110 protein-coding genes, 1 pseudogene and 1 riboswitch (1 of these 112 running past the window's edge) are annotated in these 111,920 nt (G+C 66.8%); of the genes and pseudogenes, 46 read left to right on the forward strand and 65 right to left on the reverse strand.

Going from position 1 to position 111,920, the window contains the following annotated elements:
- On the forward strand, positions 1–598 hold the 3' portion of the coding sequence (locus K3M67_RS15355) for a glutathione S-transferase family protein (protein ID WP_066864876.1). Its footprint begins 74 nt before the window's first position; 598 of the gene's 672 nt are visible here — the last part of the coding sequence; the start codon falls outside the window, past its left edge; it ends in the stop codon at positions 596–598.
- Positions 599–618: 20 nt separating this feature from the next.
- On the opposite strand, the gene K3M67_RS15360 is transcribed toward K3M67_RS15355, so the two are convergent.
- Both K3M67_RS15360 and K3M67_RS15365 read right to left on the reverse strand, forming a co-directional pair.
- Positions 619–1,776 carry a GGDEF domain-containing protein gene (locus K3M67_RS15360; protein ID WP_285831908.1) on the reverse strand — a complete coding sequence of 386 codons (1,158 nt, stop codon included), beginning with the start codon at positions 1,774–1,776 and terminating at the stop codon, positions 619–621.
- A gap of 70 nt (positions 1,777–1,846) precedes the next feature.
- Positions 1,847–2,725 (reverse strand): LysR substrate-binding domain-containing protein, encoded by an 879-nt coding sequence (locus K3M67_RS15365; RefSeq protein ID WP_066864870.1) that lies wholly within the window; start codon positions 2,723–2,725, stop codon positions 1,847–1,849.
- Between the two features lie 336 nt (positions 2,726–3,061).
- On the opposite strand from K3M67_RS15365, the gene K3M67_RS15370 reads away from it, so the two are divergent.
- The 4 genes from K3M67_RS15370 to K3M67_RS15385 all read left to right on the forward strand — a co-directional run bounded on the left by K3M67_RS15370 (position 3,062) and on the right by K3M67_RS15385 (position 8,866).
- Positions 3,062–5,347, forward strand: coding sequence for a CDC48 family AAA ATPase (locus tag K3M67_RS15370; RefSeq protein ID WP_285831909.1), 2,286 nt, complete (start codon positions 3,062–3,064; stop codon positions 5,345–5,347).
- A gap of 130 nt (positions 5,348–5,477) precedes the next feature.
- Positions 5,478–6,125 (forward strand): class I SAM-dependent methyltransferase, encoded by a 648-nt coding sequence (locus K3M67_RS15375; protein WP_066864864.1) that lies wholly within the window; start codon positions 5,478–5,480, stop codon positions 6,123–6,125.
- 109 nt (positions 6,126–6,234) lie between these two features.
- A complete protein-coding gene (locus K3M67_RS15380) occupies positions 6,235–7,335 on the forward strand; it encodes a helix-turn-helix transcriptional regulator (protein WP_066864861.1) in 1,101 nt (366 codons plus the stop codon).
- Positions 7,336–7,600: 265 nt separating this feature from the next.
- The gene (locus tag K3M67_RS15385; RefSeq protein ID WP_285831910.1) at positions 7,601–8,866 is read left to right on the forward strand and encodes a glutamate-5-semialdehyde dehydrogenase; all 1,266 of its coding nucleotides are present in this window, start codon (positions 7,601–7,603) and stop codon (positions 8,864–8,866) included.
- Between the two features lie 27 nt (positions 8,867–8,893).
- Here K3M67_RS15385 and kdsA read toward each other — a convergent pair whose 3' ends face one another.
- Together kdsA and K3M67_RS15395 are read right to left on the reverse strand one after the other, a co-directional pair.
- On the reverse strand, positions 8,894–9,730 hold the full coding sequence (gene kdsA / locus K3M67_RS15390; RefSeq protein ID WP_066864856.1) for a 3-deoxy-8-phosphooctulonate synthase: 837 nt from the start codon (positions 9,728–9,730) through the stop codon (positions 8,894–8,896).
- 5 nt (positions 9,731–9,735) lie between these two features.
- Positions 9,736–10,029 (reverse strand): hypothetical protein, encoded by a 294-nt coding sequence (locus K3M67_RS15395; RefSeq protein ID WP_066864853.1) that lies wholly within the window; start codon positions 10,027–10,029, stop codon positions 9,736–9,738.
- A 22-nt stretch (positions 10,030–10,051) separates the two neighbouring features.
- On the opposite strand from K3M67_RS15395, the gene K3M67_RS15400 reads away from it, so the two are divergent.
- Positions 10,052–11,185, forward strand: coding sequence for a hypothetical protein (locus tag K3M67_RS15400; RefSeq protein ID WP_353051181.1), 1,134 nt, complete (start codon positions 10,052–10,054; stop codon positions 11,183–11,185).
- Entirely contained in the window at positions 11,182–12,552 is a 1,371-nt protein-coding gene (locus K3M67_RS15405) for a cytochrome P450 (RefSeq protein WP_066864850.1), read from the forward strand. Before K3M67_RS15400 ends, K3M67_RS15405 begins: the two co-directional genes overlap by 4 nt.
- A gap of 581 nt (positions 12,553–13,133) precedes the next feature.
- Here the strand turns inward: K3M67_RS15405 and K3M67_RS15410 are convergent.
- The 5 genes from K3M67_RS15410 to K3M67_RS15430 all read right to left on the reverse strand — a co-directional run bounded on the left by K3M67_RS15410 (position 13,134) and on the right by K3M67_RS15430 (position 22,466).
- Entirely contained in the window at positions 13,134–14,024 is an 891-nt protein-coding gene (locus tag K3M67_RS15410) for a transglutaminase family protein (RefSeq protein WP_285831912.1), read from the reverse strand.
- Positions 14,021–16,486 carry a circularly permuted type 2 ATP-grasp protein gene (locus K3M67_RS15415; protein ID WP_285831913.1) on the reverse strand — a complete coding sequence of 822 codons (2,466 nt, stop codon included), beginning with the start codon at positions 16,484–16,486 and terminating at the stop codon, positions 14,021–14,023. Before K3M67_RS15415 ends, K3M67_RS15410 begins: the two co-directional genes overlap by 4 nt.
- A 10-nt stretch (positions 16,487–16,496) precedes the next feature.
- A complete protein-coding gene (locus K3M67_RS15420) occupies positions 16,497–19,871 on the reverse strand; it encodes a transglutaminase family protein (RefSeq protein WP_285832953.1) in 3,375 nt (1,124 codons plus the stop codon).
- A gap of 163 nt (positions 19,872–20,034) precedes the next feature.
- The gene (locus tag K3M67_RS15425) at positions 20,035–22,158 is read right to left on the reverse strand and encodes a prolyl oligopeptidase family serine peptidase (RefSeq protein WP_285831914.1); all 2,124 of its coding nucleotides are present in this window, start codon (positions 22,156–22,158) and stop codon (positions 20,035–20,037) included.
- A complete protein-coding gene (locus tag K3M67_RS15430; protein WP_285831915.1) occupies positions 22,155–22,466 on the reverse strand; it encodes a hypothetical protein in 312 nt (103 codons plus the stop codon). The genes K3M67_RS15425 and K3M67_RS15430 overlap by 4 nt, the downstream gene beginning before the upstream one ends.
- 37 nt (positions 22,467–22,503) lie before the next feature.
- Positions 22,504–22,614: riboswitch (TPP riboswitch) on the forward strand.
- A 37-nt stretch (positions 22,615–22,651) separates the two neighbouring features.
- Here K3M67_RS15430 and thiC point away from each other — a divergent pair.
- Complete coding sequence (thiC, locus tag K3M67_RS15435) at positions 22,652–24,583, forward strand: phosphomethylpyrimidine synthase ThiC (RefSeq protein WP_269747281.1); 1,932 nt, start codon at positions 22,652–22,654, stop codon at positions 24,581–24,583.
- A gap of 160 nt (positions 24,584–24,743) precedes the next feature.
- The gene (locus K3M67_RS15440) at positions 24,744–24,941 is read left to right on the forward strand and encodes a hypothetical protein (RefSeq protein ID WP_066864830.1); all 198 of its coding nucleotides are present in this window, start codon (positions 24,744–24,746) and stop codon (positions 24,939–24,941) included.
- Positions 24,942–25,038: 97 nt separating this feature from the next.
- On the opposite strand, the gene K3M67_RS15445 is transcribed toward K3M67_RS15440, so the two are convergent.
- Both K3M67_RS15445 and K3M67_RS15450 read right to left on the reverse strand, forming a co-directional pair.
- A complete protein-coding gene (locus K3M67_RS15445) occupies positions 25,039–25,701 on the reverse strand; it encodes a DUF6891 domain-containing protein (protein WP_066864827.1) in 663 nt (220 codons plus the stop codon).
- Positions 25,702–25,791: 90 nt separating this feature from the next.
- Entirely contained in the window at positions 25,792–26,241 is a 450-nt protein-coding gene (locus K3M67_RS15450) for a hypothetical protein (RefSeq protein WP_285831916.1), read from the reverse strand.
- A 135-nt stretch (positions 26,242–26,376) separates the two neighbouring features.
- On the opposite strand from K3M67_RS15450, the gene K3M67_RS15455 reads away from it, so the two are divergent.
- A complete protein-coding gene (locus tag K3M67_RS15455) occupies positions 26,377–26,886 on the forward strand; it encodes an Ivy family c-type lysozyme inhibitor (RefSeq protein ID WP_285831917.1) in 510 nt (169 codons plus the stop codon).
- 82 nt (positions 26,887–26,968) lie between these two features.
- Positions 26,969–28,819: an ABCB family ABC transporter ATP-binding protein/permease gene (locus K3M67_RS15460; protein WP_285831918.1), complete on the forward strand. Its 1,851-nt coding sequence runs from the start codon at positions 26,969–26,971 to the stop codon at positions 28,817–28,819.
- Here K3M67_RS15460 and K3M67_RS15465 read toward each other — a convergent pair.
- From K3M67_RS15465 to K3M67_RS15505, 9 genes are all read right to left on the reverse strand, one after another.
- Positions 28,816–29,232, reverse strand: a complete 417-nt coding sequence (locus K3M67_RS15465; RefSeq protein ID WP_066864814.1) for a hypothetical protein — start codon at positions 29,230–29,232, stop codon at positions 28,816–28,818. The two genes, K3M67_RS15460 and K3M67_RS15465, sit on opposite strands and share 4 nt — an antisense overlap.
- A gap of 93 nt (positions 29,233–29,325) precedes the next feature.
- The gene (locus K3M67_RS15470; RefSeq protein WP_066864811.1) at positions 29,326–29,889 is read right to left on the reverse strand and encodes a hypothetical protein; all 564 of its coding nucleotides are present in this window, start codon (positions 29,887–29,889) and stop codon (positions 29,326–29,328) included.
- Positions 29,890–29,930: 41 nt separating this feature from the next.
- Entirely contained in the window at positions 29,931–30,485 is a 555-nt protein-coding gene (locus tag K3M67_RS15475) for a demethoxyubiquinone hydroxylase family protein (RefSeq protein ID WP_066864808.1), read from the reverse strand.
- Entirely contained in the window at positions 30,482–30,964 is a 483-nt protein-coding gene (locus K3M67_RS15480) for a disulfide bond formation protein B (protein WP_066864805.1), read from the reverse strand. Before K3M67_RS15480 ends, K3M67_RS15475 begins: the two co-directional genes overlap by 4 nt.
- 111 nt (positions 30,965–31,075) lie before the next feature.
- Positions 31,076–32,428 carry a S41 family peptidase gene (locus K3M67_RS15485; protein ID WP_066864803.1) on the reverse strand — a complete coding sequence of 451 codons (1,353 nt, stop codon included), beginning with the start codon at positions 32,426–32,428 and terminating at the stop codon, positions 31,076–31,078.
- 104 nt (positions 32,429–32,532) lie between these two features.
- Positions 32,533–33,768, reverse strand: a complete 1,236-nt coding sequence (locus tag K3M67_RS15490) for a murein hydrolase activator EnvC family protein (RefSeq protein ID WP_066864800.1) — start codon at positions 33,766–33,768, stop codon at positions 32,533–32,535.
- Positions 33,769–33,819: 51 nt separating this feature from the next.
- Positions 33,820–34,242, reverse strand: a complete 423-nt coding sequence (locus K3M67_RS15495; protein ID WP_066864797.1) for a 23S rRNA (pseudouridine(1915)-N(3))-methyltransferase RlmH — start codon at positions 34,240–34,242, stop codon at positions 33,820–33,822.
- A 43-nt stretch (positions 34,243–34,285) separates the two neighbouring features.
- On the reverse strand, positions 34,286–34,675 hold the full coding sequence (rsfS, locus tag K3M67_RS15500) for a ribosome silencing factor (RefSeq protein WP_066864794.1): 390 nt from the start codon (positions 34,673–34,675) through the stop codon (positions 34,286–34,288).
- Positions 34,676–34,687: 12 nt separating this feature from the next.
- A complete protein-coding gene (locus tag K3M67_RS15505; protein ID WP_285831919.1) occupies positions 34,688–35,317 on the reverse strand; it encodes a nicotinate-nucleotide adenylyltransferase in 630 nt (209 codons plus the stop codon).
- A gap of 142 nt (positions 35,318–35,459) precedes the next feature.
- On the opposite strand from K3M67_RS15505, the gene purH reads away from it, so the two are divergent.
- The 5 genes from purH to K3M67_RS15530 all read left to right on the forward strand — a co-directional run bounded on the left by purH (position 35,460) and on the right by K3M67_RS15530 (position 41,589).
- Positions 35,460–37,049: a bifunctional phosphoribosylaminoimidazolecarboxamide formyltransferase/IMP cyclohydrolase gene (purH, locus tag K3M67_RS15510; RefSeq protein WP_066864789.1), complete on the forward strand. Its 1,590-nt coding sequence runs from the start codon at positions 35,460–35,462 to the stop codon at positions 37,047–37,049.
- Between the two features lie 232 nt (positions 37,050–37,281).
- Complete coding sequence (locus tag K3M67_RS15515; RefSeq protein ID WP_066864786.1) at positions 37,282–37,614, forward strand: UrcA family protein; 333 nt, start codon at positions 37,282–37,284, stop codon at positions 37,612–37,614.
- 235 nt (positions 37,615–37,849) lie between these two features.
- Positions 37,850–39,373 (forward strand): NAD(P)/FAD-dependent oxidoreductase, encoded by a 1,524-nt coding sequence (locus K3M67_RS15520; RefSeq protein ID WP_285831920.1) that lies wholly within the window; start codon positions 37,850–37,852, stop codon positions 39,371–39,373.
- A 4-nt stretch (positions 39,374–39,377) separates the two neighbouring features.
- Positions 39,378–39,800 carry a GtrA family protein gene (locus tag K3M67_RS15525; protein WP_066864780.1) on the forward strand — a complete coding sequence of 141 codons (423 nt, stop codon included), beginning with the start codon at positions 39,378–39,380 and terminating at the stop codon, positions 39,798–39,800.
- Positions 39,778–41,589 carry a hypothetical protein gene (locus tag K3M67_RS15530; RefSeq protein WP_285831921.1) on the forward strand — a complete coding sequence of 604 codons (1,812 nt, stop codon included), beginning with the start codon at positions 39,778–39,780 and terminating at the stop codon, positions 41,587–41,589. Before K3M67_RS15525 ends, K3M67_RS15530 begins: the two co-directional genes overlap by 23 nt.
- On the opposite strand, the gene msrB is transcribed toward K3M67_RS15530, so the two are convergent.
- Genes msrB through K3M67_RS15545 form a run of 3 tightly spaced genes read right to left on the reverse strand, consistent with a single transcriptional unit; the run spans position 41,576 to position 44,248 of the window.
- Entirely contained in the window at positions 41,576–42,052 is a 477-nt protein-coding gene (msrB, locus tag K3M67_RS15535) for a peptide-methionine (R)-S-oxide reductase MsrB (protein WP_066864777.1), read from the reverse strand. The two genes, K3M67_RS15530 and msrB, sit on opposite strands and share 14 nt — an antisense overlap.
- Positions 42,053–42,071: 19 nt before the next feature.
- Positions 42,072–43,262, reverse strand: a complete 1,191-nt coding sequence (locus K3M67_RS15540; RefSeq protein ID WP_066864774.1) for an ABC transporter permease — start codon at positions 43,260–43,262, stop codon at positions 42,072–42,074.
- Positions 43,259–44,248, reverse strand: a complete 990-nt coding sequence (locus tag K3M67_RS15545; protein WP_285832954.1) for an ABC transporter ATP-binding protein — start codon at positions 44,246–44,248, stop codon at positions 43,259–43,261. Before K3M67_RS15545 ends, K3M67_RS15540 begins: the two co-directional genes overlap by 4 nt.
- A gap of 55 nt (positions 44,249–44,303) precedes the next feature.
- Between K3M67_RS15545 and queG the strand changes: the two genes are divergently transcribed.
- Entirely contained in the window at positions 44,304–45,329 is a 1,026-nt protein-coding gene (gene queG, locus K3M67_RS15550; RefSeq protein WP_502958907.1) for a tRNA epoxyqueuosine(34) reductase QueG, read from the forward strand.
- Between the two features lie 540 nt (positions 45,330–45,869).
- Here the strand turns inward: queG and K3M67_RS15555 are convergent.
- Entirely contained in the window at positions 45,870–46,241 is a 372-nt protein-coding gene (locus K3M67_RS15555) for a hypothetical protein (protein ID WP_066864769.1), read from the reverse strand.
- Entirely contained in the window at positions 46,238–46,909 is a 672-nt protein-coding gene (locus K3M67_RS15560; protein WP_285831923.1) for an EI24 domain-containing protein, read from the reverse strand. Before K3M67_RS15560 ends, K3M67_RS15555 begins: the two co-directional genes overlap by 4 nt.
- 127 nt (positions 46,910–47,036) lie before the next feature.
- Here K3M67_RS15560 and K3M67_RS15565 point away from each other — a divergent pair, with 127 nt between their 5' ends.
- A complete protein-coding gene (locus K3M67_RS15565; protein ID WP_066864762.1) occupies positions 47,037–48,038 on the forward strand; it encodes an adenosine kinase in 1,002 nt (333 codons plus the stop codon).
- A gap of 42 nt (positions 48,039–48,080) precedes the next feature.
- On the opposite strand, the gene K3M67_RS15570 is transcribed toward K3M67_RS15565, so the two are convergent.
- The 3 genes from K3M67_RS15570 to tsaD are packed head-to-tail and all read right to left on the reverse strand — an operon-like array spanning position 48,081 to position 51,693.
- Positions 48,081–49,628: a lipopolysaccharide biosynthesis protein gene (locus K3M67_RS15570; protein WP_443018179.1), complete on the reverse strand. Its 1,548-nt coding sequence runs from the start codon at positions 49,626–49,628 to the stop codon at positions 48,081–48,083.
- Between the two features lie 45 nt (positions 49,629–49,673).
- Complete coding sequence (locus tag K3M67_RS15575; protein ID WP_285831924.1) at positions 49,674–50,645, reverse strand: NAD(P)H-dependent glycerol-3-phosphate dehydrogenase; 972 nt, start codon at positions 50,643–50,645, stop codon at positions 49,674–49,676.
- Positions 50,646–50,658: 13 nt separating this feature from the next.
- The gene (gene tsaD / locus K3M67_RS15580) at positions 50,659–51,693 is read right to left on the reverse strand and encodes a tRNA (adenosine(37)-N6)-threonylcarbamoyltransferase complex transferase subunit TsaD (RefSeq protein ID WP_066865305.1); all 1,035 of its coding nucleotides are present in this window, start codon (positions 51,691–51,693) and stop codon (positions 50,659–50,661) included.
- Positions 51,694–51,737: 44 nt separating this feature from the next.
- Here tsaD and hemC point away from each other — a divergent pair, with 44 nt between their 5' ends.
- The 4 genes from hemC (at position 51,738) to K3M67_RS15600 (ending at position 55,128) form a co-directional block, all read left to right on the forward strand.
- The gene (hemC, locus tag K3M67_RS15585) at positions 51,738–52,679 is read left to right on the forward strand and encodes a hydroxymethylbilane synthase (protein WP_285831925.1); all 942 of its coding nucleotides are present in this window, start codon (positions 51,738–51,740) and stop codon (positions 52,677–52,679) included.
- Positions 52,676–53,359, forward strand: a complete 684-nt coding sequence (locus K3M67_RS15590; RefSeq protein ID WP_066864753.1) for a uroporphyrinogen-III synthase — start codon at positions 52,676–52,678, stop codon at positions 53,357–53,359. The genes hemC and K3M67_RS15590 overlap by 4 nt, the downstream gene beginning before the upstream one ends.
- Entirely contained in the window at positions 53,356–54,249 is an 894-nt protein-coding gene (locus tag K3M67_RS15595; RefSeq protein ID WP_232313895.1) for a hypothetical protein, read from the forward strand. The genes K3M67_RS15590 and K3M67_RS15595 overlap by 4 nt, the downstream gene beginning before the upstream one ends.
- Positions 54,250–54,378: 129 nt before the next feature.
- On the forward strand, positions 54,379–55,128 hold the full coding sequence (locus K3M67_RS15600; RefSeq protein ID WP_285831926.1) for an esterase/lipase family protein: 750 nt from the start codon (positions 54,379–54,381) through the stop codon (positions 55,126–55,128).
- 20 nt (positions 55,129–55,148) lie between these two features.
- Here the strand turns inward: K3M67_RS15600 and gltX are convergent, their stop codons facing one another.
- Together gltX and K3M67_RS15610 are read right to left on the reverse strand one after the other, a co-directional pair.
- Complete coding sequence (gene gltX / locus K3M67_RS15605; RefSeq protein WP_285831927.1) at positions 55,149–56,477, reverse strand: glutamate--tRNA ligase; 1,329 nt, start codon at positions 56,475–56,477, stop codon at positions 55,149–55,151.
- Positions 56,478–56,577: 100 nt separating this feature from the next.
- On the reverse strand, positions 56,578–58,239 hold the full coding sequence (locus tag K3M67_RS15610) for an NAD+ synthase (protein WP_066864744.1): 1,662 nt from the start codon (positions 58,237–58,239) through the stop codon (positions 56,578–56,580).
- 119 nt (positions 58,240–58,358) lie between these two features.
- On the opposite strand from K3M67_RS15610, the gene K3M67_RS15615 reads away from it, so the two are divergent.
- Positions 58,359–59,294: a ribose-phosphate pyrophosphokinase gene (locus K3M67_RS15615; RefSeq protein ID WP_066864741.1), complete on the forward strand. Its 936-nt coding sequence runs from the start codon at positions 58,359–58,361 to the stop codon at positions 59,292–59,294.
- Positions 59,295–59,393: 99 nt separating this feature from the next.
- On the opposite strand, the gene K3M67_RS15620 is transcribed toward K3M67_RS15615, so the two are convergent.
- The gene (locus K3M67_RS15620) at positions 59,394–59,630 is read right to left on the reverse strand and encodes a hypothetical protein (RefSeq protein ID WP_066865299.1); all 237 of its coding nucleotides are present in this window, start codon (positions 59,628–59,630) and stop codon (positions 59,394–59,396) included.
- A 48-nt stretch (positions 59,631–59,678) separates the two neighbouring features.
- Positions 59,679–60,119: a VOC family protein gene (locus tag K3M67_RS15625; RefSeq protein ID WP_066864738.1), complete on the reverse strand. Its 441-nt coding sequence runs from the start codon at positions 60,117–60,119 to the stop codon at positions 59,679–59,681.
- An 87-nt stretch (positions 60,120–60,206) separates the two neighbouring features.
- Here K3M67_RS15625 and K3M67_RS15630 point away from each other — a divergent pair, with 87 nt between their 5' ends.
- Positions 60,207–61,025, forward strand: coding sequence for an inositol monophosphatase family protein (locus K3M67_RS15630; RefSeq protein WP_285831928.1), 819 nt, complete (start codon positions 60,207–60,209; stop codon positions 61,023–61,025).
- A 63-nt stretch (positions 61,026–61,088) separates the two neighbouring features.
- Here K3M67_RS15630 and K3M67_RS15635 read toward each other — a convergent pair whose 3' ends face one another.
- Together K3M67_RS15635 and K3M67_RS15640 are read right to left on the reverse strand one after the other, a co-directional pair.
- Positions 61,089–61,502 carry a VOC family protein gene (locus K3M67_RS15635; protein WP_066864732.1) on the reverse strand — a complete coding sequence of 138 codons (414 nt, stop codon included), beginning with the start codon at positions 61,500–61,502 and terminating at the stop codon, positions 61,089–61,091.
- Between the two features lie 55 nt (positions 61,503–61,557).
- Positions 61,558–63,699: an AsmA family protein gene (locus tag K3M67_RS15640; RefSeq protein ID WP_285831929.1), complete on the reverse strand. Its 2,142-nt coding sequence runs from the start codon at positions 63,697–63,699 to the stop codon at positions 61,558–61,560.
- A gap of 160 nt (positions 63,700–63,859) precedes the next feature.
- Here K3M67_RS15640 and rpmI point away from each other — a divergent pair, with 160 nt between their 5' ends.
- The 6 genes and pseudogenes from rpmI to pheT all read left to right on the forward strand — a co-directional run bounded on the left by rpmI (position 63,860) and on the right by pheT (position 69,215).
- On the forward strand, positions 63,860–64,063 hold the full coding sequence (gene rpmI, locus K3M67_RS15645; RefSeq protein WP_009823219.1) for a 50S ribosomal protein L35: 204 nt from the start codon (positions 63,860–63,862) through the stop codon (positions 64,061–64,063).
- A gap of 13 nt (positions 64,064–64,076) precedes the next feature.
- On the forward strand, positions 64,077–64,439 hold the full coding sequence (rplT, locus tag K3M67_RS15650) for a 50S ribosomal protein L20 (RefSeq protein ID WP_066864726.1): 363 nt from the start codon (positions 64,077–64,079) through the stop codon (positions 64,437–64,439).
- Between the two features lie 210 nt (positions 64,440–64,649).
- Positions 64,650–65,267 carry a LysE family translocator gene (locus tag K3M67_RS15655; RefSeq protein ID WP_066864723.1) on the forward strand — a complete coding sequence of 206 codons (618 nt, stop codon included), beginning with the start codon at positions 64,650–64,652 and terminating at the stop codon, positions 65,265–65,267.
- A 55-nt stretch (positions 65,268–65,322) separates the two neighbouring features.
- Positions 65,323–65,648: pseudogene (locus tag K3M67_RS15660) on the forward strand (GIY-YIG nuclease family protein).
- A 61-nt stretch (positions 65,649–65,709) separates the two neighbouring features.
- Positions 65,710–66,801, forward strand: a complete 1,092-nt coding sequence (pheS, locus tag K3M67_RS15665) for a phenylalanine--tRNA ligase subunit alpha (RefSeq protein WP_066864720.1) — start codon at positions 65,710–65,712, stop codon at positions 66,799–66,801.
- Positions 66,798–69,215, forward strand: a complete 2,418-nt coding sequence (gene pheT / locus K3M67_RS15670; RefSeq protein ID WP_285831930.1) for a phenylalanine--tRNA ligase subunit beta — start codon at positions 66,798–66,800, stop codon at positions 69,213–69,215. The genes pheS and pheT overlap by 4 nt, the downstream gene beginning before the upstream one ends.
- Before the next feature lie 88 nt (positions 69,216–69,303).
- On the opposite strand, the gene K3M67_RS15675 is transcribed toward pheT, so the two are convergent.
- Positions 69,304–69,855, reverse strand: coding sequence for a hypothetical protein (locus K3M67_RS15675; RefSeq protein ID WP_232313894.1), 552 nt, complete (start codon positions 69,853–69,855; stop codon positions 69,304–69,306).
- A gap of 124 nt (positions 69,856–69,979) precedes the next feature.
- On the opposite strand from K3M67_RS15675, the gene K3M67_RS15680 reads away from it, so the two are divergent.
- Both K3M67_RS15680 and K3M67_RS15685 read left to right on the forward strand, forming a co-directional pair.
- Positions 69,980–70,876 carry an aldose 1-epimerase family protein gene (locus K3M67_RS15680; protein WP_285831931.1) on the forward strand — a complete coding sequence of 299 codons (897 nt, stop codon included), beginning with the start codon at positions 69,980–69,982 and terminating at the stop codon, positions 70,874–70,876.
- 44 nt (positions 70,877–70,920) lie between these two features.
- A complete protein-coding gene (locus tag K3M67_RS15685; protein ID WP_066864708.1) occupies positions 70,921–72,498 on the forward strand; it encodes a peptide chain release factor 3 in 1,578 nt (525 codons plus the stop codon).
- A gap of 71 nt (positions 72,499–72,569) precedes the next feature.
- Here K3M67_RS15685 and K3M67_RS15690 read toward each other — a convergent pair whose 3' ends face one another.
- The 3 genes from K3M67_RS15690 to K3M67_RS15700 are packed head-to-tail and all read right to left on the reverse strand — an operon-like array spanning position 72,570 to position 74,732.
- Entirely contained in the window at positions 72,570–73,856 is a 1,287-nt protein-coding gene (locus tag K3M67_RS15690) for a spinster family MFS transporter (RefSeq protein WP_066864705.1), read from the reverse strand.
- A 40-nt stretch (positions 73,857–73,896) separates the two neighbouring features.
- Positions 73,897–74,196 carry a hypothetical protein gene (locus tag K3M67_RS15695; RefSeq protein ID WP_285831932.1) on the reverse strand — a complete coding sequence of 100 codons (300 nt, stop codon included), beginning with the start codon at positions 74,194–74,196 and terminating at the stop codon, positions 73,897–73,899.
- A complete protein-coding gene (locus tag K3M67_RS15700) occupies positions 74,184–74,732 on the reverse strand; it encodes a nuclease (protein WP_066864700.1) in 549 nt (182 codons plus the stop codon). The genes K3M67_RS15695 and K3M67_RS15700 overlap by 13 nt, the downstream gene beginning before the upstream one ends.
- 130 nt (positions 74,733–74,862) lie before the next feature.
- On the opposite strand from K3M67_RS15700, the gene K3M67_RS15705 reads away from it, so the two are divergent.
- Entirely contained in the window at positions 74,863–75,249 is a 387-nt protein-coding gene (locus tag K3M67_RS15705; protein ID WP_066865296.1) for a PH domain-containing protein, read from the forward strand.
- 150 nt (positions 75,250–75,399) lie between these two features.
- The gene (locus K3M67_RS15710) at positions 75,400–76,101 is read left to right on the forward strand and encodes a hypothetical protein (protein WP_066864697.1); all 702 of its coding nucleotides are present in this window, start codon (positions 75,400–75,402) and stop codon (positions 76,099–76,101) included.
- A gap of 9 nt (positions 76,102–76,110) precedes the next feature.
- Here the strand turns inward: K3M67_RS15710 and K3M67_RS15715 are convergent, their stop codons facing one another.
- From K3M67_RS15715 to rnd, 3 genes are read right to left on the reverse strand one after another with little or no spacing between them, the layout of a single operon-like run.
- Positions 76,111–76,500, reverse strand: coding sequence for a DUF4440 domain-containing protein (locus K3M67_RS15715; RefSeq protein ID WP_066864694.1), 390 nt, complete (start codon positions 76,498–76,500; stop codon positions 76,111–76,113).
- 43 nt (positions 76,501–76,543) lie between these two features.
- Positions 76,544–76,855: an I78 family peptidase inhibitor gene (locus K3M67_RS15720; RefSeq protein WP_285831933.1), complete on the reverse strand. Its 312-nt coding sequence runs from the start codon at positions 76,853–76,855 to the stop codon at positions 76,544–76,546.
- Between the two features lie 11 nt (positions 76,856–76,866).
- The gene (rnd, locus tag K3M67_RS15725) at positions 76,867–78,033 is read right to left on the reverse strand and encodes a ribonuclease D (protein WP_066864688.1); all 1,167 of its coding nucleotides are present in this window, start codon (positions 78,031–78,033) and stop codon (positions 76,867–76,869) included.
- A gap of 128 nt (positions 78,034–78,161) precedes the next feature.
- Here rnd and aspS point away from each other — a divergent pair, with 128 nt between their 5' ends.
- The 5 genes from aspS (at position 78,162) to K3M67_RS15750 (ending at position 84,192) form a co-directional block, all read left to right on the forward strand.
- On the forward strand, positions 78,162–79,946 hold the full coding sequence (gene aspS, locus K3M67_RS15730; RefSeq protein WP_285831934.1) for an aspartate--tRNA ligase: 1,785 nt from the start codon (positions 78,162–78,164) through the stop codon (positions 79,944–79,946).
- A gap of 58 nt (positions 79,947–80,004) precedes the next feature.
- Complete coding sequence (locus K3M67_RS15735) at positions 80,005–80,796, forward strand: polyphosphate kinase 2 family protein (RefSeq protein WP_066865292.1); 792 nt, start codon at positions 80,005–80,007, stop codon at positions 80,794–80,796.
- A 78-nt stretch (positions 80,797–80,874) separates the two neighbouring features.
- Positions 80,875–82,203: a methyl-accepting chemotaxis protein gene (locus K3M67_RS15740; protein WP_084439269.1), complete on the forward strand. Its 1,329-nt coding sequence runs from the start codon at positions 80,875–80,877 to the stop codon at positions 82,201–82,203.
- Between the two features lie 71 nt (positions 82,204–82,274).
- Positions 82,275–82,460, forward strand: a complete 186-nt coding sequence (locus K3M67_RS15745) for a hypothetical protein (RefSeq protein WP_066864683.1) — start codon at positions 82,275–82,277, stop codon at positions 82,458–82,460.
- A gap of 103 nt (positions 82,461–82,563) precedes the next feature.
- The gene (locus tag K3M67_RS15750; RefSeq protein WP_285831935.1) at positions 82,564–84,192 is read left to right on the forward strand and encodes a GMC family oxidoreductase; all 1,629 of its coding nucleotides are present in this window, start codon (positions 82,564–82,566) and stop codon (positions 84,190–84,192) included.
- On the opposite strand, the gene K3M67_RS15755 is transcribed toward K3M67_RS15750, so the two are convergent.
- From K3M67_RS15755 to K3M67_RS15765, 3 genes are read right to left on the reverse strand one after another with little or no spacing between them, the layout of a single operon-like run.
- Positions 84,167–84,724, reverse strand: a complete 558-nt coding sequence (locus K3M67_RS15755; RefSeq protein ID WP_285831936.1) for an LptA/OstA family protein — start codon at positions 84,722–84,724, stop codon at positions 84,167–84,169. The two genes, K3M67_RS15750 and K3M67_RS15755, sit on opposite strands and share 26 nt — an antisense overlap.
- On the reverse strand, positions 84,724–85,371 hold the full coding sequence (locus tag K3M67_RS15760; RefSeq protein WP_066864675.1) for an LPS export ABC transporter periplasmic protein LptC: 648 nt from the start codon (positions 85,369–85,371) through the stop codon (positions 84,724–84,726). Before K3M67_RS15760 ends, K3M67_RS15755 begins: the two co-directional genes overlap by 1 nt.
- 17 nt (positions 85,372–85,388) lie before the next feature.
- On the reverse strand, positions 85,389–86,006 hold the full coding sequence (locus K3M67_RS15765) for a ribonuclease D (protein WP_066864672.1): 618 nt from the start codon (positions 86,004–86,006) through the stop codon (positions 85,389–85,391).
- Positions 86,007–86,286: 280 nt separating this feature from the next.
- On the opposite strand from K3M67_RS15765, the gene K3M67_RS15770 reads away from it, so the two are divergent.
- A complete protein-coding gene (locus K3M67_RS15770; protein WP_285831937.1) occupies positions 86,287–87,135 on the forward strand; it encodes a cold-shock protein in 849 nt (282 codons plus the stop codon).
- Between the two features lie 253 nt (positions 87,136–87,388).
- Here K3M67_RS15770 and K3M67_RS15775 read toward each other — a convergent pair whose 3' ends face one another.
- From K3M67_RS15775 to ygfZ, 10 genes are all read right to left on the reverse strand, one after another.
- The gene (locus K3M67_RS15775) at positions 87,389–88,750 is read right to left on the reverse strand and encodes a methyl-accepting chemotaxis protein (protein ID WP_066865285.1); all 1,362 of its coding nucleotides are present in this window, start codon (positions 88,748–88,750) and stop codon (positions 87,389–87,391) included.
- 98 nt (positions 88,751–88,848) lie between these two features.
- Complete coding sequence (locus K3M67_RS15780) at positions 88,849–89,766, reverse strand: EamA family transporter (protein WP_285831938.1); 918 nt, start codon at positions 89,764–89,766, stop codon at positions 88,849–88,851.
- Positions 89,767–89,796: 30 nt separating this feature from the next.
- A complete protein-coding gene (locus tag K3M67_RS15785) occupies positions 89,797–90,855 on the reverse strand; it encodes a DUF3667 domain-containing protein (protein ID WP_066864662.1) in 1,059 nt (352 codons plus the stop codon).
- Positions 90,856–90,909: 54 nt separating this feature from the next.
- Positions 90,910–93,075, reverse strand: a complete 2,166-nt coding sequence (locus K3M67_RS15790; RefSeq protein ID WP_285831939.1) for a prolyl oligopeptidase family serine peptidase — start codon at positions 93,073–93,075, stop codon at positions 90,910–90,912.
- Positions 93,076–93,179: 104 nt separating this feature from the next.
- A complete protein-coding gene (gene rplQ, locus K3M67_RS15795; protein ID WP_066864656.1) occupies positions 93,180–93,605 on the reverse strand; it encodes a 50S ribosomal protein L17 in 426 nt (141 codons plus the stop codon).
- Positions 93,606–93,780: 175 nt separating this feature from the next.
- Positions 93,781–94,842 carry a DNA-directed RNA polymerase subunit alpha gene (locus K3M67_RS15800; protein ID WP_066864653.1) on the reverse strand — a complete coding sequence of 354 codons (1,062 nt, stop codon included), beginning with the start codon at positions 94,840–94,842 and terminating at the stop codon, positions 93,781–93,783.
- Positions 94,843–94,964: 122 nt separating this feature from the next.
- Positions 94,965–95,354, reverse strand: coding sequence for a 30S ribosomal protein S11 (gene rpsK / locus K3M67_RS15805; protein WP_004208752.1), 390 nt, complete (start codon positions 95,352–95,354; stop codon positions 94,965–94,967).
- Between the two features lie 75 nt (positions 95,355–95,429).
- Complete coding sequence (rpsM, locus tag K3M67_RS15810; RefSeq protein WP_066864651.1) at positions 95,430–95,798, reverse strand: 30S ribosomal protein S13; 369 nt, start codon at positions 95,796–95,798, stop codon at positions 95,430–95,432.
- A 232-nt stretch (positions 95,799–96,030) separates the two neighbouring features.
- Positions 96,031–96,777, reverse strand: a complete 747-nt coding sequence (locus K3M67_RS15815; RefSeq protein ID WP_285831940.1) for a glutaminyl-peptide cyclotransferase — start codon at positions 96,775–96,777, stop codon at positions 96,031–96,033.
- Positions 96,774–97,511: a CAF17-like 4Fe-4S cluster assembly/insertion protein YgfZ gene (gene ygfZ, locus K3M67_RS15820; protein WP_285831941.1), complete on the reverse strand. Its 738-nt coding sequence runs from the start codon at positions 97,509–97,511 to the stop codon at positions 96,774–96,776. Before ygfZ ends, K3M67_RS15815 begins: the two co-directional genes overlap by 4 nt.
- Before the next feature lie 68 nt (positions 97,512–97,579).
- Here ygfZ and K3M67_RS15825 point away from each other — a divergent pair, with 68 nt between their 5' ends.
- The gene (locus K3M67_RS15825) at positions 97,580–98,923 is read left to right on the forward strand and encodes a dihydroorotase (RefSeq protein WP_066864642.1); all 1,344 of its coding nucleotides are present in this window, start codon (positions 97,580–97,582) and stop codon (positions 98,921–98,923) included.
- 12 nt (positions 98,924–98,935) lie between these two features.
- Here K3M67_RS15825 and rarD read toward each other — a convergent pair whose 3' ends face one another.
- Positions 98,936–99,817 carry an EamA family transporter RarD gene (gene rarD / locus K3M67_RS15830; RefSeq protein WP_232313893.1) on the reverse strand — a complete coding sequence of 294 codons (882 nt, stop codon included), beginning with the start codon at positions 99,815–99,817 and terminating at the stop codon, positions 98,936–98,938.
- Between the two features lie 17 nt (positions 99,818–99,834).
- Positions 99,835–100,056: a hypothetical protein gene (locus K3M67_RS15835; RefSeq protein WP_066864639.1), complete on the reverse strand. Its 222-nt coding sequence runs from the start codon at positions 100,054–100,056 to the stop codon at positions 99,835–99,837.
- Between the two features lie 158 nt (positions 100,057–100,214).
- On the opposite strand from K3M67_RS15835, the gene K3M67_RS15840 reads away from it, so the two are divergent.
- Positions 100,215–100,958: a hypothetical protein gene (locus tag K3M67_RS15840; RefSeq protein ID WP_285831942.1), complete on the forward strand. Its 744-nt coding sequence runs from the start codon at positions 100,215–100,217 to the stop codon at positions 100,956–100,958.
- Between the two features lie 99 nt (positions 100,959–101,057).
- Here the strand turns inward: K3M67_RS15840 and infC are convergent, their stop codons facing one another.
- Both infC and thrS read right to left on the reverse strand, forming a co-directional pair.
- Entirely contained in the window at positions 101,058–101,591 is a 534-nt protein-coding gene (infC, locus tag K3M67_RS15845) for a translation initiation factor IF-3 (protein ID WP_066864633.1), read from the reverse strand.
- A 131-nt stretch (positions 101,592–101,722) separates the two neighbouring features.
- Positions 101,723–103,720, reverse strand: coding sequence for a threonine--tRNA ligase (gene thrS / locus K3M67_RS15850; protein WP_285832955.1), 1,998 nt, complete (start codon positions 103,718–103,720; stop codon positions 101,723–101,725).
- A gap of 172 nt (positions 103,721–103,892) precedes the next feature.
- Between thrS and K3M67_RS15855 the strand changes: the two genes are divergently transcribed.
- Positions 103,893–104,348 carry an ExbD/TolR family protein gene (locus K3M67_RS15855; protein ID WP_502958885.1) on the forward strand — a complete coding sequence of 152 codons (456 nt, stop codon included), beginning with the start codon at positions 103,893–103,895 and terminating at the stop codon, positions 104,346–104,348.
- A 107-nt stretch (positions 104,349–104,455) separates the two neighbouring features.
- Positions 104,456–104,635, forward strand: a complete 180-nt coding sequence (locus tag K3M67_RS15860) for a hypothetical protein (protein ID WP_285831943.1) — start codon at positions 104,456–104,458, stop codon at positions 104,633–104,635.
- 3 nt (positions 104,636–104,638) lie between these two features.
- On the opposite strand, the gene K3M67_RS15865 is transcribed toward K3M67_RS15860, so the two are convergent.
- The 7 genes from K3M67_RS15865 to K3M67_RS15895 are packed head-to-tail and all read right to left on the reverse strand — an operon-like array spanning position 104,639 to position 110,224.
- Positions 104,639–105,004 (reverse strand): DsrE family protein, encoded by a 366-nt coding sequence (locus tag K3M67_RS15865; RefSeq protein WP_285831944.1) that lies wholly within the window; start codon positions 105,002–105,004, stop codon positions 104,639–104,641.
- Positions 104,992–105,759: a HesA/MoeB/ThiF family protein gene (locus K3M67_RS15870; protein ID WP_066865280.1), complete on the reverse strand. Its 768-nt coding sequence runs from the start codon at positions 105,757–105,759 to the stop codon at positions 104,992–104,994. The genes K3M67_RS15865 and K3M67_RS15870 overlap by 13 nt, the downstream gene beginning before the upstream one ends.
- Positions 105,756–106,238: a hypothetical protein gene (locus K3M67_RS15875; RefSeq protein WP_285831945.1), complete on the reverse strand. Its 483-nt coding sequence runs from the start codon at positions 106,236–106,238 to the stop codon at positions 105,756–105,758. The genes K3M67_RS15870 and K3M67_RS15875 overlap by 4 nt, the downstream gene beginning before the upstream one ends.
- Positions 106,239–106,242: 4 nt before the next feature.
- Positions 106,243–106,698, reverse strand: a complete 456-nt coding sequence (gene dut, locus K3M67_RS15880; RefSeq protein WP_066864612.1) for a dUTP diphosphatase — start codon at positions 106,696–106,698, stop codon at positions 106,243–106,245.
- The gene (locus K3M67_RS15885; RefSeq protein WP_285831946.1) at positions 106,673–107,947 is read right to left on the reverse strand and encodes a bifunctional phosphopantothenoylcysteine decarboxylase/phosphopantothenate synthase; all 1,275 of its coding nucleotides are present in this window, start codon (positions 107,945–107,947) and stop codon (positions 106,673–106,675) included. The genes dut and K3M67_RS15885 overlap by 26 nt, the downstream gene beginning before the upstream one ends.
- Positions 107,944–109,485, reverse strand: a complete 1,542-nt coding sequence (ubiB, locus tag K3M67_RS15890; RefSeq protein ID WP_285831947.1) for a 2-polyprenylphenol 6-hydroxylase — start codon at positions 109,483–109,485, stop codon at positions 107,944–107,946. The genes K3M67_RS15885 and ubiB overlap by 4 nt, the downstream gene beginning before the upstream one ends.
- A gap of 7 nt (positions 109,486–109,492) precedes the next feature.
- Positions 109,493–110,224: a class I SAM-dependent methyltransferase gene (locus K3M67_RS15895; protein WP_066864603.1), complete on the reverse strand. Its 732-nt coding sequence runs from the start codon at positions 110,222–110,224 to the stop codon at positions 109,493–109,495.
- Between the two features lie 82 nt (positions 110,225–110,306).
- Here K3M67_RS15895 and mutM point away from each other — a divergent pair, with 82 nt between their 5' ends.
- Both mutM and rpsT read left to right on the forward strand, forming a co-directional pair.
- Positions 110,307–111,134 carry a bifunctional DNA-formamidopyrimidine glycosylase/DNA-(apurinic or apyrimidinic site) lyase gene (gene mutM, locus K3M67_RS15900; protein WP_066865277.1) on the forward strand — a complete coding sequence of 276 codons (828 nt, stop codon included), beginning with the start codon at positions 110,307–110,309 and terminating at the stop codon, positions 111,132–111,134.
- 116 nt (positions 111,135–111,250) lie between these two features.
- Positions 111,251–111,514 carry a 30S ribosomal protein S20 gene (gene rpsT / locus K3M67_RS15905; RefSeq protein WP_066864601.1) on the forward strand — a complete coding sequence of 88 codons (264 nt, stop codon included), beginning with the start codon at positions 111,251–111,253 and terminating at the stop codon, positions 111,512–111,514.
- The last annotated feature ends 406 nt before the right edge of the window (positions 111,515–111,920 follow it).

Below are 111,920 nucleotides of genomic sequence, written 5' to 3' on the forward strand. Positions count from 1 at the left end.
CGGCTATGATCTGGTGCGCGAATCTCCATGGGCGATGCGCGACGAATTTCTCGATCTGAACCCGGCCGGCACCACGCCGGTCATGGTCGATCAGGAACGCGGCATCACCCTGATCGACAGCCAGGCGATGTGCGAATATTTCGAGGAAACGGTGGAGAAATTCCCGCTCATCTCCGGCACGGCCGCGGGCCGGGCGGAAGTGCGGCGGCTGACCGCCTTCTTCGACCAGAATTTCTACGGCGATGTCGTCGGCCCGCTGCTGCACGAACGGATGAAGAAGCGGCTGGTGGAGCGCGCCTCACCTGACGCCCGCGTCCTGCGCGAGGCGATGAAGCGCGCCAACGTCCATATGGACTACATGGATTATCTGCTCGACCATCGCAGCTGGATGGCGGGCGGAACGCTCAGCCTTGCCGACATCGCGGCGGCGGCGCATCTGTCGGTCGCCGACTATCTGGGCGGCATCGACTGGGCGGGGCATGAGCCGGTCCGGCGTTGGTATGCGGGTTTCAAGTCGCGCCCGTCCTTCCGCCCCCTGCTGTCGGAGCGGATGGAGGTCATCACCCCGCCGCCCCATTATGAAAAGCCGGATTTCTAACGCAAAGACGGCCCGAAGGCTCAGTCGGTTTCCGCCGCCAGATAGACCCGGTTGCGGCCATGTTCCTTGGCCAGGTAGAGCGCCCGGTCGGCGGCCTTGAGCGCGGCGCGCGGGTCTTCATAGGCCAGCACATTGGCCACCCCGGCGGAAAAGCTGACCCGTTCCATCCGCTCGCCATTGGTGCGGTTGACCAGGCTGCGATTGGCCAGATCCTCGCGCACCCCATCGACCGCCTCGCAGGTTTCGGCAGCGGTCTTGCCGCGGAACAGCATGACGAACTCCTCGCCGCCGTGACGGGCGACATGGCAGCGGTCGTTGGATATCTTGGCCAGCAGCCCGGCGACGAACTTGAGCACTCGGTCGCCCGTGTCATGGCCGTGCGTGTCGTTGATATTCTTGAAATGATCGATGTCGCAGAAGGCGACCGACAGCGCTTCCTGCCCGGCCTGCGCCTGGACCAGCTCCTCGCGCAGAACCGCCTCGAATGCGCGGCGGTTGGGCAGGCCGGTCAGATGGTCATGCTCGGCCGCGCGGCGGGCGCTTTCCAGGCTGGATTTCAGCGCCTGGGTCTGTTTTTGATTCTCGCGCAGCTGGCTTTCGACCTGCCGCGTCTTTTCGACCATCGACCGGGTGAGGCCCACCAGGCGGGCCAGCACAGGCTCATTGTCGCGGCCGGCGACCAGATCCTTGGCCTGTTCCTGCAACGCGGCGCCATAGTCCTTGGCGGAATTGCGCGATTCATGCATCAGGCCGGTGAACTGGCTCAGATTCTCCTCGACCTTGTCGAGCATCGTCGCCAGCGATTCGGGTGTGACCTCGTCGGCGCGCTGTTCGGCGGCAAGCGATTCGATCCAGCCGTTGGTGATCTTGCCCCGTTCCATCATCACGGCGCGGATCGCCTTTTCGACGCCGATGTTCGCGCCCGTCAGATAATCCAGCGCGACGCTGAAGTTGATCGGCGTCAGGTCCAGGTCGTGGGCGAACAGGAAATCGCCGATGTCGGCATAGAGCTGGCGGCGCCGGTTGACCTCCCGGTTGGCCGCCCCGCCGGTGCGGGGGCGCTGTTCCATCTCGGCCTCCGGCTCGTCGGACTTGCCGGAAAAGCCCCTGGCCCAGCGCGCCAGCCGATCGGTCAGCCCATGTTGCGGGCTCGCGGATGAAGATATTGCCCCAGTCATGTCCGCTAGAACGACGGCTGCGTAACAAGGTTAAGGGCGCGCCCACAAAGAATCGCGGGCGCAACGAAACTCATATGTCCGCCGCCACCAGCCAGTCGCGGAAGATGCGTACCGATCGGGTCTGGAGCGCGCGGGGGCGGCAGACGAAAAAGTAGCGATAGGGGCTCTCGACATGGATCGGGAACAGCCGCACCAGCCGGGGATCGCCCGATTGCTCGAAATGGCTGGCGTGCATCACCGCTACGCCCAGCCCCTGCGCCGCGGCCTCCAGCATCAGCTGGCCCGAATCATAATTATCGACCGCCAGCGGTTGCAGGTCGGGCAGGCCGGCCGCCTCCTTCCACGCATCGAACGACAGCGCCATGTCGCGGTGAAGCAATATGGTCTGCTGCGCCAGCTCCTCGGGCGACTTGAGCGCTTGAGGGCCTTCGAGCAGCTGACGCCGCCCGATCAGATAGACTTCCTCATGGTCCAGCTCATGGGCGTAGAGCGCCGGGTCGATATCCTTCGACAGCACGATCGCCGCGTCCAGCCCTTCGCCCAGCCGCGCCACCGCATGGGGCGTCGTTTCGATGTCGATATGGAGCTGCGGATGCTGTTGGCGCAGCTGCCCCAGATGGGGAAAGAGCCGCTGCGTCGCGAACAGCGGCATCACCGCCAGCCGCAGGCGCAACTGGTTGCCGCCACTCTGGATATTCTCCAGCGCCTGCGACAGCGAATCGAGCGCGGGCGCGATGTCGTCCAGCAGCCGTTGCCCGTCGGCGTTGATTTCCAGCGCCTGATGCTTGCGGTCGAACAGCGGCCGGCCGATGAACCGTTCCAGCGCCTGGACGCGGCGGCTGAGCGCGGGCGTTGAGAGCGCAAGTTCTTCCGCCGCCGCCTTCACCGAGCCAAGGCGGGCAACCTGAACAAAGGCCTCCAGGGCCGTTAGGGGCGGCAATCTGCGCATAATCCGTCAAAATTCCGAAGCCGATCCGCTGCGCCGCGTCAATTCTCTTTATCGAACGGCGCGCGTTCCGGTTCCAAGCATCCTCTGCGCAATGAGCAGGAAAAAGCGGGAAATGGCAAGATGCATTTTTTGCAACTTGGGGGATTATTTCGCACTTGCAAAAAATTACACCGCAGCGCACATAAAAGGGGCCTTTCAGGCATCCTCTCCTAAAACTTTTCGGGCTGGCCTTCGGGTCGGCCCTTTTTTTGTTCCTTGTTCCCCCGGCACCGGGGTCTTTCCGTTGGCCTCGGCGTTTCCTATCTCGTTACGGAAGGACAAAGACGGGGATGGCTCGTGGCCGATCAGGAAACAACAGGACGCAGGATACAGGTCGCCAATGCGCGGCCGGAGGACGCAGGGCGCGGTCTGGCGCGATTGCCGCTCGCGGTGATGGCCGAACTGCACCTCAGTGAAGGCGATGTCATCGAGATCGCCGGCAAGCGGACCACACCCGCGCGGGTCGTGCGTCCCTACAAGGAAGATGAGGGGCTGGACGTGCTTCGGCTCGACGGCCTGCAACGCGCCAATGCCGGCGTGGGGTCGGGGGATTTCGTTCATATCGAGAAAACCGAGTCCCGTCCGGCCCAGCGGGTGGTCTTCGCACCTGCACAAAACAACCTCCGGCTCCAGGGCAATCCGGACGCTCTGAAGCGCGTTTTCTTCCAGCGCCCTCTGGCCGCCGGCGATGTCGTCGCGACCGCCGGGCAGCAGCAGGTGCCGCCGGGCGACATGCCGCCCCAGTTGCGCCAGATGCTCGCGGCACCTGCCTATGCCTTGCAGGAAATCCGCCTGATCGTCGTGTCGACCACGCCCAAGGGGGTGGTCCATATCGACACGGAGACGGAGGTGGAACTGCGCGCCGAATATGAGGAGCCGCGCGAATCCCGCCGCGCCGATGTCACCTATGACGATGTCGGGGGCATGGCCGACACGATCGACCAGCTGCGCGAGATGGTCGAACTGCCGCTGCGCTATCCCGAACTGTTCGAGCGGCTGGGGGTCGATCCGCCCAAGGGCGTGCTGCTCCACGGCCCGCCGGGCACCGGCAAGACACGCCTTGCCCGCGCCGTCGCCAATGAATCCGAAGCCGAATTCTTCCTCATCAACGGGCCGGAGATCATGGGCTCGGCCTATGGCGAGTCGGAAAAGAAGCTGCGCGAGATTTTCGAGGAAGCGGCCAAGGCCGCGCCGTCGATCCTGTTCATCGACGAAATCGATTCGATCGCGCCGAAGCGCGGCAATGTGACCGGCGAGACCGAAAAGCGCCTCGTCGCCCAGTTGCTGACCCTGATGGACGGGCTGGAGCCGCGCACCAACCTCGTCGTCATCGCGGCGACCAACCGGCCGGAGGCGATCGACGAGGCGCTGCGCCGTCCCGGTCGTTTCGACCGCGAGATCGTGGTGGGGGTTCCCGACGATCGCGGCCGGCGCGAGATTCTGGGCATCCACACGCGCGGTATGCCGCTGGGCGACCGTGTCGACCTGGGCGAGCTGGCCCGCATGACCTATGGCTTCGTCGGCGCCGACCTCGCCGCCCTCACCCGCGAGGCGGCGATCGAGGCGGTGCGCCGCTTCATGCCGCGCCTCAATCTGGAAGAGGGCACGATCCCGCCCGACGTGCTGGAGGAACTCTCCGTCACGCGGGAGGATTTCATGGCCGCGATCAAGCGCGTCCAGCCGTCGGCCATGCGCGAGGTGATGGTGCAGGCGCCCAATATCGGCTGGGCCGACATTGGCGGCCTCGACGATGCGCAGATGCGCCTCAAGGAAGGGGTGGAACTGCCGCTCAAGGATCCGGACGCCTTCCGCCGCATCGGCATCCGCCCGGCCAAGGGCTTCCTGCTCTATGGTCCGCCCGGCACCGGCAAGACCCTGCTGGCCAAGGCGGTGGCGCGGGAGGCGCAGGCCAATTTCATCGCCACCAAGTCGAGCGATCTCCTTTCCAAATGGTATGGCGAGAGCGAGCAGCAGATCGCCCGCCTGTTCGCCCGCGCGCGGCAGGTGGCGCCCACGGTCATCTTCATCGACGAACTGGACAGCCTGGTGCCCGCGCGCGGCGGCGGCCTGGGCGAGCCGGCGGTGACGGAGCGGGTGGTCAATACCATCCTCGCCGAGATGGACGGGCTGGAGGAATTGCAGTCTGTGGTCGTCATCGGCGCGACCAACCGGCCCACGCTGGTCGATCCGGCGCTGCTGCGCCCCGGCCGCTTCGACGAGCTGATCTATGTGCCAGTCCCCGACGAGGCCGGGCGCCGGCATATCCTCTCCATCCACACCAAGAAGATGCCGCTCGCCGGCGATGTCGACCTGGACGTGCTGGCGAAGCGGACCGAACGCTTCACCGGCGCCGATCTCGAAGACCTCTCGCGTCGCGCCGGCCTCATCGCGCTGCGCCAGTCACTGTCGGTGGAAGCGGTCACCATGGCTCATTTCGAAGCGGCGCTGGAGGAAACCCGGGCGTCCGTCACGCCGGAAATGGAGCGGGAATATGAGCAGATCCAGGCGACGCTGAAGCAGAATGCGATGCAGGTCGATCCGATCGGTTTCGTCTCGCCGGGGATGCTGCGAAAGCGGGAGTGACCTGGTTGCCCGGACGGCGGATTGAACCCATCCGCCGTCCGCGCGTTCCCGCCTCATGGCACGCAAAGCCGCTTGCCAGCGGCCACCAATTTTGCGACGCCAAAACCGACAGTCACACAGGCGGATATTGATGGCCTCCATTCCCTTCAAAGATAAGAAGAAATCGGTTGCGACGCGCGGCAGGGCCGCTTCCTTCCTCAGCCAGTGGGGCATGTTCTTCCGCCAGTTCGTGAAGCATCCGGGCATGATCGGCTCGGTCATTCCCTCCTCGCAGACGCTGGTCGACACGATGCTTGACCAGGTCGACTGGAAGCGGACCCGGCTGTTCGTCGAATATGGACCGGGCGTGGGTACCTTCACCCGTCCGATCCTCGACCGGATGCATCCGGACGCAATCCTGCTGGCGATCGATCTCAACCTGGATTTCGTCGCCTTCCTGGAGGCCCAGATCGACGATCCGCGCCTGCGCGTGGTCCATGGGTCGGCCGCCGACGTGCGCCGCTTCATCCGCGAGGCGGGGCATCATCAGGCGGACTATGTGTTGTCGGGCATCCCCTTTTCCACGCTGCCCGATGGCGTGGGCGCGGCGATCTGCGCCGAAACCCGCGCGGCGCTGCGGCCGGGCGGCGAGTTCCTGATCTATCAATATTCGCGCTATGTCCGGCGCCTGCTCGACCCGCTGTTCGGCGCGGTCAGCGACCGGCTGGAGTGGCGCAACATTCCGCCGTGCCGGATGATTCGCGCGGTGAAGGAGGAAATTCTCGCCCAGGCGGCGTGATTTGCTGATCCAGATCAGCCTTTCGATCAATTTAACCATCTGATCCCGCACATCAATTGACTCCGGCCCCCGCTTGCGCGACGCACAGGCGGGGCATTGGGGACAGGCGATGGCATCATCCGCCATGAAGAATGAGGGGTGGGCGGACATTTTCCTGTCCGCCGCGCTCGAACCGCATCTTTGGGCGGATGCGATACAGCAAATGGCGCAGGCTACGGGATCGCGCCATGGCCAGCTTATCGGCTTCGGGCCGGGCGCGGCCGACTTCAACTGGATCAGCGACATCGACCAGAGCGTGTTCGCCAGGACGGCGGCCATCGACCAGGGCGCGCCCGACCTCAATTTCCGCGTCGCGGCTGATCGCCTGCCGGACCGGCCGGACATCGTGCATGAGGCGCATTATGACGTCGCCCGCCAGGCCCTGCGCGCGGACGACTATCTCGACCTTTGTTCGGACTTCGACATTTTCGACGGATGCCAGACACGGCTGCTGGCCGACGCGTCGTCGATGATCGGTCTGGCCCTGCTGCGCGACAGCAAGGACGGCCGCACCAGCCCGGAGCAGCGCGATCTCTTCGCCGCTATCGCCGGCCATGCCCGCACCGCCGTCCGGCTCCAGCAGGCGATCGAGCAACAGGGTTTCGCCCTGCTGGCCGGGACGTTCGAGGCGCTGGATCGGGCCTGCTGGCTGCTCGACGGCACCGGTCGGGTCGGCGGCATGACGCCGCGCGCCGAAACGCTGCTGGCTGGCAGCCGGCTGCGCGTCACCGACGGCTGGCTGGCGAGCGACCGGGCCGACGAAAGCCGCGCCATCCTGCGGTCGATGCGCCGGGTGATCGAGCCTTCCGACCAGCCGGCCGATCCGGTGCCGCTTGCCGATGACAGCGGCGGGGTGGCCATTCTCCTCGAATTCTATCCACTGCCCGCGCGCCCCTGGTCGCTGCCCTTCGCGCCGCGAGCGATCGCGCTGGCGCGGGTGAGCGCGGCGACCGACCGGCATGTGCAACTGCTGATGCGGACCTTCCGCCTGACGCGGGCGGAGGCGGACATCGCGATCCGGCTCGCGGCGGGCCAGAACCGGCGGGAAATTGCGGTCGCGCGCAGCGTCTCGACCGAAACGCTCAAGGTCCAGTTGCGCAGCATCTACGACAAGACCGGGTGCAGCCGCGAAGCCCAGCTGGTACGGCTGGTCGGCCTGATCATTCATTAGGCGCATTTGTCGCTCGACCTTGATCGACATCAAGGAAAAACGGCCAGGATTTTTTAACCTTACCCCTGCCGGGGTATGCGCGCCGCCGCTCGGCCCGCTAGCACTGGTCCATGGCAGCTTCGCCTGCCCGCTGGCGGCCGGATCATATGCGACCCGTGATCCGGTCGCTGGCAACCCTGGTTGCGCCGGCCCGCGCCCATCACGCCCCTTTGGCTTCCCCCGCTTTCATGCTAAGCCGCCGCCCGATTGGATGGCGAGACCCTTGATGAACGACCTGACCCAGACTCCCGAGATGCTGATCGCGATGCTAGGCGCGCGTGCGCGCGGCGCCGCCGCCGTGATCGCGCGGGCCAGCGACGCGCAAAAGGCCGATGCGCTCCGCCTCGCCGCCCAGGCGCTTCGGGATCAGGCGCCGGCGATCATCGCCGCCAATGCCCGCGACATGGAAAATGCCGCGGCCAACGGCCTGTCGCCCGCCATGCTCGACCGGTTGAAGCTGGACGAGGACCGGATCGCCGGGGCTGCGGCCGGCGTGGAGCAGGTCGCCAGCCTCGCCAATCCGCTCGGCAGCGTGATCGACACGCAGGTCCGCCCCAACGGGCTGGAGCTGTCGCGCGTGCGGGTGCCGCTCGGCGTGATCGGCATCATCTATGAAAGCCGTCCCAATGTGACCGCCGACGCCGCTGCCCTCTGCCTGCGCGCGGGCAATGCCGTCATCCTGCGCGGCGGCAGCGAGGCGAAGGAAAGCAACCGTGCCATCCACGCCGCCATGATCGAGGGCATCGTCGCCGCCGGCCTGCCCGCCGACGTCGTCCAGTTGGTCCCGACGACCGATCGCGCGGCGGTGGGCGCGCTGCTCAAGGCGTCGGAGTTCGTCGACCTGATCGTGCCGCGCGGCGGCAAGAGCCTGGTCGCGCGCGTGCAGGAAGAGGCGCGCGTGCCCGTGCTGGCCCATCTCGACGGCATCAACCACAGCTATGTCGATGGCGCGGCCGACCCCGCCATGGCGGAAAAGCTGGTGGTCAATGCCAAGATGCGTCGCACCGGCATCTGCGGATCGACCGAGACGGTCCTGATCGACCGCGCTTATGGTTCGGCCCCCGCGCTGGTGCAGGCTCTGCTCGACGCCAGGTGCGAAGTGCGCGGCGACGAAGCCGTGCAGGCGATGGACGCTCGCGTGAAGCCGGCTTCCGACGAGGATTGGGACACGGAATATCTCGACGCCATCGTGTCGATCCGTCTCGTCGATGGCGTGGAGGAGGCGATCGCCCATATCGCCGCCCATGCCAGCCATCATACCGACGCGATCATCACCGAGGATCCGGCGGTCGCGGACCATTTCCTGGGCGCCGTCGACAGCGCGATCGTGATGTGGAACGCCTCCACCCAGTTCGCCGACGGCGGCGAGTTCGGGCTGGGCGCGGAAATCGGCATCTCCACCGGCCGCCTCCACGCGCGCGGCCCGGTAGCGCTCGAAGGGCTCACCACCTACAAGTGGATCGTCCGCGGCACGGGGCAGACGCGGCCGTAAAGCGCTCGGAGATTGCGGTGAGGGGGCTTACCCCTTCACCACCCCGTCGATCGCCTTCAGCGTCGCCAGCATCGGCCCGACCCACGCCAGCGGCAGCATCACCGGCCCGTCCGACGGCGCATTGTCCGGGTCGTCATGCGCCTCGGCGAAGATCGCCGCGACCCCCGCCGCCACCGCGCTGCGCGCCAGCAGCGGCGCGAACTCGCGCTGCCCGCCCGAAGCCGAGCCGAGGCCGCCGGGCTGCTGCACCGAATGGGTGGCGTCGAAGACGACGGGGTAGCCGGTCTGCGCCATGGTCGGCAGCGCCCGCATGTCGCTGACCAATGTATTGTAGCCGAAACTCGCGCCCCGCTCGGTCAACAGGATGCGCTCATTGCCGGTGGAGGCGACCTTCTGCGCCACCGCCGCCATGTCCCAGGGGGCCAGGAACTGCCCCTTCTTGACGTTGATGACCGCGCCGGTCCGTCCGGCCGCGATCAGCAGGTCGGTCTGGCGGCAGAGGAAGGCGGGGATCTGGAGAATGTCCACCGCCTGAGCCGCCGCCTCCACCTGCTCCGGCCCGTGAATGTCGGTCAGCACCGGACAGCCCAGCGCCGCCTTCACGTCGGCAAGGATCGCCAGCCCCGCGTCGATCCCCACGCCGCGCCGGCCCGACACCGACGTGCGGTTCGCCTTGTCGAAGCTGCTCTTGAAGATGAAGGGCACGCCCGCCTTGCCTGCCGCCGTCGCCAGCGCGTCCGCCATGAACAGCGCATGGTCGCGGCTCTCGATCTGGCAGGGGCCGGAAATCAGGACGAAGGGCAGGTCGTTGCCGATGCGGATCGGGCCGACGGTCACATATTTTTGCGGGACGGGATCGCTCATGCCGCTCACTTGGGCGCTTTGGCGAAGCGGCGCAACAATTGTCCGCGCCACAGCCCCTTGCCGGGGTGATAATTCCAGCAGAACCAGCCGAACGCCAGGCAGGCGAGCAGCGAGGGCAGGGCCATCGGATCGCCATTGGCCTTCATGTGGCGATAAAAGGCCATGTCCGCGCGCCATCGGTCGCGCTCGCTACCGCCGCCATTGATGCCGTACATATTGTCATGCTTCCGGCAACCGACATTGCGGTTGTATTTGCGGTGGTCGATGAAATAGCAGTAATCGCGTTCGGGCGTGGTCATGCGCGCGATTAGGGCGATGCTGTTGGAAAAGTTCAAGCGTAAAGTCTTCTATCTCGGCGGTTTCGACCCACGCGGCGTGCGCTTCTACCACCAGCTCTATCGCGAGCAGGCGGCGCGCCATGCCGCGCTGACCGGGGATGCGATCATGGTCAGCGGCCGGCAGGCCGGACCGGCGGGCGCGGCCGTCTCCGCCCTCTGGCGGGTCGAAAACCCGGCCGCCGGGGTGGAGACCGACTATGAATATCTCCGCTGGGAGGATCTGATCGGCAAGGTCTGGATCCGCAATCCGCTGAGCCTCGCCTGGCGCGCCGCGCGCGCCTATGCGGGGCACGCCCGCCACATGGATTTCCGCCGGATGCGCCGCCTGCGCAAGGGACCGGTCATCACCATCCTCTATCCGCCGATCCTGGCGGTGCTGATCCCGCTGCTGCTGGCGCTGGTTCCGGCGCTCCTCCTCTCGTTGCTGCTGCCCTTCTGGGTCGGCGCGCTGGCCGGCATCGTCGTCAGCGCGCTGCTGTCGGGTCGCATCCTCGCCAAGCTGGTCGTGCCCTGGCTGCTGCGGTTCATGACCTATCATGGCGCGCTGGCGGCAGAGGGTCCGGGCGAGGCGCTGGACGACAGGCTAGACCGCTTCGCCGCCCGCATCGCGGAGCAACTGGACGGCGACTGGGACGAGGTGCAGATCGTCACCCACAGCGCCGGCACGATCCTGGGAATGCGCCTGCTGCGCCGCCTGCTCGCGCTGCGCGGCGGGAGCCTGCCCGACCATGTCGTGCTGCTCGGCCTGGGGCAGGTGGTGCCGGTCATCGGCCTGCGTCGCGACGCCGCCTGGTATCATGACGATCTGCGCGCGCTCGCGGACCGGCATTTCCGCTATGTCGACATCAGCTCGCCGCCCGACGGCGCCGCCTATTACAACGTCAATCCGTTCCGGCTTGTCGCGGATCGCCATGCCGCCCGCGTCGACATGCTATCGCCGCGCTTCCATCTCTTCTACAGGCCGGAAAATTATCATGGCGGCTGGTCCAATAAATATGAGGCGCATTTCGACTATCTGCGCGTGGGCGACAGCCTCTCCCCGCTCGACTTCATCAGCCTGACCGCAGGCCGCCGCACCGTCGACGACGCCGTCGCCGCCTTCAGGATGATCCCGTGACCAATCTCTTCACGCCGCCCTATCCCCGGCCGCCGCGCAGCAAGCGCGGCCTCGTCAAGCGCTTCCTGCGCGGCTGGCACAGCTGGATTCATGTGCTCTTCGACAAGAGCTATACGATGAAGATGGGGGAGATCCGCCTGCCCAGCCGGACCATGTATATCGCCAACGAACTGACCCTCGTGGACCAGATACTGCGCGGCGGCACCGCTTTCCCCAAGCATAGCGAACTGGTCCGCAATCTCGACCCGCTGATCGGCAATTCGGTCTTTTCCGCCAATGGCGCGGATTGGGAAAGCCAGCGCGCGATGGTCAACCCGGCCTTCGCCCATACCGCGCTCGGCCGGTCGATGCCGCTGATGGTCGCGGCGGCCGACGATCTGCTCGCCCGGATCGACGCGGCGGACCGCAACGCGCCGGTCGACATCGACCCGATGATGACCCATGTCGCCGCCGACATCATCTTCCGCACGCTCTTTTCGCAGACGCTGGATGCCGATCGTTCCAACATCATCCACACCGCCTTCGGCCAGTTCCAGCGGCTCGCCCACAGCGCCTCGATGCTGCGTCTCTACGGCATCCCCGCGGGCTGGTTCGAGCGACGGTCGAAAAAGCCCGCCCGCGCCATCCATGACGTGTTCCGTCCGATCGTCGAAGCCCGCTACGAAGCCTTCCACGCGCGCGGGGAAACGCAGCAGCGCGACATCCTCCAGTCACTGATCGAGGTAAAGCATCCCGAAACCGGCGTCCATTTCACCTGCGAACAGGTGATGGAGCAGGTGTCGACCATCTTCCTTGCCGGCCATGAGACATCGGCCAGTACCATGACCTGGGCGCTCTACATGCTGGCCGAATGCGCCCATATCCAGGACCGCGTCCGCGCCGAGGTGGCGGGGGTGGCGGGTGACGCCCCGCTGACCGGTGCGATGCTCAAGGACATGGGCCAGGTCCGCAACATCTTCAAGGAAACGCTGCGCCTTTATCCGCCCGTCTCCTTCTTCCCGCGCGAAGTCACCTGCCCCATGCCGATGCGCGACAAGCAGCTGGAGACCGGCGCGATGCTGGTGGTCGCCCCCTGGCTGACCCAGCGCAACAAGGACAACTGGGCCTGTCCCCACAGCTTCGATCCCGACCGGTTCGACGATCCCGCCAATGCCGACATGGCGAAGCAGGCCTGGTTCCCCTTCGGCCGCGGCCCGCGCGTCTGCGTCGGCGCGGGCTTCGCGCAGCAGGAGGTGATGACCGTCATCGCCTCGGTCGTCCGCCGCTACCGCCTCACCGTTCCCACGGGCTTCAAGCCCGAACCCATCAGCCGCCTCACCATCCGCCCAAGGACCGGGATGCCGCTGCTGTTCGAGCGGGTGGACTGACGGGAAGCGACCACTTGCAGACAATAAGGCGTTCTGTGACGATGTCCGAATGCGGTCATCGCCCTCCATTTTGATAAGCGCTGTTGTGCTGGCATCCTGTGCCCCTAAGCCGGTCGATATAGCTGCCGAGCAATGCTGGTCCGTTTCTGTCGGTGACAAGGTTGAAGGCACGGCCATTCTTTCCGCCTATTCTGGCAGTGAATGTATCGAGTGTGGAGCATCTGTGTCGGGTCATAGCTGCCCCGGCGTGGGCTTTGCGGCGGCTAACGACGCGGTAGATCAAGCCTACGACCGCATTGTGCATGCAGCGCCTGCGGATAATCTCGGTTTTGTGAGCCAAAGAGTTTTCCTATCGGGAGATGTTATTCCCAACGGAGCGACAGGTAAGCCTATGATCCGCGCAACAAAATTGCGCCTCGCGGAACCGAAGTCCGCTAATCCCTGATAATCGCCGAAAGCGGTCGGTCGCCTAACCACCCTATTTTGTCATTCCCGCGCAGGCGGGAACCCATCTCCTGACCTTGCGTCCAGCGCGGCGTTGGGGAGATGGATCCCGGCCTGTGCTGGGATGACCGCGGCGATCAGGCGACATTCTCCTCTTCCGGCGCGACATCGACCATCACCGACAGGCTCTGCCCCGCGCCGCCGACGAACAGGCCATCCATGGGCGCTACATCGGCATAATCCCGCCCCATCGCCACGAACAGATGCCCGTCGCCGGTGATGCAGCCATTGGTCGGATCGAAGCCGATCCACCCGCGCGTCGGCCCGCACCACAGCATCACCCAGGCATGCATGGCGTCCGCCCCCACCAGCCTTGGCATCCCCGGCGGCGGCAGGGTGCGCAGATAGCCGCTGACATAGGCGGCGGGCAGCCCCGCCAGCCGGAGCGCGACCACCATCATATGGGCGAAATCCTGGCACACGCCATGGCGCGCGGCGAAGGCGTCGGCGACCGGGGTGCCCGCGTCGGTGACGCCGGGCTGATAGGCGAACTCCGCCCGGATGCGCCGCGCCAGGTCCAGCCCGGCGGCGATTACCGGCCGGTCGGGCGCCAGCTCCGCGCCGGACCATGCCCCGACCTGCGTCAGCAGCGGGGTGCGCGCCGAAGCGTAGAGATAATGGGCCGGCGCGGCCGGCCCCATGTCGCGGTCCGCCAGCGCCGCCTGCGCCACCGCGCCGATCGTCGGATCATCCGCCTGCGGCTCGATCGCGCCGCCCTGCACCCCGGCGCGGAAGCGGCTTTCGATCGCCAGCTGGCGGATCGGGCTTTCGATCACCAGTCGCGCGACATGCACGGGCCAGCCGCCGGGCCGCGATTCGACCATGGTCGGCGCGGGATCGACCTCCAGCGCATAGTCCGACGTCCATTGCCCCGGCCAGGGCGCGGGCTTCAGCCGCAGGTTGAAACGGGCCAGCCGCACCGGGGCGGCATAATGGATCATGGTCCGGTGCCGGACATGGTAGATCATGCGAGAATGTCCGCGCTCTCGGTCTTGCGAACCTGAAGGAAATAGCGCTGGCCGATCGCATCGGACAGGCCCAGCAGCCGGCTTTCGGCGTCGGCGATGTCGGCTTGCGTCAGCATGTCGCCGGTCAGCGGCGCCAGCCGCGCCACCAGCGCATCGGCCAGCCGTCGCGGCTCCTCCGGCATCCCGTCGGCGCGCAGCGTCGGCAGGGCGGCGACATGCTCGGCCAGCCGCAGCGCCTGCCAGGCGATGGCGCGGGGGTTGACCGGCTCAAGCGCCAGCAGGTCGCGCACCGGCGCCAGCGCCGGCCCGGTCAGATAGCGGGTGCGATAGCTGATCTGGCTGTCCATCAGGTCGAGCAGGACGGTCAGGTCGTCGTCCGACGCCTGGTCGTTGCCGAACAGGCCGATCAGGCGACAGCCATTGATCGCCCGCTCCATCCGCCGGCCCATGTCGTGGAAGCGCCAGCCGTCGGTGCGCCCCATATTCTCCGCCGCCAGCCCCGCCAGCGCCGAAATCCGCTCGATCATCCGCGACGATGCATCGAGCAACGTCTCCGTGACCGCCCCGTCGAAGGCGGGGAGGGGTAGGCGCACCAGCCGCCAGAAATCGCTCGCCAGCCGGTCGCGCAGTCCCTCGCCGATATTGGCGACCACGCCCATCAGCGCACGCACGCTTCCCGGTTGCCGCGCGTCGCCCAGCGCCGTGGCGCACAGCGGGCCGACCGCCGTGCCGACCGATCCGGCATTGCCCGGCACCGCGCCCCACAGCGCCAGCTGCGCCACCAGCCGGGCCATGGTGGGGCTCGCCAGCGAGGGGCCCAGGTCCGCCTCGATCGACCCGCCGGCGATGGCGCGGATCAGGCGCAGCGTCATTTCCGCCCGCTCGATATAGCGGCCCAGCCAGAAGAGATTGTCCGCCGCCTTCGCTGGCAACATGCCGCCGATCCGCCGGATCGCGGGTGTGCCGCCGCCCAGCAGGCTGTCGGGCGGGGCCGGCTTGCTGTCGATCACGCACATGTCCGCCGACATGTCGCCCTGGCCCATCAGAGCGGCGCGAATGTCGCCATGGCCCGCCAGCCGCGCGAAGGCGCCGGGCATCACCCGCCACTGGCCCGCGCCGTCGCGCGCCACGAAGATGCGCAGCGTGAAGGGCAGGGGCGCCAGCCGCCCGTCGATCACCGCCGGCGTGGTGGACAATTTCACCAGCTCCTGCCCGACATAGTCCATCGGCCGCCGCGCCATCGCCTCCAGCAGCGCCGCGCGCTGCGCCGCGTCCAGCGACGCGCCGGGAATGAAATGCTTGCCCGGCAGTCCGGCGACATCCTGGTCGAAGGCGGACCCGACCACCAGCGTGTCGAGCCGTGCGCGCACATGGTCGCGCTCGCGCTTCTGGCCGCACCACCAGGTGGCGATATTGGGCAGGATCAGCTCCGCCCCCAGCACGGCCTTCGCCAGCTGCGGCAGGAAAGCGGCGAAGGCGCGCGATTCGATCACCCCCGCGCCCGGCCAGTTGCTGACCATCAGCCCGCCGCGCGCGCAGGCGTCATACAGGTCGGCCACGCCGATCCGCGACTTGTTGTCGAACGCCAGCGGATCGAGGAAGCGGCTGTCCATCCAGCGCCACAGGCCATCGACCCGCTTCAGACCCTGGATCGTCCGCACGAACAGCCGCCCGTCCGACACGATCAGGTCGTCGCCCTCGACCAGCATCAGGCCCAGATAGCGGGCCAGATGCGCCTGTTCGGCATAGCTCTGGTTGAAGCGTCCCGGCGTCAGCAGCCCGATGCGCGGGTCGGACCGCGCGCAGTCGGCCGCCAGCCCCCGCCGCAGTTCGGAAAAGAAGGGGGCCAGCCGCCGCGTGTTCATCGCACCGAGCAGGTCGCCGGTGGCGCGCGAGAGCGCCAGCCGGTTTTCCAGCGCATAGCCGACGCCGACGGGCGTGCGTACCCGGTCGGCCAGCACCCGCCATTCGCCATTGGGACCGCGCCCGATGTCGGCGGCGTAGAAATGGAGATGATGGCCGCGCGGCGGCGGCGTGCCGGTCATCACCCGCCAATAATGGGGGCTGCCGGTGACGATGCTGGCCGGCAGCTTGCCCTCGCGCACCAGCGACTGGGTGGAATAGATGTCGGCGATCACCCGTTCCAGCAGCTGCGCGCGCTGGGTCAGGCCGCTTTCGATATGCGCCCATTCCTTGGCGCCGATCAGCAGCGGAACCGGGCCGAGCGGCCAGTCGCGTTCCTGCTCGTCGCCGGTCAGGCGAAAGGCGAGGCCCAGGTCCAGCGCCTGCCGCGCGACATGGTCGGCCAGCGTCGCGGGATCGCCCTTCGCCTGGGTCGAAAGCCGCGCCAGCATGGCGCGCCAATGCGCCGCCATCTCCGGCGATGCGCCCGCGAACAGGTCGCCGGTCGGCGCGGCGGCCAGATAGGCGTCGGCCCAGTCTAGTCGGATTTCGGTATCCACCGGATCACCCTTAGCCGCCCGGATGCCGGAACCGCAAATCGAGCGTCATCGGAAATTCGCCGGGCGTTTCGGCGGCCGGCATCTCGACCGGCCCCGGCGTATGGCCATGATCCTGGAACCGCGCCTTGCGCCGCGATTCCGCCTCATATCCGTTGACCGGCAGCGTGTCGTAGTTGCGCCCGCCCGGATGCGCGACATGATAGACGCAGCCGCCCAGCGAACGGCCGCTCCAGCTGTCCAGTATGTCGAACGTCAGCGGCGCATTGACCGGCAGGTTGGGGTGCAGGCAATTGGCCGGCGCCCACGCCTTGTAGCGGACGCCGCCCACGCCTTCGCCCGGCACCGCCGTGGCCGACATCGGCACCTGCCGGCCGTTGCAGGCGACGATATGCCGCCCCGCGACCAGCCCCGTCGCGCGCACCTGCAACCGCTCGGTCGAACTATCGACATAGCGCACCGTGCCGCCGATCGCGCCGGTCTCGCCCAGCACGTTCCAGGGTTCCAGCGCATGGGTGATCTCCAGCCCCACGCCGCCCGCATCCACCGTGCCATGAATGGGGAAGCGGAACTGGCGCTGCGCCTCGAACCAGTTGGGATCGAACGCATAGCCCGCCCCTTTCAGGTCGCCCAGCACTTCCAGGAAATCGGCCCAGACGAAATGGGGCAGCATGAACCGGTCGTGCAGCGCCGTGCCCCAGCGCACCAGCCCGCCCTGTTGCGGCTGGCGCCAGAACCAGGCGGTGAGCGCGCGGATCAGCAATTGCTGGGCCAGGCTCATCCGCGCCTCGGGCGGCATTTCGAAGCCGCGAAACTCCAGCAGCCCCAGCCGCCCGGTCGGCCCGTCGGGGGAGAACATCTTGTCGATGCAGATTTCGGTACGGTGGGTGTTGCCGGTCACGTCGACCAGCAGGTTGCGCAGCAGCCGGTCGACCAGCCAGGGCGGCGGCAACCGGTCCACGCCCTCCTTCATCGGATCGGGCACCTGCGCCAGCGCGATCTCCAGCTCGTACAGGCCGTCATGCCGCGCCTCGTCGATGCGCGGCGCCTGGCTCGTCGGCCCGATGCACAGGCCTGAGAACAGGTAGGAGAGCGAGGGATGCCGTTGCCAGTAGAGGACGAAGCTCTTGAGCAGGTCGGGCCGCCGGATGAAGGGCGAATCATCCAGGCTCGGCCCGCCCAGAACGATATGATTGCCCCCGCCGGTCCCGACCGACCGGCCGTCGACCATGAACTTGTCGGCGGTCAGCTGGCATTCGCGCGCGGCGGCATAGAGGCGCTCGGTAATATCGACCGTCTCGTTCCAGCTGCCGGCGGGATGGACGTTGACCTCGATCACGCCGGGATCGGGCGTGGCCTTGAGCACATTCAGGCGCGGGTCGGGGGGCGGGGCATAGCCTTCGATCCGCACCGGGCTACGGGTCGTCTCGGCCACCGCCTCGACCTGCGCGATCAGCTCCAGATAATCTTCCAGCGCCTCGACCGGCGGCAGGAAGACCGACAGATAATGGCCGCGCGGCTCGACCGTGATGGCGGTACGCACCGCGCCCTCGATCAGCACCTGCTCGACCCGCTCCTGCCGCGCGGCGCCGCCCTCGACATCACCGACCCGCTGCACCGCCTGGGCCATGGCCTGCGCCTGGACCTCCTCGCGCGTCGCCGGCTCGGTCACCTGCGCGCGATAGTCGGGCAATGGCCCGCGCGGCTCGCTGGTGTCGCGCGGATGGATATAGGGATAGTCGGACGGCGGCACATAGGGCAGCGACCCCAGCGGTAGGCGGTACCCCAGCGCCGAATCCCCCGGCACCGCGAACAGCCTGCCCCGGCGCAGCTGCCAGATCTCGCTCTGCCAGCGCGGCGTGGCGACCTGGCTCTGCCAGCGCTGCACCGGCAGCACATAGCCCACCGGCTGGTCCAGCCCGCGCTCGAACGCCTTGACCATCCGCGCCCGCGCCTCGGGATCGCTGATCTCGGGCGCTTCCGGGCTGGTGTTGATCGGCAGTTCCGCTTCCTTGACCGCCCACACCGCCGGGTCTTCATAGACGGCGTGGGTATAGTCGGCGGAAAAGCCCATATTGCCGGCAAGGGCGGCAAGGAAAGCCTGCGCATCCGCCGCGCTCACCGCGCGCGCCCCTTCCGGCGGCTCGTCATTGGCGATCAGCGCCGCGTCGCGCCACAGCGGCACGCCATCCTTGCGCCAATAGACCGCATAGGCCCAGCGCGGCAGGCTTTCGCCCGGATACCATTTGCCCTGCCCATGGTGCAGCAGGCCGCCCGGCGCGAAGTCGTCACGCAGCTTGCGGATCAGCCGGTCGGCGAAGGCCGCCTTGGTCGGCCCCACCGCATCGCCATTCCATTCACCCGCATCGCCGCCATCCTCCGCGACGAAGGTCGGCTCGCCCCCGGTGGTCAGGCGCACGTCCTGGCGCTCCAAATCGGCGTCCACCTGCGCGCCCAGCGCCATCACCGCGTCCCAGCGGGCGTCGGTGAAGGGCCTGGTGATCCGCACCGCCTCGGCGATGCGCGACACGCTCATGGCGAAATTGAAGTCGACCTCGGCCGGCTCGGCCATGCCGCTGATCGGCGCGGCGGAGCGATAATGGGGCGTGGCGCAGAGCGGGATATGGCCCTCGCCCGCGAACATGCCGCTGGTCGCGTCCAGCGCCACCCAGCCCGCGCCCGGCACATAGGCCTCGGCCCAGGCATGGAGGTCCACCACGTCCTGCGTCACGCCCTTGGGACCGTCCAGCGGCTCGACGTCCGCGACCAGCTGGATGGAATAGCCCGACACGAACCGCGCGGCGAAGCCCAGCCGGCGGAGCAGCTGCACCAGCAGCCAGGCCGAATCGCGGCACGACCCCGTGCCGATGTCCAGCGTCTCCTCCGGGCTTTGCACGCCCGCTTCCATGCGGATGACATAGCCGACCCGCTGTTGCAGCCGCCGGTTCACCTCCACCAGGAAATCGACGGTGCGGCTGGTGCGCCCGTCATATTCGGCCACCAGCGCGTCGAACAGCGGCCCCTGATCCTCCAGGTCGAAATAGGCGGCCAGGTCGGTCCGGAGCTGCTCGTCATAGGCGAAGGGATAGTCCTCCGCATAAGGTTCGACGAAGAAGTCGAAGGGATTGATGATGTCGAGGTCGGCGAGCAGGTCGACCTGGATGGAGAAATGATCGACCGGCTCGGGAAAGACGATCCGCGCCAGCCAGTTGCCGTGCGGGTCCTGCTGCCAGTTGAGGAAATGGCCCGCCGGTTCGATCTTCAGCGCATAATTGGGCACCTTGGTCCGGCTGTGCGGCGCGGGACGGAGGCGGATGACCTGCGGGCCGAGCCGGATCGGACGGCTGTAGCGGTAGGCGGTGAGGTGGTGCAGCGCGGCCTTGAGCATATGCCGATCAAACGCCACCCCTTGCTGCAATGCAACAGCAATCGGCGTGCGGGGCAGAAGATTCCTCTCCGACATGATCCCCCCTCGAAGGGAAGGGGGACTGTCGAAGGCGGTGGAGGGGGCCGAACTACCTCGGCGTGCCCTTTCCGTCAGGCCGTAGGGCTCATTGCTCCTCCAGCCTCTGGCTGAAATAGACCATCTGCATCGCCTGCAACCGCGCGCCCTGCTCGATGTCGGCGTCGCCTGCATGGCCGCCGGCCGTGTCCTCGTAGAAATGATAGGGGATGCCATAGTCCTTCAGCCGCGCTGCGAACTTGCGGGCATGTTGCGGCCCGACGCGGTCGTCCTTGGTCGTCGTCCAGATATAGGGGGTGGGATATTTCACCCCCTTGCGGATATTGGCATAGGGCGAAATCGTCTCCAGAAACGCCTTTTCCTCCGGCACCGACACGCTGCCATATTCGTCGACCCAGGATGCCCCGGCCGCGATCTGCTCGTACCGGATCATGTCGAGCAACGGCACCTGGATCACTACCCCGTTCCATAGCTCGGGATGCTGGTTGAACGCGACCCCCATCAACAGCCCGCCATTGGACCCGCCATAAATGCCGAATTTCCTGGGGCTGGACAGTTTCCGCGCGAAAATATCCTGCGCCACCGCCGCGAAATCATCATAGATGATCTGGCGCTTGGTTTTCAGCCCCGCCTCATGCCAGGCCGGGCCGAACTCGCCGCCGCCCCGGATATTGGCGAGCACGAAGCTGTTACCCCGCTCCAGCCACAGCTTGCCGGTGATCGCGGCGTAGCTGGGCGTCATCGGCACCTCGAAGCCGCCATAGGCGGTCATGATCGTCGGCGTGGACCCATCCTTCTTCATGTCCTTCCGGTGGACGATGAAATAGGGGACTTTCGTCCCGTCGGTCGACGTCGCCTCATACTGCTCGACCACAAGGCCCGTCGCATCGAAGCGCGCCGGCATCGCCTTCACCTGAACAGGCTTCGGATCGGCCGCATCCATCGCCCAGAGGGTCGTCGGCGCCAGGAAACCGGCGACCGACAGATAGGCCGTGTCGCTCTTGTCGGTCGCGCTCGCGATGGAGATGGTGGCATTGTCGGGCAGCGCCACCGGCCTGCTGGTCCAGCCCGCCGCGCCCCCATCTACCTTCTTGGGTGTCAGCACCTGCACCCGCCCGCGCACATTGTCGTTGATCGCCAGGATCACATGGCCCTTCGTCGCCGTCACGCCGTCGATCGACTGGCGCGCATCGGGCGCGAACAGGATGTGCGGCTTCAGCACCTCGCCCGACTGCAGCGCCTTGAGCGGCACGGCGGCCAGAGCGCCCGCAGGCACGGTCATACCACCGCTCGTCCACGCTTCGCTCGTCTGGATCAGCACCTGCCCATCGACCATGGCCTGCACATTGCTCTTGGTCGGCAGCGGCAGCCTCTTCACGCCGCCATCCGTCACCAGATAGGTCTCGTTGCCGAAGAAGGTGACGCCGCGATAGAGGAAGGCCGCCCGGTTGCCCGATCCGTCGGTCAGGATGATCGGATAGGTGCCGACCTGATCGCTGGCCTCGCCGCGATACACCTCCTCCGCCGCCGACAGCGCCGCGCCGCGCTTCAATGTCTTCATGACGAAGGGATAGCCCGACTTGGTCATGGACCCTTCGCCCCAGTCGCGCGCGATCAGGAGCGTGTCCTGGTCCAGCCAGTCCACATTCTGCTTGGAGGTGGGAATATCGAACCCGCCCTTGACGAACTGGCCCGTCTCCAGGTCGAACTCGCGCAGCGTGACGGCATCCTCGCCGCCATCGGACAGGTTGACGAGCACCAGCCGCTCCTCGGGATCGAGGATGGTCGCGCCCTTCCACACCCATTTCCTGCCTTCCGCCTTCGACAGCGCGTCCAGGTCCAGCACCGTCGTCCAGCGCGGCGCGTCGGTCGCATAATCGGCTTCGCTCGTGTAGCGCCAGATGCCCTGCGGATGATCGGCGTCGCGCCAGAAATTATAGATGCGGCCATGGACCAGCATCGGCATGGCGATCCGGTCCTTGGCCGACGCGATGGCCAGGGCATCGCTGTAATAACCGGCATAGCGCGGATCATTCCGGAAGGCGGCGACCGTCGCCTTGTTCTCCGCCTCCACCCACTGCATCGCGCGCGGGCCGGTCCAGTCCTCCAGCCATACGAACGGATCGTCGGCGGCATCGGAGGGCGGGGAGGGCGGCGCACCGGCGCCGGTCAGCAGGGCAGCGGAAACCAAGCTCAAAATCCTTTTCTTCATGTCCGTCCGGTCCCCCCGCCCATCATCCGACCCCGCCGGTAACGGCGCCGCAGCAGCGCGCCCGCCGCCAGTAAGGGTAACGCCGCCAGCATCAGGACGATCCCGATCAGGCTGGGCGACCATCCGAAGATCGCGTGGACACCGAAGGCCGAGGGCGCCATCAGCGCCAGGAAGCCCGCCGTCAGCAGCCACAATCCCCAGCGCCGCGGCCGCACCGCCACCATCCGCATCTCGTGCCGCAGCGCCTTGCGCCCAGCCTTGGTGGACAGATCGGGTCGCGAAAGATCGGGGCGGGGATGATCCGACATAGATGCTGGACCTTGTGCCGTTTCGCCCCTATCCTGTCCAGCATCCCCGGGGGACCGTCCACAGACGGTTGAGAGGCGGCTGATGTGGCTGCGACCCGCTGAACCTGATCCGGTTGACACCGGCGTAGGGAGGGAGCGCGCCGTGACACCGCCCGCACTCTCTTTCCGCCCGAAGGAGAGTTATGATGGCAGACGTTGATTCCTTGATTGAGCGGGCTTCGGCTGGAAGCGCCGCGGGCCGCGCCGAAATGCGCGTTACCACCGGCCCCATTCGCGGCTCGCGCAAGATTCATGTCGGCCCGCTCCGCGTCGCCATGCGCGAAATCGACCTCGAACCCTCCAGCGGCGAGCCGCCGGTCCGCGTCTATGACACGTCCGGTCCCTATACCGATCCCGACGCCCGCATCGACATCATGGCGGGCCTCCCCGCGCTGCGCCGCGACTGGATCATGGCGCGTGGCGATGTCGAGGCATATGACGCGCGGGAGATCAAGCCGGAGGATAATGGTCTTAAAGGCCCGGACCGCTCGGCCGGGGTCCAGCCCTTCCCCAATGTGGTGAAGCGCCCGCTGCGTGCGAAGGCCGGCGGCAACGTGTCGCAGATGCACTATGCCCGCCGGGGCATCATCACGCCGGAAATGGAATATGTGGCCGAGCGCGAAAATCTCGGCCGCGCCCGCCTCGCTTCCTATGTCCGCGACGGCGAAAGCTGGGGCGCCTCCATCCCTGACTATGTGACCCCGGAATTCGTCCGCGACGAAGTGGCGCGCGGCCGCGCCATCATCCCGTCCAACATCAACCACCCGGAATCCGAGCCGATGGCGATCGGCCGCAACTTCCTGGTCAAGATCAACGCCAATATCGGCAATTCGGCGGTCGCCTCCGACGTGGCGAGCGAAGTCGACAAGCTGGTCTGGTCGATCCGCTGGGGCGCGGACACCGTCATGGACCTCAGCACCGGCCGCAACATCCACGACACGCGCGAATGGATCTTGCGCAACTCGCCCGTCCCGATCGGCACCGTCCCCATCTATCAGGCGCTCGAAAAGGTCGGCGGCATCGCCGAGGACCTGACCTGGGACATTTTCCGCGATACGCTGATCGAGCAGGCGGAACAGGGCGTCGATTATTTCACCATCCATGCGGGCGTGCGCCTCGCCTACATCCCGATGGCGGCGAAGCGCGTCACCGGCATTGTCAGCCGAGGCGGCTCGATCATGGCGAAATGGTGCCTCGCCCATCACAAGGAAAGCTTCCTCTACGAGCATTTCGACGAGATCACCGAGATCATGAAGGCCTATGACATCGCCTACAGCCTCGGCGACGGCCTGCGCCCCGGATCGATCGCGGACGCCAATGACGAAGCGCAGTTCAGCGAACTCTACACGCTGGGCGAACTGACCCACCGCGCCTGGAAACAGGATGTGCAGGTGATGATCGAGGGGCCGGGCCATGTGCCCATGCACAAGATCAAGGAAAATATGGAAAAGCAGCTCCAGGTCTGCGGTGAAGCGCCCTTCTACACATTGGGGCCGCTCACCACCGACATCGCGCCGGGTTACGACCATATCACGTCCGGCATCGGCGCCGCGCAGATCGGCTGGTATGGCACGGCGATGCTCTGCTATGTCACGCCCAAGGAGCATCTGGGCCTGCCCGACCGCGACGACGTGAAGGTCGGCGTCGTCACCTACAAGCTCGCCGCCCACGCCGCCGACCTCGCCAAGGGGCATCCCGCCGCGCAGGTTCGCGATGATGCGCTGAGCCGCGCCCGCTTCGAATTCCGCTGGCGCGACCAGTTCAACCTGTCACTCGATCCCGACACGGCGGAACAATATCACGACCAGACGCTCCCGGCCGAAGGCGCGAAAAGCGCGCATTTCTGTTCGATGTGTGGCCCCAAATTCTGCTCGATGAAGATCACGCAGGAAGTGCGGGAATTTGCCGCCAAAAAGAACCAGCCCGCCGACGGCTTCCTGGAGGCGGGCCTCACCGGCACGGAAGTCGCGCAAGCCAGCAAGGCCGCCGCGCTCAAGGGCATGGAAGAGATGAGCCGCCTGTTCAAGGAAAAGGGCAGCGAACTCTATATGGGCGCCGGCGGCAGGGAGCATGATTGAGGCGGATTATGAAGACAGACGGTCGACGCGTTCAGCCAGGCGAAGGGGAGCAACTCACCAAATTCGCCTGTCTGGATCGTCGGCAAGGGCCTCGCACCCCACCCGCCAGCGTCCGGCAAGGCGCCGCCGGGCGCCCCCGCGCCAGGCGCGTTTCCTTGCCGTGCTGCTGCAACTCTGCCGTGTCCGGCCTGCCGCGCGCGCCGTGGGCATGTCGCCGTCGAGCGCGCACCGGCTGCGCCGCAGCCTCGCCTGCACCGATTTCGACCGCAACTGGGACGAAGCGATGATGCTCCACGATCATTGGTGGGCGCGTCCGCAGGCGATGGAACAGGGCGCTTTCCCGGATGAAGCGCCATGATGGAAGGGACGCGTTCCAAGCGTGTTCCGGGCGCGAAGCAGACGCTTTGGGCCGGAAAAGCCCGACGACGGTGTGAACTTCGCGCCGGTCGCGCCGTTCAGCCTTCCAGCACCAGCACGCCGCGCCGTTTCTTCCAGTCCAGCGCCACATTGATCCGCTGGCCCCAGCTGCCGTCCCAGTCGGTCGCCAGCCCATGCGCCTCCAGCTGGTCGACGATGCGCCGGCCGATCGCGATCGCCGCGTCCTCGCCCGTCACGCAGGCGCCGTAATTGAGGTAGAGGCCATGGCCCTCGACCGCCGACTCCGTGTCCTGCATGTGGAAGAAGGCATAGCCCTCGACCGGCTCTCCGGCCTGCTGCGCCGCCTCGACCTCGTCCCAGATTTCGGACGCGCCGCAAGTGCCGCAGCAGGTGAAATTCTGGCGCGCGATCACGCCCTCTGCCTCCAGCGCGGCGAAGGCGGCGTCCAGCCGGTCGCAGTCGGTCAGGGCGGTCCAGCCCTGCTCGGCGGCGCGATGGTCGGCCAGCGCCGCGCGCAACGCTGCCGACGCTTCCCGCCGCAGCACCGGCCGGGGCAATTCCTCCTCGAACAGCTCATGCGCGTTGGTGAGGATCGCATCCTCGTCGTAGAAGCCGCCGGTCACGTCGCGCCGCACCTGGTCGCGCAGCGCCGCGATCGGATCATAGGGCGGTACGACGCCCTCCGATTCCACGATGTCCGCCTTCCGCCCGAAAATCCTGTGCCACAAAGCCCCGAACATGCGCCCCGTCCTGCTACCCCGCCCTGCGTCGCGTTGCGGCCATCATGCCGCGCCCGAAGGCAAAGGAAAAGGGGTGTCGCAATCCGTTTTTCACGGCGCGGGCTCGATCACCACGTCCCAATGATCCTCGGTCACCGCACCGCGTTTTGCCTCCTCCACGTCGAAGGCGGCCTTGTCGGGAAACAGCCGTGCCCTGGCCGCCGCCATCGCCGCCTTGTAGGCCGTGCCCGCGCCGACGCCGTCGGCGCCATGGCGATAGACGATGGTGGTGCGGACATCCCATCGCGTGCTGCCGCCCATATGGGTGAAGGGCATCTCGACCGTCACTTGCATGATGTGGCCCTGCCGCATCATCTCGCGCAGCAACGCCTCATGCTGCTTGCGGTAGATGCGCAGGAACTCGCCCATCCCGCCCCATTTCACCCGGTAATAATTCTCGACCTTGAGCGGCCCGTCCGCGCCCGGCGCGGCATCCTGCGCCATGGCGGGGGGGAGGCAGCCCATGGCGAGCAGCAGGGCGGCGACAGAGGGAAGACGCATGGGCAGGGGCCTTTCGGACGGGGGCAGTCATCCTGCCAGACGATTGGCCCGCCCGTTTCCGCCGCCCATCTCCCTTGCCTCCTCGATGCGAACACCGCACCATTTGCCCGACCCTTGACTTGCAGAGGATCGACCATGCCCCGCCGCCTGCTCCTGACGACGCCGCTGATCGCCGCCCTTGCGCTCGCCGCCTGCTCGGGGGGAGGGGCGGACCGGCAGGCCTCCAACAGGGCCGACAATGGCGCCGCGCCGGCCAATGTCACCGCCGCCGTGCCGACAGGCGACCGATTTTCCCGCTATGTCGATCATTATCCCTTCGACAAGGTCGGGGACCATAGCTGGCATGACGATCCGGTGGTGGTCCGGGCGGTGGAGACAGCGGTCACGGACGAGACGGTGCGCAAATGGGTGCTGGAGGACGGCGGCCCCTCCACGCCCATCGCCATGGTTGGCGGCCGCGTCGCCTCCTGGTCGTGCGAGGCGCATAATTGCGGCCCGCACCAATGGGTGACGCTGGTCGACCCCAGGAGCGGGGCTGCGGAAATCTGCTATTTCGACGAGAGCGTGGCGACCGACGAGACGCGCTGGTTCAGCGGCGGCCGGGAGGAAAAGCGCGCCGGAAAATGCCCGGAGGTCGAAAGCTGATCGTCGTCGCGCGGCGGGGCGGCAAAAGCCTTTCCTGCCTGCGCCATTGGATATGCGGGCCAAAGCGTCTAAATGGCGCAGGATGCCGCCCGACACGCCCGACGCCACGCCCCTTCCGCCCATCTGGGCGACCTTCCGGCGCTTCCTGCCCTATCTCTGGCCGGCGGACGCCCCCGCGCTGCGCCGCCGCGTCGTCCTCGCCATGGGGCTGGTGCTGCTGGCCAAGGCGGTCAGCCTCGCCATGCCCTTCGCCTACAAGGCGGCGATCGACCGCATGGCGCCGGGGCTGGAGCCTGCGGCCGGCCTCGCCATCGCGCTGGTCGTCGCCTATGCGGGCGCCCGCTTCGGCAGCGTGCTGTTCGACAATCTGCGCAACGCCGTCTTCGAAAATGTGGGGCAGGAGGCTGGCCGTCGCCTGTCGGACGATGTCTTCGTCCATCTCCATCGCCTCTCGCTGCGCTTCCATCTCGACCGCCGCACCGGCGCCGTCACCAAGATCGTCGAGCGCGGCACCAAGAGCATCGACACGATGCTCTATTTCCTGCTGTTCAACATCGCCCCGACCATCATCGAACTGGTCGCGGTTTGCGCCATCTTCTTCGTCAAATTCGGTCCCGGCCTGGTCGTCGCCACGCTGGTCATGGTCGTCGCCTATATCTGGTTCACCCGCACCGTCACCGAATGGCGCAACCAGCTGCGCCGGGACATGGTGGACATGGACACCAGCGCCGTCGCCCATGCCGTCGACAGCCTGCTGAATTTCGAGACGGTCAAATATTTCGGCGCGGAGGATCGCGAGGCGAAGCGCTACGGCACCGCCATGCGCCGCTATGCCCAGGCCGCGATCAAGTCGGAAAACAGCCTCGCCTGGCTCAATATCGGCCAGTCGCTGATCACCAACCTGATGATGGCCGGCGCCATGGGTTATACCGTCTGGGGCTGGAGCCGGGGCCAGTTCACCACCGGCGACGTGGTGCTGGTGAACACCCTCCTCTCCCAGCTCTTCCGTCCGCTCGACCTGCTCGGCATGGTCTATCGCACCATCCGCCAGGGGCTGATCGACATGGAGGCGATGTACCAGCTGATCGACACGCCGGCCGAGGTCGCCGACGCGCCGAACGCGCCCGCGCTCCATGTTTCGGGGGGAGAGGTCCGCTTCGATCAGGTCCGCTTCGGCTACGATCCGGAACGGGAGATCCTCCATGGCGTCAGCTTCACCGTTCCGGCGGGCCGGACGCTGGCGATCGTCGGTCCGTCCGGCGCGGGCAAGTCCACCATCGCCCGCATCCTCTTCCGCTTCTACGACATACAGGGCGGCCATGTGACGATCGACGGGCAGGACATAGCCCGGGTCGGCCAGCATTCCCTGCGCGCCGCCATCGGCATCGTGCCGCAGGACATGGTGCTGTTCAACGACACGGTCGGCTATAATATCGGCTATGGCCGCGAAGGCGCGACCCAGGCGGAGATAGAGGCGGCGGCGCGGGCCGCGTCGATCCACGATTTCATCCTCAGCCTGCCTCAAGGCTACGCCACCCGGGTGGGCGAGCGCGGCCTCAAATTGTCGGGCGGCGAGAAGCAGCGGGTCGCCATCGCGCGAACGCTGTTGAAAGACCCGCCGGTGCTGGTGCTGGACGAAGCGACCAGCGCGCTCGACAGCCGCACCGAAACCGAAATCCAGACCGTGCTGCGCGACATCAGCCGCAAGCGCACGACGCTTGTGGTGGCGCACCGCCTCTCAACCGTGGTCGACGCTGACGAGATCATCGTGCTGGATCAGGGCCGCATCGTCGAACGCGGCCGCCATGCCGATCTGGTCCGCGCCGACGGACTCTATGCCACCATGTGGACGCGCCAGGCGGCCGAGCGTGCCGTCGCCCCCGCCGAACCGGGTGTGGAGGACGTCTTCGAGGTGATGCGGCCGCTTTCTTAAGGCTCGCCGGCGCTCTGCTGCATTCGCCGTTCGGCGAACCATTGCGCCAGCATCTGGGCGGTGCAGCCGGTGAAGCCATTGGCGCCGTTGACCGAGCAGCTGTTGGGCAGATTCTGGCGCTGCACCTGCTCCATCGTCGCTACCTGGCTACCCCAGCCCTGGCTCCCGACCGGCGCGGGCTTCTCGCGCAGCTTCTTGGGGATGCGATAGCGTTCCGCTTCCGGACGCCGGGCGCACACGACGATCTCGTCGCCCTTGCCCTGCGGACAGGGATCGTCGCCATAGACCAGCAGGTTGATGGTCCGTTCCGGCGGCGGCGCGGGCTGCGCTGTCGCGGACAGCGGGATCAGGGCGGCCAGAGCAAGGCCGGTCAGGGTAGGGATTTTCGGGGAAAGTGCGCCGTAACTTGGCATAGATGCTGGTCCTTCATTCCCCTGTGGTGCGAGCGTCCGGGTTGCCCAGTTCCCGGACCTGTGGATAAGGACGGCGCGGGACCGCCCTGTCCGTCAATTTTGCGGCGGGGAAGTGGTGTCCTGCGGCGGCGTCTGCTGCCCGGCCTTGGCTTCCGCCGCTTCTTCCGCCTTCACCCGCGCCTCGATCGCCTCGCTGTCGGCATCGATGGTCGACAGGCGCTTGGCGCGCTCGGCCGCGACCAGATCCTTCCAGCTGGCATTGTCGGCCTGCTGCCGCTCCGCCTTGGCAAGGCGGGCGAGCTGCGCGAAGCAGCCGGTCGCGCCGCCCGCGCCCGATGGCGAACAGCTTTCGGTGCCGGACCGGCCGACATATTCCATCGACCGCACCCGCTCGCCCCAGGCCTGGTTGCTCGGCTTGTTGGGATCGCCGCGCAGCGGCTCGGGGATGCGATAGCGTTCCTTTTCCTCCTTGCGCGCGCACACGACGATGTCGCCGCCCTGGCTCGGCGGACAGCTGTCATCGCCATAGACGATGACGATATTGACCTTCTCCGTGCCGTCGCTGGTGGCGGCGGTCGGCGCGGTCGGTTGCTGCGCCAGCGCGGGGACGGCGGTGCCGACCAGCGCCAGCATGGCGATCATGGAGCGTTTCATCATCGGTCCGTCCTTGTCAGATGCCCGGGTTCAAAATGCAGGGTTCAAATTCGTTTCGACAGGGCGATCGCGGCGCGGCAGCCCAGCCGGATCGCACCCGACAGCAGCGGATACGCGGGCGCCTGCTCCGCGCCATGGGCCAGGGCAGCGTCGCGATGCTCGACTTCCTCGGCCTGGAAATCCGCGATGGCGGTGGAGAGTTCCGCGTCGGCCTGGCCCAGCTGCTCCAGCTGCTCCGCATAATGCCGGTCGATCTCGGTCTCGATCGCGGCGGTGCAGGCCATGGCGGCCTTCGGTCCCATGGCCGCGGTGACGGCGCCAAGCGCGAAGCCGGCGACCTTCCAGACCGGTGCCAGCGCGGTCGGGCGCACGCCGCGCCGCGCGATCATCGCGTCAAAGGCTTCCCGGTGCCGCTCCTCCTGGCTCGCCATGCCCGCGATCAGCCGGCCATAGGGATGGCGGTCGCCCATCACGGCGAGCTGCCCCGCATAGATGCGCGTCGCCCCATATTCGCCCGCCTGGTCGACGCGCAGCATCGCGGCGCGGTCGGCGTCGGTCAGGCGCTTGCCCGGACGGGGGAAATCCTTTTGCCCGCTCATGCCTTCCTCGCTTTCAGAAGCAACGCCAAGATGGCGAGCGCGGCCGCGCCGGACAAGAGGCCGTTATAGCCCGCCAGCGAAATGCCCAGCAGGCTCCAGGGCGCCACGTCGCACCGGGTGATCGGGCTGGCCATGATCTGGTTCAGCAGGTCGGCCGCGCTGCCCCCGGTGGGAGCGGTGGAGCAGGTGGTCAGCCCTTCCCACCAGCCATATTCGACCCCGGCGTGGAACAGGCCGATGCCGCCGCTGATGCCGATGGCCAGGCCCGCCAGCCCCACGAACAGCGCGCTGATGCAGGCGCGCCCCCGCACGGCATAGGCGACAAGCGCCAGCGGGATCGCCGCCATATGGGGATAACGCTGCCACCAGCACATTTCGCATGGATGGAGGCCGCCAATATATTGGGAAGCATAGGCGCCGCCCAGCAGCAGGACCGGCGTCAGCAGCGCGAGGGCGCGGGCGAGAGAAAGGCTCTTCATATCGCCCGCTTAAAGCCTTGGATTGCTTTCGTCATGCTGAACTTGGGGCACCTGCCCAGCCTCCGTTCGCGCCCCGATCGGATCGACGCGCATGGAGGCTGGGCCGGCGATCTATTTCGCTCCCGGCTTGCGCGCGGCGACCTGCGCCGCCGCGACGGTCGCGCCCGGCGTGCCGGCCAGGCGCGCGATCGTCTTGAGCGCATAGTCGAGCTGGAAATCCTCCACGCCCTTCTTCTTCAGCTCCTCGGCTGTCATCGCGAAGCGCGGATCGTCCTTCGCATCCTCCTCCAGCGCCTTGTCGTCGGTCTTGATCTCGTTGATCAGGTGGCGGCGCAGGTCGCTTTCCCGGAATTTGGGGCGATTCTTGTAATCGGGGTCGGACAGCTGCGGCACGCGGATGTCGGGCTGGATGCCGCCTTCCTGCACGCTGCGGCCCGATGGCGTGTAATAGCGGGCCGTGGTCAGCTTGAGCGCCGTTGTGTTGCTGAGCGGCAGCATGGTCTGGACGCTGCCCTTGCCGAAGCTGCGTTCGCCCATCACCAGGCCGCGATGCTGGTCCTGCAAGGCGCCCGCGACGATTTCCGACGCCGACGCCGATCCCGCGTCGACCAGCACGATGACCGGCAGGCCCTTCGCATCGTCGCCGGGCTTGGCATAATAGCGTTCGACATCGCCCTTGGCCCTGCCGCGCTGCGACACGATCTCGCCCCGCTCCAGGAAGGCGTCGCTGACCGACACCGCCTCGTCCAGCAGCCCGCCGGGGTTGGAGCGCAGGTCGAGGATATAGCCGGTCGGCTTGTGGCCCAGGCTCTTGTCGATGCTGCGGATCGCCTGGCGCACGTCCGCCCCGGTATTGGCCGAGAAGCTGACGATGTTGATGACGCCGATGCCGTTCTTCACTTCCCATTTGACGGGCTTGAGCTGGATGATCTCCCGCGTCAGCGTAAGGTCGATCGGCTTGTCGCGTCCGGCGCGCACGATGGTGAGCTTCAGGCTGGTGCCCGGCTGCCCGCGCATCTTGTCGACCGCCTCGTCCAGCGTGCCGCCGTAGATGAGCTGCCCGTCGATATGGGTGATATAGTCGCCGGCCTTGATCCCGGCGCGCCAGGCGGGGGTATCCTGCGTCGGCGCGATCACCTTGACCGCGCCATCCTCCTGCGTGACCGAGAGGCCGAGGCCTCCATAGCTGCCCTCCGTCTGGGTGCGCAGATTCTGGAAGTCGCGCGCGTCGAGGAAGCTGCTGTGTGGATCGAGGCTGGCGAGCATCCCGTCGATCGCGCCCTTGATCAGCTTTTCGTCGTCGACCTTCTCGACATAGTCGCTGCGGACCTTCTGGAACACGTCCATGAATTCATCGAGCGCCTTGTAGCTCGACGCCTCCCCATCGGCGAGCGCCGCGGTGGTGGCGGGAATGAGCGCAAGCGCCCCGAGCGCGATCGCGCCCTGGAGGAAGGTGGATTTCATGGCTGTCCTTGATTCCGGCATCTGCGACCCACCATAAGCCGATTCGCGTCCCGACGCAAAAGCGCGCTTCGATGGACCATCGCGCAGCGTCGATGAGCGTCGGGTTAACCCAGCCCCACCAGCGGCACGATGTCCACCGGCCGCCCGTTGCGGCGCAGTTCCACGGTGATGTTGGGCCGTTCCGCGCCGGTGACGCCGACGGGTTCGCCTTGGCGCACGCTGTCGCCGACCTGCGCGGTGACGCGGTGCAGGCCGGTGATGAGCGTGGTCCAGCCCTGGCCATGGTCGATGATGAGGATCTGGCCATAGTCGCGATAGGGACCGGCGAAGGCGACGCGACCGGCTGTGGGGGCGATCGCCTGCGCGCCGGGCTGCGTCACCAGCGTCAGGCCGCGTGATCGGACCCCGCCGTCATTGACCTCGCCCATGCCGGTGACGAGCTGGCCGATCACCGGCAGGCGATAGGGGGGCGGGCCGCCGGCCGACGCGGTGCGTTCCGGCGGCGCGGCGCCCGCCCGGTCGGGGCGGGCGGGGCGCAGCAGCGGGCCGGACAGGGCGGCCAGCCGGTCGCGCAGGTCGCCTGCATCCTCCAGCCGGTTCATCAGGTCGACAATGTCGCGGGCGCGTTCGCCCAGCGCCAGCGCGCGTTCGCTTTCCAGTCCCGCATTGGCGCGATAGTCGCGGGCGGCGATGCGCTTCTGCGCCTCCAGCGCGGCAAGCGCGGTCTGCTGCTGCCTGCGGTCGCTCTGCGCCTGCGTCAGGGCGTCCGCGGCCTGCTGCGCCGTGGCGCGGAGCGCCCGGCTCTTCTCCAGTTCGGCGCGCAGGCCGGCGGTGCGCTGCTGGATGACGGGCAGGATCTGGCCCAGCACCGCGCGCATATGGACCGCGTCGCCGACCGATCCGGGCTGGACCAGCGCCAGTCCCAGCGGGCGGCGCGCCATCATCTGGAGCGCCGCGGTCAGGCGGACGATCGGCTCCTGCCTGGTCGCGAGCCGGGCGGCCTGGGCGCGCTGCATCCGCGCGATGATGGCGATGCGGGCCTGCGCGGCCTGGATGTCGGCCTCCGCCTGCTGGATGCGGGCGGCGACGGCGGCGGCGCGGCGGCGCGCCTGCTCGGCCTCGTCGCGGGCGGTGGCCGCCTGCTGGTCGAGGCGGGCGGAGCGGTCGCGGGCCTCGTCCGACTGGCGGCGGGCGGCCCGGAGCGCCTGCTGCTCCTGCGCCAGGGTCGTGCCGGCGGTGCCCGGCAGGATGATGGCGCTGTCGTCGGCGGCGGGCAGGCGCGTGGCTGCGAAGGCGGACAAGCCCGCCAGTCCGCCTGCGATGAGGATGCTGCGCTTCACCCGTTGTCCCGACCCTTGTCGTCCCTGACTAGGCGGAAATCCGGCCGGTTTCTACCCTTCGCGATGATAGGGGTGGTTTGCGAGGATCGAACAGGCGCGCCAGAGCTGCTCGGCCAGCATCGCGCGCGCCATCATGTGCGGCCAGGTCATCGCGCCGAAGGCGACCAGCAGGTCCGCGCTCGCCCGCTCGGCGTCGCCGAACCCGTCCGCGGCCCCGATCAGGAAGCGGCATTCCCGCGTGCCCGCGTCGCGCCAGCCCTCGATTCGCCGGGCAAAGTCCATGGAGCCAAGCTGCTTGCCCTTCTCGTCCAGCATGACCGTGACTGTGCCGGGACCGACGGGAGGCAATTTGCCGCCCCGGTCAGGCATTTCGGTGATCTTGTGCGGCATGGTCAGCCGCTTGACGTAACGGTCGACCAGATCCGCTTCGGGGGAACGCCCGATCTTTCCGCGCGCGATGATGTGGAGCAGCATGGCTGCTCCCTAGCCCTTCATCGCCCGCCTGTCGAAGGGCGCGTCAGGCGGTGCCCGCGACCGGCGTGTCGACGAAGCCCCACATCCGTTCCAGATTGTAGAAGCTGCGCACTTCCGGCTTGAACAGATGGACGATCACGTCGCCCGCGTCGATCAGCACCCAGTCGGCGACCGGCAGGCCCTCGACCCGCGCGGAGCGGCCCGTTTCCTTCTTGATCCTCTCGGCGAGATGCTGGGCCATCGCCGCGACCTGGCGCGACGAGCGGCCGCTCGCGATCACCATGTGATCGGCGATGCTGCTCTTGCCTTCCAGGGGGATGGAGATGGTTTCCTGCGCCTGGTCGTCGTCGAGCGACTGCATGACAAGGGCGTGCAGGGCGGCCACGGAATCGGCGCTGGGCGCCGTATCGTTGGCAGGGGCGGGTCTGGTCAAAAAAACTCCAATCTAGACGATATACCGGCGCGTGAGCGGATCGCGCACACGCGTTGCTTCATATTCGCGATGCCAGAGGGGGTCCGCCTGCCGCAGCAGGGTCGCCGATCTTGGATCAGGGCAAAAGCGCAATAGCACGAGCGCCGGCACTCTCCAATTCGTCCATTCTGCACTCTGGCGCGCGGGCCGGACGAAGCGCCGCAGCCAGCTCATGGCCGCAGAGCCACGGGCAACGTCATCATAGCCGGGACGGGCGACCACGGCAATGGGCATCTGCCGCGCAATGCCGCGCCAGTCCTTCCATTGGCCGAACTGGGCCAGATTGTCCGCGCCCATCAGCCAGATGAAGCGATGGCGCGGGTAGCGGCGGACCAGCGCGCGCAGCGTGTCGATCGTGTAGCGGGTGCGCAACGGACGCTCGATCGCGGTGGCGCGAATCGGCGCGCGGCGCGCGACCCGTTGCGCGCGGGCGACGCGGGCGGGGAGCGGCGCCATGCCCTTGGCGGGCTTGAGCGGATTGCCCGCCGACACCAGCCACCAGACCTCGTCCAGCCCCAGGGCCTGGTGCGCGAACAGGGAAATGGCGCGATGCCCTCCATGCGCCGGATTGAAGGAACCGCCGAGCAGGCCGATGCGTCTCATGGCCACCCCATGCCAGTGCGGGGGCAAGGCGGCAATGGCATTGCCCGCGGGCGCGACGGCGCTCGGGGCTGTATTTTTTCCCCGGTCGGGACTAAGGGGCGGCGCGAACGCGTCCCGCCCTTGCCTGTAGAAAGTCCTTGCCATGTCCGACGTCACCATCAAGCGCGCCCTCCTGTCCGTCTCCGACAAGGCGGGCCTTATCGAACTGGGCCAGGCGCTGGGCAGGCATGGCGTCGAACTGGTGTCGACCGGCGGCACCGCGAAGGCGCTGCGCGACGCGGGTCTGGAGGTCAAGGACATCTCCGACCTCACCGGTTTCCCCGAAATGATGGATGGTCGCGTCAAGACGCTGCATCCCAAGGTCCATGGCGGCCTGCTGGCGGTGCGGAACAACCCGGAGCATGTCGCCGCGATGGAGGCGCACGCTATCGGTGCGATCGACCTGGTCGTCGTCAATCTCTATCCCTTCGCCGCCACGGTCGCGAAAGGTGCGGACCGCGACGAGATCATCGAGAATATCGACATTGGCGGCCCGTCCATGGTCCGCTCCGCCGCGAAGAATCACGAAAGCGTCGCGATCGTCACCGATCCGGCGGACTATGCCCGCCTGATAGCGGAAATGGACGAAAAGGGCGGTGCCACCAGCTACGACTTCCGCCGGATGCTGGCCGCGAAAGCCTATGCGGCCACCGCCGCCTATGATTCGATGATCGCCAGCTGGTTCGCCTTCGCCGATCAGGGCGTCATGTTCCCCGAGACGCTCGCCGTGTCGAGCAAGCTCGGCGCAACCCTGCGCTATGGCGAAAATCCTCACCAGTCGGCCGCGCTCTACCTGCCGGTCGGGCCGACCGCCAACGGCATCGCCCAGGCCGAGCAGATCCAGGGCAAGGAACTCTCCTACAACAATTATAACGACGCCGACGCCGCGCTGGAGCTGGTCAGCGAGTTTCGCGACGGTCCGCCGACCGTGGTGATCGTCAAGCACGCCAATCCCTGCGGCGTCGCCACCGGCGACACGCTGATCGAGGCCTATGAGGCCGCGCTCGCCTGCGACAGCGTGTCGGCCTTCGGCGGCATCATCGCCGTCAACCGCCCGCTCGACGGCCCGACCGCCGAAGCGATCAGCGGCATCTTCACCGAAGTCGTCGCCGCGCCCGACGCCAATGAGGAAGCCAGGGCGATCTTCGCGAAGAAGAAGAATCTCCGTCTGCTGCTGACCGGCGACCTGCCCGATCCGGCGCGCCCCGGCCTTCAGATCAAGAGCATCGCCGGCGGCCTGCTGGTCCAGAGCCGCGACAATGGCCAGGTCGACCGTGACGCGCTCAAGGTCGTTACGAAGCGCGCCCCGACCGATCAGGAGCTGAAGGACTGCCTCTTCGCCTGGACCGTCGCCAAGCATGTGAAGTCGAACGCCATCGTCTATGCCAGGGACGGCAGCACCGCAGGCGTCGGCGCGGGCCAGATGAACCGCCTCGAATCCGCGCGCATCGCCGCGTGGAAGGCGAAGGACGCCGCCGAAAAGGCCGGCTGGTCCACCCCGCGCACGATCGGATCGGCGGTCGCCTCCGACGCCTTCTTCCCCTTCGCTGACGGCCTGCTGGCGGCGGTGGAGGCCGGCGCGACGGCGGTGATCCAGCCGGGCGGCTCGATCCGCGACGATGAAGTGATCGCCGCCGCCGACGATGCCGGCCTCGCCATGGTCTTCACCGGGATGCGCCACTTCCGCCACTGAAGCCCTTGTCCTGTTTGCCGCATCCGGCCGACATCCCGGCCCATGCGGCATCCACACTCTTGACGCGGGTGCGAAGGCGCCGTCTTCGCACCCGCAAAATCGCGGAAAACCGCCACTTTTTATCAAGTGGCCTCTTTTCAAGAACGGCCTGTGCGCTTATTTAGAGCGAGACCCTACTTCCACGTCAGACGTGGGGCGGAAGACAGAGAAACTCGTTCGACAGGAGACTTGGATGACCAGAAAAACGCTGGTGGCTCTGGCCGCCTCGCTTGCCCTTGCGCTGCCCGGCATGGCGAGCGCCGGCAGCAACGACATGGATGTGATCGTCGACGGCAATACCGGCGCTGAAACCCGCTCCATCGCCGTGTCCGTGGCCGACCTCAACCTTGCCAGTTCCAGCGGTCTGCGCCGCGCCGACTATCGGCTGGTCCGCGCGTCCAAGCAGGTGTGCGGCTTCGTGAACGGCTCGATCCTGCCGGTGACGGAGGATTATCGCAACTGCTTCGGCACCGCGATCGAGGGCGCGCGCAGCGACCTGAACGCACTGGCGCAGCGCCAGGGCTGATCCGCGAACTGATCGCCGCCCGTTTCTCCGCGATTCGGCCTGGCCCGACAGGGCCGACCCGTCCGATCGCGGACGCGTTCCCCGCACGAAGGGGACTGCCGGGGGCCGCTCCACCATGGTGGAGCGGCCCTTTCTGCTGCCGGCCAAGGATTGTCCTTACCGGCCATTAACCAGTCCTTAGAGGATTTCCTTCACTCCGGGCGGCACGACGGACCATCCGGGGGAAGAAGTTGCCATGCCGCGTATCGACCAGACTGTGGATGTTGCGATCATCGGGGCCGGCCCGGCTGGCCTGACCGCCGCATATCTTCTGACCAAACAGGGCTATAGCGTCACGGTGATCGAAAAGGATCCCGTTTATGTGGGCGGCATCAGCCGGACGGTGGAGCTTGACGGCTTCCGATTCGATATTGGCGGCCACCGATTCTTTTCCAAGTCGCAGCAGGTCGTCGACCTGTGGAACGAGATATTGCCCGACGACTTCATCCAGCGTCCGCGGATGAGCCGCATATATTATGAGGGCAAATTCTACAGCTATCCGCTCCGCGCGTTCGAGGCGCTGTGGAATCTGGGCGTGTGGCGCTCGACCCTCTGCATGGCGAGCTTCGCCAAGGCCCGCCTCTTCCCGAACCGCGACGTCAAGTCCTTCCAGGACTGGACCGTCAATGCCTTCGGCCACAAACTCTTCTCCATCTTCTTCAAGACCTATACCGAAAAGGTGTGGGGGATGCCGTGTGACGAAATGTCGGCCGACTGGGCGGCGCAGCGGATCAAGGGGCTGTCGCTCTGGGGTGCGGTCAAGGACGGGCTGAAGCGCTCGCTCGGGCTCAACAGGAAGCCCAATGACGGCATGGAAACCAAGACGCTGCTGGAAAGCTTCCGCTATCCCCGTCTTGGCCCCGGCATGATGTGGGAAGCCGCGCGCGACCGGGTGGTCGAGGGTGGCAACCAGGTGCTGATGGCGCACAGCTTCAAGCGGCTGGAGCAGGATCAGGCCAGTGACCGCTGGCGGCTCGTGGCGCAGGGACCGGAGGGCGACATCGCCATCAACGCCGCCCATGTCATCAGTTCCGCACCGATGCGCGAGCTGGCGGGCCGCATCCATCCGCTGCCGACGACCCTGGGCCAGGCGATGGACCTCAAATATCGCGACTTCCTGACCGTGGCGCTGATGGTGAAGGGCGAGGACATCTTCCCCGACAACTGGATCTATATCCACGATCCCAAGGTGCTGGTCGGCCGCATCCAGAATTTCCGCAGCTGGTCGCCGGAAATGGTGCCGGACCCGACGCTCGCCTGCGTGGGCCTTGAATATTTCTGCTTCGAGGGCGACGGTCTCTGGTCCTCGACCGACGCGGACCTGGTCGAACTCGCCAAGACGGAAATGGCCGCGCTGGGCCTGTGCGACCCGGCCGACGTGGTCGGCGGCGCGGTGGTCCGGCAGGAAAAGGCCTATCCGGTCTATGACGACGCCTATGCCGCCAATGTGCTGGCGATGCGGACCGAACTGGAGGCCCGCTATCCCACGCTCCACATGGTCGGCCGCAACGGGATGCACCGCTACAATAATCAGGACCATGCGATGATGACGGCGATGCTGACCGTGCGCAACATCGTCGCCGGATCGCGCGTCCACGACGTATGGCAGGTCAATGAGGATGCCGAATATCATGAAGCGGGCGAGGAAGGGCAGGACATGGACGCGCAGGCGGCTCTCGCCGGCGTCCGCGCCGTGCCGTCGCGGCTGAAGGCGGCCTGACCCGATGGTCGGCCGGTCGGCCGGCATCGCGGGGCGGCTGGGCCAGTTCGCCCTGCGCCTGATGCTGGCCCGCTACCTCATCGTCAGCATCGGCGCCCTGTGTGTCGATACCGCCCTGTTCCTGGCCTTGTCGCAATGGCTGATGCCGGCCGGATGGGCTGCGTTTCTGGGCTATGCCACGGGCCTGCTGGTCCATTGGTCGCTGTCGGTGCGCTTCGTCTTCGGCGACGGCGCCCGACCGCCCAGCCATGGCCAGCGCGCCAGCTTCGTCCTGAGCGGGCTGATCGGCCTGGCCCTGACCGTGGGCACGGTCTCGGCGCTCGGCGCCGTCGGCACGCCAGCCGCGCTGGCCAAGGCGATGGCCGTGCTGGTCAGTTTCACCACCGTCTATCTGGTGCGCAAACATGTCGTCTTCGCTCGCTCCTGAACCCGTCCTGCCGATCCGCAGCGGCGGATTGACGGCATCGACCGGACCACTCCTGCCGCTCGTCGGCATGTGGGCCGTCTACGCGGTCGCGATGCTGCTCGTGTTCCACGCGGAAATCGCGCAGCTGATGTTCATGGACACCGACGACGCCATGCGCCTGCAACAGGTGCGGGACTGGATCGGCGGGCAGGGCTGGTTCGACATCAGCCAGCACCGCATCAATCCGCCCACCGGCGGCCCGATGCACTGGTCGCGCCTGGTCGACATGCCGATCGCGGCGATCATCCTGCTTGCCCGTCCGCTGGTCGGGCAGCCGCTCGCCGAGATACTCGCCTGCGCCATCGTGCCACTGCTGACGCTCGGCGCGCTGTGCCTGGCGACGTTCCGGGCCGCACGGCTGCTGCTGACGCCGGTACCGGCCTTGCTCGTGATCGCGCTGCTGCTGCTCACCCCGACCATCCTGATCCAGTTCACGCCGATGCGGATCGATCATCATGGCTGGCAGATTTTGATGGCGACGATCGCGCTGGGCGGCGCACTCGATCCGCAGCGGGGGCGGGGCGGACTGCTCGCCGGGCTTGCGATCGCGACCTGGCTCCAGATTTCGACGGAGTCGCTGCCCTATGCCGCCCTGTTCGGCGCCCTGTTCGTCCTGCGTCATGTCATCGACGCCCGCGAAAGCGTCCGCCTGACCGCCTATGCCGCTGCCCTCGCGGGTGCCGCGCTGCTGCTGCTGCTCGTCACCCATGGAACGTCCGCGCTCGTCCAGTCGCAGTGCGACGGGTTGTCCGCCGTCTATGCGTGGCCGCTGGCGCTGTTCGCTCTGGTCGTGGTTGCCGGAAGCCGCTTTCCGGCCGGCGGCCATGCCGTCTCGCGCCTGATCGCGCCCGCCCTCGGCGGTATGGTCGCGCTCGGCGCACTGCTATGGCTCGGCGCGGACTGCCTGACCGCTGGTCCCTTCCACCAGCTTACGCCGCTGGCTTATGAACAATGGTATATGCGGGTGATGGAAGGACGGCCTCTGTGGGAACAGACGCTGTCGATCGCGGGCGTCAGCCTGCTGCCCTCGCTGTTAGGCCTGGGTGCGACGGTGGCGGCGGCATGGATGGCGCGGGACGCGGAGGCGCGGACGCAATGGCTGGTCATGGCGGCATTGCTGCTGGGCGCGCTGATCATGTCCGCCATGGTCATGCGCGCGATGACCGTCGCCCATGTCTTCGCGCTGCCCGGCACGGTCTGGCTGCTGGTCACACTGTTCCATCGCATCCGGGCGCTGGGCAGCGCTCCGCTGCGCGTGCTGATGTCGGTCGCGCTGGCGTTGCTGACCCCGGCCAGCCTGGCCTCCGTCTGGGCCACCCTTGCCGAATCGGCGGAACCCAGCGTGCCGATCAAGAAGGATAATTGTCGTTCACCAGCCACGCTGGCGCCGCTGCGCGCGCTGCCGCCATCGCTGCTGTTCGCGCCGCTCGACATCGGCCCGGACATATTGGTCCACACGGCCCATTCGGTCGTGGGCACGGGTCATCATCGCAATGTCATCGGCATCAACGCCGTCACCCATGCCTTCCTCGCCGCGCCGGACGATGCGCGCGCCGACGTGATGGGGGTGAAGGCCGGCCGGGGCGCCGACTATCTGGTGATGTGCGCCCGCATGAACGAAATTCTGCTCTACACGCAGAGCGGCCACGACAGCCTTGCCACCCGGCTTTCGCGCAACCAGACCCCCGACTGGCTGGAGCGGCTGCCCGCCACGCCGCCGCTGCGCATCTACCGCGTCAGGAAGGACTGAAGGCGAGCGCCACGCCGTTCATGCAATAGCGCTTGCCCGTGGGCCGTGGCCCGTCGTCGAACACATGGCCCAGATGCCCGCCGCAGCGCGCGCAATGCACTTCGGTGCGGGGATAGCCCAGCGCGAAGTCGCGGCTGGTGCCGACCGCCTTGGGCAGCGCCGCCCAGAAACTGGGCCAGCCGGTGCCGCTGTCGAACTTGGTCCTGGAACTGAACAGCCTCTGCCCGCAGCCGGCGCAGGAAAAGATGCCGGCGCGATGCTCCTTGTTGAGCGGGCTGCTCCCCGGATATTCGGTCGCTTCCTGCCGCAGCACCTTATAGGCCCAGGGGCTGAGCTTCCGGCGCCACTCGGCATCGGTCAGCCGGTAGGGATAGGCCGGTTCCGCCTGCGCGGGACCAAATCGCCACAGCGCCAGCGCAGCCGCGCCGGTCGCGACGCCACCCAGGAAATGCCGCCGGTTCATGGCGCGAGCCTTAACCGCATCAGCCTGTCGCGGGCCTGAACAGCGTCTTCCACCAGCGCCCGCCCGACTGCATCACATGGCGGCGGAACAGCAGGACGCCCACCCGGATGATGAGCGCGACGAACGTCGCCTGCCAGACCAGCGCGACGAGATGCGGCCACAAGGTCGCGTCCTGTGCGGCGCGGGCGATCATCGCGAAGGGCGAGCTGAAGGGGAAGATGCAGGCCGCGACCTCCGCCGGGGAACCCATGTGATCGACTGCATAGCTGGCGAAGAAGAAGATCAGCATCTGCCCCATGGTGATCGGCATGTTGAGCGTCTGCACCTCGCGCACCGTCGCCGCCTGCGCGCCGATCCCCAGGAACAGAGACCCGAGCAGCGTGTAGGCCATGGCGAAATAGAGTATCGCCAGCGCCAGGAAGACTGGCCAGCCCACCGCCGGCGCGGGCAGGGCGGTGGCGCCGCCCCCCAGCGCCAGGAAGATGGCGAAGGCGGTGCCGCCCCAGAAGGCGATGCCGACGAAGCTCATCGCCAGCATCGCCATCAGCTTGCCCAGGAAAATCGCGTCGATCGGCACGGCGGCTGCCAGTATCTCTATGATCTTGTTAGTTTTTTCCTCGACCAGATTGGACAGGATCATGCCCGCCAGCAAAATGGTGAGGAAGAACATCACCACCTGCGCGATGCGGCCGATCACCAGCCGCGCCTGCGCCTGCGCGCCCAGGCTGGTGGCGACCTCCTGCCGTTCGACCTGAACCAGGCGCAGCGTCCGCTCCGCCTTGGCCGCGCTGGAAATCAGGCTGAGGTCGCCCTGCAATCGGTCCAGATCCTGCGCCTTGCCGGTCAGCACCGGGTGGGAAATGGTGCCGGAAAGGATCGCCACCACTTCCGAATCGGCGCGGGCGAGCTGGACGCGGGGACTGGGCGTGGTCGGCACCCGCTGGAGCCGGGGCAGCGCCTGCTCGCCCATGCGCTCGGTCAGGCGCCGGTGCGCCCGTGCCAGCGCCGCGCTGTCCTGCGGCGCCATCGCGACGCCGACGATCGGGCGAAGGTCGGTGCTGGAGATTTTCTCGCCCAGCCCGCCGAAAGCGAAGCCGATCAGGATCGGCAGCAGCGGCCCGAGCAGGAACAATATGAAGGTGCGCGACAGCACGACGGCGGTGAAGTCCCGCCGCGCGATGACATAGGCGGCGCGCCACAATTCCTTCATGCGTCCTCCTCCGGCGCGTCATCCTGTTGCATCTGCTTCGCCGCCGCCGCGCCGGCGATGGCGACGAACGCGTCGTGCAGGCCGGGCCGCTCGATCGACAGGCTCTCGATTCCCGCCTGCCCGTCGATCAGCGCGCGCAGCAGCGGCTCGATCCCTTCGTCGGGCAGGGCGAAATGCCACGCGCCTTCCTCCGCCATGGTGTCGGGCGGCAGCGCGCGGCGCCAGCCGCCGTCGCTCGTGCGGGTGCGCAGGCGCACCTGCGCGCGCAGTTGGTCGCGGGCCTGCGCCGGCGTGCCCTCGAACCGGATGCGACCGCCCGCGATGATGGCGATGCGCTCGCACAGCCGCTCGGCATGGGCGATGACATGGGTGGAAAAGAGGATGGTGACGCCGTTTCGCGCCTGTTCGCGGATCAGCGCCTCCAGCTTCTCCTGGTTGATCGCGTCCAGGCCCGAAAAGGGCTCGTCCAGCACGATCAGGCGCGGCTGGTGGACGATGGTGCCGAACAGCTGCACCGTCTGGGCCATGCCCTTGGACAATTGCCGGATCGGCTTGTCGATCGACGCGCCCATGCCATGGCCCTCCAGCATCGCCTTCGCCCGCTCGCGCCCCAATTTCAGTGGCAGGCCGCGCAGCGCGCCCATGAAGGCGATCGCTTCAAACGCCTTCATCGACGGGTAGAGGCCGCGTTCCTCCGGCAGGTAGCCGACCGCGCGCGCCATGCGCAGCGGCTGCTCCGCGCCCAGCAGGCGGCGATGCCCCTCGTCCGGGTCGACGATGCCCAGCAGCGTGCGCAGCAACGTGGTCTTGCCCGCGCCATTGGGGCCGAGGACGCCATAGATGGATCCGGCGGGCACCGCGATGTCGACCCCGTCGACCGCGCGGAAACTGCCGAATGTCTTGACAAGCCCATGGCCTTCGACGGCATAGGCGGGGTTCGGGGCGGCCGCTGGAGCGGAGGACGATGCCGGAGTGTCGCCGATCATCCCGCCCTGATAGTCTGGACCCATGCCCGTGGAAACCGAAACCTTGGCCGAAACCCTGGAACAGCGGCTGAAGGCGCAGGCGCTGCGGCTGGGCTTCGCCGCCTGCCGCATCGCGCCCGCCGATGTCGCGCCCAGGGCTGGGGAAAGGCTGCGCCAGTGGCTGGATGCAGGCCATCATGGCGACATGCTGTGGATGGAGGAACGCGCGCAGCAGCGCGGGTCGCCCAAAGCGCTGTGGCCCGACGTGCGCAGCGTCATCATGCTGGGGATGAGCTATGCGCCGGGGCGCGATCCGCTGGCGCTGGCGGACGTGCCGGACCGGGCGCGCTTTTCGGTCTATGCGCAGGGCAAGGATTATCATGACGTCGTCAAGAAGGCATTGAAGGCGCTCGCCCGCTGGCTGGTGGAGCAGCAGCCCAGCGCGTTGAAGGTCTTCGTGGATACCGCGCCGGTGATGGAAAAGCCGCTGGCACAGGGCGGGGGACTGGGCTGGCAGGGCAAGCACAGCAACCTCGTCAGCCGCGACCATGGCAGCTGGCTGTTTCTGGGGGCGATCTATAGCGAACTGGCGCTGGAGGCCGACGGGCCGGAGCGCGACCATTGCGGCAGTTGCACCGCCTGCCACGCCGCCTGCCCAACCGATGCCTTCCCGGCGCCCTATATGGTGGATGCGCGGCGTTGCATCTCCTACCTCACCATCGAGCATAAGGGGCCGATCCCGGAGGAGCTGCGCGCCGGGATCGGCAACCGCGTCTATGGCTGCGACGATTGTCTGGCGGTCTGCCCGTGGAACAAGTTCGCCGATACGGCGGCGGCCAACCGGGCCTTCGTCGGCCGGGCGGAACTGGCCGCGCCCGCAATCGGCGACCTGCTCGATCTGGACGACGCCACCTTCCGCGAGATTTTCTCCGGCTCCCCGATCAAGCGCATCGGCCGCAACCGCCTGGTCCGCAACGCCGCCATCGCGGCAGGCAATAGCGGCGACGCAAGGCTGCTGGGCCGGTTGCAGGCGCTGGTGCAAGACGAAGACCCGGTGGTTGCGGAGGCTGCGCGATGGGCGATTGGCAAGCTGTCGGGCTAAGGCGGCGCGGTCGGTCCTCCGCTTGCGACCAGAGGCGGACAGTCAAGCGCGGTGCGACGCCGCTCGAACGCGGCCATCCCATATTACCGTCACCCCAGCGACCCGAAGGGCGGCCGAAGGCCAACGCGGGAACCGCTCGCCTGACCTCGCCGCGCGCGCAGCTTTGGGCAGATGGCCCTGCTTCCGGATGATCGAAATTTCGCGCGGAAACACCAAAGATGCGGAACAAGAAAATGGCGCCCCCGGTTCGCCCATCCTATTCCCCTTCCAATGTAGGATTTCCTCTGATCTATCCTGTGCGATGGATCAGCACGTCTTCCCCCGTCCATGATGACCCCGCCGACGCGCAGCCGTGACCCACATGACGCGTCGCTGGCACGCGACAGGCGCGTCATCGTGACCCACCCGACGCGCAAGAGGCGCGTCACCGGCGCGTGGATGACGCGTGGGTGGCGCGACCTTGCCCAAAAACCCAAGAAATGCGTCGGGAAAAATACCAGCGACGGTGTGAACTTCGCCACCGTGACCCTGTCGGTGCGCCTATTTCGCCTGCAACGCGGTCGCGCAGGCGGCCGGATCGACATCCGTTCCCGACGGCGACCGGGCATCGACATGCGTCACCACCGGCTCCTTCCCCCGCGCCGGGGCGTAGAGATAGGCGTCCAGCACGCAGCGGCCATTGGCGAATTGCAGCTTGCGCACGGTCGTCTCGCGAATGTCGAGCCGGGGCGCGCCGAACATCTGCGTCAGCCTGCGCGCGTCCGATCCCAGCAGCGGCCCCTGTTTCAGGAAAGCGCTGGCGGGCGGGCCGGGCGGGGGCGCGACCGGCGCGCCGGGCGGGACGATCGTGCCCGCCCCGCAGGCGGCCAGCGGCAGCGCCAGCAGCGCGGCGAAGCCGGAGCGCAAGCTCATGCGGAGGTCTTTCGTCCAAGCAGCATATGGACCGCCATAGCCGCGCTGAAGATCGGCGCAAGCAGGTTGGCGACCGGCACCAGGAAGAATATCGCCGAAACGAGGCCCATGAGCCACCGGCCGCTGCGCGACAAGGGCGGCAGGGCGGGATGACGCGGCTCGACCATGTCGGCCATGTCGCGGCCGAGCAGATAGGCGTTCAGCGCCAGGAACAGCCCGATCGTCCCCACCCCCGTCACCATCAGCAGGATATAGGCAGGCAGGGCGGCGATGTTCCAGCCGATCGTGCGGCCGATCGAGCGGAGCGCGAAGCGCAGGCTGCGCGCCCAGCCGACCGGCCGGGCGTCGGCATGGGGATAATCGGCGCGTTCGACCGCCTCGATGATGTCGTCGGCGAACAGGCCCATCACCGCCATCGCCGTCGCCCGGAACAGCAGCCATCCCGCCGCGACCAGGATCAGCGCGGTCGCGCCGGCCTCCGCAGCGCCGCCCCAGGCCCCGTTCGCCCCCCAGCCGAAATGCAGCCGCAGCGCATGGAGCGCGGCCCACAGCGCGGCGGCGAGCAGGGCGAACAGCAGCAGCGTCAGGATCAGCGTCTTGCCCATCAGGCGCAGCGCGGCGCCGTGGAAGATGGACGGAAAGGCGCGCAGGGCGGCGGTCAGGACCATGGCCCTGCTATCCTCCCGCCCGGCTCCCCCGTCAATCGGCGCGCGGTCGATCGGCGCCGTTGCATGGCGCTGCCCGGCCCGATAAAGACGGCGAAATTTTATTGGCTTCACCAGACAAGGATATTGCGTGACCGCTTCCGCACCCGCTCTTGACGTCGTCGCGATCGGCAACGCCATCGTCGACGTTCTCGCCCGCAGCGACGACGCCTTCCTGGCCGAACATGCGCTGACCAAGGGCGGGATGCAGCTGATCGACGCCGCCATGGCCGAAACCCTTTATGCCGACATGCCCCAGGCAAAGGAAATCAGCGGCGGGTCGGCCGCCAACACGCTGGCGGGGCTGGCCGCGCTGGGCAAGAAATGCGGCTTCATCGGCCAGGTCAACGATGATCAGCTGGGCGCGGTGTTCGCGCATGACGTGCGCGCGCTCGGCATCCGCTTCGACACGCCGGTGATGAGCGGTGACGTGCCGACCGCGCGCTGCCTGATCCTGGTGACGCCCGACGCGCAGCGGACGATGAACACCTTTCTGGGCGCGTCGCAGTTCCTGCCCGAAGCGGCGCTCGACCTCGACATGATCCGCTCGGCCGGCATCCTCTATCTCGAAGGCTATCTGTGGGACCCCGAGCAGCCGCGCGCGGCGATGCGGGCGGCGATCGACGCAGCGCGCGGCGCGGGCCGCAAGGTCGCCTTCACCCTGTCCGACAATTTCGTGATCGACCGGCATCGCGCCGACTTCATCGACCTGATCGACAATGGCCGGATCGACATCCTCTTCTCCAACGAAGGCGAGATCCAGTCGCTCGCGCAGGTCGATGATTTCGAAGCGGCGCTGGCCCGCTTCGCCGACAAGGTGCCGGTGCTGGTGTCGACCCGCAGCGAAAAGGGCGCGGTCGCCATCGTCGGGGGCGTGCGCCATGAAGCGCCCGCCGCGCCGGTCTCGCAGATCATCGACACGACCGGCGCTGGCGACCTGTTCGCCTCGGGCTTCCTTGCCGCCCATATCGACGGCCGCAGCGTCGCCGACGCGCTGGCGCTGGGCGCGGCCGCGGCGGCCGAAGTGATCTCGCACTGGGGCGCGCGCCCCGAAGAGGATCTGGGCGTGATCCGCGACAGGCTGTTCGCCTGATGCACGAAGGCCCGCTTCTCCCTTGAGAGGCGGGCCTTTCGCTCAGTCCGCCTTCTGCTTGCGGAACAGGGCGCGGTCGTCCGACCCGAAGCCCCAGCGCCAGATGACCAGGCCATAGGCGGCCAGGATCGCCCAGATGCCGACCGCCAGCTCGACCCATTCCAGGCGCGGCGGCAGTGCGACGAAGCCGGCGCCGACGATGCAGGCGACACCCGCCGCGCTCATCAGCGGCCAGCGCCAGGCGTTGATCGGCGCGCCCAGCAGGCGCGAAAGCAGCCGCGCCTTGACGAAGGCGCCCACGCCCAGCGCCAGACACAGCGCCAGCGCCGGCGCCGCCGCGACCCACATCACCGGCAGGTCCATCTCCCGCGCGGCCAGGATCAGCGCAAAGCTGAACCCCGCCTGCAACCCGATCATGACGAGCGAGATCATCAGGTTGCGGTGGCGGGCGATATAGACCAGTGCCGATTCGCTGACCACCGCCGTCGCCGCGACGACTTCGGCCAGCAGCAGGAAGGCGAGCGCCCCGGTGCCGCCGACGAAATGCGGCCCGACCAGGCCCATCACCGCTTCGCCGGGAATGCCCAGCGCCAGCGCGATGCCCGCCTGGGCGGCGATGATCCAGAATCCGACCTGGCTGACCTGCTTGGCGATCGCCGCGAGATTCTTTTCAGCGAGGTTCCGGGTAATGACCGGCCCCAGGATCGGGTCGAAGCTGGTCTTCAATTTCTGCGGCAGCGACGCGACCTGCTGCGCCACATAATAGATGCCGATCACCGCCGGGCTGACGAAGAGGCCCAGGATCGCCATGTCGAGCCGGCGCGATCCCCATTCGACGCCGTCCGCCGCGGCGAGCGGCAGGTTGCGGCGCGCCAGCCGCCAGAGCCGGCCGCGATCGGGTCGCCAGCCGCGCGGCCGGCCATAATGGCGCGCCAGCGGAATGATGGACGCCACCAGCGCGGCGATCATCGACACCGCATAGGCCAGGATCAGGCCGTCGCGGGTCGAATAGAAGGCGAAGGCGAAGGCGCCGATGCTGATCGTCCAGGGCTCGATGATCGATCGCGCCCGCACGGTCGCGCCGACATCGAAGCGATAGGCGCAGGCCGCCAGCGCCACGTCTGATCCTGCCACCGCGATGACCACCAGCGCCAGCAGCCGGTCGAGGCCGTTGACGTTGCTGTTGGGGAACATCGCGTGGGGGAAGGCGACGAGGATCGCCGATCCGATCAGCGCCGCGAGCAGGGTGACGATCATGGCGTCGGTCACGACATGGGCATGAGGTCGCTCGGTCTGGCTGAGCGCTCCGGCAAGGCCGCGCTTCAGTCCCAGCGTCGCGATCTGGGCGACGAATTCCACCACCAGCACGGCATAGGCGAAGCGCCCCAGCGCATCGGCGCCATACCAGCGACCGGCGATGAACAGGAAGGGCAGGCGCGCGGCGAGGCGCAGCAGGAAGCCGAAGACATTGGTCCGCCCGCCCTTGGCCAGGGCGGCGATGTCATCCCGCTCCTGGGCAGGCCCATCCTGGGCCAGACCGTGGGGCAATGATGCCTCCCTCGCCGAAATCGCCTCTTCTCCCTGCGTCATTGGTTCGTATCGATTCTAGATGTTATGCAGCGAATGCGCGACGGCTCATTCGGGCCGCAGCGGGCGGGCCAGCAGCGCGTCGATGACCTGGCCCAACGGCGCAGCGTCGGCCAGCAGAGCGCACACCGCCTCCACCACCGGCATTTCCACCCCCGCCGCGCGCGCGGCGTCGCGCAGCACCGGCGCGGTATGCGCGCCTTCCGCCACGGTGCGGCGGTTGGACAGCAGGTCGGCCGCGCTCGCCCCTTCGCCCAGCCCCTTGCCCAGCGAGAAGTTGCGCGAATTGGTCGAAGAACAGGTCAGGACGAGATCGCCCAGGCCCGAAAGGCCGCCCAGCGTTTCCGCCCGCGCGCCGCGCGCCAGGCCGAAGCGGGTCATTTCGGCGAACCCGCGCGAAATAAGCGCCGCGCGGGCATTCAGGCCAAGCCCTGCTCCTTCGGCCACGCCGCAGGCGATGGCGAGCACATTCTTGACCGCGCCGCCAATCTCCGCGCCGATCACGTCGTCGGACAGATAGGGGCGGAAGGAGGGGCGGGCGATGCGGGCGGCCAGCCGATGGCCGAGTTCCTTGTCCTCGCAGGCGAGCGTGATGGCGGTCGGCAGCCCCTTGGCGACTTCATGCGCGAAGGTCGGGCCGGACAGCACGGCGATGGGCGAGCCGGGCTGTGCCTGCTGCGAGACTTCGGACATGAGCAGGCTGGAGCCTGCCTCTATCCCTTTGGAGCAGAGCACGAGCGGCACGCCGGCGGGCGCTTGCGCCACCACGCTGCGCAGATGCTGGGCCGGGCTGACCACCAGTAGCATCTCGCATGTTCCCAGGTCCGTCATCGCGCCAGTGGCGCGGATCGAGGGCGAAAGCGGGATATTGGGCAGGTAGAGCGGATTTCCGTGCCCGCGATTGATCGCGTCGACCACGTCCGGCTCCAGCGCCCACAGCGCCACGTCCTGACCGTCGCTGGCCAGCAGTTGCGCCAGAGCCGTGCCCCAGGCGCCCGCGCCGATGACTCCCGCCTTCATGCCTTCACGCCCCTCATGCCTTGACTCCGGCGCCACGCGCCTTTTCCGCCGCCGGGTCGAGCGGCCAGCGCGGCCGGGCGGGAACGGTAAGATCGTCGACCAGCCCCGCTGCATAGCGCTCGGCCCCGGCCCAGGCGATCATCGCCGCATTGTCGGTGCACAGCCACAGCGGCGGCGCGACGAAGGGCAGGCCATGATCGGCGGCGAGCCGTTCGAGCGCGGCGCGGATCGGCTGGTTCGCGGCGACGCCGCCCGCCACGACCAGCGCGGTCACGCCCTCGCTCCGCCCCAGCGCGCGGCGGGTGCGGTCGATCAGACAGTCGATCACCGCCTGCTGGAAGGAGGCGGCAATGTCTTCGGTGGAATATTGGCCGGACTGGACCGCGCGCATCACCGCGCTCTTGAGGCCCGCGAAGGAGAAATGCGGTTCGGCCGTGCCGACCAGCGGCCGCGGCAGCGGCACCGCTTTCGCATTGCCAAGCGCCGCCGCCTTTTCCACCTGCGGGCCGCCGGGATAACCGAGGCCCAGCAGCTTGGCGGTCTTGTCGAAGGCTTCGCCCGCCGCATCGTCGATCGTGGTGGCGAGCCGGGCATAGTCGCCCGGCCCCTTCACATGAAGCAGCTGGCAATGGCCGCCCGACACGAGCAGCAGCAGATAGGGGAATTGGAGCGTCGGGTCGGCCAGCCGTGGCGACAGCGCATGGCCCTCCAGATGGTTGACCGCCACCAGCGGCTTGCCCGCCGCATGGGCCAGCGCCTTGCCGGTGACGAGGCCGACCATCACGCCGCCGATCAGGCCCGGCCCGGCGGTGGCGGCGATGACGTCCACCTCGCCAAGCGTCATCTTCGCATCAGCCAGCGCCGCCTCGATCAGCGGGCTGAGCGCTTCTACATGGGCGCGGGCGGCGATTTCGGGCACGACGCCGCCATAGGGGCGGTGCGCCTCTTCCTGCGTCGCGAGTCGATGCGCGAGAATCCGGCCGTCGGCCGTCACCAGCGCCGCCGCGGTTTCGTCGCAGCTCGATTCCAGGCCGAGGATGATTGTCATTGCCGCTTCCATCTAATGGTCGTGGCCATTAGAGCAAGCCGCATATGCTTTTCACCGATCGATCGTTGCGCCTGGGCACCAGGGGATCGCCGCTGGCGCTGGCCCAGGCCCATATGGCCGCGCAGGCCTTGCGCGCCGCCCATGGCTGGGGCGAGGACGCCATCGAAATCGTCACCGTACAGACCAGCGGCGACCGGATACAGGATCGCGCGCTGGCCGAGATTGGCGGCAAGGCGCTGTGGACCAAGGAACTGGACCGCGCACTGTTTGCGGGCGAGATCGACTTTGCGGTGCACAGCATGAAGGATGTGGAGACGCTGCGCCCGCAGGCTTTCCGCATCGCCGCGATGCTGCCGCGCGCCGATGTGCGCGACAAGCTGGTCGGCGCGAAGAGCTTCGCCGCGCTGCCGGCCGATCCGCTGGTCGGCACCAGTTCGCCGCGCCGCGCTGCGCAGGTGAAAAGGTTGCGGCCCGACGCCGCCATCACCCTGTTCCGCGGCAATGTGGCGACGCGCCTCGCCAAGCTGGCGGCGGGCGAGGTTCATGCCACGCTGCTGGCGGCGGCGGGGCTCGACCGGCTGGACCAGGGCGAAGTCGGCACGCTGATCCCGATCGAGACGATGTTGCCCGCCCCGTCGCAGGGGGCGGTGGGGATAGAGGCGCTGGCCGACAACCGCCCGGTGCTGGAAGCATTGGCGGCGATCGACGACCGGGCCACCCATGACGCGGTGATGGCGGAACGGGCGGTGCTGCGCGGGCTCGGCGGCACCTGCCATTCGCCGATCGCGGCGCTGGCGCTGGTGGAGGGCGACGGCATCTTCCTGCGTGCCGAGATCATCAGCCCGGACGGTGCCGAGACGGTACGGGAAGAAGCCCGGCTGGCACGCGGGGACGAGGCGGCGGCCGAGGCGATCGGCCGGCTGCTGCTCGATCGGGCCAGCCCGGCCCTGCGATCCCTGTTCGTGGGTTCCGGGCCGGGGGCGTGAGGCGCGTCCTGATCCTGCGGCCCGAGCCGGCGGCGGGCAGGACGGCGGCCAGGGCGGCGACGCTGGGGATGGACGCGCGTGTGCATCCGCTGTTCGCGCCGCAGCCGGTCGACTGGACCCCGCCGCCGATCGACAATTTCGATGCCCTGCTGCTCACCAGCGCCAATGGGGCGCGGCTCGCCGGGGCGGAGCTGGCGCGCTACCGGGGGCTGCCCGCCTATGCGGTCGGCGCGGCGACCGCGCAGGCGCTTTACGACGCAGGCTTTGCCGCCGTGAACATCGGGGCCGGCGACGGCAGCGCCATCGCGGCGCGGATCGCCGCCGACGGGCATGAACGGGTGCTGCATCTGGCCGGCACCACCGTCGCGCCGATGGCGTCGGGCACGCTCCGGATCAGCCGGGTCGCGGTCTACAGCATGGCCAGCCTGCCGCCCGATCCCGCCCTGCCGGACGACGCCGTGGCGGGATCGATCCTGTTGGTCCATTCCCCGCGCGCGGGGGAAAGGCTGGCGGCGCAGTTGCCGGAGGCACGGCGCGCAGCGCTGCACCTCGTCGCGATCAGCCCGGCGGCGCTGGCCGCCTGCGGTCCGGGCTGGGCCAGCGCGCAGGCGCCCGCCCGTCCGCAGGATGACGAGATGCTGGCCCTCGCCCTGCGTTTGTGCGAAGGACATGCGCAATGACGGACGAAAGGGTCAGCATGAGCGACGGGGATGGGGTGGGCAGCACGACCGTGACGCCGCCCCCTGAGCGCCGCCGCAGCCTTTTGCCCATGCTGATCCTGATGCTGCTGGCCTTTGCCCTGGGGGTCGCGCTGACCGTCTGGGCCTGGCCTCAGGTCCAGCGCCGCTGGGGCACGCCGCAGGTTCAGCCCGTCGCCAGCCTGCCCATGCCGGGCGGCTCCATGGCCACCGTACAGCCGCGCCCGCTGACCGCCGATGCGGCGCAGATGCTCGACGGCCGCGTCGTCCAGCTGGAGGAGCGGCTGACCCGCATCACGGTGGAGGCACAGGCGGCGTCGGCCAATGCGGCGCGCGCCGAAGGGCTGCTGGTCGCCTTCGCCGCGCGGCGCGCGCTCGATAATGGCGCGCCGCTCGGCTATATCGAAGGGCAGTTGCGGCTGCGTTTCGGTCAGGCGCAGCCCCGCGCCGTCGCCACCATCATCAATGCCGCGCGCGAACCGGTGACGCTGGAGGATCTGCGCGCCGGGCTGTCCGATATCGGCCATGCGCTGACGACGCCGCCCGCCGATGCGGGCTGGTGGACGGCGCTGGAGCATGAGGCGCGCGCGCTGGTCACGATCCGCAAGGCGTCCACGCCCTCGCCCCGGCCCGAGGCGGCCTATGACCGTGCGCTGCGCTATCTCGCCGGGGGGCGGGTAAGCGCCGCGCTGGCCGAGGTGGAACATATGCCGGGCCGGTCCGTTGCCGAACGCTGGGTGCAGATGGCCCGGCGCTACATGGAAGCCCGCCGCGCACTCGACCTGATCGAGACCGCCGCGATCCTGGAACCGCGCACCCTGCGCAGCACGGAGGGCGCGCCGGTCGCCCAGACATCGCCGCTCGCGCCCTGAACCCCTGTCACAAACGACGAATCGTTGATCCCGTGAGTTGAAACCGATGGACGTGTCGGGCGTTTGTCACGACAATGTCATCTTTTCCGCTCCGGCACGCCGGTGCGGGGTCCAGGGATATTCGTCGTCGTGCCGCCTTACGCCCAATCTGTCAGCACATTCTGGAAGGATCGCCTCGCGCCGGGGCCACGCGCTGCCGCGCTTCCTCCGGTGCAACAGTTGCTGGGCAATTTGTCGGTGCCCTTCGACCTCGCGCGGACGAAAGCGCAGGCGGCGATGCTGGCCGACGGTATGCGCGGCGACGGGCGCAGCATCTTGCTCATACCCGGCCTGCTGGCGTCGGAACAGCGCATGGGCTGGCTGCGCGATATCCTGGCCGCCGCCGGTTATGATGCCCATGACTGGGGGATGGGGCGCAATTTCGGTCCGAAACCCGACAGTCTCGACCGGATCGACCGCTGCGTCGACGCGATCCGCGAGAAGAGTGGCGGCCCGGTGACGCTCGTCGGCTGGAGCCTGGGCGGCCTCTATGCCCGCGAATATGCGAAGTTCGCTTGCGCCAAGGTCGGCGGCGTGGTCACGATGGGCACGCCCTTCTCCGGCGACCCGCGCGCCAACCATGCCTGGCGCCTCTATCAGCTCGTGTCGGGCTTCCCGGTCGACCGCCCGCCCTTTCCCTGCACCCGCGAGGAAAAGCCGCCAGTGCCGACCGTTGCGCTCTGGTCGCGACGCGACGGCGTGATCCTGCCGGAATGCGCCAGGGGGCGCGCTGGCGAGCGCGACCGCGCGATCGAGGTCGACTGCACCCATATGGGCTTCGCCGCCGCACCCGAAGGCATCGCCGCCGTCGGCAAGGCGCTGGAGGCGATCCGGTCCTGAACGCGACCGCCGGTGGCGCCTTATCGGCCCAACCGCGCCAACGCTTCGTCCCGCCCGATCAGCGGCAATAACTGCGCCATGTCCGGCCCATGATCCAGCCCGGTGAGCGCCCGGCGGAGCGGCAGGAACAATGCCTTGCCCTTGCGCCCCGTCTCGTCTTTCAGCGCCCCGGTCAACGTGCGCCAGATTTCGGCGTCGAAGGGCGCGTCCGACAGGATGCGATGCGCGGCGGCGAGGAAATCGCGATCCGCCGCGTCCGGTGACGGCGCGTCGAACGGCCCGGTGACGATGCGCCACCAGTCGGCTGCGCCCGCGACCGTCTCCAGATTGGGGCGGATCGCGGCCCAGGCGGCTTCATCGACGCCTGCGGGCAGCCGATCGGCGACGGCGTCGTAGGGCAGGAGATGGACGATCTTCTGGTTCAGGCTTGCCAGTTCGCCCTCGTCGAAGCGCGCGGGCGCGCGGCCGAAATGACCGAAGTCGAAACTGTCGATCAGTGGCTGCATGTCCGCAAACGGCTCGACGGGCATCGAACTACCCAGCCGCGCCAGCAGAGACGCGATCGCCATCGGCTCCAGCCCGATCTCGCGGAAATGGGCGACGCCCAGCGATCCCAGCCGCTTGGACAGCTTGCCTTCGCTGCCGGTCAGCAGCGCCTCATGCGCGAACTGCGGCAGCGACGCGCCTAGCGCGGCGAACATCTGGATCTGGGTTGCGGTGTTGGACACATGATCCTCGCCGCGCAGCACATGGGTGACGCCCATGTCGACATCGTCGATGACCGATGGGAGCATGTAGAGCCAGCTGCCGTCGGCGCGGCGGATGACGGGATCGGACAGCAATCTGGGATCGAAGCGCTGCTCGCCCCGGATCAGGTCGGTCCAGACGATCGGCCGGTCATGGTCCAGTTTGAAACGCCAGTGCGGCGTGCGGCCTTCTGCTTCATGGGCCGCGATCTGGTCGGCGGTCAGCGACAGTGCGGCGCGGTCATAGACGGGCGGCAGCCCGCGGCCGAGCAGGATCTTGCGGCGCAGGTCCAGTTCCTGGCTCGTCTCATAGGCCGGATAGACATGGCCGGACGCCCTGAGCGCCTCGAACCGCGCCTCATAGAGGGCGAAGCGCTCGGACTGCTTCTCCTCGCCGTCCTGGTTGAGGCCGAGCCAGGCCAGGTCCGCCTTGATCGATTCGGCATATTCGGGGCGCGAACGCTCCAGGTCGGTATCGTCCAGACGCAGCAGGAAGCGGCCGCCGGACTTCCTCGCCCACAGCCAGTTGTGGAGCGCGGCGCGGATATTGCCGACATGGAGATGGCCGGTCGGAGAGGGGGCGAAGCGGGTGATGACGGTCATGAATATCCCTACGCCGTTCGCCCTGAGCCTGTCGAAGGGCTGCACTTTTTTTCAAGAAAGAACAGGGCTTCGACAGGCTCAGCCCGAACGGTCTTCAAACTCAGATGGTCCGAAAACCGTTGGTGATCGGATAGCGGCGGTCGCGGCCGAAATTGCGGATGCCCAGCTTCACGCCCGGCGGCGACTGGCGGCGCTTATATTCGGCGATATAGAGCAGCCGCTCGATCCGCGCGACAGTCTCCTTCTCGAAGCCGCGCCCGACCAGTTCGTCGACCGACAATTCCTCCTCGACCAGGCCGTAGAGGATCGGATCCAGTATCTCATAGGGCGGCAGGCTGTCGTCGTCGCGCTGGTTGTCGCGCAATTCGGCGCTCGGCGGCTTGGTGATGACGCGCTCGGGCATCACCGGACCGGCCGGGCCATAGCCAAGCCCAAGCGACGGCACATTCTCGTTGCGCCAGCGGCACAGGTCGAAGACGGTCGTCTTGTAGGCGTCCTTCAGCACCGAATAGCCGCCCGCCATGTCGCCATAGATGGTGGCATAGCCGACCGACATCTCGCTCTTGTTGCCGGTGGTGAGCAGCATATGGCCATATTTGTTGGACAGGGCCATCAGCGTCACGCCCCGGATGCGCGACTGGATATTCTCCTCGGTCAGGTCGCGCGCACGGCCCTCGAAGACGGAGGCGAGCATCGTGTCGAACGCCGCGACGGCGGGTTCGATCGGGATGCTGTCATACCGGACGCCGAGCAGGCGCGCGCACGCGACCGCATCGTCCAGGCTCTCCTGGCTCGTGAAGCGCGACGGCATCATCACGCACCACACGCGGTCGGCGCCCAGCGCATCGACCGCGACGGCGGCGGAGAGCGCCGAATCGATGCCCCCTGAAAGCCCCAGCACCACGCCCGGAAAGCGGTTGCGGTTCACATAGTCGCGCAGGCCCAGCACCATGGCGTTGTAGATGTCGGCCGGGCGGTCATCCAGTTCATGCTTTTCGCCGGGCAGGCAGACCCACTGGCCGTCCCACTTTTCCCAGCTGGTCAGCACCAGCGCCTCCTCCCAGTCGGGCAATTGCTGCGCCAGGCTGAAATCGGCGTTCATGACGAAGGAGGCGCCGTCGAACACCAGCTCGTCCTGACCGCCGACGCGGTTCAGATAGATGAGCGGCAGGCCGGTTTCGCGCACGCGCGTGCCCGCCACGGCGTTCAGCCGACGATCGTCCTTGTCCACTTCATAGGGGCTGCCATTGGGGCTGATCAATATTTCCGCGCCCTCGGCCCGAAGATGCGCGGTGACGAAGGGAAACCAGATATCCTCGCAGATCGGCACGCCGATCTTCACGCCCCGGAAGTCGATCGGCGCGGGCAGGGGGCCGGGGGCGAACAGGCGCTTTTCGTCGAATGTCCCGTAATTGGGCAACTCGCGCTTCTGCCGGATTGCGGTGACGGCGCCATTTTCCAGCAGCGCGACGACATTGAACAGCACCCCTTGCGAGGCGACGACGGTGCCGACCAGCATCGCCGGGCCGCCATCGGCGGTCTCCTGCGCCAGCCGGTCCAGCTGGTAATTGGCCTGCGTGACCAGCGCGGGCTTAAGCACGAGATCCTCGGGCGGATAGCCGATCAGCTGGAGTTCGGGATAGACGATCAGGTCCGCGCCCCTGGCCCGGTCGCGCCATGCCAGCATGGCGTCGGCATTGGCCTTCAGGTCGCCCACGGACTGGGTCATCTGCGCGAGCGCGATCACGAGTTTGTCGGTCATGTGCCGCGCCCTAGTCCATTTTTAAGGCTGGCGCAAAAGCGCCTTTCCACATCGGACCGGCGCCGCTAAAGGGGCCGCGTTTCGCGCATCGTCACCAATTCGTCACAGGGGTTTTCTTCATGAAACTCATGACCGGCAATTCCAACAAGCCGCTTGCGGCCGCCATCGCCGACTATATCGAAATCCCCCTGACCGACGCCAGCGTCCGCCGCTTTGCGGACGAGGAAGTTTTCGTTGAAATTCATGAGAATGTCCGTGGCGAGGACGTGTTCGTGATCCAGTCGACGGCCTATCCGACCAACGACAATCTGATGGAATTGCTGATCATGATCGATGCGCTCAAGCGCGCGTCGGCCAAGCGAATCACCGCCGTCGTCCCCTATTTCGGCTATGCCCGCCAGGACCGGAAGCCCGGCCCCCGCACCCCGATCAGCGCCAAGCTGGTCGCCAACCTCATCACCACCGCCGGGGCCGACCGTGTCCTCTCGGTCGATCTGCACGCCGGGCAGATCCAGGGCTTCTTCGACATTCCGACCGACAATCTGTTCGGCGCGCCGGTGATGTCGGCCGACATCCAGGCCCGCTTCGGCGACAGGAACATCATGGTCGTGTCGCCTGACGTCGGCGGCGTGGTGCGCGCGCGCGCGCTGGCCAAGCGGCTCGACAACGCCCCGCTCGCCATCGTCGACAAGCGCCGCGAGCGCGCCGGCGAATCCGAAGTCATGAACATCATCGGCGACGTGAAGGGCCGCTTCTGCATCCTGATCGACGATATCGTCGATTCGGCCGGCACGCTCTGCAACGCCGCCGCCGCACTCAAGGCGGCTGGCGCCGAGGATGTCATTGCCTATGTCAGCCATGGCGTGCTGTCGGGCGGCGCGGTCGCCCGCGTCGAGGCGTCGGAGTTGCTGGAACTGGTCATCACCGACTCGATCCAGGGCACCGACGCGGTGATCGGCGCCCAGCGCATCCGCCACCTGCCCATCGCCCCCCTGCTGGGCGAAGCGATCAAGCGCATCGCCGACGAAAGCTCGGTCTCCAGCCTGTTCGACTAGAAGGACATAGGGCTGGCGGCGCCTGTCGGTCGCCAGCCTGTCAGATCGGGGAAGATCTTTCAGCCGTCGGACCGGTTCCGGCGGCTTTTTCGTTGTACCTCAATGCGTCGGGATCAGGATCAGGGGCAGCGCGAACACCAGCGCCAGCCCAGTGATGATCCGCTGGCCGCGCGACACGCCCAGCGGCCGATCGCGCCAGATCATCGGGCAGGCGAGCAGCGCGCAGAGGATCAGCATATTGGCGATCGTCGCCGATCCGCCGACGGGCAGATCCTGCCGCAGGGCGAGGCCCGCGAACAGGCAGATGAAGCTCAATATCCAGCCGACCAGCGCCATGACCATCCCTTTCCGGCCCCAAGCTAGAAGGGCGGGGTTTCGGAAGGCTTAACTGATCGGCACCCAGGGATCATAGCTGCCGAAGCTCCAGACATTGCCCTCCGGGTCGAGCGCGGTATAGCCGCGCCCCGGATAGCCGTCATTGTCGCTCGGCTCCTGCACCACCACCGCGCCTTCGTTGCGGGCATGGAGGCAATGGGCGTCGGGATCGGGCACGACGACATAGACGCACCCCGTCACCCCGCCCAGGTCGCGCGCCGTCGACCAGGTGAAGAGCGATTCGCCTTCCATGTCCTTGACGCTGCCCAGCATCACCATGCCCCGCCCCTGTTCTGGCCCCAGCACCAGTTGCGCATGATGGATGATGCCGGGATCGTGATCGTCGGGATAGACGGCGTGGCGGGTGAAGCCGAAGGCGTCGCACAGAAAGTCGATGGCGGCGGGCGCATCGGCGTAGCGCAGGCAGGGAATCGCGGGCGAACCGGGCATCTTTCCTCTCCCCCCGCATCCGGCTTGTCGGATTCGGGACGCGGCCAGTCTAGCGCAGCCCGTCCCGACGGGCTAGGCGAAGCAGCCATGACGACCCGCGACGACCTGGCCCTTGCCAACCGCCTTGCCGATGCCGCCGCTGCGGCCATCCGCCCCTTTTTCCGCGCCCGCTATGATCTGGAGATCAAGGCGGACAAGTCGCCGGTGACGGAGGCCGATCGCGCTGCCGAAGCCGCGATCCGCGCGATCCTGGAACAGGAACGCCCCGGCGACGGCATCATCGGCGAGGAATATGGATCGGTGCGCGAGGATGCCGAGCGGGTGTGGATTCTCGATCCGATCGACGGGACGCGCAGCTTCATCGCCGGGCGGCCGATCTTCGGCACGCTGATCGCGCTGACCCAGGGCGGCTGGCCGACGATCGGCATCATCGACCAGCCGATCGCGCGGGAACGCTGGGCCGGGATGGCAGGCCAGCCGACGACCTTCAACGGCGCGCCGGTCCGCACCCGCGCGTGCAAGGGACTGGAGGGGGCAGGGATAGCCACCACCAGCCCCCACCTGTTCGCGGATGGCGACGTGCCGCACTATATGGCGCTGGTCGCCGCCGTGTCCGGCGGGTCGCCGCGCCAGGGGCCGGTCTATGGCGGCGACTGCTATAATTATGGCCTGCTGGCGTCGGGCTTTCTCGACATCGTGATCGAATCGGGCCTCCAGAGCTATGACTTCGCCGCGCTGGTGCCGGTGGTCGAGGGCGCGGGCGGCCTGATGTGCGACTGGAATGGCGAGCCGCTGACGGCGGAGAGCGAGGGCCATGTGCTGGCGCTGGGCGATCCGGCGCGGCTGGAGGATGTGCTGGAGGCGATCCATCAGGGCGCGCCTGACCATGCCCATGACCATCATTGATCGCCGCAAACGCCGTACCTGACGGCGGCCACATCCCACAGGATCGCGCCGCCGATTGCCGGGTCACGCCCTGATCGGGCCTCCGATCGACCAGACATGGCCGAACGGATCGATCAGCTGGCCGTAGCGCGCGCCCCAGAACTGATTGTCGAGCGGGAAGCGAACCTTCGCCCCGGCGTCCAGCGCCCGGCTCCACCAGGCATCGGCGTCGTCCACCTCCAGGTGCAGCGTCGTCCCCGCTGGCGGTGGCACCGGTTCGCCCGCCGTCATCTCGTGAAAATGATCGTTCAGCATCAGCGGCCCGTCATTGATGATGAGGTGGGCGTGCATGATCCGCACGCCATCCTCGGCCATGTGCCGGGTCTGCTCGGTCGCGCCGAAGGCGGCCTTGTAGAAATCGATCGCGTCGGCTGCCTTGCCGTCGCCGATGGTGAGATGGGCGGTGACGCCCGGCATGGCGAAGGGAGTCTCGCTCATGGCCCTCTCCTTTTTCGAGTCGGTGTCCGCGCAGGATAAACCCCCGCCATCACGATCAGAAGATGCCCAGGAATTTCCGGTCCTGGCTCTTTTGCTCCTTCCGGCTACCCTTGCCCTTCTCGTCCTTGGCGGTGGTGCCCCGCCCGACATCGTCGCGCGGCTTGCCGCCTCTGGTCCGCTGCGCCTGGGCATCGGCGCCGGCCAGCACCGGGCCGCAGGCCGCAGCCTTGGCGTCGCCGACATCGGCGAAGGCCAGCACCGCCGCGAGCGGACTGGCCGCCACGCCCAATGCCGCCGCCGCGCCGCCGCGCGCCAGCAGTTCGGGGCTGATCACGTCGATGCGGGGCCTGGCGAACCATCCGTTGACGCCGACCGGCGACTGGCCGGAAAACAGGCTGATCTTCTTGCCGTCGGCGCGGAAGACGAGGTCGAGCCTCTCGTTCCGGAACGAAAATCCGCCGCGCCCCAGCATCACATTCTTCTTCGTGTCGATCAGGATCGGGTCCGCCGCCGCCACGCCGTTGCGCACGGTGAAGGCGATGAGGCCGCAGTTGATCTCCACCGGCTGTTTCAGCTTCCCGGCGAACATCTTGGTGACGAAGGTGCCGACATCCAGTTCGGATAGCTGGACATTGCGCGCCCACATCGACCCGGCGGGCAGGATCACCGCGATCCGCCCGTTCGCGCTGCCGAGCGACTCATGCAGCGTGTCGCCCAGCCCGGTCATCTGCACCCGTCCCTTGATGGTGCCGGTGGTGCCCGATTCCTCCACCCCCCAGCGGGCGAGCAGCCTGCCCATGGGCGTCGGCGCCAGGCGGATGTCATAGCGGGTGCGTACCGGCGACCGGCGGGCGTCGATTTCGATGTCGGACGCGACATGGCCGCCCGACATGTCGAAGGTCAGCGGCGACAGGGTCAGCAGGCTGCGGTCCAGCTTTACCGTCACCGCCGCGTTGGCGATGGGGACATTGGGGGCGCGGATGGTGCGGACGGCATAGCGGACATTGGCGTCGAAATTGCGGATCGCCTCCACCCGCAACGGCGCGTCGGGCAGGATGCGCGGCGCGCCGCCGACCGTCTCGATCGCGCCGTCCGCGCCCTGCGCTTCCAGCCGCTGCGGATCATAGCCGATGAAGGGGCCGACATCGACGATGTCGAGCGTCCGGGTGACGAGGTCGGCGTCGATCAGCAGGCGGTTCTTCGGCAGCGACACGGTCATCCGCCCGGCCAGGTCGCTGTCGCCGAACCGGCCCTTCAGATGGGTGAAGCGCCATTCCTCCCCGGCCTTGGTCAGCGCGGAGGTGAAGCGATAGCGCCGCGTGTCGGGAATGGCGACGCCCAGGAAATCGAACAGCAGGCTCAGATTGGGACCGGTCGTCACCAGCCGCAGGTCGCTCCCCTCCAGCTCGGTCGCGCCCGGCAGCGATCCGCTCACCTCCAGCACCGTCGCCCCCGCCACCGCGCGCAGGGCCAGGCTGTTGCGGCCGCCCGTCATCGTCTCGTTGGGCGACAGCAGCCCGCCCGTCAGGGTGAAGGGCCGGTCGCGCATCGTCCCGTCGCCCGCAAAGCGCAGGTCGCTGGCAAAGCGCGTATCCCGCGCCTTCGCCGTCTCGAACCGGATGTCGGTCGCCAGCTGCATCACCGGGTCGCGATAGCGCAGCGTCGTGCCCGCCAGCAGCGCGCGACGGATCAGCGGCAGGGTGATCGGCTCGCCCTTGCGATCGGGATCGCCCAGCGTCCATGTATTATGCTGCCGGTCGCGCGACCATTCCAGGTCGGCGGCGGCGTTGCGCAGTTCCAGCCAGGGCAGGCGATAGCGGTCGCCGAAGATCAGGCTGAGCGGCGCGATCCGCATGTCGATAAGGTCGGCGTGGAACAGATCCGGGCGGCTCGCCCAGGGCAGGTTGGCGATGCGCAGCCCTTCGGCCCGGAACTTGATGGCGATCGGCGCGAAATAAAGCTGGAAATCGCCGCCGACGCGCACCTGCCGCTCCAGCTGGCCGGTCATCACGCGTTCGAACGGCGCTTTCAGGAACCGCCCCTTGGTGATGAACAGGATCAGCCAGAGCGCGAGGATCAGGCCGATGATCCAGAGCAGGACACGCGCCGCCAGCGGCAGGCGGCGCCAGCGATCCCGCCCGCGTCGGGCGTGATCGCGCCAGCCGGGAGGGGGCGGGGAAGGGGCGGCGTCGGCCATGGCACGGCATCAACGCGGCCCTGTCATTTTGGCTCCGAATCGCTTGCTTTTGCGGGCTTGCCCGACTATGGGCCGCCCTTCGCGATATTCAGTGAGACCGCCCGGCTAACTAGGGCTGCCGTGGCTGTCTGTAATCGTCGCGCTGCAAAAGGAGACGAAAATGCCCAAGATGAAGACCAAGAGCGGTGTGAAGAAGCGCTTCAAGTTCACCGCCACCGGTAAGGTCAAGCACGGCGTCGCTGGCAAGCGTCACCGCCTGATCAGCCACAACGCCAAATATATTCGCCAGAACCGCGGCACCAGCGTGCTGTCGGATTCGGATGCCGGTCACGTGCGCCTCTGGGCGCCGTACGGCCTTAAGTAAGGAGGCCTGACCCATGGCACGTGTCAAGCGTGGTGTAACCACGAAGGCGAAGCATAAGCGGATTCTGCAACAGGCGAAGGGCTATTATGGCCGTCGCAAGAATACGATCCGTATCGCCCGCCAGGCCGTCGAAAAGGCCGGCCAGTACGCTTATCGCGACCGCAAGGTCAAGAAGCGCACCTTCCGTGGCCTCTGGATCCAGCGCATCAACGCGGGTGTCCGCGCCGAAGGCCTGACCTATTCGCAGTTCATGCACGGCCTGAAGCTGGCCGGCGTGGAGCTGGACCGCAAGGTTCTGGCCGACATTGCGATGCACGAAGGCGAGGCGTTCAGCGCCATCATCGCCCAGGCGAAGGCTGCGCTGCCCGCAGCCTGAGCAGACTGATCGCAAGATCGTCAAAAAGGGCGCCGGGGCAGATGCCTTCGGCGCCCTTTCTGTTTTTCCGGCCAATCCCGTTCGGGCTGTTCTGACAAGTCATTTGCCTTGTCAGGAAAGCCCCGCACTCTCTTGAAGAGAAGAGCAGCCCTTCGACAGGCTCAGGGTGAACGGAGTTGCATTGCGAGCCTGCGACTGGAGGGCCATCCCATGTCGCTTCATCTCTGGTGGTTGTACATTACGGCGGTTTTCCTGATCTCGGCCACGCCGGGACCGAACATGCTGCATGTGATGACGCAGAGCATCGCTCATGGCCCGCGCAAGGCGCTGGCGACCATGGCCGGCCTGATGAGCGCGGTGCTGCTGTGCCTGATCGCCTCCGCGCTGGGCTTGGGCGCGTTGCTCAAGGCGTCGCCGCGCCTGTTCGATGTGCTGCGCTATGCCGGTGTCGCCTATCTCGTCTGGCTGGGGATCAAGGCGTGGCGCGCCCCCGTGGGTGGCGGCGGCGCGCAGGCGACGAGCATCCGCTCGGCCCGCGCCCTCTATGGCACGGGCCTGTTGACGGGCCTGTCCAATCCCAAGCTCATCATCTTCGCCGCCGCGCTCTTCCCCCAGTTCATCGACCTCAACCGCCCCTTCTGGCTCCAGTTGGCGATCCTGATCGTCAGCTTCGTGGCCATCGAGTTCGGCTGGCAGTGCGTCTATGCGCTGGGCGGCCTGCGCCTCGCCCGCTGGCTGGCGCCTGCCAACCGGCAGCGCCTGTTCAACCGCGGCACCGGCCTGCTCTTCATAGGCTTCGGCGGCGCTTTGCTGGGCGCGCGGGCTTAAGCCACAAGCGTCCGTCATTCCCGCGAAGGCGGGAATCCATCTCCGGACCAAGCCTATGCAAAGAGACTTTGATCCAACCGTCTACATCATCGCCAGTCATCGGAATGGCACACTTTACGGTGGTATCACGTCAAATCTGCTAAAGCGTCTCCATGAACATCGTTCAGACTTGATCGATGGCTTCACGAAAGACTACGGCGTGCATCGTCTGGTCTGGTTCGAAAGCGGCGGATCGATGGAAGAGGCAGTCCGCCGCGAGAAGCAGATCAAGACGTGGAACAGGAATGGACGATCAACCTGATCGAGCGGGCCAATCCCGATTGGCGTGATCTCGCCATCGATCTGGGGTTCGAGCCATTGGAAAGCCGGCGTGTCGATTGAGCGCCATGATATTGGGACAGGCCGGGAGATGGATTCCCGCCTTCGCGGGAATGACAGGGCTATGACCGAAATTAGCGCATTGAAAGCCGGCCTGATCGCCGACATCGCCGCCGCCGACACGCTCGACGGGCTGGAGGGGCTGCGCGTGGGGGCGCTGGGCAAGAACGGGGTCGTGACCGGCCTTTTGAAGACGCTCGGCCCCATGTCGCCGGAGGAGCGGCTGGAGAAAGGCCCGCCGATCCAGGATTTGCGCGAGTCTGTCACCGCCGCGCTGGCGGAGCGGAAGGCCGCGCTGGAGCAGGCCGCGCTCGACGCCCGGCTCGCGTCGGAACGGATCGACATGACGCTGCCCGCGGACATCGGCCCGCAGGGATCGGTCCACCCGGTCAGCCAGGTCATGGACGAACTGGCGGAAATCTTCGCGGACCTGGGCTTTGCGGTCGCCACCGGGCCGGAGATCGAGGACGACTGGCACAATTTCACCGCGCTCAACATCCCCGAGACGCACCCGGCGCGCGCCATGCACGACACCTTCTATTTCCCCGATGAAGAGGGGCAGAAGAAGATGCTGCTGCGCACCCATACTTCGCCGGTGCAGATCCGCACCATGATGACGCAGGAGCCGCCGATCCGCATCATCGCGCCCGGCCGCGTCTATCGCAGCGACTCCGACGCGACCCACACGCCGATGTTCCACCAGATCGAAGGGCTGGTGATCGACAAGGGCATCACGCTCGGCCATCTCAAATGGACGCTGGAAACCTTCCTCAAGGCGTTCTTCGAGCGCGAGGACATCGTCCTGCGCCTGCGCCCGAGCTATTTCCCGTTCACCGAACCCTCGGTCGAGGTCGATGTCGGCTACACCCTGACCAATGGCCAGCGCGTGATCGGCGGCGACGGCGACGCGCTCGGTGGCGGCTGGCTGGAAGTGCTGGGCAGCGGCATGGTCAACCGCCGCGTGATCGAGGCGTGCGGCCTTGACCCCGACGAATGGCAGGGCTTCGCCTTCGGCACCGGGGTCGATCGCCTCGCCATGCTCAAATATGGGATGAACGACTTGCGCGCTTTCTTCGACGGCGACCTGCGCTGGCTCAAACATTATGGCTTCTCAGGCCTCGACGTACCCACGCTGAGCGGAGGAGTGGGCGCATGAAGTTCACCCTGAGCTGGCTCAAGACGCATCTCGCCACCGATGCGGACCTGCCCACCATCCTCAAGACGCTGAACGCGATCGGCCTGGAGGTCGAGGGCGTCGAGAATCCTGCGGAGAAGCTGGGCGCCTTCAAGATCGCCAGGGTGCTGACCGCCGAACGCCACCCGCAGGCCGACAAGTTGCAGGTTCTGACCGTCGACCATGGCGACGGCACGCCGCTCCAGGTCGTGTGCGGCGCGCCCAACGCGCGCGCGGGCCTGATCGGCGTGTTCGGGGTCGAGGGCGCGGTGGTCCCGGCCAATGGCATGGTCCTGAAAAAGACCGCGATCCGGGGCGTCGAATCCAACGGCATGATGTGTTCCACGCGCGAGCTGGAACTGGGGGACGATCATGACGGCATCATCGAACTGCCGGGCGACGCCCCGGTGGGGCAGGTCTACGCCAGCTGGGCGGGCCTCGACGATCCGGTGATCGACGTCGCCATCACGCCGAACCGGCAGGACTGCATGGGCGTGCGCGGCATCGCGCGCGATCTGGCGGCGGCGGGCCTTGGCACATTGAATGCCATCATCGTCCCGACCGTCGCGGGTGTCGGCCCCGGCCCCGATGTGCGGACGGATGACGAGGATGGCTGCCCCGCCTTCTTCGCCCGCACCGTGCGCGGGGTGACCAACGGCCAGTCCCCCGAATGGATGAGCAAGCGGCTCAAGGCGATCGGGCAGAAGCCGATCAGTGCGCTGGTCGACATCACCAACTATATCATGATCGACCTCGGCCGCCCGCTCCACGTCTATGACATGGCGACCCTCAAGGGCGGCCTCGTCGCGCGCAAGGGCAGGCCCGGCGAGCAGGTGCTGGCGCTCAACGGCAAGAGCTACACGGTCGATGACGGCATGACCGTCATCGCCGACGATGAGGCTGTCCACGATATCGGCGGCATCATGGGCGGCGAACATTCGGGCGCGCAGGACGCCACGACCGACGTGCTGATCGAATGCGCCTATTTCACGCCGGAACGGATCGCCGTGACGGGCCAGAAGCTGGGCCTCACGTCCGACGCGCGCGGCCGGTTCGAGCGCGGCGTCGATCCTGCCTTCCTCGACGATGGCCTGTCGATCGCGACCAGCCTCGTCGTGGCCCTGTGCGGCGGCACGCCCAGCGAAGCGACCCGAGCGGGCGCGCCGCCGGTCGCGGCCAGGATCGTCAGCTATGATCCGGGCCAGTGCCTCGCGCTCGCCGGCGTGGACGTCCCCGCGGCCGAGCAGCGCCGCATCCTGGAAAGCCTGGGCTTCACCGTCACTGGCAGCGACGGCGGCGTGGACTATCAGGATGGCGTGCCGGTGAGCGTCGCTGCCGACTGGGTCATCGCCGTGCCGAGCTGGCGCCGCGACGTCGACGGCTGGCCCGACATCGTGGAAGAAGTGGTGCGGATCGTGGGCCTCGACCATGTGCCCTCCACCCCGTTGCCGCGCGTGCCGGGCGTCGCCCGGCCGACCGCCACGCCCGAACAGCTGGTCGAGCGCAGGGTGCGCCGCACCGCTGCCGCCCGCGGCCTTGCCGAAGCGATCAACTGGTCCTTCATCTCCGAAAAGGAAGCCGCCGCTGTGGGCGGGGGCGACTGGATGCTGGCGAACCCCATCTCCGAAGACCTCAAGGTCATGCGCCCCTCGCTGCTGCCCGGCCTGCTGTCGGCGACCAGGCGCAATATCGATCGCAGCGCCACGTCGGTCCGCCTGTTCGAGTTGGGCCGGCGCTATTTCAGGCAGGGCGAGCGGGCGACCGTCGGCTTCGTGCTGGCGGGCGAGAAAACGGCCCGCAACTGGCAGAGCGGCAAGGCGCAAGCCTTCGACGCCTTCGATGCGAAGGCTGAAGTGATCGCGCTGCTCGCCGCCGCCGGCGCGCCGGTCGCCAACCTCCAGAGCTTCGGTGACGCGTCCGCCGCCTATCACCCCGGCCAGTCGGGCACGCTGCGGCTGGGTCCGAAGGTCGTGCTCGCCGAATATGGCGTGCTCCACCCGTCGCTGGCAAAGCAGTTCGGCCTTGCGGGGGCCATCGTCGCGGGCGAAATCTTCCTCGACGCCATTCCGGGCAAGCGCAAGACGGGCTTCATGCGCGCGCCCTATGCGCCGCCCGCGCTTCAGGCGGTGAAGCGCGACTTCGCTTTCCTCGTACCCGAAACCGTCGAGGCCGATGCGCTGGTCCGCGCGGTCCGGGGCGCGGACAGGAAGAGCATCATCGACGCTCGCCTGTTCGACCTTTTTGTCGGGCCGGGCGTGGAGGAGGGACACAAGTCGCTCGCCATCGAAGTGACGCTGCAACCGGGCGAGAAGAGCTTTTCCCAGGAAGAGCTGGAGGCGATCAGCGCCGCCGTGGTCAAGGCCGCGCAGAAGCTGGGCGCGTCGCTGCGGGGCTAGGCCCAAGCCCCGTTCGCGTCGAGCGACGTCGGGAGGCGGATAGGCGCGCTGGCCGCCTCCCCGACAGGCGCGAAGCCAACTAGGTCGGCTATTTCTTCTCGCCGTCCTTCTCGTCCTTCTTCGCCTCCTTCGCCACGGGCGGCGGCGTGATCGGCGCGATCTTGCACCCCTTCGCGCTCGCCAGCCCGCGCAGATAGCCGCGCCGCGCGATGCCCGCCGTCACCGCCGCCTGCAACCGGCGCTCGGCCGGGGCCGCGCCGCTGATCTCGCGCACCAGCCCGCGGAAGGGGATCAGCGAATTGACGATGGTCTTGCCGACCGCCTCGGCGATCTTGCCGGTGCGATTCTCGTTGGCCTGCCGCCCGATCGTGAAATCCTCGCCCAGAACGGCGTTGAGTTCGCCCAGGGCGCCATTCAGCCCCTTGCAGGTCCGGCTGGCCGGCGCGGCATAGGGGTTGTCCACCGCCTTGAGCAGCACCGGCGGTATCTCGTCCTTGTCGATCCCGATGTCGCGCGCGGGTTGGGTGGCGATCTTGCCCGCCTTGTCCAGGGTTTCGTCACGGGGCTTGTCCTGTTCCTGCGCCAGGGCGGTGCCCGACAGCAGCAGCGACAGGGTGATGGCGATCATGGTTCGGTGCATTATGGTCCTCCGACCGCCCAAACCTGTGGCAGGGAGGATCGGTTCCCCCGCCGAAACGATCAGGGGGAGGAGACACCTGCCGATCAGGACGTTATGCGAAGGACGCACCCCGCAGGAGGCCCGCTTGTCCGACACCCGCATCGCCATCGCATCGGAAATTCTCTCCGCCGAGATAGACCCGCTGGGCGCCGAACTCTGGTCGCTTCGGGACGCGCAGGGTCGCGATCTGATGACCGATGCCGATCCCCGATGGTGGACCGGCCATGCGCCCCTGCTCTTCCCCTTCGTCGGCCGGTCGCGCGGCGATGCCTACCGGCTCGACGGGCGCGAATATCCGATGCCGCAGCATGGCTTCGCCCGCCGCCGCGATTTCGCGCTGGTCGATCGCGACGCGGGCAGGGCGCTGTTCCGGCTGGAGGCGGACAGCGATTCGCGCGCCATCTATCCGTTCGACTTCCGGCTCGACATGGGCTTTGCTGTTGAGGGCGCGACCTTGCGGATGACAGCCACCGTCAGCAACCGGGGGGAGGCGGACATGCCCTTTTCCTTCGGCTATCATCCCGCCTTCGCCTGGCCGCTCCCCTATGGCGGCGCGGCGGCCGATCATCGCATTACCTTCGAACGGCCCGAACCCGCCCCGATCCGCAAGGTCGGCGACGAACCCGGCCTCATCGCCCGCGACTCCGTGCCCTCCCCGGTCGAGGGCGACACGCTCGTCCCCACTCATGCGATGTTCGAGGGCGACGCGCTGATCTGGGATGATCTCGCCAGCCGCTCGCTGACCTGGGGTGCGCCCGGCCACCCGCACCTGCGGATCGACTTCCCCGACACCCCCTGGCTCGGCCTGTGGCAAAAGCCCGGCGCCCATTATCTGTGTGTCGAACCCTGGGCCGGCATGGCCGACCTCGTGGGCTTCGACGGGGATGTCTGGGACAAGCCGGGCATCATGGCGCTGCTGCCCGGCGACTCCCGCAGCTTCCGCATGGACGTGACGCTGGTGGGGGATGGGGCGGGCGTCTAACGCGCGACTCGCTTTGGGCGCAAAAATCCCTATATGGGCGCGCCATGACCATCCCATCCCGCCGCACCTTCGCGATCATTTCCCACCCGGACGCCGGCAAGACCACGCTGACCGAAAAGCTGCTGCTGGAAGGCGGCGCGATCCACCTTGCGGGCGAGGTGAAGGCGCGCGGCGCCAATCGCCGTGCCCGCTCCGACTGGATGAAGATCGAGCAGCAGCGCGGCATCTCCGTCACCTCTTCGGTCATGACGTTCGAGCGGACCCGCGATGGCGAGACGATCACCTTCAACCTGCTCGACACGCCGGGCCACGAGGATTTCTCGGAAGATACCTATCGCACCCTGACTGCGGTCGACTCTGCCGTCATGGTCATCGACGCAGCCAAGGGCATCGAGCCGCAGACCCGCAAATTGTTCGAGGTCTGCCGCCTGCGCAACGTCCCCATCATCACCTTCGTCAACAAGGTCGACCGCGAGGGCCGCGAGATTTTCGGCCTGCTCGATGAAGTCGCCGACCAGCTCCAGCTCGATGTCTGCCCGATGAGCTGGCCCGTCGGCATGGGCACCGATTTCGAGGGCATCTACGATTTCGCCACTAACCGCTTGCGCCAGCCGACCGGCCCTTCGCGCGAGTTTGAGGGCAAGGAGCAGGTCTTCACCGGCCTCGACGATCCGAAGCTGGCCGATGTCCTCTCGGAACGGGGACTGGAAAAGCTGCGCGAGGAGGCGGAGCTGGCGCAGGGGGGCTATGCCGAATTCGACCTTGGCCGCTACCGCCATGGCGACCTGACCCCGGTCTATTTCGGGTCGGCGCTCAAGCTGTTCGGTGTCACCGAACTGATCGACGCGCTGTCGGCCCATGCGCCGCCGCCCCGGTCGCAGCCTGCCGAACCTGCCGCCGTCGAACCGGAACAGAGCGAAGTCACCGGCTTCATCTTCAAGGTGCAGGCCAATATGGACCCGATGCACCGCGACCGCATCGCCTTCATGCGGCTCGTTTCGGGCAAGTTCCGCCGCGGCATGAAGCTGACCCCCAGCGGAAGCGGCAAGCCGCTCGCCGTCCATTCGCCGATCCTCTTCTTCGCGCAGGACCGCGAACTGGCGGACGAGGCTTTTCCCGGCGACATCATCGGCATCCCCAACCATGGCGCGCTGCGCGTGGGTGACACCCTGTCGGAAAAGCCCGGCCTGCGCTTCACCGGCCTGCCAAATTTCGCGCCCGAAATCCTGCGCCGCGTGGCCTTGAAAGACCCGACCAAGACCAAGCAGCTGCGCAAGGCGCTGGACGACCTCAGCGAAGAGGGCGTAATCCAGGTCTTCTACCCCGAAATCGGCAGCAACTGGATCGTCGGCGTCGTCGGCCAGCTCCAGCTCGAAGTGCTGATCTCGCGCCTCGAAGCCGAATATAAGGTGGCGGCGGGCCTCGAACCTTCGCCCTTCGACACCGCCCGCTGGATCAGCGGGGACGAGGCGGCGGTCAAGGAACTGGCGTCCTATAATGGCGCCAACATGGCCCGCGACCGCGACGGCAATCTCGTATTCATGGCCCGCAGTGCCTGGGACATCGGCTACCAGCAGGAACGCCATCCCAAGGTGAAGTTCAGCGCGACCCGCGAACGATAAACCCTATTCGTGCTTCACGAGCATGACTGGGCGGCATTGCTTCCGTCCAGTCATGAATGGCGCAATCTCGTTCAGCTGTCTATTTCGCTGTCGGCTTGCACCCAGTCGCGCCGCAGCGCCCGGCCCGCCAGCGCCATGAACAGGCCCGCGAGCAGGTAGAAGCCCAGCGCCGCGACGATCGCGTAGCGCAGCGCTTCCTGCCCATAGGCGGGCGTCAGCGCGTCGGACAGGTTGCCGACCGCCCAGCTTCCCAGCCCCAGCCCGACCAGATTGTTGATCAGCAGGAAGCAGGCCGCCGCGCTGGCGCGCATATGGGCGGGCACCAGATGCTGGACAGCCGTCAGCACCGGGCCGAGCCATACATAGACCAGCGCCTGCGGGATCAGGAACAGGGCGAAGGCGACGGTCACGCTGCCCGACAGTACGCCCGCCACGAACAGCGGCATCCCCACGACATAGCTGACCGCCGGCACCCAGGCATAATAGGCCTTGTCCCTGCCGCCCAGCCGGTCGCCCAGCCATCCGCCCAGCAGCACGCCCGCCACCCCGCCGATCAGCAGTAGCGCGCCCAGAAACTGGCCCGCGCCGATCAGGTCCAGGCCGAAGCTGCGCATCAGCAGGCTGGGCAGCCAGAAGGCGACGCCATAGCCGCACATCGAACTGCACGCCGCCCCCAGCGCCAGCATCCAGAAGCTGCGCTTGGCGGCGAGGATGCCGAACACCGCGCTGACCGGCACGGCATCGCCCGCCTGGGCGGGCCGCGCCGGCTCGCGCACCACGAGGCGGAAGATCGGCGCGATCAGGATGCCGAGCAGTCCGACCGCGATGAAGGCCGTGCGCCATTCCACGGTCTGCGCGATATAGCCGCCCAGCAGCGCGCCCCCGGCGGACCCCAGCGGGATGCCGAGCGAATAGATGGACAAAGCGCGGGCGCGCTGATGCTGGGGGAAATAGTCGGAGATAACGGCATAGGACGGGGCGACGCCGCCCGCCTCGCCCACGCCCACGCCGATGCGGAACAGGAACATCTGCGTGAAGCTGCCCGCCACCCCGCACAGCGCGGTGAAGCCGCTCCAGACGGCGAGGCTGACGGTGATGACCCAGGTGCGGCTGGTCCGGTCGGCCAGCAGCGCCAGCGGGATCGCCAGCGTCGAATAGAGCAGGGCGAAGGCGATCCCGCCCAGCGCCCCGAGTTGCGTGTCGTTCAACTCCAGCTCCGCCTTGATCGGCCCGGCCAGGATGCCCAGTATCTGCCGGTCGAGGAAGTTGAACGTGTAGACCAGCAGCAGCATCGCCAGCACGACGCTTGAATAGACTGGACCACGATAGGCGGGGGAAGGGGGGAGTCGATCGGTCATGCCTGCTTCCTAGACCAACTTCAATCGACAGGCTTCAGGATCAGAACGCGACCATGCCCGTCAGGCATAGCTGCGGCGGATTGCCGTCGAAGGCGGTCCGCCTGCCTTCCTTGCCCGGCAACGGGGCGGGGAACCAGGCGCTGTCGTTGATGATCGCCCAGGTCACGGGCTGTGACGAAAGGAAGACATGAACGTCTTTCTGGGGCTGCGCTACGGTGTCTGGGATAGCAGTCGGCCGGCCGAGAAAGTGGCGGCCATCGCCGACGCCCTTGTCGAGCGCCGGATCGGCACAAGGCGGTGCGTCTCGATCCGGCGGCATGGAGCGCGTCAGGCCGCGCACCAGTCGATGGGCCGCGCCGACCAGGGCCGGGCATGACCCTTCAGGATCATCAGTTCGCCCAGCGACACGCCGTCGCGGGTCAGGATGCGCGCGGAGGGATCGGCATCGGCAGGGTCGGGGCGTGCGTCGAAGGCGCCGCCGTTCATCATCGCCGCGAGCGCTATGCGGCCCTGCTCTGCGCGCCGGGCTTCCAGCGGGCATCGGGCGTTCGTCCGGGCGGGGACGCTGATGTCGGAGAGATGATAGCGATGCCCGCGCCAGGCATAGGCATCCGCGGCCAGTACGCACGCGTCGCCGCGCAGATCATCACAGAGCGCGAATCGATCCGAGATGCTGGCAGTGCCGGCCCGGCGGGCCGTTTCCTCGGCGGATGGCAATGCCTGCCCGATGAACGCCGCCGCCAGCATGGCAATCACCAGCACGAGGCATAGAAGCCCGATCGGCAGGACGCGGGTGCGCCTTTCCCGCCGTTCGTTGAGCCAGTTGCCGGGTTCGGCCGGGCGCCGGTCGCCCATTTCATAGAGACTGCGTGCCATGTTTCGCTCCAGGGAAGTCATCGCTCTATCCCCGATCAAGGAAAATTTCGGTTAACCAACTTCGGCGCCCGCGCCTTGACGGGCAGGGCGCGCCATGGTCAAGTCGGCTGGCTGGATCAAGGGAGGCGGCGTGAGCGATACCTGGTTGTATGACGAACATCCCGCGATGTTCCGGGCGCATCCGCTGCTATTCATTCTGCTGCTGCTGTCCGTCGTCGGCATCCTGGCGATCGGGATATGGTGGGTGATGCACAAGGGTGAGCGGCTGGCCCTGTCCGATCGGGAGGTTCTGATGGAGCGCGGCCTGCTGTCCAAGCAGCGGACAGAGGTCGCATTGTCGAGCATCCGGTCGGTGCGGATCACCCAGAGCCTGGGTCAGCGCCTGTTCGGCGTCGGCCATGTCGAGTTGTTCAGCGCCGGCGACGTGGCCGAAATCGCGATCAAGAACATGCCCCGGCCCGACCGCATCCGGGCGATAGCGGCGGCGCGCAACGTGGATCTGCTGCCGCAAAGATAGAAGATTTCATGCAGCCCCTTGACTTGGGCGCATTTATTTCAACGATAGGGATGCCAAAAGGGGGTCGTCAGAACTCCGCTCGCAAGAGGACGCCATGTCAGGAACGACCGTCCGCAAAGGTGTGGACGGCGCTGCTAAAGGGGTGTCGCCATGGTGGGTTTGCGAGTGATGCCGTCCTTGTCGGACCTGACGGCCGAGCAGCGCGCGGACATCCGCCAGGCGTGCGGCTTTGCCTGCGTGCGCTGCGGCGTCACCATCTACCGCTATCTGGGCCTGCCGGACGGACCGGGCGCGACCCTGCTTTGCCCCACCTGCCATGGCCTGGTCGAGGAGGGGCGGCTGACCGCGACCCAGGTGCACAGCTTCCACGCCAACCCGGTGGTGCGCCAGCGTCATTTCGCGCGGGACCGATTGCCTTTTTCCGCCGAGTTGCCGCAACTGATCGTGGGCGGGGCACGGCTGTTGCGCGATACGCCGATTCCCATCACGCTGGATGGCGAACCGATCCTGATGTTCGCGCCGCCCCGGCGCACCAATGGCGCAACGCGGATCAGCGTCCGGCTGGGCGCGGCGGATGGCGAGGCGGAACAGATCATCGACGGCAATGAGTGGAAGCCGGCCAATGGCAGCTGGCATTTCCTGCTGCGCGGCGATCGCTATTCGATGATGGCGACGCGGGGCGATGGCCTGTGCGTGCTGCGCATCGTGGCGCGCAACAGGATCGCGGTGGAACATCTGCGCACGACGATCCGGGGGCGCCGGCTGGAGGTCACGCCCGACTGGCTGGAGATTGACGGCAAGCGCTATGTCGATCGGATCGGCAGCGGGACGCTGATCGGCCTGGAACTATAAGGCCACCAGTCAGGCCAGGGTTACGAAGATTTCCGCTTCGAGCAGCCAGGAGCCGGCGGTTTCTCGCCATTTGGCGGCATAGGTGCCGGATGCGAGCATCCGTCCGCTGTCGGCGGCGATGCCCTGCCACTGGCCCTGCTCCATTGCGACCGGCTCCACTGGCGACACGATGATGCGGTCGGGCGTGCGGCAATAGACCAGCCGGTCGGCCGAAGCGAATTCGCGCTTCCACGCCAGCAGCTGCGCCTTGCGCCCCGTAATCACCGCACTGTCCGACCCGGTGACGAGGATCGCGTCGCGCGCCAGCAGCGGTTCGATAGCCTTGAGGTCGGCATCGGCCAGCGCGCGGTTGAAGGTGGCGCGCGCCATGCGGATGGCGAGGTCTGCGGTCGCGGTCATGCTGCTCATTTTCGGAAGCGGTCGCTACGGGGACGTCGCGAGTTTACCCGCAGCGCGCGGATGTGATGATCATCGCCTCGTCATAGCTGACAGTCAGGCGATCCGGGCGGAAGTCCATGGTCATCGCCGTACCGGGGCCGCCCCAGCGCAGTGTCTTCGCGCCGGACGCCTTGAGCAGCTGCGCGCCGAGGTCCGCGCTCGCCTTCTGCCCGGCGAAGCGGTCCAGGCCATCATGATGACAGGGCCCTTCGGCCGTCGCGGGGGGCGTCGCCGGACCTTGTCCGCTCGCCCCGGCGCAGGCCGTGAGGGGAAGGGCGAGGGTTGCCGCCATCATGCCAAAAGCCGCCTTCCGCATGGTCCTTCTCCCTATTCGGTGCGCGTCATCTTGAGCCGGCCGCCCTTGACCGCGAAGGCGAGGCGGCCTTCGACCAGGTCGACCGCGTCACGGCCGAACTGTTCATAGCGCCAGCCTTCCAGGATCGACAGCCCGTCGCGCACGCCCGCCGCCAGCGCGTCGATATCGTCGCTCCGCGCGATCAGCCGCGCGGCTACGTCGATGTCGCGCGAGCGGATCTTGAGCAGCAGCTTGAGCAGGTCCGCGACCAGCGCGCCGTCCTTGCCCAGCCCAGGCCGCTTGGGATCGCGCTCGGGCATTTCCTCCTTGCCCAGCGGCTTGTGCGCCGCGAGCGCGCTCATGAGGCGCGCGCCGATGTCGTTGGTGCGCCAGGTGGCGGAAAGGCCGCGCACCTTGCCCAGATCCTCCTGGCTGCGGGGCGGATGGCTGGCGATGTCGGCCAGCGTCTCGTCCTTGACGATGCGGCCGCGCGGCAGATTCTTGTCCTGCGCCTCAATCTCGCGCCAGGCGGCCAGCGCCTTCAGGCGGCCCAGCACATCGGCCTTGCGGCTGGCGATGCGGACGCGCTTCCAGGCGTCGGCCGGGTCATTCTCGTAATTGCTGGGGTCGCTGATCCGTTCCATTTCCTGGTCGAGCCAGTCGCCGCGCCCGGTCTTGCGCAACTCGTCCAGCATCTTGGGGAAAATCTGGATCAGGTAGGTGACGTCGCCGATCGCATAGTCGATCTGCCGCTTGTCGAGCGGGCGGCGCGCCCAGTCGGTGAAGCGCGCGCCCTTGTCGAGCTGCACGCCCAGCCAGGCCTCGACCAGATTGCCATAGCCGATCTGCTCGCCCAGACCCAGCGCCATGGCGGCGATCTGGGTATCGAACATGGGATGCGGCGTCTTGCCGGTCAGGTTGTGGACGATTTCTATGTCCTGTCCGCCGGCATGGAAGACCTTGAGCACCTCTTCATTGTCGACCAGCAGGTCGAGCAGCGGCTTCATGTCGAGGCCTGGCGCCTTGGGATCGATCGCGGCCGCTTCATGGGCGTCGGCCACCTGCACCAGGCAGAGGTCCGGCCAATAGCTGTTTTCCCGCATGAATTCGGTGTCGACGGCGACATAGGGGGAGTTCGCGATACGGGCGCAGAAATCGGCAAGGGTCTTGCTGTCGGTAATCAGCGGATGAATTTGCATATGGTCTTCGATCTTATTATGGGCTGGCCCGCTCCCTGCGGGCTCGTCAATGCTTTGACAGGACCGGCCATAGCGGGGCTGCAACAGTTTGTCATTTCCGTAAAACGAAGCTGAAAGATCAAAACGCCATGCACGCCTATCGCACCCATACCTGCGGCGCCCTGACCACGGCCGATGTCGGCAACGAGGTCCGCGTGTCGGGCTGGGTGCACCGCAAGCGCGACCATGGCGGTGTGCTGTTCGTGGACCTGCGCGATCATTATGGCATCACCCAGGTTGTGGCGAAGGCCGACAGCGATCCCTTGATGGCCCTGGAGAGCCTGCGTCTCGAATCCGTGGTGACGATCGAGGGCAAGGTGGTTGCGCGTGCGGCCGAAGCCATCAATCCCCGTATGCCGACCGGCGAGATCGAGATCGTCGCCGACCGCGTGACCATTTTGTCGACCGCGGCGGAATTGCCGCTGCCGGTCGCGGGTGAGCAGGACTATCCCGAGGATATCCGCCTGCGTTACCGCTTTCTCGATCTGCGGCGCGAGACGTTGCACGCGAACATCGTGAAGCGCACGAAGATCATCTCCGACATGCGCCGCCGCATGGAAGGGGCCGGCTTCACGGAATATTCGACGCCGATCCTGACCGCGTCCAGCCCGGAGGGCGCGCGCGACTTCCTGGTGCCCAGCCGCATCCATGCCGGCAAATTCTATGCCCTGCCGCAGGCGCCGCAGCAGTATAAGCAGTTGCTGATGGTCGCCGGTTTCGACCGCTATTTCCAGATCGCGCCCTGCTTCCGCGACGAAGACCCGCGTGCCGACCGCTTGCCCGGCGAATTCTACCAGCTCGACCTGGAAATGAGCTTCGTCACCCAGGAAGATGTCTGGAACACGATGGAGCCGGTGATCGCGCAGGTGTTCGAGGCGTTCGCCGAGGGCAAGCATGTGACCCCGGCAGGCAGCTTCCCGCGCATTCCGCACGCCGAAGCGATTCTGAAATATGGCAGCGACAAGCCGGACCTGCGCAACCCGATCATCATCCAGGACGTGACCGACCATTTCGTCGGGTCGGGCTTCGGCATTTTCGCCTCGCTGGTCGAAAGCGGCAGCGTGATTCGCGCGATCCCGGCGCCGGGCGCCGGCGCAGGCAGCCGCAAATTCTTCGACGACATGAATGTCTGGGCGCGCGGCGAGGGCTATTCGGGCCTTGGCTATATCAACATCAAGGATGGCGTGCCCGGCGGCCCGATCGCCAAGAATCATGGCGAAGAAGCCACCGCGAAGCTGATCGCTGCGCTCGGCCTTGGCCCCAATGACGGCGTGTTCTTCGCGGCGGGCAAGGAATCGCAGGCGGCCAAGCTTGCTGGTCTTGCCCGCATCCGCGTGGGCGAACAGCTCGACCTGATCGACAAGGACCGGTTCGAACTCTGCTGGATCGTCGATTTCCCCTTCTACGAATATGACGAAGACACCAAGTCGATCGACTTCGCACACAACCCCTTCTCCATGCCGCAGGGCGGGCTGGACGCGCTGAACAATCAGGACCCGCTGACGATCAACGCTTTCCAATATGACATGGTCTGCAATGGCTATGAGATCGCGTCGGGTTCGATCCGCAACCAGTCGCCCGAACTCATGGTCAAGGCGTTCGAGAAGGTGGGCCTCAGCCAGCAGGATGTGGAGGAACGTTTCGGCGGCCTCTATCGCGCCTTCCAGTACGGTGCCCCGCCGCATGGCGGCATGGCCGCGGGCGTCGACCGGATCGTGATGCTGCTCTGCGGCGCGCAGAATCTCCGCGAGATTACCCTGTTCCCGATGAACCAGCGCGCCGAGGACCTGCTGATGGGCGCGCCCAGCCCGGCCGAGTTCAGGCAGTTGCGCGAACTCCACATCCGCGTGGTGGAGCCGCAGGCCAAGGCGTGAGTTTTTCCTTTCCGCCATGCCGGACTTGATCCAGCATGGCGGAAAAGGAGACGCGCTGATGACCATCGACCTCGCCGATTACGAACAGGGCGCGAAATATCAGGGCGATTATGAGGCTGACCTGGCGGCGCTTCAGCAGCGTCTCGCCAAGATCCAGGTCGCCCATATCCTGCATCACCGGCGCAGCATCATCCTGCTGGAGGGCTGGGACGCGGCGGGCAAGGGCGGCATCATCAAGCGGATGACCGCCGACTGGGATCCCCGCTATTATCAGGTCCATCCAATCGCTGCGCCGACCGAGGAAGAGCGCGACCATCATTTCCTCTGGCGCTTCTGGACACGCCTGCCCGCCAGCCGCAACATCGCGATCTTCGACCGCAGCTGGTACGGCCGCGTGCTGGTCGAGCGGGTCGAGGGCTATTGTTCCAAGGCGGAATGGAAGCGCGGCTATGAGGAAATCAACGCGTTTGAACGGCAATTGTCCGATGCGGGCACCAATTTCGTCAAGCTTTTCGTCCATATCACGCAGGAAACGCAGGACGAACAGCTCGCGCAGCGGCTCGACACTCCGTGGAAACGGTGGAAGACCGGCGTGGAAGATTATCGCAACCGATCGCGGCACGCCGACTATCTCGATGCGATGCACGCCATGTTCCGCAAGACCGACAGCAAGAACGCTCCCTGGCATGTCATCGACAATAATCATCGCAAGGCGGGGCGCATCGCGGCGCTGACCTATGTCGCAGACCGGCTGGAGCGGTTGGTGCCGATGGACTTCCCCAAGGCCGACCCGGCGGTCATCAAGCTCGCGCGGGAGGCGTTCGGATACCGCGGTTCGGACAAAAAATAGCTTGGAATCAGGTGTTTGTAACATAAGCGTCATTTTCACCTAACTCCACATTTACCAATTGCGGCCTATTCCGGCGGCATGATCGCTGCCGTGCTTCCCTTTCCCCAGACGCCCGTGCCCGCTGTGCGGGACGCTGCCGACCTGCATCTCGACGGGACCGGTCCGGTGATCGGGCTGGGTCGGCCGCTGAGCGAGGCGGTGGACTGTTTCCAGCGCGACGCCGGGCTGCGCCTGCTGCCGGTGATCGACGGGAGCGGAAGGCCCGTGGGCGCCATATATGAGCGCGACATGCGCCGTATCCTCTTCAATCCCTTCGGCCATGCGTTGCTGCGCAACCCCAGTTTCGGCGGGCGCCTGAACGAGCATGTCCGTCCTTGCGCCTGCGTCGAGCGGATGACCGACGTGGAGTCGCTGGTTGACGTCTATGCGGCGCAGGGCGAGGGCTGCGAGGGGCTGATCGTCACTGACCGGGGCCAGTTTGCGGGGGTGCTGGGCGGACCGCTACTGCTGCGCCTGACTGCCGAGCGTGACGCACGCGTCGCCCTGGCGCGGGCCGCGCGGGTGGAACAGATCACGCAGGAGAGCGCGAGCTTCCGCCTCGACGTTGGAAATCTGATCGCCGATCTGGTGGCCATGGCAGACCAGTTGGCCACGTTGGCGCAGGCTGCGACCGAACGTGCGGCAGTCGACGGGGCGGATGCCGCCGCGATGGCTGTGGCGGCGGCACAGACGGCGGACCGGCTGGCCGGCATTGCGGCGGGTGGTATCGAACTGGGCCATGTGTTCGCCGCCATGGAGGCGGAAGCGAGCGATGCAGGCGCGGCCATTCGCGAGGCGGCGGCGCGCAGCCGATCCGGTGCGACCCAGAGCGCCGCGCTGGCGCAGGAAGCCGATGACATCGGCGAAGTGGTCGCCCTGATCGACACGATCGCGCGGGCGACCAGCATGTTGGCGCTCAATGCGAGTATCGAGGCGGCGCGCGCGGGGGCGGCGGGGCAGGGATTCGCCGTGGTCGCGCGCGAGGTGCAGTCGCTCGCGACGCAGACGCGCGGTGCGGCGGCCGAAATCGCCGGGCGGATCGATCATATCCGCGTCACCATTGGGGAGGTCGCGGCGGGACAGGCGCATATGGACGCCACCATGACGCGCGCCGATCGGCTGTCGACGGCCGTGTTCGATGCGGTCGCGCGCCAGGCCGCCTTCAGCCATGCCATTGCCGAAAGCGTGACCGAGGCCGACATATCGAGCGACCATATCCGCGCCGGCGCCGGCCAGATCAGCGACAATGCGTCGGCCAGCGCGTTGGGTGCCCGGACGATGCGCGCGGTGGCGGGGCGGCTGGCGGAGGAAGCCCATCGGCTGGAGGCGCGTGCTGCCGGCTTCATCGCGGCGATGCGGGCGGCATGACCCGTAAAAACAGCGCTGGCGCGTGGCGCAAATCCGGCTAGGCTGTCCGTCCATAAAAAGGAGAGGACGCCATGCTCGTGATGTTCGTCGGCACCGATCGCACCCAGACCGCGGTCAACCCCGCGCAGGTCACTTTCGTCTCCCAGGTGAGTGACGGCACCCGCATCCGTTTCAGCGAAGGGCGCAGCGTCACCGTGACCGAACCGATCGGCGCCGTGCTCGAAAGCCTCAACAGCGCATTGCGGCCGCACGAATAGAGCCTGTCGGCGGCGGCTGGCCGGGCGATCCGATGCGACATATCGCCGGGCCGGCTTGCGCCGTGCCGGAAGCGCGGGCCATGCTGCGTCCAGGGAGAGGCGCATGGACCGCGATTTCGGCGCGTATGACTATATCATCCTGGGCGCGGGCAGCGCCGGCTGCGTGCTGGCCAACCGGCTGAGCGCCGATCCGCGCCATCGCGTGTTGTTGCTTGAGGCGGGCGGCCGCGACGACTGGCACTGGATCAAGGTGCCGGTCGGCTATCTCTACTGTATCGGCAATCCGCGCACCGACTGGTGCCTGAAGACCGACGCGGAAGCGGGCCTGGGCGGCCGCGCGATCGGCTATCCGCGTGGGCGCGTGCTGGGCGGCAGCAGTTCGATCAACGGCATGATCTACATGCGGGGCCAGGCGCGCGACTATGATGGCTGGCGGCAGGCGGGGCATGTCGGCTGGGGCTGGGACGATGTGCTGCCCTGGTTCCGCAAGGCCGAGGATCATTTCGGCGGCGGCGACGAGGCCCATGGCGCCGGCGGGGAAATACGGGTCGAGAGGCAAAGGCTCCGCTGGGACTTGCTGGAGCGCTTTCGCGAAGCCGCCGGACAATATGGCGTGCCCTATACGGAGGATTTCAATCGGGGCGACAATGAAGGGGCGGGCTATTTCGAGGTGACGCAGCGGCGGGGACGGCGCTGGAGCGCCGCCGACGCCTTCCTGCGTCCCGCGATGAGGCGGCCCAATCTGCGCGTCGTCACCGGGGCGGTGATCGACCGGCTGCTGCTGGAGGGACGGCGGGCGGTGGGAGCGAAATTCCTGACCGGAGGCGAACGCGGCGTCGCGCGGACGCAAGGCGAGGTGCTGCTGTGCGCCGGGTCGATCGGATCGCCGGCGATTCTGCAACGGTCCGGGATAGGAGATGGCGAGCGGCTGACCGCCCTGGGGATCGCGCCGGTCCATCATCTGCCGCGCGTCGGCGAGAATCTGCAGGATCATCTTCAGATACGCTGCGCCTACAAGGTGACGGGCGCGGTGACGCTCAACATGCGGGCGGCCTCGCTGGCCGGCAAGGCGTGGATGGGGCTGGAATATCTCGCCCGGCGGTCCGGGCCGCTCGCGATGGCGCCGAGCCAGTTGGGGCTGTTCGTCAAATCCCATCCGCGCTTCGCCACCGCCAATCTGCAATATCATGTCCAGCCGCTCAGCCTGGCGGCGTTCGGGGGCGCGCTCGATCCCTTCCCGGCCTTCACCGCAAGCGTGTGCAACCTGCGGCCGCAGAGCCGGGGGAGCGTGTGGATCGGGTCCGCCGATCCTGCGCTGCCCCCGGCGATCCGGCCCAACTATCTCTCCGCGCCCGAGGACCGGCAGGTAGCGATCGAAGCAGTGCGGGTGACGCGCGCCATTGTCGGCCAGCCTGCGCTGGCGCCCTATGCGCCGCAGGAGTTTCGGCCGGGTGCGGAGCGGCAGGATGAGGCGGCGATCCTGGAGGGGGTGGGCGCCATCGCCAGCAGCATCTTCCACCCTGTCGGCACGGCCGCGATGGGGACGGTGGTGACGCCGGAACTGCGTGTCCGCGGAATCGACGGACTGCGGGTGGTGGACGCATCGGTGATGCCGACGATCATCTCCGGCAACACCAACGCGCCGGTGATGATGATCGCGGAGAAAGCGGCGGCGATGATCCTGGACGATGCGAAGAGCAGGACGTTCAGTTCTTCCGCTGGGGAACGGTGAAGGTGCCTGACACGCGCCCGCTGGGACTGGTCGTGGTGCCGTTCCCGCCGCCGGTCGAACGGCCGTCGACGGTGGAGCGGCCGCTGTTGAGATCCATCACCAGCCGCCCGCCGGTCAGGCGGTTCGTCCCTTGCGTCAGGGCGACATTGCCCAGCATGGTTATCAGCTTCGCGTTGAGATCATAGATGGCGACATTGCCGCGCGCGGTCTGGTCGGCCTTGGTGATCACGACATTGCCGGACGCGTCGATCCGGTCGATCTCGATCCCGTTGCCGTTGGAGCCGCCGCCCGGCTGGTTGCGATAGGCGACGGTCATGCGCGCGGCGTTCAGCGTCATGCCGGCCTGCGTCACTTCGACATTGCCGGACACGACGACCCGGTCGGCGCGATCCTGCACCTCTATGCGATCGGCGGTGAAATTGACCGGGGCATTGCTGTCATGGTTGCGGAACACCTGCGCGCTCGCCCCGGCGATCATCACGCCGGCCGTGCCCAGGAATCCGATCGAAAGCGTCAAAAGGGTGCGTTTCATCAGTTTCGCCCTTTGAGGCCATTTTGTTCGATACGCAAGCGCGCGCGGCCGTTGAGGGTCACCGTGCGCGCGCCCATGTCCGCCTCCAGATGGTCGGCGCTGAAAGTGCCGATCGGGATTCGGCCATCCACCCGGCCGGCGCTGCGCATCCGCCGGGTGGTGAGGTCGACGCCGACATCGCGCGTCGTCAGGCGATATCCGCCCGCCGCCTGGAACTGGACCGGCCCGTCGATCGCGACGCGCTCGCTATCCATGTCGTAGCGGCCCTTCTGCGCCGTGAGTACGGCGGGACCGTCCGACAAAAGGATGCGCGCGGACATGTCGTTCAGGTCTACGATCGGCTCGCGCGAGCTTTTCTGCACCGCCGATCCGGCGCGCAGCGAGAAGGGCTGCCCCTTGCTGTCCTCGCCACGATAAAGCGCCTCGGTCACGCGCATCCGTTCGCGCGCGACATCGACCTTGTTCTTGTCGAGCACGAAGCTGACCTTGTCGCCGCCGGTGAAGGGGGCGGTCGCCAGCAGTGCCGCCAGCACGCCGACCGCGACCGGCAGCCAGTTCTTGAGCAGCTTGACCAGACGGTCATGGCTGCCGCCCGGTCGCGCCCACTGGCGGCGCACGTCGCGTTGCTGATCGGCCTGGACGGACATGCGGCGCGAACGCTCCCTTACATATGCGCGAAAATGTCGATCTCCGGCCAGCCGGCCAGGTCGAGTTCGGCCCGGTGTGGCAGGAAATCGAAGCAGGCCTGCGCCAGTTCCATCCGCCCTTCACGCGTCAGTCGCTTGTCCAGTTCAGCCTTGAGCTGGTGCAGGTAGCGCACGTCGGACGCGGCATAATCCTTCTGCGCATCGGACAGGACCGGGCTGCCCCAGTCGCTCGACTGCTGCTGCTTGCTGATATCCTGGCCCAACAGTTCGCGCACCAGTTCCTTCAGTCCGTGCCGATCCGTATAGGTGCGCACCAGGCGCGATGCGATCTTGGTGCAGTAGACTGGAGCGGCCACGACGCCCAGATAATGGCGGATAGCGGCAATGTCGAAGCGGCCGAAATGATACAGTTTCAGTCGTTCGGGATCGGCCAGCACGGCGCGCAGGTTCGGCGCGGCATAATCGCTGCCGGGCGCGAAGCGCACCAGATGCTCGTCTCCCTTGCCGTCGCTGATCTGGACCACGCACAGGCGGTCGCGCGGGGTGATGAGGCCCATGGTTTCGGTGTCGACGGCGATCGGGCCGGGGGCGAGCACGCCGGCGGGCAGATCTTCTTCATGGAAATGCACGGTCATGCGCTCCCCTCTATGGCGAAACCCGTCGCACCGCAATCAAGGCTTTGCGCGTGGCACAACATGCGGCCGAATGCTGGATTTTCGCGCCGAGATGCGTGTAAATCGGCCGATTGGCGCCAATCGGAACGGAACGGGACCGCTCCGGTGAAAATCATTCGCGCTGCCCTGAAAAGTTGATATAGTGATTCTCAAACCCGCCTTTGCGGTGGATTCTGCATGTCATTCGCCCGACATGTTTGTCCGATTGGTCTTGGGGCGAAGCGAAAGTGACTAACAGGGCATGAGTTTTGATAGAGGTCGCCGCGGCGGGCGCGGCAAGGACAAGCGCGACGGTTTCGGCGACGACAATTTCTACGATCAGGGCAGCCGCGGTGGTTTCGGTGGCGGCTTCGGCGGTGATCGCGGCGGCTTCGGCGGCGGCGGCGGCGGCGGCTTCGGCGGCGGTGATCGTGGCGGTTTCGGCGGCGGTGACCGCGGTGGCTTCGGCGGCGGCGGCGGTGGCCGCGGTGGCTTCGGCGGCGGTGGTGGCGGCTTCGGCGGCGGCGGTGGCGGCGGTGGCCGCGGGATGCCCGCCCAGGTCGTTGGCGAAGGCAAGGGCGTCGTCAAATTCTTCAATGGCCAGAAGGGTTTTGGCTTCATCGTTCGTGACGATGGCGGTGAGGATGTTTTCGTTCACATCAGCGCGGTCGAACAGGCTGGCCTGACGGGTCTGGCCGAAGGGCAGCCGCTCGGTTTCACCCTGGTCGATCGTGGCGGCAAGGTGTCGGCTACCGATCTGGTGATCGAAGGTGAACCGCTCCCGGTCACCGATCGTGCGCCGCGCGAACCTCGCGAACCGCGTGCGGGTGGCTTCGGCGGTGATCGTGGTGGCTTCGGCGGCGCCGATCGTGGCCCGCAGCGCCAGCTGACCGGCGAACGCGCCAGCGGCACGGTCAAGTTCTTCAACGCGATGAAGGGCTTTGGCTTCATCCAGCGCGATGATGGCCAGCCTGATGCCTTCGTGCATATCAGTGCGGTCGAGCGTGCGGGCATGGGCGCCCTCAACGAGGGCGATCGCCTCGACTTCGAACTGGAAGTCGATCGTCGCGGCAAATATGCTGCGGTGAACCTGCAGTCGAAGGCCGACTGAAGCGCGCTACAAGCACCATCCCTGTTACAGGGGAGAGGATAGGGAAGGGGTCGTCCAGTCGGGCGGCCCCTTTTCCTTTGACCCGGCCGGTGGCCGTAGCGCCCCGCATTTCGTGATGCGGCACCTGATTTTGAACCGGAAGCTGCGCGTCCGCCTGACGGCAATCAAGGCCGATCCACTGCTGTCCGCAGCAGAGCGCGCATGAAAATCCCTGTCCGGGGGCCGGCCTGCTACTGGAACGCTGCCCCGCTGCTCAACCCTGATCCTGATAGGCCATCTGCAATATGCCCCAGTGGCGACCACGGACATGGATGGACGCGATCACCTGCTTGAGCAGCACGATCTCGCCTTCCGCGGTTGGGCGGCGATAGGCTTTGATGCAGAAGGGCTGGGTGATCTTGCACTGTTCGCGCGTGTCGGCGAAGTCGAAGATCAGCCCCTGGCGCGAATGTTCGGAATTCCATACATCGTCGCCCGTCCTCTGCGTATGGGATCGCTCGGGCATGGCGACTGCGCCATAGGCGTTGCGGTCGGTAAAGGTCATGCCGAACAGGCCGGAATAGGTCCGGGCCAGTTCCTGCCGCGCGCGGGCGGTGGGCAACATGACCGGCTGGACGGGGTGATTATACTGGACGGGATGTGTGCCGGGGATCGGCGAATAATCTTCGCTGAAAACCTCCGCCTCGCTGATACGGCCTTCCATAATCGCACGTTCGATCGCGCCCGCGACCGCTTCGGCCGATTCGAGGCAGAAGCGGATATAGGGCGAATCGGGAATGTCGACGCCGCTCTCAGCCAGATATTGCAGCAGCAAATTGGTGTCTTCGCTGGCGCTGGTGATGCGGCCTGACAGTCGGTGCAGACCGCCTGCATTGTCGTTCGACGTGCTCGCCAGCGCGGCCAGGCCGGTGCGGATCTCGCCTGCCGATCCCACCATGGACCCGATGCGCTGGGCCACGGTCTCGCTGTTGCCCGACAGGTCGAGCATCAGCGCCGCCAGCCGCTCGACCAGCGCCTCTATGTTGCGCGTGTCCGACTGGGCGGTGCGCGCTGTCTGGGCGCCACGGGTGATGCTGTCCAGCATTCCGCCAGCCTCGCCCGTCAGTGCGGCGATCGACTGCTCGATCGTCTGGGTCGCGGCGGCGGTTTCCTGCGCCAGTTTCTTCACTTCGGCCGCGACCACGGCAAAGCCGCGTCCGGCGTCCCCGGCGCGCGCCGCTTCGATCGTGGCATTGAGCGCCAGCAGGTTGGTCTGGCTGGCGATGCCGCTGATCACGCTGGTCACATGGGCGACCGTCTTCAAGGCCTCGCCAAAGCCGTCCAGCCGCGCATGGATGCGACTCACCTGCTCGATCAGGTCCACGAAATTGCTGTTCGCCGCCGACAATTGTCGGCCTGAATCGTCGATGATGGAACGGGCGGCGACCGCTTTCTCACGGGCATCCTGCCCGGCCAGCGACACGCGCTCGCCATCCTGCGACAATTGTGCGGCCGCGCCGCTGATCGCCTCGATCGTGCGTGCCTGCTGCGTCACCCGATCGGCGAGTTCGCTGATGTCGGCCTGAAGGTCGAGCGTGCGTATCCCCAGGTCGCCGGACAATTTGGCGACCTTCATAACCGCGCGCGCGACATTGTCGGATTGCATGTCCCTCATTGCGCCAAGGGCTATCGGCCCATGGTAAATTAAGCGTTAGCGGCCTGGTTCGGCTCGTCTCAAAGCGCCCCGGCGAGCGCCAGCATCACGCCCGCCACCACCAGCATCAGTCCCAAGCCCTCGCTGCGCTGCATCTTTTCCTTTAGATAGAAGTGGCCGAAGGCCACCGTGAAGGCGACCTCGATCTGACCCACGATGCGCACCAGCGCCACCGGCGCCGTCGCAAATCCGGTGAACCAACAGGCCGAACCCAGTGCGGACAGCAGCCCGACCTGCCCCGACATGCGCCAACTGGCCAACACCCGGCGTATCTCGCCCCGTTCCCGCGCCAGCAGCCAGCCGCCCTGGATTGCCGTCTGGAGGAGCACCGTGACCACCAGCACGATCAAGGCCGCAAGGATGCGGTCGTCCCCGCCTACCTGCTGCGTCGCGCGGCGAATGCCGATCGCGGTCAGCGCGAAGAAGAAGCCCGACGCCATGCCGGTGAGGGCGGCCGGCTGGGCCAGCGCGCGCAGGAAGTCGACCGGTCCCATCCGTCGGCCACCGGTGGACAGCAGCATCACGCCCGCCACTCCGCACCCGATGCCCGCCCAGGTCAGTGCCGCCAGTCGTTCCCCCATCAGCAGGAAGGACAGGACAGCGCCCTGCACCGCCTCCGTCTTGGAATAGGCGGTGCCCACGACGAAATTGCGATGGCCGAACGCCAGGATGAGCAAGTTGGTGGCGATGATCTGAGCCAAGCCGCCGGCCAGACAGAAGAGCAGGAAATGGGGCTGGAACAGTGGCCATGGTGCGGGAAATGCGAGCCGGTAGAGGGCGAGCAGCAGCAGCGCGAAAGGGATGCCGTACAGATAGCGGACCAGGCCCGCGCCGTTGAGCGACAGGTTGTGGCTGACGCGGCGCTGGACGGCGGTGCGCCAGGCCTGGGTCGCGCCCGCCATCAGGGTCGCCGGCAGCCAGAGAGGGGAGGTGATCATGCCTGCCCTATAGCGGGCCGACGCCAACCGTCACCCCATCACGACCAGGAAGGTGAAGAAGAGCGAGAGCGACACGCAGGCGAAGCCATAGAGTAGGGGCAACCGGCAGAGAGCGCCTGCGCGAGAGAGCGCATAGGCGTCCTTGAACTGGCGATACATGTGCCAGGCAGCGAAAAGCAGCAGCACCAGCGTGACGAGGCCGCTGGTCACATGGACCGCCGTCAGCAGCATCGACAGGCAGAAGAGCAGCGACATGAAGGCGATCGAATAGGTCACATAGATCGCATGGTCGTAGACCTTGTAGCGGCGGCTGAAAGGGAAGAGCAACCACAGGAAGGGCAACGAGATCAGGATCAATGCCCAGGAAAATTTATACGCGTTGGCCTTGAGCTTGTAATAGGCAAATTCTGGATTTTCCGCGGCGGCGCTCAACGTCTTGCCGACCGTCCTGGCGACGCCGCCGCTCATGCCCTCGCCCATCAGCGAATCGGTGATGTCACTGGCCAGGGTCAACCCCTTCCGCTCCGCCCGCGCTTCGGTCAGCCTTTCGGTCAATATCTCCCGGCGCGATGCGGACAGGCCCGGCTTGCTCAGGTCCGCCTCGATCTTCCGGATACGGGCATCGGCCTTTTCCTGCTCCTTGCGCAGTTCGGCCTGCGCCTCGGCGTTCATCTGCACGGCCTGCGGCGCCTTGCCTCCTTCGCCTTGAGCGGTCAGCGAGAAGATGGCGTACATCAGGAAGGCGGTGAACAGGAACAGGGCGAAGGGCGACACGAACTTGGCCCGTTCCCCTTCAATATAGCGCCGTGTCAGCTTGCCCGGCCGCAGCGCCAGTTCGGGCAGCGTGGTCCAGATCTTGCCCTCGAAATGGAGCACGCCATGCGCCAGATCATGGCCGATGGCGGCGAAGCTGCGGTGGACATGCGCGGCTTGACCGCATTGGGCGCAATAATTGCCGGCCAGCGTCGCGCCGCAATTGAGGCAGGGGCCGTGCCCCGGCACGTGCGATTCGCCATGGCCCGGTTCGACCGCCCGCGCCAGCATCGCTCCGGTGACCGCGTCACCCGCCGCTTCGATTCCCCCAGTCATGCGTCGGAGACTATCAGCGGTGTATGACGGACACCAGACGGGTTGAGACGCGCGCTATTCCGGCTTCGTCCGGATCGTCAACCCGGTGAACCGGGCGAGGAAGGCGTAGCTGTCGGCATATTCGTCGATCAGCTTGTCGACCGGCTTGCCCGCGCCATGGCCGGCGCGGCTTTCGACCCGCAGCAATCGTGGCCGGGATCCGATATCCGCCGCCTGGAGCGCGGCGGCATATTTGAAGCTGTGGGCGGGTACTACCCGGTCATCGGTGTCTGCCGTGGTCACAAGGATGGCGGGATAGTCCTTGCCCGACAGGATGTTGTGATAGGGCGAATAGCCGTAGAGCAGCGGGAAATCCGTGGCGCTGTCCGGCGATCCATAGTCGTCGACCCAGTAGCGTCCGGCGGTGAACCGGTCGAAGCGCAGCATGTCCATGACGCCCACGGCCGGCAGCGCCGCGGCGAACAGGTCGGGGCGCTGGTTGACCACCGCGCCGACCAGCAACCCGCCATTGGACCGCCCCTCGATCGCCAGCCCGTCCTGCGGCGTGTAGCCGTTGGCCTTCAGCCACTCGCCCGCGGCGATGAAGTCGTCGAACACATTCTGTTTGTTCGCGCCGCGCCCGGCCTCGTGCCAGGCTTTGCCGAACTCGCCCCCGCCGCGCAGATTGGCGATGGCATAGGCGCCGCCCTGCTCAAGCCACGCCATCCGAACCGCCGAATAGCCCGGCGTCAGCGAGATGTTGAAGCCGCCATAGCCGTAGAGAATGGTCGGCGCGGCGATGGCGCGATCGGCCAGCACCTTCTTGCGCAGGACGGTGATGGGGATCATCGTTCCATCCTTCGACGGGTAGAGCCGCTGTTCGATCCCGAAATCGTCGGGATTGAAGGGCAGGTCGGGCTGGGCGAAGAGCTGATATTGCTGAGTTGCCGTGTCGAAGCGATAGATGCTGGCCGGGGTGACGAAGCCGGAAAAGCTGAAGAAGGTTTCGGGATCGCCCGCGCGCCCGCCAAAGCCGGCCGCGGTGCCGAAGCCCGGCAGGGGCACGTCGCCGACCTTGCGCCCGTCCAGTTCGACCAGCTCGGCGACGGTCTGCGCGTCGCTCATATAGGCAAGGATCAGCCGGTTGCCGATCAGCGATCCGCCGGCCAGCGTTTCGGCCCGCTCGGCGACCAGTTCCTTCGGCCCCTTGCGCGGTCGCGCTGCATCCAGCGTCACCACCCGCATATGGGCCGCCCGGCTGTCGGTGATGAAATAGAGGGTCGTATCGCGGCTGCCGATCAGTCGCCAGTCATTGGCCGGTCCCTTGACCAGCCGACGTGGCTTGACCGGGCCGCCGGTCAGTTCGGCGACATGGATTTCGCGGCGGGGATCGATGCCCTGGAAGGAACTGATGACCAGCCAGCGGCCGTCGCCCGTCACCTGGGCCTGATGACTGAGCGCCGGGCGATCCGGGGTTGCGTAGACGAGCTGGTCCTGGGATTGGGACGTGCCGACGCGGTGGTAGAAAATCTGCTGATCTTCGGTGGCGGAGCGGAAGGCCTCGCCGTCCTGCGGCGCGGCGAAGCGGGAATAGAAAAAGCCTTCTCCCCGGCCGTCCCAGGCGATCTGCGAGAATTTGACCCATTCCACCGCATCGGCCAGCGTCCGGCCACTGTCGACGTCCAGCAACTTGAGCGTGCGCCAGTCGCTTCCGGCATCCTGTATGGCATAGGCAAGATATTTGCCGTCGGGGGAAGGGGCCCATTCGGCAAGCGCGCTGGCACCATCCTTCGCCCAGTCATTGGGATCGAGCAGCATCCTTTGTGCGCCGTCGATGCCTTCGCGGACATAAAGCGGCGTCTGGTTCTGGAGACCCTTGTTATAGCCGTAGAAATAGCGCCCGCCCGCCTTGCGGGGCACGGTGTAGCGGCCGTGGGAGAAAAGCGCCTGCATCCGGCCCTTGAGCGCCTCGCGGCCCGGCAGGCTGTCGATATAGCGGCGGGTCAGCCCGTTTTCCTGCGCCACCCAGTCCCGCACCGCAGGGTCGGCGCGCAGGTCATTTTCGAGCCAGCGATAGGGATCGGCGACCTTTACGCCGAAATGATCCTCCACCAGGTCCAGCCGCCGGGCGGCGGGATAGCGCAGCGTCCTGTCGCCGGCCTCGATCGTCGCGCCATCGGGCCGGGCGAGCGACGGGGCCGCCGCCAGCAGCAGCGGCAACAGGATCAGGGCGGCGCGCATCCTCTCTTTTCGTCACTCTTTTCAAACGGAACAGGCCGCAGCTCTAGAGAGCTGCGGCCTGCCGGTAAAGCATCCAGTCCCGACCAGCAGGACCGGTTAAAAAATCAAGCCTCTTCCAGCTCGTCCGCATCGGCGCCCTGGACCGGACCGGAGTCCTGGCCCTTGGCATCGACGTCGCGGTCGACCAGCTCGATGATCGCGATCGGCGACGCGTCGGAAGCGCGGTAGCCGGCCTTGATCACGCGGGTGTAGCCGCCGTTGCGATCCTTGTAGCGCTCGGCGAGCACTTCGAACAGCTTGGCCAGCTGCACATCGTCCTGCAGGCGGGCCGAAGCCAGGCGACGGTTGGACAGGCCACCCTTCTTGGCGAGGGTGATCAGCTTTTCGACGTAAGGACGCAGTTCCTTGGCCTTTGCGGTGCCGGTCAGGATCTGCTCATGCTTGATGAGCGACGCTGCGAGGTTGCGCAGCAGCGAGTTGCGGTGACCGGCGCTGCGCTGCAGCTTGCGATGACCAATCTTGTGACGCATGATAATTCCCTTCGTTCGTTAAGGGGCCGTGCGAGGTACCCCAGACCTGGCGGTGTTATGGGCCACCGCCCTATGCCCCTGCCCTAAATCAGGCGAAGTTCACACCGTCGCAGGGCACCGGAATGCCGGAACGGTGATCGCCCTTCCCCGAGCGAACCCGGGGAAGGGAAAGGGATCAGCCCAGCAGCTCCTGTTCGAGCTTCTTGGCCATTTCCTCGATATTTTCCGGCGGCCAGCCGGGGATGTCCATGCCCAGGCGCAGACCCATGGACGACAGCACTTCCTTGATTTCGTTCAGCGACTTGCGGCCGAAATTGGGGGTGCGCAGCATCTCGGCCTCGGTCTTCTGGACCAGATCGCCAATATAGATGATGTTGTCGTTCTTGAGGCAGTTGGCCGAGCGGACCGACAGTTCCAGTTCGTCCACCTTCTTGAGCAGATAGCGGTTGATCTGGTTGGCGTCGCTTTCGCCTTCCGAAGCCGTGGTGGCGGCATGGCCGGCAGCCGGGGCGGCGGCAGGCAGGGCGTCCTCGAAATGGACGAACAGCTGGAGCTGGTCCTGCAGGATGCGGGCAGCATAGGCCACCGCGTCTTCCGGCGTGACGGTGCCGTCGGTGTCGACGGTCAGCGACAGCTTGTCATAGTCCAGTTCCTGGCCGACGCGGGTATTGTCGACCTTGTAGGCGACCTGACGCACCGGCGAATAAAGCGCGTCGATCGGAATGAGGCCGATTGGCGCATCGGCCGGACGGTTGGCGACGGCGGGGACATAGCCCTTGCCGACATCGGCGGTCAGTTCCATGTTCAGGGTCGCGCCTTGGTCCAGGTGACAGATCACCAGATCGGGGTTCATCACTTCGATGTCGCCGACGACGCTGATGTCGCCCGCCTTCACCACGGCCGGGCCGGTGGCGGAGAGCTGAAGGCGCTTGGGGCCTTCGCCTTCCATGCGGAGCGCGACCTGCTTGATGTTGAGGACGATGTCGGTCACGTCCTCGCGCACGCCGGCCAGCGACGAGAATTCATGCAGGACGTTCTCGATCTTGATCGAGGTGACCGCCGCGCCCTGAAGCGAGGACAGAAGAACCCGGCGCAGCGCATTGCCGAGCGTCAGGCCGAAGCCGCGCTCCAGCGGTTCGGCAACGAAGGTCGCCTTGCGCTTGCCGTCACCCGACGCCTTGATTTCGAGGCTGTTGGGCTTCTTCAATTCCTGCCAGTTCTTCATGTTGACAGTCATGTATTTCCCCTGGGGATGGGCCGGAACGCTTGTGAAATCCTGCACCCGACAGGACATTCCGGCGATGCAAACGGGTAAACGGGCGACGCGTCCGCCGCCCGCATGTCATGCAGCGCTGCGTGTCAGACGCGGCGGCGCTTGGACGGACGCACGCCGTTGTGCGGAATCGGCGTCACGTCGCGGATGGAGGTGATGTGGAAGCCGACGGCCTGCAGTGCGCGCAGGGCCGATTCGCGGCCCGAACCGGGCCCCTTCACTTCGACTTCGAGGGTGCGAACGCCATGTTCTGCGGCCTTGCGGCCGGCGTCTTCGGCGCACACCTGGGCGGCATACGGGGTCGACTTGCGGCTGCCCTTGAAGCCCATCATGCCGGCCGAGGACCACGAAATCGCGTTGCCCTGGGCGTCGGTGATGGTCACCATGGTGTTGTTGAAGCTGGCGTTGACGTGCGCGACGCCGGCCGAGATGTTCTTGCGTTCGCGGCGCTTGATGCGCTGGGGTTCGCGTGCCATTTTGCTCTATCCTACTGAAATCGTTTGAAAGCAGAAGTCGCCGGAGGGTCCGTCCGAAGGACCGACCCTCAACGATTACTTCTTCTTGCCGGCGATCGGCTTCGCCTTGCCCTTGCGGGTGCGCGCATTGGTGTGCGTGCGCTGACCGCGGACAGGCAGGCCCTTGCGATGACGCAGGCCGCGATAGCAGGCCAGGTCCATCAGGCGCTTGATGTTCATCGCGGTTTCGCGACGCAGGTCACCTTCGACGGTGTGGCCAGCGTCGATCGTCTCGCGGATCTGCAGGACTTCGGCGTCCGACAGGTCCTGAACGCGGCGGCTGTGGTCGATGCCCAGCTTGTCGGCGATGTCGACGGCGGTCTTGCGGCCGATGCCGTGGATGTAGGTGAGCGCGATGATCACGCGCTTGTTGGTCGGGATGTTGACACCCGCAATACGTGCCATGGTAATTTAATCTCCTGCTCCACAGGGTTGGCAAGCGCCCGCCCTATCTCAAAGCGTCCGGGCCGCCCTTCCCTGGCGAGGAAAAACGGCCGATTTCCTATTCCCCTAGACGCAAAAAAGACGGCTAGTGCAGAATGCACTGCCGCTCACCAGCGTGTTGGGGAAGAGGGCGCATAGCGATTCGTGCCAAAATAGTCAACTCCCCGGCTGGTGGAATGGCGGCTTCCCGCAGTCAGCGCGCCACCCTGATCTCGAACAGCCTGGGCCAGTTCTTGCCGGTCACGAACACCCGGTCGGTGGCTGCGTCATAGGCGATGCCGTTGGCCACTGCCTCGCTGTCGCTGACGCCGGCTTCCTTCAGCAGCGGGGCGATGTCGATCCAGTCGATCACGGCCCCGGTGGCGGGATCAATGCGTGCGATCCGGCTGTCATACCAGATGTTGGCCCAGATCTCGCCGCGCACCCACTCCAGTTCGTTGAGGCGATCGACCGCGCGGCCGTTCCAGCTCACGGTGATGCGGCGCTGTTCGGCCAGGATCTCGGGATCGAGGAAGCGCAGTTGCGCGCTGCCGTCGCTCATGATGACGGCGCGCCCGTCCTGGGTCATGCCCCAGCCTTCGCCCTCATAGCGGAAGTCGGACAGTGGCGTGAAGTCGGCGAGGTTCCAGACGAAGCCCTGGCGGTGGCGCCAGGTTAGGCTGATGAGGCGGTCCTTCCAGTTGACGATGCCCTCGCCGAAATAGCGCCCGTCGATGACCCGCCGCTGGAGAATCCTGCCGGTCTTGAGGTCGACCTTGCGGATGTCCGACCGGCCCTCCAGCCCGGTGCTCTCATAGAGCGCGCCGTCGAGATAGAAGAGCCCCTCTGTGAAGGCCGTGGGGTCATGGGGGTAGGCGCGGACCAGTGTCCAGGGCGTGTCCGCCTGCGCCGGCGCGGCGAGCGCGAAGGCAGCGATGAGCGCGAGCAAGGCACGTTTCATTCGGCGGCCTGTCCTTCGACCGCCGTAGCGAGCCAGGCGGGGAGGGTGGCGGGGTCGAGCGTTTCGACGCGCCTCAGTTCGACCGACAGGCCAAGGTCGGGAAGCGCGGCGCGCTGGCGCTTCTCGTCGGCCTGCGCCAGTGGGACGGCGACCAAGCGGCGGCTCACCTTGTTGCGATAGTGCATCCGCGCCGTATTCTCCTGCCCCACATAGCAGCCCTTGTCATAGTCGACGCCGTTCAGTTCTTCCGCATTGGTTTCGAGCCAGAGAATCTGGTCCTGCCCCAGCTCCGCCACTCCTTCGAATATGCCGAGCGAGAGGCGATGGGCGCGGAAGGCGGCAGAGGCATCGCCTGCGTCGGCGGGGGCCAGCCAGCGATGACCCAGCGCGGGCAGGCGCGGGTCGAACGGCCTGTCGCCTGCACCAAGCGACCAGTGGACGGCGCGCGACTCGTCATGGGCGATCACGACCTTTCGGCGCAGCCGGTAGAGGGTCAGGCGCCTGGCCAGCGCGTCGGCCTGGCCACCTTCGCAGTCGATGAGGATATCCTCGCCATCCGCCCACAGGATGAAATCGAACAGCGCCTTGCCCTGCGGCGTCAGCAGCCCGGTCCAGCGGGGGTAGCCTTCGGTCAGCGTCATTACGTCGCGGGTGAGCAGGCCTTGCAGGAAGGGCTTGGCTTCCTCGCCTGAAATTCTGAGGATCGCGCGATCGCGCAGGGTGGTGCCGGTCATCGGCTTTAGGTAGGACGGCGACACGACTTAGCCAAGCCGTCCGCGCGAACGGAATATAGGAATATCCCATGACCCAGACCTTCGACATGATCCTCAGGAACGGCACCGTCCATACGCCGGGCGGCGCGGAAAACGTGGATGTGGGCGTGCGCGGCGGCAGGATCGCGGCGATCGGCACGTTGCTGGGCGCAGGTTCAGGTGGGGCGGGCGAGGTGATCGACTGCACCGGGCTGGACGTTCTGCCCGGCTGCATCGACAGCCAGGTCCATTTCCGCGAGCCGGGCCTTGAACATAAGGAAGACCTGGAATCGGGCAGCCGCGCCGCAGTGCTGGGCGGGATCACCGCCGTGTTCGAAATGCCCAACACCAATCCGAACACCGACACGGCCGAGCGCGTGCATGACAAGCTGAAGCGCGCCCATCACCGCATGTGGTGCGACCATGCCTTCTATGTCGGCGCGACCGCGGACAATGCCGAACAGCTGAAAGAGCTGGAGCGCATTCCCGGCACGTCGGGGGTCAAGATCTTCATGGGCGCGTCGACCGGCAGCCTGCTGGTGGACGATGACGATGCGCTGTCCCGCGTGCTGGCGTCGGGCACGCGCCGCGTCGCCATCCATGCCGAGGACGAGGCGCGGATGAACGCGCGCAAGGATCTGCGGGTCGAGGGTGATCCGTCCTCCCACCCGGTCTGGCGCGATGATGAAAGCGCGATGATCGCGACGAAGCGAATCATCGCGCTGGCCCGCAAGGCGCGCCGCCGCATCCATATTCTGCACGTCACGACGCCCGCGGAACTCGAATATATCGGCCAGAACAAGGATGTCGCCACCTGCGAGGTGACGCCGCAGCACCTGACCATGGCGGCCGAGGACGCCTATCCGCGCCTGGGCAGCCATGCGCAGATGAATCCGCCGATCCGCAGCGCCGCCCACCGCGACGGCCTCTGGTTCTGGCTCAACCAGGGCGTGCCCGACGTGCTGGGCAGCGACCATGCGCCGCACACGATCGAGGAGAAGGCCAAGCCCTATCCCGCTTCGCCCAGCGGGATGCCGGGGGTGCAGACGCTCGTCCCGCTGCTGCTCAACCATGTGGCGGAAGGACGGCTGACGCTGCGTCGCTTCATCGAGTTGACCAGTTCGGGGCCGCAGCGCGTGTTCGGACTGACCGGCAAGGGGCGTATCGCGCTCGGCTATGACGCCGACTTCACCGTCGTCGACCTCAAGAAGCGCTGGACCGTGGGCAAGGACTGGCTCGCTTCGCGCTGCGACTGGTCGCCGTTCGAGGGGATGGACCTGACCGGCAAGGCAGTGGGCACGATCATTCGCGGCCATCGCGTGATGTGGGAGGACGCATTGGCCAATCAGGCGGTGGGGGAACCGGTGCGATTCGAGTCGACCGAGTTCAACTGAGGGAGCGGATCTTCAGGCCGTCGCCGCCCGGTTCCGCCGGGCGGCCGCGATCCCGTCGCCAGCGAAGAGGAGGAGCCCCAGCCAGATCAGGCCGAAGCTGGCTATCTGGCCGCTGCTCAGCCGCTCGCTGAACAGCAGCACGCCGCACAGAAATTGCAGCGTCGGGGCGAGATATTGCAGCAGGCCCAGTGTCGCCATCGGCAGGCGCTGGGCGGCGGTGGCGAACAGCACCAGCGGAATGGTGGTGACGGCGCCAGACACGATCAGCAGCGCGGTCGTCGGCGCATCCTGGCCGAAGCCGACGCCGCCATGGCCCGCTTCCCAGAAGAGATAGGCGAGCGCCGGCGGGGCGAGCAGCAGCGTTTCGACGCCAAGGCCGGTCATGGGCGCCACGGGCGTCACCTTGCGCAGCAGGCCGTAGAAGGCGAAGCTGAACGCCAGCGTCAGGCTGATCCACAGGCTGGTCAGGGCGGCGCCGGCGAGGATCGCGACGCCGATGGCCGCGACCCCGATCGCGGCCATCTGCGCGCGTCGCAGCCGCTCCTTGAACAGCAGTACGCCCAGGGCGACATTGACCAGCGGATTGAGGAAATAGCCCAGGCTTGTGGCCACCACATGGCCGCTGTTGACCGCCCAGACATAGGTGAGCCAGTTGATCGCAATCATCAGGGCGGACGCAGCCAATGCCGCGAGCAGGCGCGGAGTGTGCAGCGCCACGCGGAAGGCTGGCAGACCGCGCCGCAGGGCAAGCAGTCCCAGTATCAGCAGCAGCGACCAGAGGACGCGCTGCGTCACGATCTCCACCGGATCGACATGGTGGAGCAGCCGGAAGAACAGCGGCAGCAGCCCCCATATGCCGTAGGCGCCGACCGCTGCCAGCAGGCCGCGCCGCAATTCGGTATCGGTCTGGGTCAGATGATGCCTCCGCCCAGGAACAGCCGCAGCGCGCCGAAGGCTGCCACGATCAGGCAGAAATTCTGCCCGCTTTTCCTGGAGGACATGAGGCCGATGAAGGCGCCGAACAGGGCCATTGGCACCAGGAGCCAGTTGAGCGCTCCCAGCAGCGGGAAGACCGCCGGGATCATCAGGATCAGGGTCACGAGGCCGATGAAGCCGGAAAGGATGTTGAGCATCGTCAACACATGGGCGCCAACCTGTCCCAGAGCAAGACATGGCGCTGATGCCAGTATGACCAAACTGGCCTTTCGCTGAAAAATGGGCCAATTCGGCCTGGCCTTGATTGAATATGGCAGTTGCGACGGCGTATTGCCCGGTGGCGAAGGAGTAAAATATGGCGCTTATTCGGTCCGTCGGCATAATGTCGCTGGCGCTCGCGCTCGCCGCCTGCGGCAAGGGCGACAAGGACGCCAATCTCGCTGCCCTTGATGCGCAGCTGACCAACAATGCCGCCGATCCGGCGCTCAAGGGTGCGCTGGCCGATCCGATCGTCGTCGATCCGCAACTGGTGGGGCGGTCCAACCGCAATGCCGTCCGTCCCGCCGACCGCCCCGCCAATGGCGCGGTGCCGATGTTGCCGGGCGATGCGGGCAAGGCGCAGGCCCTGGCGGTGAAACAGGCCGGTGGCAAGCTGCTGTCCGCACCGGCCGCTAGCCAGGGTGAAGCGATGGCCTCCACCGTGACGCTGGGCGCCGTGGCCCGAGAACAGGCGGCGCGTCGCGGCGGCAATGCCGGCTGCGCGAAGAAGCTGAGCTATGGCATGGAATGGGCGCAGCGCCTGCCTGAACCCTTCACCCTCTACCCCGGCGGGCAACTGACCGAAGCGGCGGGCGCGCAAGTCGATGGCTGCACCCTGCGCGCGGCTAGTTTCGTCACGCCGGTCCCGCGTCAGGGCGTGATGGACTATTATTATACGCTCGCGCGCCGCGCCGGTTATGACGGCGAGCACAAGATCATGGGTGGCGACCATGTGCTGGGCGGCACGCGCGCGGCCGATGGCAGCGCCTATTTCATCCTCTTCACCGACGCTCCCGGCGGCAAGACCGGCGTGGACATCATCGCGGACAATGGGCGCTAACACCGATCGGCGCGGGCTTCCCTGTTCCGGAAAGCAGCAGGGCGGAGCCTGTTTCCAGACCCCGCCCGACAAATCATGCATTTACAGGTCGCGACCCGCTTATTTCGGGGCCAGCACCATCAGCATCTGGCGGCCTTCCATGCGCGGATAGGCTTCGACCTTGGCGATTTCGGCGACATTTTCGGCCACGCGCTGGAGCAGGTTCATGCCGAGCTGCTGGTGGCTGAGTTCGCGGCCGCGGAAGCGCAGGGTGATCTTCACCTTGTCGCCCTCGCCGATGAAGTCATGGACCTTCTTCATCTTCGTATCATAGTCATGATCGTCGATGTTCGGACGCATCTTGATCTCCTTGATCTCCTGCGTCCTCTGGGTCTTGCGGGCGATGTTCGCCTTCTTCTGGGCCTCGTACTTATATTTGCCGATGTCCAAGAACTTGCAGACCGGCGGATCGGCGTTGGGCGACACTTCGACGAGATCGAGGCCGATCTCATAGGCGCGCTCAATCGCCTCCTGCGTAAACATCACACCCAGATTTTCGCCTTCGTCATCGATCACGCGCACCTTGGGCACGCTGATGAATTCGTTATAACGGGGGCCGGACTTCGGCGGCGGCGCCATCGGGCGGCGCATCATCGGGGGACGTATAGCAATATCTCCTATGGTCGTTTCGAAAAACGGACGGCTCTTAGCGGCTTTTGCGAAAAGCCGAAAGGGGTGCGTGCTTCCGCCGTAACGGAATCACGCACCCTTATGGCATTTCTGCCTCACTGCATATCGGGTGCCCTGGCTTCTTTTGCAAGACGTTCGATGACATCATCGAGCGAAAGGAAGCTCTGCCCCTCCTTGCCCAGTTCGCGCAGCGCCACCGTGCCCTCGTCCGCCTCTCGCCGACCGACGACCAGCAGATTGGGCACTTTTCCAAGGCTATGCTCGCGCACCTTGTAATTGATCTTCTCGTTGCGGATGTCGAGTTCTGCACGAATACCGGCCGCGCGCAGCTTTTCGACGGCAGCCCTCGCATAGTCATCGGCGTCCGACACGATGGTCGCGACCACCGCCTGCACCGGGGCCAGCCAGAGCGGAAACTTGCCCGCATAATGTTCGATCAATATGCCGATGAAGCGTTCATAGCTGCCGAAAATGGCGCGGTGAAGCATGACCGGACGGTGCCGCTCGCCATCTTCTCCGACATAAGAGGCGTCGAGTCGTTCGGGCAGCACGCGGTCGGACTGGATCGTGCCGACCTGCCAGGTGCGTCCGATCGCGTCGGTCAGATGCCATTCCAGCTTGGGCGCGTAGAAGGCGCCTTCGCCCGGCAATTCCTCCCAGCCATATTCGGGCGTGTTGAGGCCAGCGGCGGCCACCGCGTTGCGCAGCTCTGTTTCAGCCTTGTCCCACATCTCGTCGCTGCCGAAGCGCTTTTCCGGGCGCAGCGCCAGCTTGATCGAGTAGGTGAAACCGAAATCCTTGTAGATGCGGTCGGCCAGCGCGCAGAAGGCGCGAACTTCCTCGACGATCTGGTCCTCGCGGCAGAAGATATGCGCGTCATCCTGCGTGAACTGGCGCACGCGCATCAGGCCATGCAGCGCGCCATGCGGCTCGTTGCGGTGGCAGCAGCCATTTTCGTAGAAGCGCAAGGGCAGATCGCGATAGCTCTTGATCCCCTGGCGGAAGATCAGGACATGCGCCGGGCAGTTCATCGGTTTGAGCGCCATCCAGTCGGCATCGTCCGACACCAGCGGGCCTTCATCATCGACATTGGGCACTTCGTCGGGGATGACGAACATGTTTTCGCGATATTTGCCCCAATGGCCCGACTGTTCCCACTGGCGCGCGTCCATCACCTGCGGTGTCTTCACCTCGCGATAGTCCGCAGCGTCGATGGCGCGGCGCATATAGGCTTCCAGTTCGCGCCAGATCAGATAGCCCTTCGGGTGCCAGAAGACGCTGCCATGCGCTTCCTGCTGGAGGTGGAACAGGTCCATTTCCGCGCCCAGCTTGCGATGGTCGCGCTTGCCTGCTTCCTCCAGCCGCGTCAGATGTTCGGCCAACTGCTTCTTGTTGAGCCAGCCGGTGCCGTAGATGCGGGACAGCATCGCGTTCTTCTGGTCGCCCCGCCAATAGGCGCCCGACACGCGGGTCAGCTTGAAGGCGGTGGGGTCGAGCTTGCCGGTCGAGGCCAGATGCGGCCCGCGGCACATGTCGTACCAGCCGTCACCCGAATGATAGACGGTCAGTTCCTCACCTGCGGGCAGTTCGGCGGCCCATTCCGCCTTGAACGTCTCGCCGGCGGCACGCCACTGGGCGATCAGGGTGTCGCGGTCGATCACTTCGCGGCGCAAGGGCTTGTCGGCAGCGATGATCTTGCGCATCTCCGCCTCGATCGCCGGCAGGTCTTCCTCTGTAAAAGGACGCGGCTTTCCGTCGATGATTGGCGGCGCGAAGTCATAATAGAATCCGTCGTCCGTCGCCGGGCCGAAGGTGATCTGCGTCCCCGGAAACAGCGCCTGGACCGCTTCGGCAAGCACATGCGCAAAGTCGTGCCGTGCCAGTTCGAGTGCGTCGGCCTCATCCCGCGATGTCACCAGCGCCAGCTGGGCGTCAGCCTCCAGCGGGCGCATGATGTCGCGCAACTCGCCATCGACTCGCGCGGCGATGGCCGCCTTGGCCAGGCCCGGCCCGATCGCCGCCGCAATATCCGCCGGCGTAGTGCCGGGCGCGACTTCACGCACGGAACCATCGGGCAGGGTGATCTTGAGCATGGCGGACACGAGTGGTCTTTCTGTTGAATGGGCTGATCGGCGGCCCTGAAAAGCCGCGCCTTCCCCATAAATGGGCCGCCCGCCCTGTCAATAGAAGCCCTCTTGCCAACAGAAGCGGCTGCGCGCATGGTGTATGTGTTGATATATCATAATAAACGCAAGGAGGGACTTTATGGCTTTGAGCTTCGCAAGACCCCAGTCACGCGCCGGGGACGGGTCGTCGATGGACGCGCGCCCGATGTCGGAGATGAACACGACGCCGCTCATCGACGTGATGCTGGTGCTGCTGATCATGTTCATCATCACCATCCCGATCCAGACGCACAGCATCGGCATCGACCTGCCCCAGGCGCCGATCGAAACGAACCTGCCGCGTCCCGATCCGGTGAAGAACAAGGTGACGATCGATGCAGGCGGCGTGGTCCGTTGGAACGGCGCGGCGGTCGATCGGCTGATGCTGCGGCAATATCTGGCCGCCTCGCTGCGGCTGCCGGTGGAACCGGAACTCCAGTTCCAGCCGGATGCGGCCGCCCGTTATGTCACGGTCGACGAAGTGCTGGCCGACATCAAGCGATCGGGCGTGACCAGACTCGGTTTTGTCGGCAATGAACGCTATGCGGGCTTCTGAGAGCCTGCGCTTCCTTTCCCGTATGGCGAAGCCCCGGACGCTGCCTGCAAGCGGCTTGCCGCTGGCCTGCGGAGCGGGTAAATCCCGCGCGGGAAGGGAGGCTCGGAATGAAGGTGATGCGTTACGCGCTGACGGCCCTGCTTTGCTACGCCGCCTTCTGGGGCGCCGCGCATGTCGGCATGTTGCCGCTGCTGCGTACTGATCCCATGGTCGATGCCTCGCCGCAGGCGATGCCCGGAGCGGAAGCGGCCCGACAGGTGCGCCGTTACCTGCCCGTCATTCGCTGATTTTCAGGCGAAGAGCAGGCGCGCCGCCTCATCCGACTGCTGAAGGAAGCTGACCGGGCCGCCAATCTCCACGCCATGCGGCAAATCATCGGCCACCAGGCCGGCCAGCGCCAGGCCGCTCTGGCAGGCCGTGATCGTCACGCCAAGGCCGATCGCTTCCTCCACCAGCGCGGCCAGGGCCGGCAGCCCCGCCGCCTGATGCGCGGCATCGCGCGGGGCGGCGATGGGCGTCCGCAGCAGCGCTACGGCATCGAGTTGAAGGAAAAGAGCCGATTCTCCTCCCAGCGCCGCCTGTGCAGCCGCCAGCACCAGTGCCCCGCGCAGCCGCTCCGCCTCCGCCGTCGCGACGACGATCCTCAGGGGACGCATAGTTCCACGGCGCAGCCGGAGCAGGCGGGGTCTTTCGCGACATCGAGCGTGCGGAAACGCATGGAGAGGAGATCGGCGATCAACAGTTTGCCCGCCATGTCGGTGCCGAACGGCACCAGCGCGCGGATCACCTCCAGCGCGGCAAGGCTGCCGATCGCGCCGGTCAGCGCCCCGATCACGCCGGTTTCCGCGCAATTGCGCTCCGCCGCGTCCTCCGGCGCGCCGACCAGGCAGCGATAGCAGGGCTTGTCGCCTTCCCAGCCGCGATAGGTGGCGAGTTGCCCCTCGAACGGGCCGACCGCCGCCGACACGAGCGGAATCCGCAGCCGTTGCGCCGCGTCGGCGACGGCAAGCCGGGTGTCGAAATTGTCGCAGCCGTCCAGCACGACATCCGCCTCGCGCAGGATCAGGTCGGCATTGCCGGCGTCGATCCGGGTGTTGATCGGGATGAGCTTCACGTCGGGATTGATCCGCGCTACCGCCGTCATCGCCGCCTCCGCCTTGGGCGCGCCGACATCGGCCGTGCCGAAGAGGACCTGGCGTTGCAGATTGGACAGCGCCACCGCGTCATGATCGATCACGCGGATGGTGCCCACGCCCGCCGCGGCCAGATACAGGATTGCCGGGCTGCCGATGCCGCCAGCCCCGATCACGGCGACATCGGCGCCGAGCAGCCGGGCCTGGCCCGCGCCGCCAATCTCCTTGAGGATGATGTGGCGGGCATAGCGTTCCAGCTGATCGTCCCTCAGGATCATGGCGCGTCGGACCACAGGAAGCGGACCTGTGAGCGCTTCCACACAGGTGTCGCAGGGCTGATGTCGCCCGACGTGCTGCGGACGCTGCCAAGGGGCCGACCGTCCGCCATGACGCGTTCCACCACGGCACTGCTCCGGCTGGGGCGGAAAGAATGACTTAGCGTGCCGAGGATGCGGCGGCTGACGAACTGTTCCACGTCCGGGCAATTGGCGTTGACCGGGGCGATCTTCAACGGCTTGCCCTCGGGCGACAGCAGGAACAGCATGTCGATCTCCAGCAGCCAGGAGCCTTCATGATTGACGGCGCCGCTGCATTCGCCATGGCGATAGAGGCGGGCGACCTCCTCCGACCAGCGCGGCGAAACCTTGCGGCCCAGCCAGCCTTCTATGACCGGGACGCTGCCCAGATCCTGGGGCATGGGCGGGGCGGCGGCCGCCACCGGCGCCGCAGCCAGCATCAGCGAAAGCAGCATCGTCATCGCATCACACTCCTGTGGAACCAAAGCCCCCCTGTCCGCGGGCGGTATCGTCGAGACTATCGACTTCCGCGAAGCTGGCAAGCTGCACCGGCGCGACGACCAGCTGGGCGATGCGGTCGCCCCGCGCGATACCGAAGGGCAGGTCACCCAGATTGATGAGGATGATCTTCAATTCGCCACGATAGTCGGCGTCGATCGTGCCGGGCGTGTTGGGCAGGCTGATGCCATGTTTCAGCGCCAGGCCGGAGCGGGGGCGTACTTGCACCTCATAGCCTTCGGGGATCGCCATCGCGAATCCGGTCGCCACCGCATGGCGGCCGCCCGGTTCCAGCACCAGTTCCTCGGCCGCCACCACGTCCATGCCGGCGGCGTGCGCGGTGGCATAGGCGGGGACGGGCAGTCCTTCGCCATGAGGCAGGCGCTTGAGCTTTATTTCAATCGGCGAGAGCGGAGAGGGCATGGGCGACCTTCGCGATGAGTTTCGTGGCGACCTCGCCCTTTGGCAGGACGGGCCATGTTTCGATGCCAGCGGCGGTGACGATCTGCACGGCGTTGGCGTCGCCGCCCATCACGTCGCCGGACACGTCGTTGGCGACGATCCAGTCCGCGCCCTTCTTCGCCAGCTTCGCCCGGGCATGGTCGGCGATCTTCTGCGTCTCGGCGGCGAAGCCGACCAGCAAGGCGGGGCGCTGCGCATGATGGCCCAGCGTCGCGAGGATGTCTGGATTTTCGACGAGGGCGAGCGGTGCGGGCTGGCCGGAGCCGTCCTTCTTGAGCTTCTGGTCGGCGGCGTCGGCGGTGCGCCAGTCGGCGACGGCGGCGACCATGATCGCGGCGTCGGCGGGCAACGCTGCCTCGACGGCGGCGAGCATCTGCCGCGCGGTTTCCACATCCACCCGGTCGACGCCTGTGGGGGTCGCCAGATGCACCGGCCCGGCCACCAGCGTCACCCGCGCGCCGGCTCTTGCGGCAGCGGCGGCGATGGCGAAGCCCTGCTTGCCCGACGAGCGATTGGCGATGTAGCGCACCGGGTCGATCGGTTCATGCGTCGGCCCGGCGGTGATAAGGATATGCTTGCCCGCCAAAGTCCCGTTCGGATCGCGCGGATCGGCAACCAACCGCGCATCGCTGGCAAAGTCGGGCTGGTCCGCCAGCGGATCGACGCTGCGCGGCATCGCCAGCAGGCGTTCGATCTCCGCCGCGATTGCCTCCGGTTCAGGCAGCCGCCCCTTGCCATATTCGCCGCACGCCATTTCGCCGTCGTCAGGCGTCATGACGTGGACGCCATCGGCATGGAGCCGCTCCAGATTGCGCTGCGTCGCCTTGTGATGCCACATCCGCACGTTCATCGCGGGCACCGCCAGCACCGGCTTGTCGGTGGCGAGCAGCAGGGTCGTGGCCAGGTCGTCGGCGATGCCGTTCGCCATCTTTGCGAGGATATTGGCGGTCGCGGGCGCGACGACGACCAGATCGGCCTGGCGCGACAGCTGGATATGGCCGATCTCCCGCTCGGCCTTGAGGTCGAACAGGTCATCAAAGACCTGATCCTCCGTCAGCACGCCAAGGCTGAGCGGCGTCACGAACTGCTTTGCGCTTTCCGTCAGCACCGCCCGCACCGCGACACCGTGCTTGCGCAGCAGGCGCACCAGTTCAAGCGCCTTATAAGCCGCAATGCCGCCGGAGATGATAAGAAGGACGCGCTGGGTCATAGCTGCAGATGTAGGACCGCAGCGCCCAGCACACCAGCCGCCGCCGCCATCACCGCCACGGCTGCATAGCGCCAGCCGCCGCCGACGCGGATCAGTTTTACTTCGGTCAGCGGGGGCGGGGGCGGGGCGCCGCCCTTTTCGGGGAAGGCGTCCTCGATCCGCTTCACCAGGCCCGGAAGCCGCTGGAGCGTGCGCCAGTTTTCGATCAGCGTATCGGCGGCCTTCGCCTCCGGCCCCAGTTCGTCGCGCAGCCACGACTTCACGTAGGGACCGCTCGTCTCCCACAGGTTGATGTCGGGGTCGAGCGCGGTCGCGACGCCCTCGACCATCACCATCGTCTTTTGCAGCAGCAGCAGGTGCGGCTGGGTCTGCATGTCGAAGTCGCGGGTGATGGCGAACAGGCCGTCCAGCATCCCCCCGACCGACAATTCGCGGACCGGCTTGCCGCGCATCGGTTCACCCACTGCGCGCAGGGCGGTGGCGAACTCGGCGACATTATGATGGGCGGGCACATATTGCGCCTCGAAATGGATTTCCGCGACGCGCTTGTAGTTGCCGGTGATGAGACCATAGAGAATCTCGGCCAGCCACATGCGGGCGCGCCGGTCGATCCGGCCCATGATGCCGAAGTCGATCGCGACGATGTCGCCGTCGGCGGTCACGAACAGGTTTCCCTGATGCATGTCGGCGTGGAAGAAGCCCTCGGCAATGGCCTGCCGCAGGAAGGCGTTGACGAGGCGCGCGGCCAGTTCCTTGACGTCATGGCCCGCCGCGATCAGTGCATCGCGATCGGAAATCTTGATGCCGTCGATCCACTCCATCGTCATGACCTTGCCGGTCGTGCGGTCCCAGTCGATGGCGGGGATGCGATAGCCGGGCATCGCCTCCATGGCTTCGCTGAGTTCGGAGGCGGAGGCTGCCTCGCGTCGCAGGTCCAGTTCGCGCGCGGTCCATCGCTTCATGTTGGCGATGACCAGGCGCGGGCGCAGGCGGGCGATCTCGCCGCCAAGCTGCTCGACATGGGCGGCCGCCCATTCATAGGTCTGGATGTCGCGGTTGAACTGGTCGATTACGCCGGGCCGGATCACCTTGACCGCCACGTCGCGCCCGTCGGTGGTAAGTGCGCGATGCACCTGCGCGATCGATGCGGCGCCGACCGGCACTTCGTCGAAGCGGCTGTAGAGCGCTTCGAGCGGCCGGCCGAAGCTGGTCTCGATCTGCGCCCTGATCGTGTCGAACGGGACCGGGGGGAGGGCGTCCTGCAAGCGCAACAGATCGTTGGCGGCATGATCGCCGACCAGGTCGGGCCGGGTCGCCAGCGTCTGGCCCAGCTTGATCGCCGCCGGGCCGATCGACTGGAAGGCGTCGGCATAGCGCGGTTGCCTGGGCACGCGTGCGCCGAAACGGGCGATGCGGACCAGCCGGCGGACCGGGCCGGGCGTCAGCGGATCGCGCTCGATCCCGCGCAAGGCGCCGTGCCGTGCCAGTGTGCGCCCCCATTTCAGGAGGCGGAAGATATGGGTGATATGGGCGGTCATGCCGGCGTCAGATCTTCCAGCCCGAATGGATCGCCACCAGCCCGCCCAGGATCGGTTCGACCTTCGTGTTCACGAAGCCTGCCTCGCGGATCATGGTTTCGAATTTCGGCATGGGGGGGAAGCGGCGGATCGATTCGATCAGGTAGCGATAACTGTCCGCGTCATTGGCGAACAGCTTGCCAAGCTGCGGCACCAGCTTGTGCGAATAGACGTCATAGACGTCCGAAAAGCCCGGCCAGGTGGTGGTGGAGAATTCCAGGCAGAAGAAGCGCCCGCCGAACTTCAATACGCGATGGGCCTCGCGCAGCGCCTCGTCGATATGGGTGACGTTGCGGATGCCGAAAGCAATCGTATAGGCGTCGAATTCGCGGTCGCCGAAGGTCAGTTGTTCGGCATTCTGCTCCGACCAGATCAGCCCCTCATACCCTTTCTTCTGTGCCCGCTCGACGCCCACGGCCAGCATCTCGGGATTGATGTCCGAAACCGTGACATGCGCGCCAAGCCTGTGCATCCGGAACGCGATATCGCCCGTGCCGCCCGCCATGTCGAGAATCTGTTCCCCGGCGCGCGGCTTCACGCGCCGCACGAACTGGTCCTTCCACAGCCTATGCGCGCCGCCCGACATGGCGTCGTTCATCAGGTCATATTTTGCCGCGACATTGGAGAAGACCGCGCGGACCATGCCCGCCTTTTCGGCGGCATCGACGTCGCGATAGCCGAAGGATGCTGTTTCGCTCATGATGAAGCCCTCTAGACAGAGATGCGGCGCTGTTCCAGCCAAGAAGCTGGTTATTCTGCCTGACCTTTCCTAGATGCCGTTCATGCCAGAACTTCCCGAAGTCGAAACCACCGTCGCGGGCCTGCGTTCCGTCCTTCAGGGGAGCATTCTGACGCGGGTGGAGCCGCGTCGCGCCGACCTGCGCTTTCCCATCCCGGTCGACCTGCGCCAGCGGCTGACCGGTGCGACTGTCACGGGCCTGTCGCGCCGCGCCAAATATGGCCTCATCGAAACCGATCGCGGCGACATGATGATCTTCCATCTCGGCATGTCGGGACGCTGGCGGATCGACCCGGCGGAGATCGGCGCGCACGACCATCTGCTGCTGGAGACGGCGCCGAGGGAGTCAGGGCAGGGCCATCTTCTCTCGCTCAACGACCCGCGCCGATTCGGGTCGCTCGATCTCGTCCGGTCCGATGCGTGGCGGGCCTATGCCCCCTTCACCCGCATGGGACCGGAACCGCTCGGCCCGGATTTCGACGCCGTTCGGCTCGCCGCCGCGCTCCGGGGCAAGGCGACGTCGATCAAGGCCGCGCTGCTGGACCAGCGGATCGTGGCGGGGTTGGGCAATATCTATGTGTGCGAAGCGCTCAACATGGCGGGCATTGCCCCGACTCGACCCGCGGGCAAGATCAGCCGTCCGCGGCTGACGCTGCTGGTCGAGGCGATTCGCGATGTGTTGTCGGCCGCGATCGTCGCAGGCGGATCCACGCTGCGCGATTATGCGCGGCCCGATGGGGAACTGGGCTATTTTTCCAAACAATGGCGTGTTTACGGGCGCGAAGGCGAGCCGTGCCTTTGCGGTGGCACGGTCTTGCGGCGAGTCGATGGCGGCCGATCGACCTTCTTCTGCCCGAAATGCCAGAAATAGCGCGGGTCCGGGCGGTTGACGCCTGCCGTGAACCCCTGTAAGGGGCGCACCTTCACGAGGCAGGTCGGACCGTCGATTGGCCTCTTCCCGAGATTTGACGAGAACCGAGGAATAGAATGGCCAATACGCCGCAAGCCAAGAAGCGCATCCGTCGCAACGAGCGTCGCGCCGCGATCAATGGCGCCCGCATCAGCCGGATCCGCACCCTGGTGAAGAAGGTGGAAGCCGCCATCACCGCCGGTGACAAGGACGCCGCCGCCACCGCGCTGCAGTCGGTCCAGCCCGAACTGGCCCGCGGCGTCGCCCGCGGCGTGCTGCATAAGAACACCGCCGCGCGCAAGTTCGGCCGCCTGACCAAGGCCGTCAGCGCGATCGCCTGATCCCTCCAAGGGATTATCGGAATTGAGAGCCCGCCCCGGATCTCCGGGGCGGGCTTTTCATCGTTCGTTCACATGCCAGTCACTTTTTGACATCCGCGCAATTCCTGCGATTCGACCCCCATGGCCAAAATCGCTCACGACTAAATATCTGAAAAATAAGTATTATTTTCCGATATTTGCTTTTCCGCGGATTCGCTGAGTCAACGGCTTTATTTCACTTTTTTGAACCGGGACGGCCTTGATCCGGCCAAGCGGGCCTGTCTATTTTGATCCTCCGGCCGCCACTCGAATCACATTCGGCGGCCGTCACAATGTCAGATGATGCAAGATGCTCGGGGAAGCGTGTGCTTTCCCGAACAACCATGTTTGCGCCATATGATGCGGGGTCTGGGGGGACGACTTGGCA

Origin of the sequence: Sphingobium sp. V4 (assembly GCF_029590555.1) — a bacterium.
Taxonomy (GTDB): Bacteria; Pseudomonadota; Alphaproteobacteria; order Sphingomonadales; family Sphingomonadaceae; genus Sphingobium.

Coding starts and splice junctions, on each gene's coding strand:
- K3M67_RS15360 (WP_285831908.1), bottom strand. CDS start 1,776: ATGACTGGGGCAATATCTTCATCCGCGAGCCCGCAACATGGGCTGACC.
- K3M67_RS15365 (WP_066864870.1), bottom strand. CDS start 2,725: ATGCGCAGATTGCCGCCCCTAACGGCCCTGGAGGCCTTTGTTCAGGTT.
- K3M67_RS15375 (WP_066864864.1), top strand. CDS start 5,478: ATGGCCTCCATTCCCTTCAAAGATAAGAAGAAATCGGTTGCGACGCGC.
- K3M67_RS15380 (WP_066864861.1), top strand. CDS start 6,235: ATGGCATCATCCGCCATGAAGAATGAGGGGTGGGCGGACATTTTCCTG.
- K3M67_RS15385 (WP_285831910.1), top strand. CDS start 7,601: ATGAACGACCTGACCCAGACTCCCGAGATGCTGATCGCGATGCTAGGC.
- kdsA (WP_066864856.1), bottom strand. CDS start 9,730: ATGAGCGATCCCGTCCCGCAAAAATATGTGACCGTCGGCCCGATCCGC.
- K3M67_RS15395 (WP_066864853.1), bottom strand. CDS start 10,029: ATGACCACGCCCGAACGCGATTACTGCTATTTCATCGACCACCGCAAA.
- K3M67_RS15410 (WP_285831912.1), bottom strand. CDS start 14,024: ATGATCTACCATGTCCGGCACCGGACCATGATCCATTATGCCGCCCCG.
- K3M67_RS15420 (WP_285832953.1), bottom strand. CDS start 19,871: ATGCTCAAGGCCGCGCTGCACCACCTCACCGCCTACCGCTACAGCCGT.
- K3M67_RS15425 (WP_285831914.1), bottom strand. CDS start 22,158: ATGAAGAAAAGGATTTTGAGCTTGGTTTCCGCTGCCCTGCTGACCGGC.
- K3M67_RS15430 (WP_285831915.1), bottom strand. CDS start 22,466: ATGTCGGATCATCCCCGCCCCGATCTTTCGCGACCCGATCTGTCCACC.
- thiC (WP_269747281.1), top strand. CDS start 22,652: ATGGCAGACGTTGATTCCTTGATTGAGCGGGCTTCGGCTGGAAGCGCC.
- K3M67_RS15445 (WP_066864827.1), bottom strand. CDS start 25,701: ATGTTCGGGGCTTTGTGGCACAGGATTTTCGGGCGGAAGGCGGACATC.
- K3M67_RS15450 (WP_285831916.1), bottom strand. CDS start 26,241: ATGCGTCTTCCCTCTGTCGCCGCCCTGCTGCTCGCCATGGGCTGCCTC.
- K3M67_RS15455 (WP_285831917.1), top strand. CDS start 26,377: ATGCCCCGCCGCCTGCTCCTGACGACGCCGCTGATCGCCGCCCTTGCG.
- K3M67_RS15460 (WP_285831918.1), top strand. CDS start 26,969: ATGCCGCCCGACACGCCCGACGCCACGCCCCTTCCGCCCATCTGGGCG.
- K3M67_RS15465 (WP_066864814.1), bottom strand. CDS start 29,232: ATGCCAAGTTACGGCGCACTTTCCCCGAAAATCCCTACCCTGACCGGC.
- K3M67_RS15470 (WP_066864811.1), bottom strand. CDS start 29,889: ATGATGAAACGCTCCATGATCGCCATGCTGGCGCTGGTCGGCACCGCC.
- K3M67_RS15475 (WP_066864808.1), bottom strand. CDS start 30,485: ATGAGCGGGCAAAAGGATTTCCCCCGTCCGGGCAAGCGCCTGACCGAC.
- K3M67_RS15480 (WP_066864805.1), bottom strand. CDS start 30,964: ATGAAGAGCCTTTCTCTCGCCCGCGCCCTCGCGCTGCTGACGCCGGTC.
- K3M67_RS15485 (WP_066864803.1), bottom strand. CDS start 32,428: ATGAAATCCACCTTCCTCCAGGGCGCGATCGCGCTCGGGGCGCTTGCG.
- K3M67_RS15495 (WP_066864797.1), bottom strand. CDS start 34,242: ATGCTGCTCCACATCATCGCGCGCGGAAAGATCGGGCGTTCCCCCGAA.
- K3M67_RS15505 (WP_285831919.1), bottom strand. CDS start 35,317: ATGAGACGCATCGGCCTGCTCGGCGGTTCCTTCAATCCGGCGCATGGA.
- purH (WP_066864789.1), top strand. CDS start 35,460: ATGTCCGACGTCACCATCAAGCGCGCCCTCCTGTCCGTCTCCGACAAG.
- K3M67_RS15515 (WP_066864786.1), top strand. CDS start 37,282: ATGACCAGAAAAACGCTGGTGGCTCTGGCCGCCTCGCTTGCCCTTGCG.
- K3M67_RS15520 (WP_285831920.1), top strand. CDS start 37,850: ATGCCGCGTATCGACCAGACTGTGGATGTTGCGATCATCGGGGCCGGC.
- K3M67_RS15525 (WP_066864780.1), top strand. CDS start 39,378: ATGGTCGGCCGGTCGGCCGGCATCGCGGGGCGGCTGGGCCAGTTCGCC.
- K3M67_RS15530 (WP_285831921.1), top strand. CDS start 39,778: ATGTCGTCTTCGCTCGCTCCTGAACCCGTCCTGCCGATCCGCAGCGGC.
- msrB (WP_066864777.1), bottom strand. CDS start 42,052: ATGAACCGGCGGCATTTCCTGGGTGGCGTCGCGACCGGCGCGGCTGCG.
- K3M67_RS15540 (WP_066864774.1), bottom strand. CDS start 43,262: ATGAAGGAATTGTGGCGCGCCGCCTATGTCATCGCGCGGCGGGACTTC.
- K3M67_RS15545 (WP_285832954.1), bottom strand. CDS start 44,248: ATGATCGGCGACACTCCGGCATCGTCCTCCGCTCCAGCGGCCGCCCCG.
- K3M67_RS15555 (WP_066864769.1), bottom strand. CDS start 46,241: ATGAGCTTGCGCTCCGGCTTCGCCGCGCTGCTGGCGCTGCCGCTGGCC.
- K3M67_RS15560 (WP_285831923.1), bottom strand. CDS start 46,909: ATGGTCCTGACCGCCGCCCTGCGCGCCTTTCCGTCCATCTTCCACGGC.
- K3M67_RS15570 (WP_443018179.1), bottom strand. CDS start 49,628: ATGACGCAGGGAGAAGAGGCGATTTCGGCGAGGGAGGCATCATTGCCC.
- K3M67_RS15575 (WP_285831924.1), bottom strand. CDS start 50,645: ATGAAGGCGGGAGTCATCGGCGCGGGCGCCTGGGGCACGGCTCTGGCG.
- tsaD (WP_066865305.1), bottom strand. CDS start 51,693: ATGACAATCATCCTCGGCCTGGAATCGAGCTGCGACGAAACCGCGGCG.
- hemC (WP_285831925.1), top strand. CDS start 51,738: ATGCTTTTCACCGATCGATCGTTGCGCCTGGGCACCAGGGGATCGCCG.
- K3M67_RS15595 (WP_232313895.1), top strand. CDS start 53,356: ATGACGGACGAAAGGGTCAGCATGAGCGACGGGGATGGGGTGGGCAGC.
- gltX (WP_285831927.1), bottom strand. CDS start 56,477: ATGACCGTCATCACCCGCTTCGCCCCCTCTCCGACCGGCCATCTCCAT.
- K3M67_RS15610 (WP_066864744.1), bottom strand. CDS start 58,239: ATGACCGACAAACTCGTGATCGCGCTCGCGCAGATGACCCAGTCCGTG.
- K3M67_RS15615 (WP_066864741.1), top strand. CDS start 58,359: ATGAAACTCATGACCGGCAATTCCAACAAGCCGCTTGCGGCCGCCATC.
- K3M67_RS15620 (WP_066865299.1), bottom strand. CDS start 59,630: ATGGCGCTGGTCGGCTGGATATTGAGCTTCATCTGCCTGTTCGCGGGC.
- K3M67_RS15625 (WP_066864738.1), bottom strand. CDS start 60,119: ATGCCCGGTTCGCCCGCGATTCCCTGCCTGCGCTACGCCGATGCGCCC.
- K3M67_RS15630 (WP_285831928.1), top strand. CDS start 60,207: ATGACGACCCGCGACGACCTGGCCCTTGCCAACCGCCTTGCCGATGCC.
- K3M67_RS15635 (WP_066864732.1), bottom strand. CDS start 61,502: ATGAGCGAGACTCCCTTCGCCATGCCGGGCGTCACCGCCCATCTCACC.
- K3M67_RS15640 (WP_285831929.1), bottom strand. CDS start 63,699: ATGGCCGACGCCGCCCCTTCCCCGCCCCCTCCCGGCTGGCGCGATCAC.
- rpmI (WP_009823219.1), top strand. CDS start 63,860: ATGCCCAAGATGAAGACCAAGAGCGGTGTGAAGAAGCGCTTCAAGTTC.
- rplT (WP_066864726.1), top strand. CDS start 64,077: ATGGCACGTGTCAAGCGTGGTGTAACCACGAAGGCGAAGCATAAGCGG.
- K3M67_RS15655 (WP_066864723.1), top strand. CDS start 64,650: ATGTCGCTTCATCTCTGGTGGTTGTACATTACGGCGGTTTTCCTGATC.
- pheS (WP_066864720.1), top strand. CDS start 65,710: ATGACCGAAATTAGCGCATTGAAAGCCGGCCTGATCGCCGACATCGCC.
- pheT (WP_285831930.1), top strand. CDS start 66,798: ATGAAGTTCACCCTGAGCTGGCTCAAGACGCATCTCGCCACCGATGCG.
- K3M67_RS15675 (WP_232313894.1), bottom strand. CDS start 69,855: ATGCACCGAACCATGATCGCCATCACCCTGTCGCTGCTGCTGTCGGGC.
- K3M67_RS15685 (WP_066864708.1), top strand. CDS start 70,921: ATGACCATCCCATCCCGCCGCACCTTCGCGATCATTTCCCACCCGGAC.
- K3M67_RS15690 (WP_066864705.1), bottom strand. CDS start 73,856: ATGACCGATCGACTCCCCCCTTCCCCCGCCTATCGTGGTCCAGTCTAT.
- K3M67_RS15700 (WP_066864700.1), bottom strand. CDS start 74,732: ATGGCACGCAGTCTCTATGAAATGGGCGACCGGCGCCCGGCCGAACCC.
- K3M67_RS15710 (WP_066864697.1), top strand. CDS start 75,400: ATGGTGGGTTTGCGAGTGATGCCGTCCTTGTCGGACCTGACGGCCGAG.
- K3M67_RS15715 (WP_066864694.1), bottom strand. CDS start 76,500: ATGACCGCGACCGCAGACCTCGCCATCCGCATGGCGCGCGCCACCTTC.
- K3M67_RS15720 (WP_285831933.1), bottom strand. CDS start 76,855: ATGCGGAAGGCGGCTTTTGGCATGATGGCGGCAACCCTCGCCCTTCCC.
- rnd (WP_066864688.1), bottom strand. CDS start 78,033: ATGCAAATTCATCCGCTGATTACCGACAGCAAGACCCTTGCCGATTTC.
- aspS (WP_285831934.1), top strand. CDS start 78,162: ATGCACGCCTATCGCACCCATACCTGCGGCGCCCTGACCACGGCCGAT.
- K3M67_RS15735 (WP_066865292.1), top strand. CDS start 80,005: ATGACCATCGACCTCGCCGATTACGAACAGGGCGCGAAATATCAGGGC.
- K3M67_RS15740 (WP_084439269.1), top strand. CDS start 80,875: ATGATCGCTGCCGTGCTTCCCTTTCCCCAGACGCCCGTGCCCGCTGTG.
- K3M67_RS15745 (WP_066864683.1), top strand. CDS start 82,275: ATGCTCGTGATGTTCGTCGGCACCGATCGCACCCAGACCGCGGTCAAC.
- K3M67_RS15750 (WP_285831935.1), top strand. CDS start 82,564: ATGGACCGCGATTTCGGCGCGTATGACTATATCATCCTGGGCGCGGGC.
- K3M67_RS15755 (WP_285831936.1), bottom strand. CDS start 84,724: ATGAAACGCACCCTTTTGACGCTTTCGATCGGATTCCTGGGCACGGCC.
- K3M67_RS15760 (WP_066864675.1), bottom strand. CDS start 85,371: ATGTCCGTCCAGGCCGATCAGCAACGCGACGTGCGCCGCCAGTGGGCG.
- K3M67_RS15765 (WP_066864672.1), bottom strand. CDS start 86,006: ATGACCGTGCATTTCCATGAAGAAGATCTGCCCGCCGGCGTGCTCGCC.
- K3M67_RS15770 (WP_285831937.1), top strand. CDS start 86,287: ATGAGTTTTGATAGAGGTCGCCGCGGCGGGCGCGGCAAGGACAAGCGC.
- K3M67_RS15775 (WP_066865285.1), bottom strand. CDS start 88,750: ATGAAGGTCGCCAAATTGTCCGGCGACCTGGGGATACGCACGCTCGAC.
- K3M67_RS15780 (WP_285831938.1), bottom strand. CDS start 89,766: ATGATCACCTCCCCTCTCTGGCTGCCGGCGACCCTGATGGCGGGCGCG.
- K3M67_RS15785 (WP_066864662.1), bottom strand. CDS start 90,855: ATGACTGGGGGAATCGAAGCGGCGGGTGACGCGGTCACCGGAGCGATG.
- K3M67_RS15790 (WP_285831939.1), bottom strand. CDS start 93,075: ATGCGCGCCGCCCTGATCCTGTTGCCGCTGCTGCTGGCGGCGGCCCCG.
- rplQ (WP_066864656.1), bottom strand. CDS start 93,605: ATGCGTCACAAGATTGGTCATCGCAAGCTGCAGCGCAGCGCCGGTCAC.
- K3M67_RS15800 (WP_066864653.1), bottom strand. CDS start 94,842: ATGACTGTCAACATGAAGAACTGGCAGGAATTGAAGAAGCCCAACAGC.
- rpsK (WP_004208752.1), bottom strand. CDS start 95,354: ATGGCACGCGAACCCCAGCGCATCAAGCGCCGCGAACGCAAGAACATC.
- rpsM (WP_066864651.1), bottom strand. CDS start 95,798: ATGGCACGTATTGCGGGTGTCAACATCCCGACCAACAAGCGCGTGATC.
- K3M67_RS15815 (WP_285831940.1), bottom strand. CDS start 96,777: ATGAAACGTGCCTTGCTCGCGCTCATCGCTGCCTTCGCGCTCGCCGCG.
- ygfZ (WP_285831941.1), bottom strand. CDS start 97,511: ATGACCGGCACCACCCTGCGCGATCGCGCGATCCTCAGAATTTCAGGC.
- K3M67_RS15825 (WP_066864642.1), top strand. CDS start 97,580: ATGACCCAGACCTTCGACATGATCCTCAGGAACGGCACCGTCCATACG.
- K3M67_RS15835 (WP_066864639.1), bottom strand. CDS start 100,056: ATGCTCAACATCCTTTCCGGCTTCATCGGCCTCGTGACCCTGATCCTG.
- K3M67_RS15840 (WP_285831942.1), top strand. CDS start 100,215: ATGGCGCTTATTCGGTCCGTCGGCATAATGTCGCTGGCGCTCGCGCTC.
- infC (WP_066864633.1), bottom strand. CDS start 101,591: ATGATGCGCCGCCCGATGGCGCCGCCGCCGAAGTCCGGCCCCCGTTAT.
- thrS (WP_285832955.1), bottom strand. CDS start 103,720: ATGCTCAAGATCACCCTGCCCGATGGTTCCGTGCGTGAAGTCGCGCCC.
- K3M67_RS15855 (WP_502958885.1), top strand. CDS start 103,893: ATGGCTTTGAGCTTCGCAAGACCCCAGTCACGCGCCGGGGACGGGTCG.
- K3M67_RS15860 (WP_285831943.1), top strand. CDS start 104,456: ATGAAGGTGATGCGTTACGCGCTGACGGCCCTGCTTTGCTACGCCGCC.
- K3M67_RS15865 (WP_285831944.1), bottom strand. CDS start 105,004: ATGCGTCCCCTGAGGATCGTCGTCGCGACGGCGGAGGCGGAGCGGCTG.
- K3M67_RS15870 (WP_066865280.1), bottom strand. CDS start 105,759: ATGATCCTGAGGGACGATCAGCTGGAACGCTATGCCCGCCACATCATC.
- K3M67_RS15875 (WP_285831945.1), bottom strand. CDS start 106,238: ATGACGATGCTGCTTTCGCTGATGCTGGCTGCGGCGCCGGTGGCGGCC.
- dut (WP_066864612.1), bottom strand. CDS start 106,698: ATGCCCTCTCCGCTCTCGCCGATTGAAATAAAGCTCAAGCGCCTGCCT.
- K3M67_RS15885 (WP_285831946.1), bottom strand. CDS start 107,947: ATGACCCAGCGCGTCCTTCTTATCATCTCCGGCGGCATTGCGGCTTAT.
- ubiB (WP_285831947.1), bottom strand. CDS start 109,485: ATGACCGCCCATATCACCCATATCTTCCGCCTCCTGAAATGGGGGCGC.
- K3M67_RS15895 (WP_066864603.1), bottom strand. CDS start 110,224: ATGAGCGAAACAGCATCCTTCGGCTATCGCGACGTCGATGCCGCCGAA.
- mutM (WP_066865277.1), top strand. CDS start 110,307: ATGCCAGAACTTCCCGAAGTCGAAACCACCGTCGCGGGCCTGCGTTCC.
- rpsT (WP_066864601.1), top strand. CDS start 111,251: ATGGCCAATACGCCGCAAGCCAAGAAGCGCATCCGTCGCAACGAGCGT.